Origin of the sequence: Flavobacterium sp. NG2 (genome assembly GCF_034119845.1) — a bacterium.
GTDB lineage: Bacteria > Bacteroidota > Bacteroidia > Flavobacteriales > Flavobacteriaceae > Flavobacterium.
Genome location: NZ_CP139420.1, coordinates 2,730,001 through 2,845,343, shown reverse-complemented (window position 1 = coordinate 2,845,343; position 115,343 = coordinate 2,730,001). Strand labels below are relative to the sequence as shown.

The following is a 115,343-nucleotide window of genomic DNA, read 5'->3' as shown; positions in this document are numbered from 1 at the left end:
ACCATGAATTATTCTGTTTCGTACATCAACAATTTTTCTAGAATCCGAAATTTCAATACTGCTATCTTGCTTAAGTATTCTACTCATCGCTTCACCAATGATTTCTATATTCCTTTCGACTGCTCTTTTTGTTTTTAAATCATTTTGAAATAATTCAAAAGATCTAGGAGCCGTAAGAAAATAACTTTCAATCTCATTTATCGAACTCAAAACATCATAGAGCCATGTTTTTACATTCCTATCCATAAATCAATTGTTTATTTTGATTCATTGATTTTCTAAAAAACGGATTTTTGATGGCTTTCTCTTCTAACAAATCAACACTTCTTTTTAAGATTTTCTCTAATGAAAATTTAAGATCATAATAATTATCCCCATAATCCAAAACATCCAATTGTTCAAAATCGACAATTAAATCAACATCACTTTCATTACTAAATTCATTCGTCAAAACAGAACCAAAAGCATACAATGACTTTACTTTATGCGTTTTGCATAAATTTAGAATAGCACTTCTATGTCGTTCGATTAGGTTCATGATTCGCTTTAATTATAATCAAAAATACACAAAATAATTCATTATTAACTTAAAGGTTATAAATTTGATTAACATACAAAAAGTACCATTACCTTACCTATACTTCTCAATAATTCCTTTAATCACTGACGAAGTCAATTCATAACCAGCTTGTTGTGGCCAACCTTCCCAACGTACAATACCATTAGGATCGATTAGGATACAATGCGGAATTCCTTTTACTTCCAGCACATCATTCATTGATTTATAAGTGTCAATAGCACTGTAATATTCCATTTTTGGAACTGTCATTTTTTCAACTAGTTCTTTAGGCTCATCACTGATTCCTATGACAACCAAATCGTTTACAAATTCTTTTTGAAAATGATTTAATTCTGGAATCGCCCTTTTGCAAGGACCACACCAAGTCGCCCAAAAATCAATTAATACAAATTTCCCTTTGGTATTTGGTTTCTTTGACAACCATTGTTCTACCGAAAGTTTAGGCGCTTTTTGATCAATAACTGATTTTGCCCACAATCTTTTTTCTTGGGAATGAGCAGTCAAAGCAATCATAAAAACTACTACCAATACAATTTTCTTCATTTGAAATGGTTTTAGCTTACTTCGGTATAGTTCTTAAAATTGTTTAAAATCGCTTGCCAACCATTCTTCTGTAATTCGATAGAATTTTCTGTTTCTGGGTCAAAAGTAACCGTGATTTCGGTTTTGTTGTTTTCTTCTTTTAAACTAACAACAACCGTTCTTCCTTCAAATCCATAGCTAAATTGTTCTCCAAGGTTGATTTCAGTATATATTGCTTTAAAGTCAAAACCAAAACTACCGTCTTTAGCTTCCATTCGGGCATTGTATACGCCACCTACTTTCATATCATTTTCAGCTCTAGAACAACACCAACTAGGGTCGGCAAAATTCCAGTTTACAATATGTTTCGGATTGGTGTAATAATCCCAAACCTTGTTTTTATCAGCGTTGATAGTCGCTTGAACGGTGATTTTTTCTGTGCTCATTTTTATTTTTTTTATAAAATCTAATCTAATTAAATATACAGGTCGCCCCTCTGGGGCTCATAAACAAAACAAATCTGTTTTATAAACATATCTACAAACAGAACACTCCTAACGGAGTTTTTAAATTATCTCATTTTATTACTAGAATCATAAAATTTTATTCAATTCAATCATTTTTAAAATAAATAACATTCGCTCTACAAAGACTTTCTTTTCAAATAGTTTTTATTGTCCCATCGGGACAAACTTGTTGTAGAAAAACAATAATTACCGATAGTAAGCTCCGTAGGAGCGACCTGTTATCAGCACAAAAAATCAATCTAAAAATTGGTTTAAATGTTCTTTAATTTCAATAAGACGATTTTTTGTCAAATCAGAAATACGACTGGCTCTTATATTACTTTGAATCGTTCCTCCTCCAGAATATTCTTCCTTAGCAATAATACCGATTAATTCAATTTCGCTGTCTCTAAACTTGAGCCAATTTCTTTGGGTAACTTTCAATTTTTCCTGATCTTTTATGCTCAATTTTTTTAGTAAAATGCCATAGTATTTATTCAACAATTTATCATAATCGCTATTCAGTTCATAAATAGCATTGCTCATCCCTGCTGTCGAATAATCAATTTTTATTTTCTTATCAGCTAGTTTTTCGATTCGGTACACATCTGTTTTATATTCAATATCTAGTGGCTGCGAAAAGCTTCCTCCCGCTTTGGCTAAAGAATCTTTATATTTAGCTGCTTCTTTTTCTACCTGTGCCTTAAGTTCAGTAAGTTTAGTTTTTGAAATTTCTGATTGTGCGTGGGCAAAAGTCCCCAACAACAGTAAAAGTAAAAGAAGTCTATTTTTCATTATCATATTTTTATAAATTACAAACGAATAATCAACACTATTATTTTGTAGAACTCCATTCGTTTACCATACAACTAATTTAAACTCCTAGTTGTAATCCATCAAAATCTTTAACTAAAGATATCTTAAATAAATTCAAAAATTCAATTTTATTTCAGTTGTCAGGCTGAGCTAAGCCTGCCTTGAATATATCGAAGGGTCGAAGCTCTTTTTAAATAAAATCGTTACCGATAACCTATCGAAAATCTCATTTAAAGCATTTCGACAAGCTCAATGTGACAGTAGGTACGAATAGACAATAATTGTAACCAACTGTTTAATAACCTGGCTTAAATTTCTCCAAGCATTGCCAATATTTATCTTTAAACAAATCGTACTCTATTTTTATTTGCTCTTTGTATTTAGCGATCAAGACACTTAGTACTTTGGAGGATTTACGGAAATCTTTGCACGCAAAATAAATTTCTCTTACACCATCAGCTGTTTGTCTTCCAACATTCAAATAACCATCTGCATCTTTTAAGTCCTTCATGATATCCTCTTCAATTTGATTGAGTAAAAGATAGGTCTCTTCATTTGGCATACCGTTATTACTCTCCCCGTTAAAAGGAATTATCACCCTCATAATCCATGGATGTGAGGCTTTATTCTCCCAATCTAACAAGCTTGTATTCACAATTGCAATCAAAGGTTTCCCGTTAGTGAGTTCGGCTTCTAAACTGGAGAAACTATCATTTTCAGTAGAGTAACGATAATCATTGTATTTTTCTACAAATTCTTTTTCTCTCCATATCAAGTAATCTTTCAACTTAGCAATGGGAATCAAGTCTTCCTTGGCTTCTTCTCTTGCAATAACGGCCAAACTATCTATGGTGGTAACCGAATTCAATTCGCCCAAAAAGTTATCCAGAAATATAAAAGCTCCGTTGATTATAATCGACTTATCTTGTTCGTTATAATCATCATATACAATAACAATATCTACTTCGTCAGGGTAATTTTTGTGCTCAATGGCGTAAAAAGAAAGGTTTTCACTTTTAAACTCATAACCACCCATAATGATTTGTATGTTTTCAATATCCAGTTCTGATTTTAATGCCGTGAATTTCCAATTAGGCAACTGAGGTGCTGCTTGCACTAACTCTTCAACAAAAACAATATTCTTAACAATACCTTCGGCCGTTATGACCAATTCAGCAGTTTTTTCATCACACATACCGGTTAAGAAAAAATAACCCTCATGCAAGGCATCCAACTTGGGAGTCAATGTATTAAAAAAATCTTTTTCGATTGTAGTTCCTTTTTTAACCACATTATAAAATGTCTTTTCATTAGCTTCAAACCATTTCCAAAAATCAGCATAACTGTTGATTTCATCTCCATTTTTTGAAAAAATATTTTTTAAGAAACTCATCCTCTATTTGTTTATCATTGATTTTACACTCTTAAACGAATATAAGAAATTAACTAAAAACAAACACCCAATCCATAAAAAAACAGAAGCCCCTTTTTTATATGTGACTTCTGTTTTAGTTTTTCGTTTTGTAAAGGCTATGATTGTGCTTTTTAATTTATGTAGGTAGTCGTTAAAGACATGCACCAGAAATATGTCTTTATTTTGTTCTTTTTAATTTTATTGGATTTTGACGAGTATCAAAAACATCAGAAATTCTTATAAACCCATTAATTATATCTATTGAATAAATTAGTTTATAATTTTTAAAAACTAAATAACGATATTCAATATCCCTATGATTCAACAATTCTTCTACTTGTCCAATGTAAGGCTTCTGTGCAAGTTTGTTTGGCTCATTAATAATTCCTTCGACTAGTTTTTTGGCAACATTAAAACTTGCTTCTTTCTCATAATATTCAAAAATCTCATCAAGTTGGCTTTCAGCAAAAGAAGACCAAATAATTTTGAATATCATTATTCGTATTTGGCTAAAAGTTCGGAACTACTTTTATATCTTTTATTAAGAAAATCAGCTTCAGATTGATCTATTCTCTTATCTAACTCCTCTTGAGTCATCGGTTCAAACTTTTTAACTTCTGAAAAATTACATTCTTTTTTTAATATTTTCTCTAGACGCGAAATAACCTCTTCACTTTGAAGTTTTAAAAATTCCTGTACAAATTCTATTTTTCTAGCTTCTAAATTCATTTTATTAGACTTTTATCAAAGATACAAAAAAATCAATTCATTTATTATTTCCAGATACTCAACCTTTTTATTAATTAGTTAAAATGATAATCATTAATCTTATTAAAGAACATAAAACTTAATCACTTTAAGACAAAATATATTATAATAGCTGGGAATAAAATTAGAAAATGATATAGAAACTTCGTTTTTAAATAATAATTAAATTTAATTTTTAAGATTTTAAATCTTGAAAGTTTAAAATAATCATTTTTAGAAATTTTGAAATATTCAAAATCAATAGATTCATGATTCTCATATTTTTTTAAAATATTACCATACTCTATAGACAAATCCATAGCAAGCTTATTAATTTCATCCTCATTAATGATATTGGTTTTCAAATACCTTAATTTATTATATAAATCACTGATTTCTAATGCACAATTATGAAATTTATCTGATTTTAAAGCATAGTCATTTGCTGCTTCTAGTTGACTGAAAACTAAAATTAATATTGACAGTCCTGTTGAAATAAAGCCCAATTGTTCATTATTTATAATTTGTGCGTTATTAAGATTAAAAACGCTTAATAAGCCTATTATAATCATATAACCTGATAAAAAACCTATTGAATATGACGAGAGTTTATTAGTTGACTTAAGTCTTGAGCTGGCAATAAAACGTGATCCTTTAGTTGTCCAAAATTTATAATTTAATTCAACACTAAAATCTTTGTTTAAATATAACTGACCAGAGGTTGTTTGCATTTCGGAATTATTTTCTTTAATCTTTATTATTTATTGAAAAAATTACACCTGAAAGGTTTTGAATTACTAAACTGCCAAATATATTAACTTTCTAATATAAACCAATCATTTACTACAGTTATTTCCTAAAAATACAAAATCTCCCCTCCTAGCCCTGACAGCAGCGGCATCCTTGTGGCGGCAGGCGTTAAGCCGCCACAAGATATAGCGAATGGCAGGAACACAACTTCCCTAAAATGCCAGATCCTTCTGCTCCTAAAAACAAAAACACCTTAGTTTATTTGGCGTTAACCATATAAACTAAGGTGTTGTAATATAAAAAGTGGCAATCTACTATCCGATACTAGGAATCGTTACCATTTCGTCTGTGTCTGCTTTGTAATCTACGCCGTCAACGTCAAAACCAAAAAGGTTGTAGAAGTCTTTACGATACCCTTCAAGGTCTCCTATTTGCTCTAGGTTTTCGGTTACAGCTTCTTTCCATAAAGCGGCAACTTTAGCTTGAACGTCTTCTCTTAACTCCCAGTCGTCAATGCGGATTCTACCTTTTTCATCTGTAGGAACTTCGGTTCCGTTGAATAATCTATCAGAATACAAACGTTGAATTTGCTCGATACAACCTTCGTGAATTCCTTCTTCTTTCATGATTTTGTACAACAATGAGATGTACAAAGGAATTACTGGAATCGCTGAACTTGCTTGTGTTACCAAAGCTTTGTTTACTGAAACATAGGCTTTTCCGTTGATATCCTCAAGGCTTTTGGTGATTTCAAAAGCAGTTGATTCTAAATGATCTTTGGCACGACCAATTGTTCCTTTACGGTATACCGCCTCAGTTACCTCAGGTCCGATATAAGAATAAGCTACTGTAGTTGCTCCTGGAGCTAGTAAATTAGCCGCTTTAAGCGCCTCCATCCACATTGCCCAGTCTTCACCTCCCATTACAGCAATAGTGTTCTCGATATCATCACCACTACATGGCTCGATTGAAACTTCTGTTACTTTTCCAGAGTGAAAATCAACTGTTTTATTGGTAAAAGTTTGTCCAATAGGTTTCAAAACCGAACGGTGCGTTACTCCTGTGATAGGATTGGTACGCACTGGCGATGCCAAGCTATAAATCACTAAATCAACCTGACCTAAGTCGGCTTTGATTAAGTCTAATGTTTGTTCTTTTATTTCGTTAGAGAAAGCATCTCCATTGATACTTTTTGCATACAAACCTGCTTTTGCAGCTTCTTTTTCGAAAGCCGCAGAGTTGTACCAACCTGGTGAAGCTGTTTTTCCTGGCGCTGGTCCTTTTTCAAAAAACACACCGATAGTCGCTGCATTTGATCCAAAAGCAGAAGTAATTCTAGAAGCCAAACCAAATCCAGTGGATGCTCCAATTACCAAAACTTTCTTAGCACCGTCAATAGCACCTTTTGATTTTACATACTCAATTTGATTTTTTACGTTTTGCTCACATCCCTTTGGTTGAGATGTCAAACAAATAAATCCTCTCATTCTAGGTTCTATAATCATAATTTATTGTTTATTCGTTTATTTGGTTAGTCGCTTAATGGATAATTAACCAACTAAATTATTTGTATCATTAGTATTTTTCAGTTGACAAATATAAAGTATTTCATCAGTTCAACAAGGCTTTGGCATGATTTAAGGCCGAATCAGAAACTACGGTTCCTGATAACATTTGGGCAATCTCGACAATTCGGTCGTCTTCGTTTAGTAAAACTAATTCAGACTGAGTGTCTTCGCCCACGGTTGACTTGAATACTTTGAAATGTGCATTTCCTTTGGCTGCAATTTGTGGTAGGTGCGTAATAGCAAAAATTTGCATTTGCTGACTCATTTCTTTCATGATTTCACCCATTCTAATTGCAATTTCTCCAGAAACTCCGGTGTCAATTTCGTCAAAAATCAAGGTTGGTAATTTAGAGTATTGCGCTAAAATCGCTTTGACGGCAAGCATGATACGAGACATCTCCCCTCCCGAAGCTACTTTTTTTAGTAAACCAAAATCGGTTCCTTTATTAGCAGCGAATAGGAATTGCAATTCGTCTTTTCCGTTTTCATAATAAGTAGCCGTTGGCGTTACTTTAATATCAAAACGTACATTAGGCATTCCTAAAGTCGCTAGAATCGAAATTAATTTCTCTGATAACACAGGAATAGCAGTTTGGCGATTGTCCAAAATGGTTTGCGCCAAGGCATCTAGTTCCTTTGCTTTTTCAGCAATCGTACCATTTAAGGCTTCGATATCGCTTTCTAAATTCCCTAATTCTAAAACGGAGTTTTCTAAATTGGATTGGATTTCCAAAAGTTCCTCGACAGTTCCTGCCTGGTGTTTCTTTTGTAAATTATAAATCAACTGTAGCTTTTGATTGATCAATTCCAATTGTGCTGGATCACTCAATAAAGACTCTGCACAGTCGTTTAGTTCTTTTTCGACATCGTCCATTTCAATCAAAACACTTACGACTCTTTCGTGTAAACTTTGATATTCTGGCGAAAAGGCAGCGATTTTATGTAAAGCTGTTTTGATTTCATTCAAATTAGCCAAAACACCAATGGACTCGGCACTAGTAATTGCTAATGATTTGTCAATCGCTTCTTTGATGACTTCCACATTGTTCAGCTTTTCAAAATCAGCTTCCAAGGTTTCTTGTTCTCCTGATTTTAATTTGGCTTCGACCAATTCCGTCAATAAAAATTGATTGTATTCTTGCTCTTTATAGGATTCGGCTTGTTTTTTAATCAAAGCATTCAACTTTGATTTTTCTGCCTTATACTTCTTTAAAACTGATTGATAGTTTAAAAGAAGGTCGGTATTTTGTGCAATAGCATCAATAATCTTGAATTGTACATTTTCATCTGACAATTCTTGAGTTTGTTGTTGTGAATGGATATCAATCAAGTACAAACTCAACTCTTGCAATTCTTGTAAATTTACAGGACTATCATTGATAAAAGCTCGCGATTTACCTGAAGGCAAAATTTCGCGTCGTATTATAGTATCATCTTCGTAGTCCAAATCATTGGCTTCGAAAAATGGTTTTAAATTGTATTTGGATATTTCAAAATGGGCTTCGATGATGCATTTTTCTTCTTTGTTTTTCAACGAAGATAAATCAGCCCTTTTGCCTAAAACTAAACCTAAAGCTCCTAAAATAATGGATTTTCCCGCTCCTGTTTCTCCCGTGATTATCGAAAATCCTTTGGAAAAATCAATAGACAATTTTTCAATTAGTGCGTAGTTTTTTATCGAAAGTGTGGTAATCATCTAATCTGTTTTGGTCACTAAATTAATACTAAAAAAGGGATTTTAGTATTTAATTCGTTGGGTCTAATTATATTTTATCGTTAATTCTATACCTAATGTCCCATTGAGCTTGTCGAAATGCTTTTATATGAGGTCTTCGACAGGCTCAGACTGACATTATTGGTTCAATTTTACTTTTGATTTAAATTAAAATCGCTTTTTTTAACAAGTTTTGCTTAATTGCACCCAACGGGTTAGTACTTAATATTCTCCCATTTGCTATTATTCAATGGAGAGGTTTTATTTAAACTTTCTAATAAATCGGTAATAGTAATCGTTGGCCCGCCAGAGAAAATAGAAACAATCTCATCTGATTTAGCATCAAAAAACACACGAGTCAAGAAAGCGTTTGGCTTTGCTGAATACAATGTATTCAAATCAATTAAAGAATTTTTGATTTTTTCTTTAGCCACTTTTAAATCTTTAGTCATCAAATCCAAACCAGTGTGATATTCTGAAATAGTATTGCGAATAACAGAATAAGTTGGAGACAACAAATCATTGATTAAAAAATAACGATTTTGGATTCCATCGGTTTGAGACCATCCTTTATAACCGCCTTGCTGGGCTACGTTAGCAATATTTTGTGCTACCTCAAAATACTCATCACCCGATTTTGGAACAAATGAATCTGCATCTAAACCTAAAATAACATAGGTGTAAAACGAAATGACTGAAACCAAATTAGATTCAAAACTATTAGCGTTATACACTAAACGTTCAAATTCTGTATATTTAAAATTAAAATCTTTGTCGTTAAAATTCAATACAGGAGACGAATAAGACGAATTAAAAATAGGTCTTGAGGATTGCACTTGAATGGTAGCCACAAACTGATCTGAATTATTTGAAGACACCGTTATATACATCGAACAGTTGATTCTTTCGTTTTGTTTTAACGCTTTTCCTGTCCAATCCGTTTTGTTTACAAACTCCGTCAAAGAGGTTTGCAAGGTTTTATAAACAGATTGATTCGTATTAGCTATTTTCTCCGAATTGACTGTAATAGTGCAATTCAACTGTTGTGCCTCTACGTTAGAAAAGAATAGTAATGCAAAAAAAAGAATCCATTTATTCATGAAAATAGGCTTTTATTTTATTTAAAATATCATCAGCAACAGCTTCCTTGGATTTTAACTCCATCGGTTCAATATTGAAATCTTTATCGATAAAGGTCACTTTATTGGTTGCTTTTTTAAATCCTGCTCCTTCATCTTGTAAAGAATTGAGAACTATCAAATCTAAGTTTTTTTTCTGGATTTTCCCCTTTGCATTTTCAATTTCATTCTCCGTCTCTAAAGCAAAACCAATTAAAAATTGATTTTTCTTCTTTGCACCTAGCGATAATAAGATGTCTTTTGTCTTTTCAAGCTCAATTGTAAAATCATCTGTAGCCTTTTTAATTTTCTGATTGGCAACATGTTTAGGTCTGTAATCTGCAACGGCTGCAGCAGCAATAGCAACATCCATTTGGTCAAAATGCGCATGACAAGCATCATACATTTCTTGTGCGGAAACCACATTAATTTGATTAATTAAAGCATGATTCGATTTAAAATGTGTTGGTCCCGAAACTAAAATAACAGAAGCACCCAAGTTTGCCGCACTGTTGGCAATATCAAATCCCATTTTACCAGAAGAATGATTTCCTATAAAACGGACAGGATCAATAGCTTCATAGGTAGGACCAGCAGTAATTAAAATTTTCTTACCTTTTAAAGGCAACTTACTTTCTAAATCTGCTTCAATAAAAGCCACTATGTTTTCAGGTTCAGCCATACGACCTTCACCCGAAAGTCCACTGGCTAATTCACCAGATTCAGCTGGAATAATGGTATTTCCAAATTGCTGTAAAGCATTGAAACTTGCAAGCGTTGAAGGATGCTTGTACATGTCTAAATCCATTGCTGGAGCGACATACACAGGACATTTGGCCGATAAATAAGTAGCTATAAGAAGGTTGTCGCAATTCCCATTAGTCATTTTTGACAGGGTATTGGCTGTGGCAGGAGCAACAAGCATTAAATCAGCCCAAAGACCTAATTCAACATGATTGTTCCACTCTGCATCTTGTTCCTCTTCGTTGTAAAAACTAGAGTAAACAGGATTTTTAGAAAGGGTCGATAACGTTAATGGCGTTACAAAATCCTTAGAAGCAGGTGTCATTATCACTTGGACATGTGCACCTGCTTTTATAAAGAGTCGTACTAATGATGCTGTTTTATAGGCTGCAATCCCACCAGAAACACCTAGTAAAATTTTCTTACCGTTTAAAACTGACATTGATACGTATTATTTGTTTGAATCTCTGTGATAGATTTTTCCGTCTAACCATTCTTGAACTGCTAAAGCGTGTGGTTTAGGCAATTTTTCATAGAATTTTGAAACTTCGATTTGCTCTTTGTTTTCAAAAACTTCTTCAAGACTGTCATTATATGTAGCAAACTCTTCTAGTTTTTCAGTCAATTCTTTTTTGATTTCAGAGTTGATTTGGTTTGCTCTTTTAGCCATAATGGTTATCGCTTCATACACATTCCCAGTAGGTTCTTCAATAACTGTTTTGTTATAAGTTATTGTATTTACTGGAGCATTCGTCTTTTTTAAATCCATGACTTTATTTTATTTAGTAAATTTTTGTAAATCTTGTTCCACTCGCGCTAACATCTCGTCAGCCTCTTTTTTATACTTCGTATCTGCTTTAAAATCAATTAAACTTGCGTAAGCTTTTTTAGCCACTAACAAACGCTCTTCCATTTTGTCCGAAACACTGTTAATTCCTAATTTATAAGCCGAATCAAATTTATAAAACAAAGCATCTTCTTTATATGGTGTACCTGGATAATCATTGATAAAAAGATCAAAAGCAACTAAGGCTGATTTGTAATCTGAGATCGTATTATATCCTTTGGCATTTTCATATACCTTTTTTTCAATTTTTTGAGACAATTTTCTAACTAACTCATTAGCCTCAGCCATATAAGTTGAATTAGGGTAGGTATCAATAAAATTTTGTAATTTTTCAATTCCTTTATATGTATCTGTTTGGTCTAAACTATAGACAGGGGACAGTTTCGAATAACTTTTAGCTCCTAAAAAAGCGGCTTCTTCTACTTTTTCACTTTTAGGATAGCTAGAAACAAAACTTTCAAATTGATAACCTGCTAAATAAAACTGATTGGTTTTATAATACGACTGCGAAAACATATAAAACAATTTCTGCGCTTGAGGTTTCCCTCTATAACTAGTTGCAATTTGTTCAAACAATCGAATAGCTTTTGAATACTTCCCTTCTTCATATAACTTAGTCCCCATATCATACTTCACTCCAATATCTTCATTTTTCAATGCTTTTTGATATTCATTACAAGAAGAAAAGAACAGGACAAGAAATAATAACGATACTAATTTTTTCATTTTTATATTTTTTCGATTCAATTGTTAGCATCAACCTACAAAAAATCGTACCGAAGATTCGACGCAAATTTAGGTATTAATTTAGCTACTACAAAATATTTCTTTACTTAAGAAATTTAGCGGTTTATTTATCAAATTCAGCTACAAAAGTATCAATTCTTCCAGCTAAATCTTGGTCTACAGAAACCAATGGCAAACGAACATAATTCTCTGCCAAGCCCAGTGATTTAAAGACTTCTTTGATACCTGCTGGGTTTCCTTGTTCAAAAATCATATCAATACAATCCGAAAAACGATAATGTAATTCGTAAGCTTCATCTACTTTACGATTCAGCCCTAAACGGATCATTTCTGAAAATGCAGTTGGAAAACTTTGACCTATTACCGAAATTACCCCCATTCCTCCAGCAAAAATCATTGGCAAAGCCAACATATCATCACCAGATATTACAAGGAAATCTTTGGGTTTGTTTTTTATAATTTCCATTGCCTGACATAAGTCACCAGAAGCTTCTTTAAGTGCTACAATGTTTTTACAGTCATTTGCCAAACGAATTACCGTAGCTGGCAACATATTGCTTGACGTTCTACCTGGTACATTATAAATAATTACTGGGATTGGAGAAGCTTCTGCTACCGCTTTATAATGCTGGTATATTCCTTCCTGAGTAGGCTTGTTGTAGTAAGGTGAAACAGATAAAATCGCCTCAAAAGCAGATAAATCTTTTGTTTTTAATTCTTTAACTAAAGTCATGGTGTCATTTCCACCAACACCTAAAACTAAAGGCAATCTTCCTTTATTTGCCTCAATAACAGTTTTAATTACTAATTCTTTTTCTTCTGCACTAAGTGTTGCTGTTTCCGCTGTAGTTCCTAAAACTACAAGGTATTCCACTCCACCATCAACTGATAAATTTACAATACGAATTAAAGCTTCTATATCAATTGATAAATCTTGGTTAAATGGAGTTATAAGCGCCGCTCCAGTTCCTATTAATGATTGCATGTGTTAGGTTATATTTTATTTAATATTTTTAAGTATCTAAACAATTCATGTACAAATACTTTATAATTCTCAGCATTTATATTGATCATCAAATTATTTAATCGTTTGTCAATAGAAGAAAAACCAACTTTTAAATCTGCTTTTGAATGATGTGTGACTAGCAATAAAATCGCTTTTTCCACATCATAATAACTAATTAATAAATCAAATTCTTTGTCTATAAAATCAGTTACTACTTGATTATTTATAACACCATTCCAGTTAACATCATTAGAAGTAAAAACAGGATACTCACACACCTTATTCTTACTAGACCTACTTCTATAAACCAGAACATCAATGTTTACTTTTAAAAAGCCCGAAGTAACTAACTGCTCCACCAACAACTTTTTATTTTTAAAATAACTTTCGTCAATTAGCAAACCAACTGTCTTAATGGCATTGGAATTAGGTTGTTTTTTCTCTGCAAACAAACTGTTTTTCAACTTCCTTTTTACTGAAAATTCCTTTAAATATTTCAACAGCATAATTACTTTTCTAATTTACAAAATTAAGTATTTATGTCACAATACGAAGAGCAAATCTAAAAAACTATAACGTGGTTTTAAAACTTTTTGTTATAACCTTAACAATTAGACCCTTCCAAAAAAGGTATTAATAACAAGAAGCACAACTTAAATACATCAATTCCACAGTCGTCCCGCTATCCGTTTCAAGTTTATGGCGGCAAAACAAAAGCCCCCATAAAGCTTTTCACTACTATCGGGGCACATATCTTTGTTATTATATCACGAAAATTATGATTTAAGATATTCAATCATCGATTTTAGATTAAAGATGTACGTTTTGAATTATAAAGGAATTTCCATAATCACCACAAAACCTGAAATCCAAAATCCAAAATCCTCCAACTTCACTCTTCCAACTTCTAACTTTCCTTAAGCATCTCCATAAAGTCCGTTTCCGAAATGATTGGAATATTCAATTTACTTGCCTTTTCCAATTTAGCAGGCCCCATATTATCACCCGCTACAACATAGTCCGTTTTTGATGAAATAGAACTTCCTACTTTCCCCCCATTATCTTCAATCGCTTTCTTTAAATCATCACGAGAAAACTCCGTAAACACTCCTGAAACCACAAACGTTTTCCCTAAAAGAATCTCCGTTGCATCTAGGTTCACCTTTTCTACAACTTCAAACTGAACTCCGTACTCCTTCAAACGTTCGATAATAATAGTATTTTCTTTGTTCTCAAAAAAATCAATCACACTTTGCGCAATTCGCTCTCCAATTTCATCAACTAAAATCAAGTCCATCAAACTAGCTTTGGAAAGTGCATCAATGTTTTTATAATGTTTAGCCAATTTTTTAGCTACAGTTTCACCTACAAAACGAATTCCTAAAGCATACAATACTCGTTCAAAAGGGATATTCTTAGAATCAGCCACACCATTAACTAAATTCTCTGCTGATTTTTGAGCCATTCGCTCCAAAGGCAAAATTTGCTCCACCGTCAACTGATACAAATCAGCGTAATTATGCACTAAACCATTATTAAACAACAGAGCTACAGTTTCCCCTCCCAATCCTTCAATATCCATCGCTTTACGAGAAATAAAATGCTGAATACGACCAATAATCTGAGGCGGACATCCGTAGAAATTTGGGCAATAATGATTCGCCTCTCCTTCATTTCGCACCAATTCGGTTTGACATTCTGGACAATGAGTGATATAATGAGTAACCACTGAATTTTCTGGACGCTGCTTTAAATCAACAGCTATAATCTTAGGAATGATTTCTCCTCCTTTTTCAACAAAAACAGTATCTCCAATTCGAATATCTAATTTCTCAATTTGGTCAGCATTATGTAGGGATGCCCGTTTTACAATTGTTCCAGCCAACTGCACTGGCTCTAAATTAGCCACAGGTGTAATCGCCCCCGTTCTTCCCACTTGATACGAAATCGAATTTAATTTAGTCGAAACCTGCTCCGACTTGAATTTATAAGCCATAGCCCATCGAGGTGATTTAGCCGTAAAACCTAACTCTTCTTGATACTGTATAGAATTCACCTTAACAACTACCCCGTCCGTCTCATAAGGCAACTCATGGCGATGCACATCCCAATAGTCAATGAATTCAAATACAGCTTCTAGATTACCCGCCAATCGCGCCTCTTGCGGTACTTTAAAACCCCAATCCCTAGCTTTGTGCAATGCTTCAAACTGAGATTCAAGTTCCAAGCCTCCCCCTACAATTGAGTACAGTAAACAATCCAAAGGTCTTTTAGCTACCAAGGCACTATCTTGTAATTTCAAACTACCAGAAGCTGTATTTCTTGGATTAGAATAAGGCGCTTCCCCTATTTCTATCAATTCCTGATTCATTTTTTCGAAACCAGCGAAAGGCAAAATAATCTCCCCTCGAATATCAAATTTAGCCGGATAATCGCCTTTCAATCGCAACGGAACGGCATTTATAGTTTTTACATTATTCGTTACATCGTCCCCTTGAAAACCATCTCCACGCGTTACCGCACGCACTAATTGTCCGTTTTCATAAGTAATAGATATGGAAGCACCGTCGTATTTAAGCTCACAAGTATACTCTAATGGAACATCTCCTAGCTGTTTCTGAATCCGTTTTTCCCAGTCTAATAAATCTTCTTTAGAATAGGAATTATCCAAAGAATACATTCTTTGCTCATGAGCAATAGTTTGGAAATTTTTAGTAATTGCTCCACCTACTCGTTGCGTAGGTGAATTTTCGTCAAAATATTCAGGGTGTTTTACTTCAAGCTCTTGGAGTTGTTTTAATTTCAAATCAAAGTCATAATCCGTAATAATCGGATTATCCAAAACATAATAATTATAATTATGCTGATCAAGTTCCTCTCTTAACAACAATATTTGCGATAGAATATCCATAAAAAAATTGGCTACTTTAGTATTTATTATTGCGTACTAAAATAGCCAATTTAAAAGAAATATCATCCAAATTAGGATTCAATAATCGAATTTATTTGTTTATATAATTGTCCGTCACTCAAAAATGCACCTTGTTGAATAAGAGCAAATAACGAACTATTACGCTCATCTGTAAATTGTTTTTTACCAACTTTCATCTCAATAGTATCTGTAAACATATTATCACTCAACCATTGCAACCCTTCTTTAGTTAAAAAATCAACCTCAGGAACTAACGATTTCAATACAATCGAATTAATATAAGTATCAAAAGCTTGAAAAATAAAAATATGATTTTTTGAAAAATGCTCTAAATACTCCGCTTTTGTAAGCACACTTTCCCAGATCAAATCAGAAAAAACATCCAATTCTTGTTCTGCCACTTCTGGCTTTTCTAATTTAATTTGGTCCCACTCTGCCTTATCTATAGACTGGGTTGCTAAGAAATTAGTAAATTCCTGTGTTAATTCTTCAAATTGTTCTTTGGTCAATCTTGCGTATTTCATTCTTTTTATTTTTTTGGGACCACTAAGGCACTAAGTCGCTATGTTTTTATTTTTGCAAAGATACCAAGCACAAAGTAAAAGACATAAATATATACCTAATATTTTCTACTGAAGCACTAATAAAATCTGTGTAAATCCGTGGTTTTTTCCAAAAAACAAAACAAAAAGCAAATGATTTAACCCGTTTCATCTGTGTTCCATTTAACCATCTTTAGAATAGAACAAAAAAAAATCCCGATTTACATCGGGATTTTCTATATCTAAAATTAAAGCTAATTACTCAGCAATAATTTCGTATGGTAAATCGATAACTACATCTCTGTGTAAACGAACACTAGCAGAATATTTACCAGTACGTTTAACGATTCCAGAAGTAACAAATTTTCTATCAATTACTTGACCAGCTTTTGCTAATGCATCAACAATATCAATATTAGTAATAGATCCGAATAATTTTTCACCTCCCGCTTTAGCAGAGATTTTAATTTCGATAGCTTTTAAAGATTCAGCTAATGCTTGAGCATCAGCAATTACTTTAGCTTCTTTGTGTGCTCTTTGTTTCAAGTTTTCAGCTAATACTTTCTTTGCAGAAGAAGTAGCTAAAGTAGCAAAACCTTGAGGGATTAAGAAGTTACGACCGTAACCTGCTTTCACAGTTACTACATCATCTTTAAATCCTAAGTTTTGTACGTCTTGTTTTAAAATAAGTTCCATGTTGTTGTCCTTTTATTTTAGAAGTTAGGTTTCATTTAACTGAAAACCAACAACTGTATTTTTAAATATTATTTTAATAAATCAGCCACATATGGCATTAAAGCTAAGTGACGTGCTCTTTTTACAGCAACAGAAACTTTTCTTTGGTATTTTAATGAAGTTCCTGTTAAACGACGAGGAAGAATTTTTCCTTGCTCATTTACGAATTTCAATAAGAAATCAGCATCTTTATAATCAATATATTTGATACCTGATTTTTTGAAACGACAATATTTTTTAGTCTTGTTAGTTTCTATATTTAAAGGAGTAAGATATCTGATATCTCCGTCTTTTTTTCCTGAAGCAGATTGTTGTAATGTAGCCATGATTTAAGCTTTTTGAGATTTAAGTTTAGTTCTTCTTCTTTCAGCCCATGAAATAGCATGTTTGTCAAGACTTACAGTCAAGAAACGCATTACTCTTTCGTCACGTCTAAATTCAGTTTCAAAAGCGATTAATACTTCTGGAGCTACTTTGAATTCGAATAAGTGATAAAAACCACTTTTTTTGTTTTGGATTTCGTAAGCCATTTTTTTAAGACCCCAATCCTCTTTAGCAACCATTTCAGCACCTCTACTAGTAAGAAAATCTTCAAATTTGCTTACTGTTTCCTTCACCTGAACATCAGATAAAACGGGATTTAAAATGAAAACAGTTTCATAATGATTCATAAATATGTATGTATTTGTTAATTTGGGTGCAAAAGTAACTATTTAAAACTTATTTGCAAGACTAAAAATAAAAAAATCCGATTAAAAACACAAAAATACGATTAAAGGCAAAAAAAATCGATGAAAATTAGTTTTATATGGAAAAGATTTATATTTTTACCAAACCAAATCTTTAAAATAAAACAATATGAAACTAAACTGTGTAGTTGTTGACGATAGTTCCATACAGCGGATGATTATGGCAAAGTTAGTGAATAACCATCCTAATTTACATTTAATTGGTGATTTTTCTAATGCAATTGAAGCCAAAAGCTGTATGTCTGTTCATGATGTAGACTTAATCTTTCTAGATATCGAAATGCCAGTAATAAGTGGTTTTGATTTCTTAGACGGTTTAAAGTCCAAACCACAAATTATCTTTGTAACATCCAAAGCGGAGTATGCTATGAAAGCTTTTGATTATGATGCTACTGATTATTTGCAAAAACCTATTGCAATTGATCGCTTTAATGCATCGGTAAAAAGAGCTGTTGACCAATATCTTTATAAACATGATAATAAAGATGAAGAAGGTGAACATATTTTTATCAAAAGTAATTTGAAAAAATTAAAAGTTTACACTGCCAAAATTAAATGGATTGAAGCATTTGGTGATTACGTTAGAGTAGTTACTGAAGACGACAGCAATCTCGTTCTTTCTACTATGAAAGCATTTGAAAATGATTTACCCAAAAATCGTTTTGTCAGAGTTCATAAGTCCTACATTATAAACATTGACAAAGTAGAACGCTTTAACAGTAAGTTTGCCGAAATTGGTATGACAAAAATTCCTTTGAGCCGTAACAAAAAAGAAGATTTAGTTAGAGCACTTTCCATCGAGTAAGCCGTTCTTAATAAAAATCGACATTTACTGTTACTTTAATAGCCTTATATTGAGGAACAGCATCAAAACTATTCAGTATTTTCTGGATAGTTTTTTTTGTACTATTAATTGAGGTTTCCTGTGGAATTTTTATCATTATAGTACGTATATATTCATTCCTAATTCTGTTTATAGCGGGTTCCTCAGGACCTAGAACAGGTATTTGCAGATGTTGTGTAAGAACTTGATACAACCAGGTTGAACCTTCTTTTAATTTATCATAATCCCTTTGCTTTAAAGTCAATTTTATGATTCTAAAATAAGGTGGATAATAATAGATCTTTCGATCATACAACTGCTCTTGATACATCCCCAGATAATCATTGTTTGTTACTTGCTGGATTGTATTGTGATTAGGATTATAGGTTTGAATCACCACCCTACCTTGTTTATTCGATCTACCCGAACGTCCAGCCACCTGTGTCATCATTTGAAAACTTCTTTCAAAAGCTCTAAAATCTGGATGAAACAACATATTGTCAGCATTCATAATCCCAACCAAACTTACGTTTTCAAAATCCAACCCTTTAGCTAACATTTGAGTACCCACCAAAATATCTATTTCTTGATTTTTAAAACTATCAATTATTTTTTCGAACCCAAATTTCCCTCTAGTCGTATCTTGATCCATTCGGCCTACTTTAGCATTAGGAAACAACTGTACCAATTCTTGTTGAATTTGCTCTGTTCCAAATCCTTTGGTCGTCAAATCAATACTGGAACAATTATGACAATGCGTAGGCTTAGCGATAGAATACCCACAATAGTGACACCGCAATTGGTTTTTATGTTTATGATAAGTCAAACTCACATCACATTGCTGGCATTGTGGAACATGTCCACATGTCATACATTCCAACAAAGGCGAATACCCTCTCCTATTTTGAAACAAAATCACTTGCTCTCCCAAAGAGACAGCATACGTAATTCTTTCAATCAAAACATCACTAAAATGTCCCGACATTCTTTTACGAAAGTATTTATCCTTTAAGTCTACTAATTCGATCTCCGGCATCATCACCTTTCCATAACGCTCCTTAATTGTTGCCAATCCGTATTTTCCTGATTGCGTATTATAATAGGTTTCTAAACTTGGAGTCGCTGAACCTAACAAAACTTTTGCCTTATACAAACTCGCCAAGACAATCGCCGCATCACGAGCGTGATAACGCGGTGCTGGATCCATTTGCTTAAAGGTTTGCTCGTGCTCCTCGTCAACAATCAACAATCCTAAATTTTGAAAAGGTAAAAAAAGTGAAGAACGAGACCCTATCACAATCTGTGCCTTGGCTACATTTTGCAAAACTTGATTCCAAGTTTCTACTCGTTCATTGTTATTATATTTCGAATTAAAAACAGCAATTTTATCACCAAAATAAGTTCGTAATCGGCTTACCAATTGCGCACTTAAAGCAATTTCAGGCAATAAATACAGGACTTGCTTGCCTGTAGAAAGACAATTTTCAATTAGTTTGATGTAAATCTCAGTCTTTCCACTCGAAGTAACACCATGTAACAGACAAACTTCTTTTTCAACAAAGGATGCATTAATCGCATCAAAAGCGTTTTGCTGCGCTTCACTCAATATAATTTTATCGTCACTTGATTTCCCGCCAAATTGCACTCGGTCTTCCTGAATGAAATACTCTTCGAATATTTCTTTATTAATCAACGCTTTTACAATTGAAGCGCTACCCGAGACTTCAGTCAGTTTTTTAACAGCAATCGGCTTTTTTTCAACTGCACTTAATTGAAAATAAGCCAAGACTACCTCTTTCTGTTTATTGGCGTTTTTTAATAATTCTAACAACATTCCTAGACCTTCATTCGAATCGTATTTAGTATGTAAACGAATGTATCGAACTAATTTGGGTTTATAGGTTTCTTGAATTTCCTCTTGAAGTACAATGATATTTTTGTCAATCATTTTTTGAATGACTGGAAAAATCGTTTTTTTATTAAGTATAGCGCTAATCTCTTGAATCTTTAACAGAGACTGAATTTGTAATGCTTGATAAATCAAATATTCTTCATCCGAAAGCTGGGCATCATCAACAAATCCAGCTTCTTTTAAAACAATTTGCGTTTCACTTTCCAACAAAAATGCTGAAGGCAAGGCAGCTCGATACACATCGCCAATCGCACACATATAATAGGAGGCAATCCATTGCCAATGCTTAATTTGTTTTTCGGTAACTATCGGTCTTTCGTCGAGAATTTGCTCAATTTCCTTAGCTTCATATAAAGTAGGCTGATTTTGATGAACTTCAATAACCAAGGCAGTATATATTTTGCTTTTTCCAAAAGGGACAGCTAATCGCATTCCTTTTTGAATATAATGATACTCGGCTTCCGAGACACTATATGTGAATGTTTTAGCAAGTGATAGCGGCAAAATTACTTCAACAAAAAAAGGCATTTATTTAATTTTAGTTTATTATGAATGAAGAACTCTTTTGCATTTGAATAACAAATCCTTACAAACAGAAGCTAAGACAACTTAATCTTCAATTCGGTTTTTAGCGTTATCTTTTCTGAGTTTATCGATGGTCGCATTCAACTCAAAACCTAATAATAAAATCATACAGTTGATCCAAATATAAAACATCACAATCAGCAACGTTCCAATAGACCCATACAATTCATTATACTTAGAAAAATGAACCACCCATACTCCAAAAAAATAGGAGATTACAATTGTCAAAACAGTTGTAAACACTGAGGCAACTGATATAAATGCACCATGGTATTTATGTTTTGTCCCAAATTTGAATAAAATGGAAGTTGTGATTAAAACCATCAAAACTAAAAAAACATACCTTCCTAAAATAATCATTGGAATACTATCACTGAGGATGTCTTGAACTGCTTTCAATTGAATAACAACTTCAAAAACAACAATGATTGCTACGGTAATTATTAATAAAAATGACAAAGCTAACGACATCCCTAATGCTACTAAATATTGTTGAAAAAATCCTCTTTTTACCAATACATGAGCTGATTTTTCAAATCCCCCAAGGATCGCATTTAATCCATTAGCCTGTAAAAATATAGACAAGAAAAAACCCGTTGATAATAAGCCTGAATGACTATTATTCAAAATATCGTCAATAATACTTTCGATAGCAGAAAAGGTATTTGGCGGTACACCATCAGCAACAAATTTTAAAAAATCTTGTTGAAATCCTTCAATTGGGATATATGGTATTAAATTTAAAATAAATAAAGCAAAAGGAAATAATGCCATGAAAAAACTAAACGCAATTGATCCAGCACGATTAGAAAAAGCACTCTCTGTCAGCCCTAACCCATATAATTCAAGTAAATCATAGAGCGTAAGTCCTTCTAACTTTGGAAGTTTTATTTTTTTTAATCCCTTAACTAAGTTTCGTAGTATAGGAACCCGATTGAATATTTCTTCAATTTCTGCTGACATTAATGATATAATTTATTGCTAGAGTAATTCAATTTATAGTTTTTAAAACACATAGGGGCATCTTTTTATTTAGAAAAAAGTAAGGCACTTTGCTTCTTTTTAGTAAATCATAGCTATGTGAACCCAATTTATTTGGACTATCTATTCCATTTTTATCTATGTTCCTGCTTGTCACCAGAAAGATCTATGTGTTTAAATATAATCATCAATCACAACCAATATTCGTTCTAAAATGCTTTTAAACTTAAATCCATATTATAAATAGAATGTGTTAATGCGCCTGAAGAAATGTAATTCACTCCACACTCAGCATATTGACGAATCGTATCTTCATTGATATTCCCTGACGATTCAGTCAAGCATTGATCACCAATAAGTTTCACCGCTTCTTTTGTCATTTCGTAATCAAAATTATCCAAAAGGATACGATAAACACCACCGCTAGCTACTATTTCTTTAACTTCATCTAAATCTCTAGCTTCAACAATTATTTTTAGGTCACGATTTTCTCTTTTCAGATACTCTTTAGTTTTAGCAATCGCCAAACTAATTCCGCCTGCAAAATCTATATGATTATCCTTTAACATCACCATATCATAGAGTGCAAAACGATGATTTTCGCCACCCCCTATTTTTACGGCCCATTTTTCGGCCACACGAAAACTTGGTGTTGTTTTACGTGTGTCTAATATTTTAGTATCGGTTCCTGCTAATAGTTGCACATAACTATTGGTTTTCGTCGCAATAGCCGACATACGTTGCATGGAATTCAACACCAATCGCTCGGCTTTCAAAATCGATTGTGAACTTCCTGATACATGAAAAACAACATCACCAAACTTTACTGGCGTACCATCTGCAATAAAAGTTTCTATTTTCAAACTGGCATCAACATATTCAAAAACCATTTTAGCCAAAGCCACACCAGCAATAATCCCTTCGTCTTTCACCAATAATTTCGCTTTACCTTGTGCATCTGAAGGAATACAAGCTAGCGAACTATGATCTCCGTCCCCTACATCCTCACGGATAGCATTTGCAATTAAAATTTGTAACTCGTCTTGAAATTGTGATTCACTAATCATTTTTAAAGAAATTTAATATAAGGCTAAATTAGAATATATTTTGTGGATATAAAAGAATATAGGTATAATGAAATGCAATACTAGAGCTATAAAGTACAACTACTTACGCATTCCATTTATATAAAAGTAGTTTTTATTTATAATAAAAAATTATAACACTCTAAAAAACAAAGAACTATAAGAAACACTTGTTAATTTTTTGTAAATTTATGTTTCGAAAAATCTATTATTTTTTTTAAAACAATCTGCAACATGAAAAAAATTTTAAAAATTATCGGACTTTTGATTATCTCCTTATTTACCATTGCTGCTGCTGGTTATGTCTACATAAATGCAACCGATGTTCCAAAATACGAGACTTTAAAGATAGATTATCAAGTAAAAAGTGACTCATTAACCATTAAAAGAGGTAAAAAACTAGCATTAATGCTTTGTGCAAACTGCCATATGAATCACGAAACAGGCAAACTTACAGGAACCAAAATGCTCGATGCTCCTACAGAATTTGGAGAAATTTATTCTCAAAATATTACTCAAGATAAAACATATGGAATTGGAAATTGGACGGATGCCGAAATCTTATACTTATTGCGAACAGGTGTAAAAAAAGATGGACAATATACGCCTCCTTATATGGCTAAATTACCCCATATGGCGGATGATGACATAAACGCAATCATTTCCTTTTTAAGATCAGATGACCCACTTATGAAAGCAGACCCAACACCTGACACCCCCACAAAACCAGCTTTTTTAACTAAATTATTATGCCGTGTTGCTTGGAAACCTTTTCCTTTACCTAGCGAAAAAATTCAACTTCCAGACACTACAAACACCGTTGCACTTGGAAAATATTTAGCAATCAATTTAGATTGTTATTCATGTCATTCTGCCGATTTTAAAACAAATAACTTTTTAGAACCAGAATTAAGTAAAGGATATTTTGCTGGTGGAAACAAGCCCTTAAACCGAGACGGAAAAGTAATGCTGACACCTAATTTAACACCAGATAAAGAAACAGGCATCGGAAATTGGTCAAAGGAAAAATTCATCAAAGCAGTACGCTTTGGAATAGTCGATGATAAAACCAGTTTAGCTTATCCTATGACACCCTATACACTGCTTACAGACAAAGAAGTTGCTGCTATTTATGATTATTTACAAACGATTCCTCCAATAAAAAACAAAGTGCAAAAGTCGCAAGCCAATTAATTTTATTTGTTAAATCTTTTTTTGTTATAAACTGAAGAAGTAATTTTAACCCTAAAACTAATAAATGCAACAACTCGAACATTGGGATATCCTTTTAAGTAATCAAGTAGCCAAAAAAGATTTCATCACAAGTCTCATAAATCAAAATGCTAATGGTGAATTGCAACCTTTTAATTCTAAAAAAGGGATTCTTTTTTCTGATTTAGCCATCGAAAAATTCATTGAAAAGGAATATCAATACGATTCAGTTGAAGCCGCACCTGAAACCCATCGCCAACTAAGAACTTTTTCATCGGGAGAACGTAAAAAAGCATTTCTAAAATACTGTATAAAACAACAACCTGACTTTATTATACTGGACAATCCGCTAGACCACTTGGATCATTTTTCCAGGAAAGAATTGGTATTACAATTAGAAAACTTAGCACAACATATTATATTTATTCAACTCATTAATCGTCTTGATGATGTATTGCCCTTTGTCATTAACAAACGACAAATAAAGGACAATTCGTTTGTGCTGGAACCCATAAAACAAAAAGAATCAACTTCAAACCCTTTTACATTAAAACCAATTCCTTCATCCATTGACTCGATTGTTTGTCCTGGAACGGTATTAATCCAAATGAATAATTTATCGGTAAGTTATAATGAAAGACCTATTTTAAACAATATCAATTGGACTATCAAAAAAGGAGAATTCTGGCAACTTATAGGACCAAATGGTTCAGGAAAAAGCACCATCCTTTCATTAATTTCTGGAGATAACTCCAAAGGCTACGGACAAGACTTACATCTCTTTGGTATGAAAAAAGGAAGTGGAGAAAGTATTTGGGATATCAAGAAAAACATCGGACAATACGCCACCGCCATGACCGATTTATTTCAAAAAAAACAAACTGTAGAACAAATGATTCTTTCTGGATTTTTTGATTCTGTTGGTTTATATACACAACCTTCCACCCTACAACAAAAAAAAGCTGACGAATGGTTCGATTTTCTTAACATGACTCATCTGAAGAAAAAATCATTTCTCGATCTTTCCATTGGTCAACAACGACTGATAATGATTGTTCGTGCTGTACTCAAACACCCGCCATTATTAATTCTAGACGAACCAACAGAAGGACTCGATGATGAAAACGTCGAATTAGTAACCCAACTTATCTCTCATTTAGCCCAAGAAACGGAGATTACAATTCTATTTGTTTCTCATCGTATAGAAAAACTTTTGGCACCCAATGCCGTTTATGAATTAACACCAACTGAAACTGGGTCAATAGGTCAAATCCGAACTTTTGAGTAACCAGAGTGATTAATTAACCGCAAAATGCGCTAAAAAGGAATACAGATTTAATGAATTAAAAAAATTTTAAAGGACTTTACGAATAACTTAGTACACTTTGCGGTTAAAGGAAACACAAATTTGAGAAATTAAAGAAATTTAAAATATCTTACTAGGCTTCTTTAAAAACTTAGCGCACTTTGCGGTTAAACCTTTTCAACTAGTTTTCTATCTTTGCTTTTTAGAACCTTTTCCCATGAACATCAAACTCATTGCCATAGGCAAAACCGACAATAAAGCATTACAAACCTTAATCGACGACTATACCAAAAGACTGTCTTTCTACATTAAGTTTGACTTAGAGATTATTCCCGATATCAAAAACGTCAAAAACTTATCTGAAAGTCAGCAAAAGGAAAAAGAAGGTGAACTCATTTTATCTAAAATAAGTCCAACCGACCAACTGGTTTTATTAGACGAAAACGGTAAAAACTTTTCGAGTGTTGGTTTTTCAGAAGAATTACAAAAGAAAATGAACTCTGGTATTAAGACTTTAGTTTTTGTTATTGGTGGCCCTTATGGTTTTTCGGATATGGTTTATGCCAAAGCCAAAGGAAAAATTTCACTCTCCTTAATGACCTTTTCTCACCAAATGGTACGACTTTTTTTCATCGAACAATTATACCGTGGTTTTACAATTTTGAGAAACGAACCTTATCACCATCAATAATCTTTACCGCCTTACTCAATTTCAGATTAAATTACTAATTTTCAATATATTAAGTTAGGTTTTAGGTTTTTAAATAATTTATTTTCATTACATTTATATGAATATTTATTCCAATTTAATGTTTAAATAACTATTTACCAACCTCTAAAATGAACTATTATGAAAACTATACTGAAGTTAGTTTTTCTTTTACTTGTTCTTGTTAGTTTTTCATCTTGTGATAAAGACGATGATGATAATAAAACCAACAATATGATTACTTTTAAAGCTGTCCTAAATGGCGCTAGCGAAGTTCCAGCAAACTCTTCAACTGCAACTGGTACGGCAGTTTTGACATTTGATAACGTTACTAAAATATTTACTGTTAATGTTATTTATACCGGTTTAACGGTAACTAATGCCCACATACACAAAGGAGCTGTTGGGGTAAGCGGTTCACCAGTATTTGGATTTAGCACTTTTATTTCTCCTATTAATTATACTAGCGTTGCTTTAACCACTGAGCAGGAAGCAGATTTAAAAGCCAATCTTTACTATGTAAACCTGCATAGTTCCGCTTATAGTGGGGGTGAAATTAGAGGCCAATTAATTATGCAGTAATTTTTAAAAACTGCTCCAGTTTTAACCTTGATTACCCATAGGACAAAGACCTGTATGCTTTAAAAAAAATCATAATGCAGTTTATAAAATAAATTTTGGAAACAAGACATCACTCCTAGCCCCAACAGCAACGGAAAGCCTTTGTGGAGGAGCAAACCATAATTTTCTTGTATAGGTAGAGCGACCAACGGAAGCTCCTAGCTATTCAAGAAAATGGTTTGAAACCCACAAAGCTTGAAGTGAATGGTGGGACTGTTGATTATTTTGGAAACGAATTCCTTCTGCTTCTAAAACTACGAATCAACCCAATTGAAATCAGAGCAATCTGCAAGTTCTATAACCGAAATTGGATTTTTTTGACGGTGTTTTTTACCTACTTCCACAGTTTCCCAAAATGCAGTAACATTTGCTGGGAAAGGAATTTTAAAATCGGTCACAGATTTCAAATTTTGATTAGGATATACCTGAACAACAACACCATATATGTAATTAATTAAGTCATAATTTGTAAAATAAAGTTTGAAGTCATCTCGCAACTCTTCACTATCTGCAAAACAAACAGCACCTGAATGAAAAGTTTCATTCATAAAAGGTAGCTGAATAATCGATTCTATTTTTTTATAAATAGTAGACTTCATTTTTTTTAGTAACTTGTATATTACTAATTTACCAATTTAAAACAGATCAAAATGAAAAAAATAACGATGATTTTTGGTGTACTTTCAGTACTGACAATTGTGTCCTGTAGAGATAAAAAAGAGCACAGTCCGCCACCGCCTCCACAGGTTGAGTCAACATCTGAAGAGCCAAATGAAGAAGCCAATGGCACTTCAATAAGTATTGGTTCAGATGGTGTAAATATCCAAACTAAAGACGAAAAAAAAGAAACTAATGTTAGTGTAGAAGATGGTGAAGCCAAATTAGAAATCAAAAAATAGCATTTCTTTGCTCGTTTCTAATCAATAGCAAATACAAACAGTACCTTGCTTTTACCAAACAAACTGAGACAATTTGTTAATGAAACATACTTTATCTATCCTTTGTTTATTTTTAGTAATTCTGTAGTTTTGGTAATACAACAATTAACTCACTAAAATATCCTAATATATTTAACTAAATTGTATTCCTCAATAATTAAGTATAAACAATAATATTTGAATGATAAATTTTATATTCCATGGCAAAAGTATCAATCTACCTTAATTTCCCTGGTACAGCAGAAGCAGCCTTTACTTTTTACAAAAAAGTATTCAAAACTGAATTTGTAGGACCTATTATGTACATCAAAGACGTTCCTTCACAAGACGGAAATCCTCAATTTTCAGAAGAAGACGGCAAAAAAGTAATGCATGCTTGCCTACCCATCTTGGGAGGAACGCAGATCATGGCAACTGACATTGTTGAATCTATGGGACACCAACTAATTGCGGGTAACAATATTCACATTAATCTAGAGCCAGATAGCAGAGAAGAGACGGAACGATTGTTTAATGCTTTATCAGAAGGTGGTTCTGAAATCGAACCTTTACAAGATATGTTTTGGGGTGATTATTGGGGAAGTTGTTTGGATAGATATGGAATTCGTTGGATGTTTAATCATCACCCTACTGAATAATGAAACTTTATCCCCTCTTAAACGTTGTTTAAAAAATGATGTTAGCACACATTTTTTTAATAAAACTAATCTAGAATAAAAAACTATGAATGCATTATATCCTTGCTTGTGGTTTGACGGTCAAGCGAAAGTGGCCGCAGACTATTATTGTGCTATTTTTCCAAATTCGAAAATAATAAGCGAAAACAATATTGTGGTGCGATTTGAATTAAATGGCTATCCTTTTATGGGATTGAATGGAGGTCCTCAATACCAGTTTTCGCCTGCAAATTCTTATGTGATAGAATGTGAAACTCAAAAAGAAATTGATCACTATTGGGAAAAATTAGGCACTAATGGCGTCTATAAACAATGTGGTTGGTTAGAAGATCAATTTGGTGTTTCCTGGCAAATAGTGCCCACTATTTTAGGCCGATTAATGGCTGATATTGAAAAAGCTCCTAGGGTAATGCAGGTCTTTATGCAAATGACTAAGTTTGATATTGAGACATTAATGAAAGCATAAATAGAAAAACGATTGCTTATCTAAGCCAAAAAACATCATACGCAAAACGGACTAAGGTCCCCACAACAACGATTAAAAAGAAGATACGAATGAATTGATTCCCTTTATTTATTGCTAATTTGGCACCTATCCATCCTCCTAATGCATTGCTTACAGCCATAGGAATTGCGATTAACCAAATGATTTTTCCTTTGAGCATAAACAAGCAGATTGACCCAAAATTTGTCGCTAAATTAACCATCTTGGCGTTGGCTGAAGCATGCAAAAAGTCAAATCCCATCAAGGCTATAAATGCTACGACAAAAAAACTTCCTGTGCCTGGCCCTATAAAACCATCATAGAAACCTACAATAAAACTAATCAAAGCGGCATTGATAATTTGCTGGCGAGGAGTCATGTTTTTTTCGATATGCTGTCCAAAATTCTTCTTTGCATAGGTATAAATAGCTAACAACGAAAGAATAAAAAGCAGCAACGGCTTCATAAAATCATTACTCATATATGTCAACAAAGTGGAGCCTGCAAAAGCAGAGGGCAAAGCAATCAGCATCATTAAAAATAATAATCGCCAATTCATCGTTACCTTTTTTAAATATTGAAAAGCAGCGAAAGAAGTGCCACTAAAGGCTGGGATTTTAAGTGTACCAATGACTGTAGAGACAGGCAAATTTGGCAATAATATCAATCCTGCAGGCGTTTGAATCAATCCACCTCCACCTACAATGGCGTCAATAAAACCAGCAGCAAAAGCCGCAACACAAAGTAAAATTAGGATATAAGATTCCATGTTAAACCATTAAAAAATAATCCTGCAAAAGTAAGATTCCAAAATGGATATAAACACAGCATTTGAAGTTAATTCTATCCAAAAAAGTATATTTTTGTGACTTAAAAATCACGAAATAATGAATACATCCCATTTTATAGAATTACTATCGTATACTATTCCTTCTTTAATTACTGGAGGAGTTGCTTACTATTTATTTGATGCTCATTTTAAAGACCAACAAAATACAAGACGTTGGTTGTTGCAAAAAGAAACCAAACCTGCTGTTTTACCACTACGCTTACAAGCGTATGAGCGTATGACTTTGTTTATGGAACGCATTAATCCTTCGCAATTATTGGTTCGAATCCAACCGATATCAAATGACAAAACAGAATACCAAAACTATATAATAGCCCAAATCGAACAAGAGTTTGAACATAATTTGGCTCAGCAAATTTACATATCGGCAAAATGTTGGTCGGTTATACTAACTGCCAAAAATGCCACAATACAAATGATTCGCATGGCTGCACAAAACGAAAAAGTAACTGATGCAGATAGTTTAAGAGAACGCGTTTTGAATGATTTATTCGAAAAAATAGCACCCAGTAGTACCGCTATCGCTTTTATCAAAGACGAAGTGAGTGAGTTGTGGTAGGTTATATTTCGATTCTACTAAGAGTCTAATATTTTATTTAAAAAAATTAAAAAAAACACCACAAATTACACGAATTAGCACAAATTTATTAACCTTGCTAATTACACTAATTTAAAAAAAGTTGTCAAACAACTTTAAACATCATTCCCTCATTAAGAATGAAGATGTACATAAATGTTTTTTAATTAATTAACTATTATTATAAAAGTTACATTTCCTTTAAAAAGCAATTTCAATTAGTGTAATTATTATTTTAAATAAAAACAATTTGTGCTAATTCGTGTAATTTGTGGTTAAAAACACACAATCATTGGCTTGATCTATAACTCTTTCAACAAACGATTTAACTGAAATTGTTCCGCTTCATTTAATTCTGACAAAACATGCTCAAAAGAAGCTTTCATTCCTTCTTCTTTGAGCATTTTTCGTATTGTATCACGACCAAATTTAGAAAACTGCCACATATGATGTGTTTTCGCTTTTACTAAGTTCTTAAGTACTTCATCATTCGTCAATCGAAAACCTACCAATTTTTCTAATGCATTTTGGCGCGTTATCGCTTCGTAATTTGGTGATGAATACTGTATCAGTTCGTTTATGAGAACAGTCTTATCGGCCAAATAATCGGAAGTAGACAATGCTAATGACAACCACAACGTTCTTAAATTATAGTCATTAAATCCAATCCAGTTTTTAGATTGATTCAAATAATCAATACGCTTTTCTGGGAAGTTTTTCCATAAATAATACAAAGCAATTTCTTGTGTTTGATACGATTTATCATGTAGAAGAGTTTCGTATTCTAAGCGGAAATCTTCCGAGATTTTTGGCAAACTCACTGCTACAATTTGTCTGACGGCTATATCTTGGGTAGCTAAAGCCAACTCTAACAACTCTTTTTTAGCTTTAAATTTTTCTGATTTTAATTGATTAACAATGGCTTTTTTGACAAATGAATCTACTTCCGATTGCAGGACTTTTTTAAAGAAATCCTGCTTCTCGATTAAAGGCGTAGCTTTCAAACTTTCAACTTCAAACAGCAATTGCATCATTTTATTTTTCAACAATAACTTATTCGCTTCTTGCGTATTAAATCGGTAATCCTCAAGCCAAACTTTACTAAAAGAAACTAAATCGAAATTCGATACCTTTCTAATTTCTTCAAAAAAATCATTTGTAGTAACCGATTGATATTGGTGTTTCTTTAAATAACTTTTTACCGCTTTCGCAAAAGCTTTATCACCGATAGCTTCATTCAAAACAAACAATGCCCAAGCTCCCTTTTGATAAAAAGTCAACGAACTCGCTTTGGCGTTCAAAACGGGAATCGTATCGGTTCGAGATGCATATTTTAATTGCTGTGCCGACTCATACATTTTGGAATAAAAATAATCATCTCCCTTAATATCTCTTTCTGCTAGCAACGCATAATAGGTTGCAAAGCCTTCTTGCAACCAATGATGTGTTCCACTCTCAGCCGTAACCAAATCTCCAAACCATTGATGGGCTAATTCATGTGCATCCACATTCGTATAACTTCGATCTTCAAAACCAATCGAATCCACCACATACCGACTCGAAAAAATAGTCGAACTGGTATTCTCCATTCCTGCATACAAAAAATCACGAACAGGAATCTGACGATATACCTTCCAAGGATACTTCACTCCTATCTTCTTTTCGAGAAAATCAAAAATAGCAACCGAATGACGATAGGTCGTTTCAAACTTAGCCGCTTCTTCTTTTTCTAAGTACATTTCTAGCGGAAGTCCTGATTTCGATTTAGCGGTATATTTATCGTATTTCCCAATCGCTAACATCAATAAATAAGAACTCATCGGTTTGCACATTTCATAGCTCCAAGTGGTTTGCTTTATCGAATCTATTTTTGCCTTCAAAACACCATTCGAAACCACCTGATAGTCTTTATCAAAAGTAATTTGAAGTTTAAAAATTACTTTCTCATTCACATCATCAAAACTTGGAAACCAGTTACTGGTATACCTTCCTTGTCCTTGTGTCCATATCTGAGAAGCAATAGCCGAACTCCCTCCTTCAAAATTTCCAACAAAATATAAGGCCTGCTTAGGGAAAGCTTTGTAGTCAAATTCTAATTTATTTTTTCCTTTTTTGAATTTAGATATCAGTTGTAATTGAGTCCCCGTATTTCTATAAACAACAGCTTCTCCATTTAATTTGACATTTTCAAATGCCATCTTTTGAGCATCTATCCTTATGGTGTCAATCGACTGCAACACTTCAAATTCATAATTCACCTGCCCTGATATGGATTTTTCTTGGGTATTTAATGTAATTATTCCTAAACAATTTTTAAAATCAACTGAATGGCTTTGTTGTGCGAAAATAAAACTGGAGAGAAAAAGAAATAGGTATTTAACCATGCTTATATAATTAATTGGCTTTTTTCAAAGAATCTTCATCCCATTTTTTAGGATTGTTCTTGATATAATAAAAAATTGTTCGAAAGGACTCAAAGTTACGCACTATATGGTCATGATAATTCGATTGCCAGATAATTTCTTTATGAGTAGCCTTAAGAATATTCATTTTTTTGGTTGTAACCGACTTAAATTGACCGACGAAAGAGGAGATAGATTTTGGTTTTCGGGAAAATTTTGGACTGTTTATTGGTTCGATTATTGGTAAATGCACACGTTTATCCGTAGTAATATGATTTGTTTCATCTATATGTAAAGAGGCACTGCAGTACCTCTCTACACCATCACAATCACCTATAACATCACGATTTCTTTCGTCCACCTGAAATAAAGAGGCACTGCAGTGCCTCTCTACTCTATCACAATTTTGTACGGTATCACAATCCTTTACCTCCGCAGGTTGAGAGATACATTCTTCCTTTCTATCACCATTCGATTCGCCCTCAGGTAGAGAGGCACTGCAGTGCCTCTTTACATTATCGAAATCCCCTCTAGCATCATGATCTCTTACATCGACAGGTAGAGAGGCACTGCAGTGCCTCTCCGCATTATCCTTTTCTTTATCAACATCTATCGTATTATTCAAAAAATAATTTTCAATTAAAACCTCCTCTTTTATTTCAATTAACAAATGAATATGATTGGGCATAATAACCCAATTATGAAAAATCCATTTATCCCGTATCCGAACCGAATTATGAATTTCAGTCTCAATAATTTTTCCTAAATCATTTAAAACGATTTCATTATTTACAATCTCTCCAAAAATGGATTCCCTATTTAGAGAAACAAGCGTTAAAAAATAAATGCCTTCATTAGAATAATCCCAATTTTTCAATCGGTTCGATTCTATTCTATATTTATAATTAAAAAGTGTCATCAGTAAAATTAGCTAACTCAAATTTATTGAAATTTCGTAAATAAATAACTGCAAATTATCGTAAGTTTACCCCCTGAATCTACAAGAAAACCCCATTGAAAACAAAAGCCTTATTCAACTGGAGTAGCGGAAAAGACTCTGCTCTAGCCTTATACAAAACATTACAAAATCCTGATATTGAAATTAGTTGTTTGTTGACGAGTGTTAACCAACAGTTTCAACGTATTTCTATGCATGGTGTACGTGTCGAATTGTTACACCAGCAAGCACAAAGCATCGGATTACCACTTGAAATCATGCAAATTCCAGAAATGCCAACGATGAAAGTTTATGAGGAAGTGATGTCAAAAACATTAACCAAACTTAAACAACAAGGAATTACCCATTCCATTTTTGGTGATATCTTTTTGGAAGATTTGCGTAAATACCGGGAAGACAAATTAGCAACAATGGGTTTCAAAGGACTATTCCCTTTATGGAAAATCCCAACAACCGATTTGATTCAGGAGTTTATTGCATTAGGATTTAAAACCATTGTAGTTTGTGTCAATGAAAAATACCTTGATAAAAGCTTTGTAGGTCGTGTTATTGATCAAGATTTCATCAATGACTTACCAGAAGGAGTTGATGTCTGTGGTGAAAATGGAGAATTTCACACCTTTACTTTTGATGGACCAATATTCTCAAAACCAGTAGCCTTTGAAATTGGAGAAGTCGTATATCGTAAATATGAAAAACCAAAAGACACAAAACCATCCAATACCGCTTGTGATACAAACGATACAACTGCTTATGATTTTGGTTTTTGGTATTGTGATTTGGTAGAAAAATAAACCACTATAGAATAAAAGAGCTATTTTAATTAGCTAGAGATTGAAAGGATTAAAAAGATTAATCTGTGTTAATCCTTTCAATCCGTGGCTAAAATTCCTAGAAACTAAACAGAAATCTATTTCACTTTTTTATAAAGCAATCCTGGACCATCACAAGCTGACCAAGAACCTGACAAGGACTTATCATCAGTAAAATAAAGAACTTCCTCGTGTTGCGAAATGCAACTGGCCACGATATCATTATCCTCTGGATAACGCAACATTAAGGTTACTTCATCAGCTAGTTTTCGAATGTAATAGGTACCCTGAGCTTCTTTTGTCCCACTATTAGTAGTTCTTCTTTTGGTAAAAGAACCATTTTTATTAAACTGATAACGCTCTTGCCATTCCATGTCCTGACCAGTGGTTTCAGAACCATGAAAAGAACCTGTCATTTGTACTAATTCCCAACTTCCTAAATAATAATCCTCAATCGCTTCATCGTCAGAATCACGTGAACAAGAGCAGGAAGTCATTAACAATACAAATCCAAATAATAATAGTAGTCGCTTCATGGGGTTTAGTTTCTAGATAGAGCTAGACATCATGAAAAGGTTGCGTTTGTTAGTCCATATTATTTTTATGGTTTGATTTACTCTAGGATATCATAAAATAAATCCTATTTTTGGAAAAGACTAACCAAAAAAAATAATTTATGGAAAACAAACTAGCTAATCCAGCTCCTTTAGGGTTAATGGGTTTCGGAATGACAACGATTTTACTAAATCTTCACAATTTTGGACTATTCCCTGTTAGCGCCGTCATTTTATCCATGGGGATATTCTATGGTGGAATTGCACAAATCATAGCTGGAATTTTATCGTTCCAAAGAGAAAAAACTTTCGCAGGAACCGCCTTTATCTCTTATGGTTTTTTCTGGCTTTCTCTAGTTGGCATTTGGCTTTTACCAGGTTTAGGTATCAAAGCAGCCGAAGAAACTCCCGCTACCTTCTTTGCTTGTTATCTAGGAATTTGGGGGATTTTCACTGGATTTATGTGGTGGGGAACTTGGGGCGGTAGCAAAGTGCAACAATTCGTTTTCCTATCCCTAACCCTATTGTTTTTTCTATTAACACTTAATAAAGTAACAGGAAACGAAACCATTGGAATCATTGCAGGTGGTCTAGGCGTTATTTGTGGCTCAAGCGCTATTTACTTGGCTATGGCCGAATTACTCGAAGAAGTTAAGAACGAAAAAGTACTTCCATATTAATATAATTTTCAGGAGCAGAACGATTTTGTTTTTAGGAAACTATGCTCCCGCTTTTCGTTGCAATCTTTTCCTTTTTTGAAAGAAAAAAGGAAAAGGATTTTCACTTCAATCGGGGCTGTTTACAACGATTATTACTTTTATTAAACCATAAAAAAAGCCTCGCTACTATTTTATTAACGAGGCTTTTATACTTTACAATGATATTTTTTCTAGCACCAATTTTATTTTAAAAATTAGTGTAATTTAATGCTTTTTTGAATTTGTGTAATTTGTGGTTAAAAAAACTACCGTTCTTCATACATTTTTAGCAACTGTGTAACCGTATTCCAGTTTCTAATCGTAGCCGACACATTTAGCTTCTTCTCAATATATTTCTGATCAAAGCGTGTTTTTCCTGCGCCTACAGCATATTTAATAAAAATTCGGTTACCATCAATCCTAGCTTCATCAGGTTTGAATTGACTAATTTTCAAATCATTTATATTTTCTGGCTTTAATTCGACCGAAACAAAAGCCACATACAATTTTTTAATATCCGCATCCTTTTCTTTTAAGAAAGGATTATTGGTAAAACAAGCTTCTAGATCCGCTTTATTGATAACAATCACAGGAACTTCATGACCAAAAACTTTGAAGATTTCCTGTTTGATTTGGAAACCAACCTTTGCTGCATTTTCTTCCTCCGTATCGACAAAAACATTTCCTGATTGAATATAGGTTTGTACATTCGTAAATCCAATTCCTTCCAAGGTTGTTTTCAAAACCTCCATTTTCATCATATTGTGACCTGAAACATTAATTCCACGTAGTAAAGCGAGATGCGTTGTCATTGTTGTCTGTTTATTTTTCAAAGATATTCGTTTAAAAATGAATTCCCAATTTTTATCTAATTACAAATAGTTCAAATCTATCAGTTTTTAAAAAGCCACGAATTCACGAATTTTTTAGTGTTTGATTTATAATGATTTCGAAACTTGATTAAATTAATATTCACAACATCTCCTTTTAATTCGTGAATTCGTGGCCAAATTAACACTTGCTTTTCCTTGAAGTAGATTGTTGTTGCATTTCCGAAATTAAAAACAAAAAACTATCTTCGCTTTACTATTAAAAATTCGTTTTTATCACTGCCTAATGAACAATCTCCTCCTTACTCCTATCGAATACCTTAAAGGCGTTGGCCCACATCGAGGGGAATTGTTTCGTAAGGAATTGGGAATTCATAAATACAGTGATTTAATCAATTTATACCCCAATCGATACATCGATAGAACCCGCTATTACAAAATCAACGAATTGCAAAATACCGTTGCAGAGGTTCAAATCATTGGGAAAATCATCCATCTTAAAACAGTAGAATTCGGTAAAAACCGAAAACGATTAGTTGCTACCTTTATTGATGATACGGGCAAAATGGAATTGGTTTGGTTTCAAGGTCACAAATGGATTCGGGAATCTTTAAAGTTGAATGAAGTGATTGTCATCTTTGGAAAATGCACTTCTTTTAGCGGCCAATTCAATATGGCGCATCCCGAAATTGAATTGCTCTCAGAACACCAACAAAGTTTGCGTTCGGCTATGCAACCTGTATATCCATCGACTGAAAAACTGACCAACAAAGGCATTACCAATCGGGTGGTAAATAAGTTGATGCAACAACTATTTCAAGAAACACAAGCCTTATTTTTAGAGACTTTACCCGATTACCTCACGCAAGAGTTGAAGTTAATTTCAAAGCGTGAAGCCTTGTTCAATATCCATTTCCCAACCAGTGCCGAAGCTTTGGCGAAAGCCCAATTTCGTTTAAAATTTGAAGAACTCTTTTATATTCAGATTCAGTTAATCCTGAAAAATCTGATTCAAAAACATAAAATCAAAGGACATCCTTTTACTTTAGTGGGTGACTTTTTCAATGATTTTTACCAAAACCATTTGCCTTTTGAACTCACAGGAGCACAAAAAAGAGTGATCAAAGAAATTAGAACCGACATGGGCAGCAACGCCCAAATGAACCGTTTACTACAAGGAGATGTAGGATCAGGAAAAACAATTGTGGCTTTTATGAGTATTTTATTAGCGATTGATAATGGCTTTCAAGCTTGTTTGATGGCACCAACTGAAATCTTAGCCAACCAGCATTTTATCGGACTTTCAGAACTCGCTAATAAACTGAATTTAAATATCAAAATACTAACAGGCTCAACCAAAACTTCAACTCGAAAAATCATACATGAAGAACTCGAAAACGGTAGATTACAAATCCTGATAGGAACACATGCCTTACTAGAAGACAAAGTAAAATTCCATAATCTCGGTCTTGCCGTAATTGACGAGCAACACCGTTTCGGAGTGGAACAACGTTCTAAACTATGGAAAAAGAATGCTATTCCACCCCACGTTTTAGTAATGACCGCTACGCCTATCCCTAGAACGTTGGCAATGAGTTTGTATGGCGATTTGGATATTTCTATCATTGATGAATTGCCTCCAGGACGTAAACCGATAAAAACCGTGCATCGATTTGACAGCAACCGCTTGAAAGTTTGGAAATTCATTCGGGACGAAATCGCTCTTGGGCGCCAAATTTACATTGTATATCCATTGATTCAAGAATCCGAAAAAATGGATTTCAAAGATTTGATGGACGGCTACGAAAGCATTTCAAGGGACTTCCCTCTCCCCGATTATGCTATTTCCATCCTCCACGGCAAAATGAAACCCGCTGATAAAGATGCCGAGATGAAACGCTTTGCCGAAGGAAAAACCAATATCATGGTCGCTACCACTGTAATTGAAGTAGGTGTAAACGTTCCAAATGCCTCTGTGATGATAATCGAAAGCGCTGAGCGTTTTGGACTCTCACAGCTCCACCAGTTGCGTGGCCGCGTAGGTCGTGGTGCCGAACAAAGTTATTGCATCCTAATGACTAGCCACAAACTAAGTTCAGACAGCCGCACCCGAATGGAAACGATGGTGCAAACCAACGACGGTTTTGAAATTGCCGAAGTCGACCTTAAACTCCGTGGTCCTGGCGATATGATGGGAACCCAACAAAGCGGGGTCCTCAATTTACAAATCGCTGATATCGTGAAAGACAAAGAAATCTTGTCACATGCCCGCTACCACGCACAAAAAATCCTTTCAACAGATGTAAGCCTAACCCAACCCGAAAACCAAATCATAAAGTCGATTTACTTGGAGTTGTCCAAGAAGAAAAATATATGGAATTATATTAGCTAGTTTTTTTAAACACAAAGGTCACTAAGGAAACACGGAGGACACAAAGTTATTTTAACAGCAAAGCGTGCTAAGGTTTCGCAAAGTTCAGTAAGATTTTTTAACACAAAGGTCACTAAGGAAGCACAGAGGACACAAAGTTATTTTAACAGCAAAGCGTGCTAAGGTTTCGCAAAGTGCAGTAAGCTTTTTTAAACACAAAGGTCACTGAGGAAGCACTAAAAGCACAAAGGTTTTTAAGCTAAATATTTGCTGTTTTTTTTTTAATTGATAGAAATGTAACTAAACTTATTTGAACTTAAACGCACTTAAAAGCTAAAGTTCACATTTACTTATATGACTTATATGTTTCAAAAATTTACCACACAGATTGCAAAATATCTAAATTGTTCTAAATTTTGCGTTTTTGGCTGTTTTTACTTCAATGACTTATATGTTTCAAAATTAAGCACATAGATTACCAACTCTTTTTTTGTGCCCTCCCTGCTTCCTCAGTGACCTTTGTGTTAACTCTCTTTCTTTTCAAAAACCGCTATATTTGTACTAAAAACTACATGATTTCATACAACCCCAAAGACTGGATCACCTTCATCTTCCGTTTTCACAAAGCCGATACCTTCCGACAATTATTTCCCTTGATGGTTTTGATTGGGGGCTACGCAGCGTCTGTGGGCTACCTCGAAATAGAATATTGGCATTTGCCTGATGACAGCCATGTCAAAAACATCTCTATGATGCACGGCATGTTGGGATTTGTGATTTCGTTATTGTTGGTTTTCAGGACCAATACCGCTTACGACCGTTGGTGGGAAGGCCGAAAATTATGGGGCGCTTTGGTCAACAACAGTCGTAATCTGGCTTTGAAGCTGAATGCGATTTTGGAAGACGACAAAGACAAAGCCTTTTTCCGCAAAATGATTCCGAGTTACGCCTCCATCCTCAACAAACATTTAAAAGACGAAGAAACTGGAAATCAACTGTCCGAAGAACTTGATTATCCGCTAGATCATCACACGCACCGCCCCAACCAAGTGGCCAAAATGATGTTTCAAAAAGTAAACGAACTTTACAAAAAACAAAAAATTACGGGTGACCAACTCATCATCATCAATAGCGAACTCCAATCTTTTACTGATATTTGTGGCGCTTGCGAACGCATCAAAAACACGCCCATCCCTTATTCTTACAGCGTATTCTTGAAGAAGTTTATCTTTTTCTACGTCATGACCCTGCCTTTTGGATACGTCTTTAATCTAGGCTACTATGTCGTTCCGGTGGTGGTTTTTATCTTTTACGTTTTGGCGAGTTTAGAATTAATTGCCGAAGAAATCGAAGAACCCTTCGGTCACGATGCCAACGATTTACCCACCCGAAAAATAGCCGAAAACATCAAAAAACATGTCGAGGAATTGATTTAGGAGCTATTCCCGTCATTCGTTACAAGGTATTTGGTTTCAAACCCTTTTTCTAGGCGTTGGCAGGAGCTTCCTGCGGTCGCTCTGCCACCACCAGAAAAAAGTGGTTTTCAACCTGCTTACGCTTTTCACTCCTACCGGGGCTAGGCGTTTTGTGAATTATTTTATGTCATTATGGTTAACCGTAAGGTTTTTGGTAAAGAAGGAATTATCTTTGAATAATGTTGATAACTGAAATGCTACTTGTAAGTATTTTTTAGGGATTATATTGTATGTTTGGGGAAAATAAAATCTGATGTTTATCAGACATGTCTACCCAAATATAGGTGTATATGTCTGACTATATCAGTAGTATATACAAGTTAGCGGGCATTGTAAAACGACACAACAACAAAAACACAAAGACAATGACAGAAATATTTATTACCGACATTGAAACCAAAATTCAAGCAAAACACGTTTTGGACTATTTCAAAACAAATAATCCTGATTTGAAAATTAACTACGACCTGAACGAAACGGAAAAATCATACCCTTGTGGACATACAGTCCTGAGAGTTGAAGGATATAAAATTGAAAGGCAGAGTATTTTGACTGCTTTACAAAAATTAGGACATAAATCTGAAATTTTGGAAGACAAGATTTGCGTATAAACAAAACAGACTATGACAGAATTTTGGGAACAAGCATTTCAGGACAAGCAAGAAATGTGGGGCTTAGAACCTGCGAAATCTACGGTTTTGACAAAGGACTTTTTTGTTGAACATAATGTAAAAAATGTTCTTATTCCAGGAATTGGCTACGGTCGAAATGCTCAAATTTTCATTGAAAACGAAATGACCGTTACTGGTATTGAGATTTCGCAGACAGCAATTGATTTGGCTAAAAATCATTTTGGAAACGAATTGAAAATTTATCACGGTTCGGTAACAGATATTCCTTTTGACGAAGAATTGTATGATGGAATATTTTGCTACGGTTTAATTTACTTGTTAGACAAAGATGAAAGAGCAAAACTTATCCAAGACTGCTTTAACCAATTGACCGAAGACGGTTTTATGATTTTTACGGCTATAACTAAGGATGCACAAACATATAGACAAGGGACACTAATTAGTAAAGACCGTTTTGAAATGTTTGGTGGAGTTAAAATCTTCTTTTATGACAAGCAAAGTATTGAAGAAGAATTTGACAAGTTTGGACTTTTTGAAGTAACCGAAGTGACGGAAAACTACCCATTTCACTTAATCAAATGCGGAAAAAGTAAAGCAAAATTACAACGTGAAAAAACAACGACCCGCTAATCGAGTAGACGGCTCCGCTAGAAACTAACGGAGTGCGCCTCTCACACCACCGAGCGTACGGGTCACGTACTCGGCGGTTCGCAAAACGGTGGATTAAGTTCGATGTAAACATCTGTCAAGGATTGATAGTCTTTTTGCCTTAGGCGTTTCAAAGTAATGGTTGAACCTAAAATAGGACTCTGCGCAATTGCCCAACCGCCTTTACGAGTGCGACTAAATGCATAAGCATGGTCTTGGTCAATTCCTAATCGTATGAGATTCTTTCTCTTTCTATCAGGTTTCTTCCAATCATTCCCATCTGGTGCTCGTTTTTAACGAGTACCTACTTAAATTGAAAAACAAATCGTAGCGTTTGCAACGCGGTAACTTTACCCCACGCTGGCACACACAAAGAAATAACATAAAGTATATTAAACAAAAGAGAACTTATTCCCCTGAATACAAATACTCTTATTATGATTTACATCACACAACTCATTTACGTAATTGAAGGACAGGAAGAAGTTTTTCATCAATTTGAAAATATTGCCATTCCAACAATACTAAAATACAACGGCAGACTTACCTTAAGAATTAGACCTACTGAGGATTCTATAATTGAACTAAACATTGAGCAACCTTATGAAATTCATCTTGTTGAATTTAATACTCAAGAAGACTTCGATAATTTCAAAAATGACGAAGAGCGAAAAAAATTCTTGTACCTAAAAGAAAAGTCTATCAAATCCACAATTATGATTCAAGGGGTAAAATTGAACTAAAAAACAGCCTGATTTTCCCCTATAACACAACTATCATCCCCCAAACACCAATAAAATTAGGATTTCAACGACCTTGGAAAGGTCAAATGTTTATAGAAAAAATAATCATCCACATATTCGACCCCAACGGGGTCGTACAAATACCAATAAAATAACCGTTTCTATAAACATTGAAATCCGTTGGATTTCCTTCTTCTTATTGAGCATATGCTCACACTACCAAAAAAGAATCGATTACCAAAGTCTGTTTCCTTTTTTGCTGATATCTAGAATAATTTACTAGTTGACACAAAAGTTAAGCTTTTCCTATATTCTTGGAAATTTTAAATAGGAGCTTTAAATTTGAATTAATCGCTGTTTAAACTTGTAGTCACCTACACAATTAGAGCGAAATCCTATCAATAAAAAGCTAAAAATGAGACTACCATTCATCACAACAATACTCCTAACAACACTATCCTTGACTTCTTGTAAAGAAACAGCTAAAACCGAAAACGAAGATTCAATAACAGAAACAGTTGAAAAAAACACTGACAATATAGTAACCAATACGGCTACTGATAAAGATGGTAAAAAACTTGAAATGTCATTCAACATTACAAAAGATATAGCTGTACTTCATTTTGAAGGGGAAACTATTGAACTAGTAGGACAAAAACCAGCTTCTGGAATTTGGTACAAAAACGACACCTATGAATTAAGAGGAAAAGGCCAAGAAATTACACTGACTAAAGACGGTCAAACTGTTTTTAAAAACTAAGTTTACTCAGACTCTCTGTCGAATGCGGCAAACTCTTGTGCAGTAATAGCAGGTATAGACCGCAGGACGACTCGTATTTAAAAACAACATTTTCGCTCCAAAAAACAGCCCTTAAAGACCTCAATACTTTTTACAAAATGGCATAAAAAAAAGGAGCAAATTGCTCCTTTTTTACTAATCTTGTTTATTGATTATTTCAAATCAAAGCTTGATTTAGAAACCAATACATCTTTATCAAAAACATTTACAAAATAAGTTCCTTTTGCAAAATCCTTACCTGGTAAGTTTTCAGAAACATGAACTGTTTTGTTTTCGTATTTAACAGTTGTTGCAAAACTGTATGACAATGATTTATCACCAAAGTTTTGAGTTTTCTTATCACCCAATACATTGTTTTTACTATCAATTACTTGAACATAATAAGTCTTATCACCTGATTTAGCGATTTGGTTTTCAGCAATTGTAAAGCTAATTTTCAACATATCAGCTCTAGACGCTTTATCTGTTTCAACTTGCTTCTCAGTACTTCTTAAAAGACCTGGATTTCTAACAATATAAGCTGATGACTTTAAGTTCAATACCGTCAATTTCGCTCCTTTTTCAACTGTTTTTGCTAATTCATCATTTTGGCTTACTAATACTTCGTTTGTTTTTTTAGCCTCAACTAAAACAACTCTAGTACTATCACGTTGAACCGTTAATTTTGTGTTTTGTTTTTTCAAACCTTCGTTTTCAGCCATCAAAGCTTTCATATTACTTTGCAAAGCTAAATACTGAGTTTTGTATTTTGAAACATCCCCTTTTGACCTACTTAAATCAGACATTAAGCTTACAACTTTATCTCTTTCTTTAATTAACTCATCAGACATTGATGTGTTTTCTGCTATTGCCGCATCATAAGTAGTTTTTAAATCTTGTAAATCTTTCATTACTGAATCTTTTTCAGTAGTTGTAGTTTTCAATTCTGTTTTTACAGTCTCTACATCTGACGAAATTTTAAAGATATATACCAAGCTACCTACTAATAAAATTGCTAATACTGCAATAACTGCTTTCAGACTTGAATTACTTTGTTGATTTTCCATTTTTTAGTTGTTTTCTAATTGTTAGTTTTTCTACTGGTTTAATAATTTTCCAAATTTAATGAATAAATATTCAACTAATAACGTTAGTTAGCACATTTATATTATTTTTGAGAAAAAAAATTCATGGAAAACCTTTTACCATTCACATCGAAAGACCTTGCAAAGGTTACAAATCATAGAAGTGGTGAAATAAAATTTGGCGAAAAAATGATTACTGTTCCTTCTGGAGCAGACTCAATTTCATTTTTAAAAGCATGTGAAGCCAAATATGTCCTTCTAGGGATTCCAGAAGATGTGGGGATTCAAGCTAATTTTGGAAGACCTGGAGCTGCATCTGCTTGGAAAACGGCCATTAAAAGCATTGCTAATATTCAGCACAATCGTTTTAGTAAAGGAAATCAAATCATCGTACTGGGTGAAGTTGATGTTCGAGAACAAATGAAAGAGGCCGAAGGATTGAATTTTAACAATATAGACGATCGCTTAAAACTTAGTCAATTAGTCGAAAAAATAGACAAAGAAGTTTCTCATATTATATTCAACATCATCAAATCAGGTAAAATTCCGATTATCATCGGTGGCGGACATAATAACGCTTACGGTAATATTAAAGGAGCGGCACTTGCCAAAGGAAAACCTGTAAATGCCATTAACTTTGATGCTCATTCTGATTTTCGAATTTTAGAAGGACGTCATAGTGGTAACGGTTTTTCTTATGCTTATCAAGAAGGTTTTTTAAAGAAATACTTCATTTTTGGGTTACACGAAAACTACACTTCAAAAAGTGTTTTGGATATCATCAAAAAAACAGACGAAAGGGTACGTTACAATACCTACGATAGCATCAAAATTAGAACCGAGAAAAATTTCTATCAAGAAATGGTGGCTTCTCACGAATTCATTAAAACCGATGCTTATGGTATTGAAATCGACCTAGATGCTATTCCAAATATTGCGAGTAGTGCCATGACCGTAAGTGGTTTTTCTGTTGAAGAACTGCGTCAGTTTGTTTCTTTTTTTGGAAAACATAAAAATGCAACTTATATGCATATTTGTGAAGGTGCACCCGATTTAGGCGAAGAAAAAAACAACCATTTAATAGGAAAGTTAATCGGCTATTTAGTAACTGATTTTATTAAAACTAACCAATAATCATTTGTTGACAACGATAATTTATTCGAGCATAAAACAGCCTATTTATAAGGAATAGATAAATAACACTATCTTTGCAAGACTATCCCTGTACTTATTACAGGATATTTAATACCAAAAATATGTTATTCGAAGAATTATCACTTTCAAAAAGTATCCAAAAAGCCATTTACGAAGAAGGCTATACAACCCCTACTCCTATCCAAGAACAATCCATTCCGCTGATTTTAGCTGGAAATGATTTAATTGGTTGTGCTCAAACGGGAACAGGAAAAACTGGAGCATTTGCAATCCCTATCATACATCAATTACACCGTATTGTTGGCTCATCCAAAAAAGCAAAACAAATACGTGCCTTAGTCGTTACTCCTACTCGCGAACTTGCGGTTCAAATTGGCCAAAGTTTTGACACCTATGCAAAATACACCAACTTAACCCAGTTGACCATCTTTGGTGGAGTTTCTCAAAACCCACAGGTAGATGCCCTCAAAAAAGGGATCGATATTTTGATTGCCACACCTGGTAGGCTATTAGATTTACACAAACAAGGATTCATTGATTTAGACCATTTACATGTCTTAGTATTAGATGAGGCAGACCAAATGCTTGACATGGGCTTTGTAAATGACGTGAAGAAAATTGTCAAATTGACTCCTAAAAACAGACAAACACTATTTTTCTCTGCTACGATGCCTATTGCTATACGTGAATTAGCCGAAATGTTTTTGACCAATCCTGAAACCGTTACTGTTTCTCCAGTATCTTCTACTGCTGAGAATGTAGAACAACGTATTTATTATGTTGAAAAAGGCGAAAAACGAAATTTATTGTACCATTTGATTAAAAATGAAAATCTAACAGATGTGTTGGTTTTCTCAAGAACCAAACACGGTGCAGATAATGTGGTTAAAGCTTTACGCAAAAAAGATATTCCTGCCGAGGCAATTCACGGAGACAAATCTCAAAACGCTAGACAACGCGTTCTAGATGCTTTTAAAAACAAAGAAGTAGGTGTACTAGTAGCTACTGATATAGCTGCACGTGGAATTGACATAGATCAATTACCAGTGGTTATTAATTTTGATTTGCCTAATATTCCTGAAACTTATGTACATCGAATTGGAAGAACTGGACGTGCCGGAAACGGTGGTGTTGCCATTTCTTTTTGTGGTAAAGACGAGCATGGATACTGGAAAGACATTCAAAAATTAATTAAAGTAGATGTAAAAACCATTAGTGACCATCCTTATCCATGGCATTCTGGAAATCCAGAAACAGCCCCAGGTGGTTCTACAAAACCCAAAAATTCAAACCGAAGTGGTGAACGTCATAAATCTAGAAAATCAGCTAATTCAAAACAGAATAAAAAACGTTGGTATTAATATTAATTGAAATTGATATCTATTAAATTTCAATATTTAAAACCAATATTTCTCAAAAAAATAAAACCGAGCCATTTAGCTCGGTTTTTTTATTCTTAAATAGTGTCAGTCCTAAATAGTTCACCCGACAGGTTTTTGAAACCTGTCGGGTGTAACACCAGTAAATAAAAAACCGAGCTATTTCTAGCTCAATTTAATCTTAATACTTATTTTACTTCTTCGAATTCAACATCTTCATTATTTTTCTTCTTGAGCTTCCTTTTTTTATTTATTTATAATTTGTAAACAATTAATTACTTTTATACTATTATTCATTTTATATGTACTAAAAAATATAAACCAAACCCGAAAGGTTTCAAAAATCTGACGGGTTAAATATCAAGAAAAATATGCAATTAATTGAAAAACTTGAATTCGGAATGTACTATCATATTTATAATAGAGGAATCAACAATGAAAATTTATTTAAAGAAAATAGAAATCAAGATTATTTTTTACAATTGTATGCAAAACATATTGATCCCATTGCTGAAACATACGCTTGGTGTTTATTAAAAAATCACTTTCATTTATTGGTGCGCATTAAATCATTGGAAGAAATGGTTCTACTTCAAGAATCATTTGAACTAAAAAAAATCATTCCACCCCACCAATCTTTTGGAAATTTATTTAATGCTTATACAAAATCAATCAACAAAAGTTTTAATAGACACGGGGCTTTATTTGAGCGACCGTTTAAACGGAAACAAGTTAATAATGAAAAGTATTTACAAAACATTATAAAATACATCCATTATAATCCTGTCAATCATGGATTTTGCGAACATCCCATTGAATATCCATGGAGCTCCTATTTATCTTGTATCTCAAATAAACCAACAAAATTACAACGCGGAAAAACAATTTCTTTTTTTGAAAATATTGATAACTTTAAAGCAATTCATAGTCAAAATGGAGAATTCAATGATATAGATTGGTTTTGATATAAAAAAACTAAACCCGACAGGTTTTTTTATTCTTAAATAGTATCAGTCCTAAATAGTACACCCGACAGGTTTTTGAATATAAGTAAAAAATCCGAGCCATTTAGCTCGGATTTTTATTCTTATTATTGTCAGCCCTAAATGTTACACCCGACAGGTTTTTAAAACCTGTCGGGTGTAACACATGTAAACAAAAAAACCGAGCCATTTCTAGCTCGGTTTTCTATTATTGTATGTAAAGACGTGATGCATCGCATCTCTACAAAATACTTATTTTACTTCTTCGAATTCAACGTCTTCAACGTTATCTCCTTGAGTTTGTTCTCCTTGTGGTTGAGCACCACCTTGAGCTTGTTCTCCTTGAGCATACATTGCTTCAGTAGCTTTTTTCCAAGCTGCATTGATGTTATCTAAAGCAGTTTGAATAGCTGGTAAGTCTTGAGATTGATGAGCCATTCTCAATTCAGTTAAAGCGTACTCAACAGCAACTTTATCATCATCAGAAAGTTTATCTCCTAACTCTTTCAATTGAGATTCAGTTTGGAAGATCATTCCATCAGCTTCGTTTAATTTCTCAGCTCTTTCTTTAGCTATTTTATCAGACTCAGCGTTAGCTTCAGCATCTTTTTTCATTTTTTCGATTTCTTCAGCAGTTAATCCAGAAGAAGCTTCGATACGAATGTCATGAGATTTACCTGTTCCTTTGTCAGTTGCAGAAACTTTGATGATACCATTAGCATCAATATCAAAAGTTACTTCAATTTGAGGAACTCCTCTTGGTGCTGGTGGAATACCATCTAAATGGAAACGACCGATAGTTTTGTTATCAGCAGCCATTGCTCTAGCTCCTTGCAATACGTGAATTTCAACAGATGGTTGAGAATCAGCAGCAGTAGAGAAAACTTGAGATTTTTTAGTTGGGATAGTTGTGTTAGACTCAATTAAAGTAGTCATTACACCACCCATAGTTTCGATACCTAAAGATAAAGGAGTTACGTCAAGTAACAATACATCTTTTACATCTCCAGAAAGTACACCACCTTGGATAGCAGCTCCAATAGCTACAACCTCATCAGGGTTAACTCCTTTAGACGCTTTTTTACCGAAGAATTTTTCAACTTCTTCAACAATTCTTGGGATACGAGTAGAACCACCTACTAAGATTACTTGGTCGATATCTGAAGTAGATAAACCAGCATCTTTCAAGGCTTGAGCTACAGGAGCCATAGAACGTTTTACTAATGAATCAGCTAATTTCTCAAATTGAGAACGAGATAATTTTTTCACTAAGTGTTTTGGTCCAGAAGCAGTAGCAGTTACGTATGGTAAGTTGATTTCTGTTTCAGCAGATGATGACAACTCAATTTTAGCTTTTTCAGCAGCTTCTTTGATACGTTGTAATGACATTGGGTCTAAACGTAAGTCAATACCTTCTTCAGCATTAAATTCGTCAGCTAACCAGTCAATGATAACTTGGTCAAAATCGTCACCTCCTAAGTGAGTATCTCCATTTGTAGATAATACTTCGAAAACTCCGTCTCCTAATTCAAGAACAGAAATATCAAAAGTACCTCCACCTAAATCGTAAACAGCAATTTTTTGATCAGTTCCTTTTTTATCTAATCCGTAAGCTAATGCCGCAGCAGTAGGCTCATTGATGATACGCATTACTTTAAGTCCTGCAATTTCACCAGCTTCTTTAGTAGCTTGACGTTGTGCATCGTTAAAGTAAGCAGGAACAGTAATAACCGCTTCAGTTACTGTTTGACCTAAATAGTCTTCAGCAGTTTTTTTCATTTTTTGAAGTGTCATAGCTGACAATTCTTGAGCAGTATATAAACGACCGTCAATATCCACACGTGGCGTATTGTTATCTCCTTTTACTACTGAATAAGGAACTCTTTTAGCTTCAGCTGAAATCTCACCGAAAGAATGTCCCATAAAACGTTTGATAGAAGCAATAGTCTTAGTTGGATTAGTTACTGCTTGTCTTTTTGCAGGATCCCCTACCTTAATTTCTCCACCTTCTACAAAAGCAATGATAGATGGCGTTGTTCTTTTTCCTTCTGCATTAGGAATTACAACTGCTTCATTACCTTCCATTACAGAAACACAAGAGTTTGTAGTACCTAAATCAATTCCGATTATTTTACCCATTTTTATTATATTTAATTTTATTATATATTCGTTTTATAACTTGGTCACTTTAAAGCAATCATTGTGCCAAGCAAAATCCGCTTAAAAAAATGGCAGTTTTTGTTAAAATGGCGGAAAATAATATGACAAACTGACACTGACCCCAAACTGTCATAACCTATTACCAACCTCATTTAGTTTCCTAAACTTAAAAAAATACCCCACAAACTCCATTTTTTAATTTACCAAAACAAAACAACATAATATAACATTCATTTAAGCTTTAATTTATAGTTTCGAAAATACTAAAGAATTAAAATAATTGTGTAAATTTGAAAATACACCTCCCATCTATTAAATTCTAAAATTAGCTAAACCGCACTTACTTTATAAATACACCCCTTACATTAATTATTAACTTAAAAAAGTACTATATGGAATCGACTATACAATTTGTACATGCTGAAACGAACAAAACTGCCGAACATGTTATAATAAAAAAACTGGACGCATTGACTAAACATTTTGATTGGGTTATACGTGCAGGTGTTATTTTTAAGGAAGAAAAAGACTCTCATGGAAAAGGCAAAATTTGTGAAGTCACGTTGAGCTGTCCAGGACCACGAATATTTGCATCCTCTAATGAAACTTCGTTTGAAATTGCCGCTGCAGAAACAATGGCGGATATCGAAACGCAATTAAACAAACGTAAAAGCGAAATGAAAACACATTAACAATCTTCTTTTTATTGTACCGACCACATCATTAATCGTTTCATTTTAAAACTTTTAGTAAAAAATAATAATCAACAGACAAAATGAACTTCATTAATCTTTACAGAACAATGAAGTTCATTTCTTATTAGAATTAGGTTAACATTAAATTATTTGATTAATTTTACATCCAAAATAAAACTCTTTTAGCCCAAATTTCATCTAGGGTTTAATCCTAAATAAATCAGAATGTCTGTAGCAAAAAAAGATTACAAAAGAATAACTACCAAGTCATTAATTGACATGAAAGTTCATGGAGAAAAAATCTCTATGCTTACAGCCTACGATTACACCATGGCGAAAATTGTTGACACCGCTGGTGTTGACGTTATCCTTGTAGGTGATTCTGCTTCAAATGTGATGGCAGGTCACGAAACAACATTACCAATCACCTTAGACCAAATGATATACCACGCTTCTTCTGTAGTGCGAGCTATCGAAAGAGCTTTAGTAGTCGTTGATTTACCTTTTGGTAGTTATCAATCTGACCCTAAAGAAGCCTTGCGTTCTGCTATCAGAATCATGAAAGAAAGCGGTGGACATGCAGTTAAATTAGAAGGTGGAAAGGAAATAAAAGAATCAATCAAAAAAATTCTTAATGCCGGAATACCGGTTATGGGACATTTAGGTCTTACACCGCAGTCCATATACAAATTTGGAACCTATACTGTTCGTGCCAAAGAAGAACAAGAAGCTGAAAAACTGATTAGCGACGCCAAATTATTAGAAAAAATAGGTTGTTTTGCTATTGTTTTAGAAAAAATACCTGCACACCTTGCAGAACAAGTAGCTAAAAGTATTTCGATTCCTGTCATAGGAATTGGAGCGGGTGGAAATGTTGACGGACAGGTACTCGTTATTCACGATATGCTAGGAATGAACAATGAATTTAGTCCTCGTTTTTTACGTCGCTACATGAACCTTTATGAAGGCATGACAACTGCCATCAGTCAGTATGTGACAGATGTAAAATCACTAGATTTTCCTAACGAAAAAGAACAATATTAAATTTAGATATCTAGAATAATTAGATTTTTTAGACTTATGGACTTTAACCAAAACTCATACGATGCATCAATTTAAAGAACTTTTAATTTGGAAAAAAAGCAGAATATTTTGTGTAGAGATTTATTGTATTACTGCAACTTTTCCCAGTGATAAAAAATTTGGAATAACATCCCAATTAAGAAGAGCATCCGTATCTATTCCATCAAATATTGCAGAAGGATCTTCTAGAAGTTCTAATAAAGATTTTTTAAGATTTTTAGAAATTGCTATTGGTTCCTGCTACGAAATTGAAACACAACTTTTAATTTCTTCTGATTTAGGCTTTATAAACTATAAAGATCTCGATTCCTTAACTGTTAAATTGGATGAAATCGTCAAAATGACTTCAAAATTTAGATCCAGTCTAAAAATCGAAGAAGTCTAAAATCTAAGAAGTCCCTATGAAAATAGTATCAACCAAAGACAACTTACAAGTCATCCACGAAGACAATCACATCATTGTCATCAACAAAAGAGTTGGTGATATTGTACAAGGTGATAAAACAGGTGATAAACCCTTATCTGAAGTTGTAAAAGAATATATTAAAGATAAATACAACAAGCCGGGTGAAGTTTTCCTCGGTGTTGTTCATCGCCTAGACAGACCTACCACCGGAATCGTAGTTTTTGCACGTACAAGCAAAGCCCTTACTCGTCTAAACGAATTATTTAAAAATAGAGAAACTCAAAAAACCTATTGGGCCGTTGTAAAAAACAAACCTCCAAAAAATCAAGACAAACTGGTTCATTACTTAAAGCGAAATGAAAAGAACAACAGCTCAAAGGCACATCTAAAAGAGGTTCCCGACAGTAAAGTTGCAAGTTTAGACTATACAATCATCAAAGAGTTGAACAACTATTTTGCTTTAGAAATCAATTTACATACTGGTAGACACCATCAAATACGAGCGCAGCTTGCAGCTATTGGCTCTCCTATTAAAGGAGATTTAAAATATGGCTTTGACAGAAGCAATCCTGATGGTGGAATTCACTTGCATGCCAGAAAATTAATCTTCATTCATCCTGTAAGTAAAGAAAATATAACTTTAATTGCACAAACTCCTAATGAAATCATTTGGAATGCTATTTAATTTTTACATATATTTACCTTACAAAAATTAATTACCCCAAACATTTATTATTAAATCACTTCTTATGAAAAAAAATCTTCTATTATTTTTAGGTTTATGCTCGCTGAATGCTGTAGCTCAAGACCATTTTTCAGGATTAAAAAACTCGAACAAAATTGGAATTCTAAGTGCTAGCACCAATCCTGCAGAACTTTCAAACCTAGGTTCAAAGTATGATATTAATGTTTTTTCATTTAGTATCAGTTCCTCAAATAACAAAGTAGGTTTCAAAGATTTAATCAATTCGGATAGTGATCTAGAAGAATTAATCTTCACTGGAAACGAACCTATAAACTTGCGTATCGATTCTGAAATTTATGGTCCTGGATTCGCAATGAAACTTAACAAATGGGCTTTTGGAGTTACTTCTAAAGCATATATCAAAGCCAACTTTATTGATCTTGACTCTCAACTAGGAAAAGCTATTATTGATGGGAATGATGGAAATATTTTAAGTTCTGTAGCTTTAAAAAGTGACTACAATCAGCGTATGAATGCTACCACTTGGGGTGAACTTGGTTTTACAGTGGCTAGAAACATCTTCGAAAATGAAAAACACAAATTTAATGGTGGAGTTGCCTTAAAATTATTATTCCCAGGTTCGTATGCCAACTTTGGTATCGACAAATTCCAAGGAAATATAGATTATGCGGTGACTACGGCTTATTTGAACGATATAAACACAAAATTAAATATCGCCTATTCAGGAAACTTAACGGGTAGCTTCTCCGATTCTGACAACTACACTAAATCTGTTTTTGGTAAACTAAATGGTGTTGCAGCTGATTTTGGTGTAAACTACCAATTTAAAGACCAAGACGGTTATAAAGTTAATGCAGGTATGGCTGTTAAAAACATTGGTTCAATGACTTTTAAAGACCCTGAAAATTCATCTACCAATTACGCCTTTGTGATTCCTAAAGGGACATTAGGTAACCCTGGACTTGACTTAAGTTCTTTTGAAAATGTAGAAAGTTTAAAAGAAGCTGAAACAGTTTTAAAAAACAAAGGTTACTTGACGACAACTAAAGCTGAATCTGATATTAAAGTAAAATTACCAACAATATTTTCTGCTTACGCTGATGTAAAAGTGGTATCAAAACTTTATGTTTCATTATACACCCAACAAAAAATAGGTAACGATAATGATAACGACCAAATTACTACTCAAAATGTAATATCAGTAACTCCTCGTTTCTCATTAAACAATTTTGAAGTTTATTCTCCTTGGGCTAAAAATGAAATTTCAGGAACTACTGGAGGATTCGGATTACGTCTTTATGGATTCTATATTGGATCGAGCTCAATTGTTACAGCCTTAACTAGCGACACTAAACAAGCCGATTTCTATATGGGATATCGTTTAGGATTACGTTAATACGTAACATTAGAAAAGTACTTTTAAAAGTATTATTTTTCTATACCTCCGAAGTTTTTTTTATTTGAATATCCAAATAAAAAACTTCGGAGGTTTTTTTTCTATCTCGTTTCGTCTTAAATTTTCATTATTATTATTTTAAAATTCAACTTACCTTTGGACATCAAACAAAATCATTCTTTCATGGACATGAGTAACGAAAAAAAAGTAAGCGAGGCCATAGAATACAGACGCTCCATAAGAGTATTTAAAAAAGAAAATATTGATACTGATAAAGTAAAAGAATGCATTCGACTTGCTTCACTCGCACCAACAAGCAGTAATATGCAACTTTGGGAATTTTACCACATTGTTTCTCCTGCTATTTTGTCCCAAATTAGCACTGTCAGTTTTAACCAAAACGCAGCAAAAACGGCCAATCAAATGATAGTAGTCGTAGCAAGAAAAGATTTATGGAAAAAAAGAATACAGTCTAATATTCAATTTTTAAAAAACCTTTATGGAAATAAACCTAAATCGGAATATACAAAAAGAGAAAAAGCTTCATTACATTATTACAAAAAAATAGTTCCCACACTCTATTTTGATTTTATTGGAATCCTAGGCGCATTAAAGTTTTTGCGTTACCAAATCATCGGTCTCTTCAAACCTACGTACAGACAATCCAGACGAAGTGATATGCGAGTGGTTGCTCAAAAAAGTGCAGCTCTAGCCGCTCAAAACTTCATGATAAGTATGGCTTCTATAGGTTATGACACCTGTCCAATGGAAGGTTTTGACTCTTTAAGAGTAAAAAAAATACTCGGGCTGGGCTCTGGCTCTGAAATAAATATGATCATTGCCTGTGGTATCCGTGAAGAAAATGGCGTGTATGGAGAACGCTTCCGAATTCCAATCGAAGAAATTTATTTCAAAATATAACAACCTTTAAGAATAAAAATTAAATCAACTTATGAATCAAGCCCAAAATCGAATAGAAAGCATAAAAGAAAACGGATATACACTAGAATTCGAAAATGTTTTCAACCTCGTTTTCGAAAATTATAAAAAAATAGCTATATATGCTGGTTTAATAATATTTGTATTTTCCGTTTTATTCTTTGCCACTGTTTTCATTTCTTTATCGGCATACTTCGGCATGGAAACTATAACCGATATGCTAAAACCTGAAAATTTAAAACCTGAAAATCTTTCTAAAGAGTTTATTTTAATATATTCGGGATGTGCAATTATATTTACCTGTCTTATCAGTCCGTTTACTGCAGGTTTTTTAAAAATGGCCTATTGTGCTGATAAAGACCAAGAATTTCCTATTAGCGCTTTATTCCAATATTACAAATTATCTTATTTTATTGAGTTATTCATCGCAACATTCTTTATTACCATTTTTAACACTGGAATAACAAACGCCCTTGATCTTGCTGGTCTTCCCATCGTAGGATCAATAATTACTATGCTTGTTTCCTTTTACACACTTTTAACTATTCCGCTTATTATTTTTGGTAAATTAAAAGCCTTAGAAGCTATAAGAACTAGTATTATGATAATATCAAAACAACCTTTGGTTATACTAAGTTTAGTAGCTGTCTCTATGGTAGCTGCCATTGTTGGTTTGATTGTATTTTGTATTGGGGTTCTCTTTACAATACCATTTCTATACTCTTTATATTACATACTTTATAAAGAAATCATTGGATTTGAAGAAATAGAATAAAAATGCATTTAAAATTCTTTTTTTTCTTAAATTTCAAACAAAACAACAGAAATAAAATACCACTATGTTTTTCTGCAATACTTTTTTAAATAATACGATTTTGAATTTAACCTATTTTTTTGGGAATCGTATTCCTATGGAAATAAACTATCTTTCACCATTTGATAATATAAGTATTGATAAAAGTTTTTTTAGAACTTTGATAGCTTTTTTCATTATTATAGTTTTAATATTTACCTACACTTATTTTAAACCCAAGTCAATATTAAACACTAATTTTTCCAATATTCAACTTACCAAAAAAATCAAAAATAAAGACTCACAGCTTTACTTTTTATATATTGGTATCTTTTTTATAGTATTCGAAACTACTTTAGAAATTTTCAAAATTAGGCCTAAAAGTTTATTTGTAAAAAATATTATTTTTGGTTCTACTCTACTGCTCATTTACTATTTAAGTAAAAAGTCAATTAGCTTATTCAATAATTTACATCTCTTATTTAAATTATTATTTTGCTTATTTCTACCTTATGTAACCCGAAATATTATCATATCTCCTAATGATAGTATTCCTTACGTAGGTTTAATTATCTTATTTTTATTTTCATTTAATGTTCTTAAACCAATACGTCTCTATTGGATATTTTCAATTGCCGTTTTTAGTGTATTATTTATTCTATACACATTCGAATTAGTCCCTTCCAAGGCTTTCGTTCTACTTTTTAACTACTGCTTAGTTGTTTTTTGTGTCAATATTATCAGATATATAACGTACTTAAATACAAAAAATGAATTTCGTTTTTCAAATGAAATTGTAAACAAAGGGGGAACACTTACCATTGCCATTAATAGAAAAAAGGAGGTTGTATTTTGTAGTGAAAGCGTATGGCCTATTTTAGGATATAAAATCATCGATGTCCTGGGTGTTGGGCTTTGGAATTACATTAAAAATACCGATTATATTGATGAAATTTTAAATTTAAACCTAGTTAAAGACAAATTATATATTGACCAAATTGAGTGTGCTGACGGAAGTATAAAATACATTCAATGGAATTATCAGAAACATTCTGACGAATTATTTATTGGCGTTGGGCAAAATGTTACAGAACAAATTCACATTCAAAAATCATATGAAAACCTTGTTGAATCAGCTAATGATATCATTTATGAGTTAGACCGTTTTGGTAATTATATATTTATTAATAAAAATACCGAAACAATTACAGGCTACAGTCTAAAAGAATTGTTTAATTCAAATTTTATTCATTTAATACATGAGGACTATAAAGAAAAGGTATTACACTTCTACTCCAATCCAAATGTAAAATTAACAAGTTTTCCCGTTTTAGAATTTCCAGTAATTACTAAAAATGGGGATGAAATTTGGCTATCTCAAAAAGTTTCTATAAACAGAGGAGAATCAGGGAAAATTCAAGGTTATTTTGCCATCGCCCGTGATATTACTTACTTGAAAAATAGTGAAAAAGAAAAAACGGAACGACAGCTAAAAAATCAAAAATACAGTGCTGCTCTAAAGTCTTTTACAGAGAAAAGTTATTCCAATAAAGAGAGTATAAATAAAAAATTAAAAACAATCTTAAAAACAACCGCTAAAACGATGAATATCGAAAGGGTTAGTTTTTGGAATTATTTGCCAAATAAAATCAAATGCCAGTATTTATATAGTTTAGAACAAGACACTTTTTTAGCAGAAACAACTTTGGCAAAAAAAGACTTTCCGAGTTATTTTTCCCTAATAGATCAAAAAACACAAGTAGTTGCCTCAAATGTTCATAAAAGTGATGTGCTTAATGAGTTTTGTACTGATTATTTTCCGCAAAACAACATTGTTTCTCTATTAGACACACCAATAATAATAAACGGTGAACTGAAAGGCATCATCTGTTTTGAAGCGACCGAAAACAAAGTGAAATGGGATAATGAAGACATCAATTTTGCTCGATCAATCTCTGACATCATTGCGATAGCTTTCGAGTCTAAAATGAGATTGGATATTGAAAAAAAGTTAAGGTATAAAAGTGAATTGCTAGATGCCATGACACTTTGTACTGAGAAATTTTTAAATAAAAAAGACATCAATGATATTTTCGCTGATGTTCTCATTATTATGGGAAATGCTACAAAATCACATCGCGCTTATTATTATAAAAACAATCCAGAGAATAACACTATTTGTCAAAAATACCGATGGATTAATGGTAATACAACTTTGACTGAGAACAATCCTAAACTTCAAAATTTACCATATGACTATTTTGAAGAATTATTGAATCCTTTATTAAAGAATAATTTTTATAAAGCAACCGTATCAAAAATTAAAAATGATTCTCTAAGAGAGAAACTTCAAAATTTAGACGTAGTATCTTTAATACTTTTCCCTGTATTTGTCAAAAATGAATTCCACGGCTTTTTAGGCTTTGATGACACTTCTAATAAAAGACCATGGACTAAGGATGAAGTTAATATTTTACAAACACTTTGCCGTAATATTACTGCTTCAATAGAACGTATCGATTCTGAAACTTCAATCTACGAAAGTGAAGAAAAATTTAGATTATTAGCGAACAACATTCCTGGAACTGTTTATCTGTCAGAAAATGACAAAAATTACACTAAAATCTACTTAAACGATGAAATTGAAAAACTTACTGGGTATAAAAAAGCAGATTTTCTAGAAAAAAGAATCTCATTTACTGATTTGATACATCCCGAAGATTTAGGTAAAACACTAACGGAATCATCAAAGAAACTGGCTAAACTAGAACCCTTTCATTTGATTTATCGTATTATCAAAAAGAACAATGAAATTGCCTGGGTCGAAGAATTTGGTGATGCGGTTATCAAAAACGATACAATCGTATATATCGAGGGAATTATGCTCGATATTACCAAACGAAAAGAGGCTGAAAAAGCAATTCAGCGCCAGAAATATGCCGAAGCTGCAAATCAAGCAAAGTCTGAATTTCTAGCCAATATGAGTCATGAAATCAGAACACCTTTGAATGGTATCATCGGGTTTACTGATTTATTGATGAAAACACATTTAAGTGTCAACCAACAAAAACATATGTTAACGGTGAATCAATCTGCTCATTCACTTTTAGGAATTGTAAATGACATCCTGGACTTTTCTAAAATTGAGGCAGGAAAACTGGAATTATATATTGAAAAAATTGAAATTAAGGAATTACTCCACCAAGTTATAGATTTAATATCTTACGAGTCAAATATTAAAAAACTAGATTTACAACTCATTATTGCTCCTGATGTACCAAAATATTTTTGGATTGACGTGGTTCGTGTTAAGCAAATTTTAATTAATCTGTTATCCAATGCAGTTAAATTTACAAATCAAGGTTTTGTCAAATTAGAACTTACAAAAATTGAACAAACTAGCCCTTTGAATAATACTGTTCGTTTTGCTGTGATTGACTCTGGAATCGGAATTTTAGAAAACAATAAAGACAAGATATTTAATGCCTTTTCACAAGAAGACAATTCTACAACAAAAAGATTTGGGGGTACAGGATTAGGTCTTAGTATATCAAACAAACTTCTGGGATTAATGAAAAGTTACTTGAAGCTTGAAAGTGTGGTAAATAAAGGAAGTACCTTCTATTTTGATTTAAATATAAAAACATCAAATAAGACTAGTCGTGTAGATGTTTCGCAAATCAATTATTTTGATGATGTTCATTTAGATAATCTAACAAAACTTAAAAATAAAAAAGACACCCTTACTATAATGCTGGTTGAAGACAATAAAATCAACATGTTATTGCTTAAAACAATCATCAAAAATATTTTGCCAGAAGCTATTATTGTTGAAATCAAAAACGGAATTGAAGCTGTAAAACAATTTGAAATCATAAAACCCGACCTGATATTTATGGATATTCAAATGCCTCTTATGAATGGTTACGAAGCTACTAAAGCCATCCGTAACTTAATATCAGGTGAAAAAACACCAATCATTGCCATTACTGCTGGAGCCGAAAAAGAAGAAAAAGACAAATGCATTGCCTTAGGTATGAATGATTACATTTCGAAACCAATTGTTAAAGGAATTATTGAAGAAACATTAATAAAATGGTTAATTTAGTCACTTCTAAAACCTAAATTAAATTTTATGAAATGGAAAGGACGTAGACAAAGCGATAATGTTGAAGACAGAAGAGGTATGTCTAGCAGTGGTAAAGCAATTGCTGGAGGTGGAATCATAGGGGTTGTTATCTTACTACTAAACCTTTTTGGAGGTGAAAATGCCCAAATGATTACTCCTATTTTGGAACAAATGAACCAAGGGCAATCAGCGCCTACAGAACAACGCGATTTGACCGCTGCCGAAATTGAAGAACAAGAATTCGTAAGGACTGTTTTAGCCGATAACGAGGACGTTTGGACAAAAATATTTCAAGAAAACAATCTTCAATACGAAAAACCGAAAATCATTTTATTTGCTGGCTCCGTTCAAACCGCTTGTGGTGGAGCAACGTCAGCTTCGGGACCTTTTTACTGTCCGGGAGACCAAAAAGTATATATGGATTTAACCTTCTTTGAGGAGTTAAAAACTAAATTTGGTGCTCAAGGTGGTGACTTTGCAACTGCCTATGTCATAGCTCACGAAATAGGCCATCATGTACAAACACTTTTAGGAACTTCTACCAAAATGCGACAATTACAGCAAGGTAAATCCAAGGCCGAAGCCAATAAATTATCTGTTGCATTAGAATTACAAGCTGATTTTTATGCTGGCTTATGGACGCATTACAACCAAAAAATGAATAATGTCCTTGAAATTGGTGATATTGACGAAGCTTTAAGTGCTGCCCATGCCGTAGGTGATGATGCTATCCAAGCCAAAATGCAAGGACATATCGTACCTGAATCTTTTACCCATGGAACTTCAGAGCAAAGAAAATATTGGTTTATGAAAGGGTATAAAACTGGAGATATCAATCAAGGAAATACTTTTGCTGAAATAAAGTAAATTATTTTTTATATAGATATCATTCTTGCATTTTCAACTAAACCACTATAGACTTAATTAACCACAGATTTAAAGAAAGTGGTCGGACTTTGACAAAGAGTTGCTAACTTGGAAAAAGACCACAAATTACACAAATTAGCACAAATTCAAAAATGTATTAAATTGAATTACACAAATTTCTAATTAATATCAAAATTATTATCTGCAAAAATCTGCCAAATCTGCGTGCTTATTTTTTGCACGCAGATTTACACAGATTTTTTTTAATAGAAATATTTGATAAACACACATTTAGACAAGAGTTAGATAGAATTAAAAAGATTTGCACAGATTAATCCTTTGAATCTGTATAATCTGTGGCAAAAATTTTTAGAAGCTAAAGCGAAATACACTAAAGTGCATAGTTTTAACTATTTTTGGGACCAATAAATATATTTGCCCCAATTACAAATCAGACATTTAATCCAACATGAAAAACAACTACTTATTCCTTTTACTCCTTTTCAGCTTTCAGTGTTTTGCACAAACAGATAGTCTAACTATTCAAAATTCAAATCATTTTCAAACAGCAGGAAGAGTTATTAAAAACAGTATCTTGAGTGTTCCAGGTGATTTTACCGAAATGGGACACACTATTTCTTCAGATTGGAAAAGAACCGCTATTTATGCAGGTGGAATTGTTGGTTTAATTGCTACAGACAAAATAACAACCGGTTTTTTACACGATCATATCGAACCATCAGTAGATTATTCGCTTCCCAGAATAGATGTTATTAAAACTAAAATCGATTGGGCTCAAGGAAACAACGCCTATATGCTCTACCCTATCTTAGGATTGTACGCTGGTTCATTAGTAGCCAACCACGAAAAAGGACAAACAGTTGCCGTCAATGCTGTTAAAGCCATAACCTATTCATACGTTATCTCACATTTGGCTTTAAAAACTATTTTTGCTCGAAACAGACCGCAACGAAGAATACATGACAATAACCCTGCTGTTGCTCCTTGGACTAAAGACAATTGGGATTTTGGAAACTATCATCCCGTATATTTTCAAAGTATAGCTGATGGAACAGGCTTTCCTTCTTTCCATGCAACCTTTTATTTTTCAGTTGCTAAGGTTTTCCAAATGGAATACAACAACTATTGGATTCCTTATACCATTGCTACAGGAGTATTCCTAGCCGATATTCAAGGACACAACCATTGGGTTTCAGATTTGCTAGTGGGTGGATTAGTAGGAACTATCATCGGTAAATCAGTAGTGAATAGCAGCCGCAAACAAATCGCCAAAAACAACGGAACAGCAGTTATCGAAAACCCAAAGAAATTCAGAATGAACAAACAGCTTGTTCCGCAAATTACGAGTTCGATGGTAGGATTTCATTTTACTGGAAGTTTTTAAATAAGTTAACGCGTTGGGTGTAATTATTTTTTGATAATGTTTCTTCGTCAGTTCGAGTAAATTTTCAGAAAATGCGAATAGCTTTTTCAGAAAATTTGTATCGAGAACAAGAAAAACATCATTAAAAACGGTTCTCGATACATTTTTTGTTCCGTTTCTCTCCACAAAAAACACTCGAACTGACGTTTTTAATAATTACACCCAACGGGTTAAGCAAACCATTTAGTAGCGTAAAAAGCCACGAATTCACGAATGTACTATCTTAATTCGTGAATTCGTGGCTTACTACATTAGCAAAGTCGCTCCCAAGATTTACTTTTATCACTTAAATTAAAAGTCATTCCACTAAACTTATTGACATTCCATCACTTTATCGAAAAAAATAGCTGCATCTTTGCACCAAATTAAAGTAACCTAACCATAGTGTTTACTTTACAAACACTATTTATGTCATTCAACTCATTAGGATTATCTGATGCTTTACTGAAAGCCATCAGCAAAAAAGGATATACAACCCCTTCCCCAATTCAACAAAAAGCAATTCCATCAATTTTAGAAGGCAAAGATGTTTTAGCATCAGCGCAAACAGGAACAGGAAAAACAGCTGGTTTTACATTACCCATACTCCAAATCCTATCACAAGGAAAACAACTAAGCCACAGACCCGTTCGTGCGTTGATATTAACACCAACAAGAGAACTAGCGGCACAAATATTTGAAAACCTCAAAGAATACAGCACCTACCTTGATATACGAAGTACAGTCATTTTTGGAGGTGTAAATCAAAAACCACAGGTGGCACAATTGCGCAACGGAATTGATATACTCGTAGCCACTCCAGGACGCTTAATCGACTTGCAAAATCAAGGCTTAATTTCGCTTTCCAAAGTCGAAATCTTAGTTTTGGATGAAGCCGATCGTATGCTCGACATGGGATTCTTGCGTGACATCGAGCGTATCTTGAAAGTATTGCCCGCCAAAAGACAAAATTTACTCTTTTCAGCTACTTTTTCGAAGGACATCAAGAAACTAGCCATGGGGATTTTGCACCATCCCGTTCATGTAGAAGCAACGCCTGAGAACACCACCGTTGACGCCATCATCCAAAAGATATATCCTTGTGCCAAACAGAAAAAAACCGAATTAATCATAAAACTGATTTCCGAAGGAAACTGGAAACAAGTTTTGGTCTTTACCCGTACCAAACAAGGTGCTAACAAACTAACCGAAGCCATGATTAGCGCAGGTATCAAAGCAGCTGCCATCCACGGAAACAAAGGACAAGGCGCTAGAACCAGAGCTTTGGCAGGTTTCAAGGACGGAACCTTGACCGCTCTAGTAGCCACTGATATTGCCGCTCGTGGTCTCGACATCCCGTTGTTACCGCATGTCATCAATTTCGAATTGCCTAATATCCCTGAGGATTACGTACACCGCATTGGTCGTACCGGAAGAGCCGGTGCCAGCGGAGAAGCGATTTCGCTAGTAAGTCCTGACGAAACCGTTTTTTTACGTGATATCGAGAAATTAGTAGGCCTGAAATTACCTAAAGAACAAATCCCAGGTTTCGAGCCAGACCCAAACGCCTCTACTGAGCCAATCAAACCAGGACAAGGAAGACCGCAACGCAACTCGACTCCCAAAAAACCAAAAACCGATAACAAGGCTCGAAGCAACAACAGCTTTGGCCCAAGACGCCCAAGTCAAAACAACGACAGACGTTCTAATCGATAAGCATTGGCTTTTGTTTTAGGAGCAGAACTATTTCGTTTCTTATGAAGTCTCCTCCCGCTTTCCGTTGCAATCTCCCGAAGAAAAATCGGGAGGATTTCCACTGCAATCGGGGCTGTTTTTTGTGTTTTTGTTTTATTGATATCGTTTTTAAAAAATTCAAAATTTAAAGGCACTAGTAATTTGTAAGATAAATTAAATATATTTGGTTTTGATTAAAGTCTGACGTTTGTCATACATATCTACCCTGTTTTGGGTGGCTTTGTATGATTTTGTCATACATATATACAATTTATGTGCAATTTATGAAAACCGCGTATTTAGACACCAACATCATTATCGAAATTGAACAAGGAAATATTTCGATAGAAAATGTAATAGACAATATTGATAAAGAAATCAATCAGTTTTTCTATTCTGCCTCTCATTTGCAAGAAGCTCACGAAATTAAAGGAACGCCGAAAGAAATCAAAGAACGTTTGGAAAAGCGATTTAATACAATAACAAAAATTACAAACAACAACTATTTATATCATGAATTAAAAACCAAAATTGTACATAAACTCATTGAAAAACCTTCAATAGTTTATCAAACAATTACTGATGTCGAATTTGGACAAAGTGCAATGAAAAGCATGGTAAACTCAACTAACGAAGAGCAAAAATCGGTATTCAGAAACCAATTAAATTTAGATATAACCAAACTGAATAATTATAGCCCTTCTGAAGTTGTCGAACAAATTAATGAAAAAAAAGATGCATTTGGTGGGTTTTCATTACTTGGTTTAATTGATCATGCAATTGCTCAATTTCCGAATAATGAAGATTTTGGATTGCACAACAAAGTCGCAGGAGTATTTGAATTATTAGACTTGGTTGGTTATTGGAAAGACAAGTATAATGAAAAATCGAACTATGCGAGATTATGGGATTCAAGTCACGCATATCATGCATCATTTTGTGATTATTTTATCTCAGATGATAAACGTACTCGAAATAAAGCAAATGTTGTATTTCACATATTTGATGCAAAGACCAAAGTTGTGTCATCAAAGGGAGAATCATAACTCCATCTGGTGCTCGATTGCATCGAGTACCTACTTAATTAAAAGCAAAATCGTAGTGTTTGCAACGCGGAAAACTAAAACAGGGATGACTTAAATGTTATTCCTATTTTTTTTTGGGCTATCTAAAAAAATCACGTTTTGAGTAAACTATCCATTATAAAAACGCTTAATTTAGTATTCAAAAACAATTAGGTACTCGATGCAATCGAGCACCAGAAATAGAAAAAACAAGTACAACCTATAAATAATAAACATTAAACCTATAAACTATGATAATCAATTATGAAGAACAATCGGATGTAACCTTATTTTTACTTACACATCAATATAACAATATACTACAAGAAATATCGCCAGCAGTAACAGAATTTCAAAAAGTGACTAAAATTCTTAATGAAAAAATACCTGCACTAAAGTACCATTTAGTTGTATTAGAAGATTTGTTATCGGGTGAAGCGAAAGAATCATTTGATTGTATAAATGAAGTAATGTATAACACCCAGACAATAACACTTCAATCAATCACAAATATTTCACAAGTAATAAATGAAGAGTTTGAAAAATTGAACAAAATAACAGAAATATTAAAAGCAAGAGATTATAATAAATAATTAAAAAACATTATATATTAAACTATTGTTTATCTAATATCTTTTTAACTTTCTGTACAGTTGCTAAACTCACACCGCTTATGCTAGCTATTTTTCTAAGAGATAGTTCAGAATGATTATTAAGTCTTTTAACAACTAGTTTATACTTTTCCAACTGGTGCTCGATTGCATCGAGTACCTACTTAAATTAAAACAAAATCGTAGCGTTTGCAACGCGGAAGACTAACACAGAAATGACTTAAGAGTTGTTCCTGTTTTTTTGGGTTATCTAAAAAAAACATATTGAGTAAATCACCCGCGTTAAAAATGCTTTATTAAGTAGGCACATTCATAATAACACAAAAAGTTGTTTTTCAGCAAAATAGGTATTATTTTAGAAGAAACAAACCCCGAAATTGCTCAAAACGAGTCAAAAACGGGGTTTTCTTTTAAAGTGTGATGGCAAAAATAGTACGTTTAAGCGAATTTCAATACAAATTTTCAATTTTTACTATCAATGAAAATTTTGATAGTTTTTACGCCCAATTTTTAAAAACGGATTTGGGTAAAATATACCTTTCAATGCCTTTTTCTGAGCTTAGTCAAGCCTTCAAATTGAAAGATTCTAACAAAGGGACTCATTGTTATTTTAGTCCCAAGGGTAAGATTGCCCTGATGATGTTAAAAAATTACTACGGTTGCTCGGATAAAAAACTTATTGAGCTTTTGAACGGTAATATTTTCATGCAGTTTTTTTGCGACATTCTAATTCCTATAGACAAGCCCCTGACTAATTTTAAAATCGTGAGCCAAATCAGAATGGAACTCTCCAAAGGTTTAAATATTCGAAAGAGTCAAGAAATATTAGCTAAAAACTGGATTCCATTTATGAGTGATTTGGATAAAATTTTTACCGATGCCACTTGTTACGAAAGCGAGGTACGCTTTCCAACTAATCAAAAACTACTATGGGAATGCGTACAATGGAATTACAAACAAATGGAAGCCTTATGTGGTATGTTAAAAATCAAGTTACCAAGAACCAAGTATTTGGATTGGTGTAGACGCTATAATGAATATTCTAAAAAAAGAAAAAAGCAATCAAAACACCGTACAAAAGTAACCAGAGGACTGTTGAAATTATTGTACAAACTTAACGCTGAACTCAATAAAATTGAGAATCAAAATTCTTTTGAAGCTACTAAAAAATACAAAAACCAACGTTCTCTAATCGCTAAGGTGTATCAACAACAGTCTCAAATTTTTAAAACAGGCAAAAGTGTTCCAGATAGAATAATAAGTATTAGTAAAAGCTATATTAGACCTATTGTAAGAGGTAAGGAAGTAAAACAAGTTGAATTTGGAGCCAAAGTCAACAAAATCCAAATTGATGGAATTAATTTTATAGAACATATTCAGTACAGAGCTTTCAATGAAGGTACACGTCTTCAAAGCACGGTTTTTTGCGCTCAAAACTTAACCAAAACTAAAGTAAAAATGCTTGGTGCTGATGCAATTTATGCCACCAATAAAAATCGAACATTCACCACTTCAAACAACATCCAAACCGATTTTGTGCGAAAAGGAAAAGCTGGCAAAAATGAAGAACAGCGTAAAATCTTAGCTAAAGAAATCAAAAAAGAACGCTCCACTCGATTAGAAGGAAGTTTTGGAAAAGAGAAAGAACATTACAATCTAAAAAAGATAAAAGCCAAAACCCAAAAAAGTGAAATGCTTTGGATCTTCTTCGGAATACATACAGGAAATGCCCTGGAAATAGGAAGAAGAATTCTCAAGCAGCAACAAATTTTAGCAGCCTAAAAAAACAAAAAACACCTCCGTGGAGAACGTGCGTCTAGTCAATACCTAAAAAAGACTTTTTTGATACATCAGAGTCCGTGAAAAATAAAAATGACCAATTTTGAAACTCTAAAATTTGGTCATTTTTTTATTTCTTGCAAAAAAGTAGGCTTACTTCTGAATGTGCCTAAGTACACAAAAGCAAGTAGGTACTCGATGCAATCGAGCACCAGAATTACAAGAAACACTTTGTCGAGCTACTTACGGAGATTGCTCCTACGTCGCAAAGACAAGATTGGGGTTACTGTGTGTCATAATGATAAACAATGTAGTTGATAAAACTTTATCTCCTTAAAATTCAGCATACAAAATCCGTTTAAATCAGTGTTTTCGCTTTAGCGAATCCGTTTCATCCGTGTCCTAGCTCGCTACAGTGAGTGAGCAAACAATCTACCCCAACCACCCATCACGATCCAAACTACGATACTGAATCGCCTCGGCAATATGTGAAGGGCCAACATTCGGCGAAGCTTCCAAGTCGGCTATCGTTCTTGAAACTTTCAAAATTCGGTCGTAAGCACGTGCCGAAAGATTGAGTCGTTCCATCGCGGTTTTTAATAATTGTTTGGACTCCTCATCAAGGGCACAAAACTCTCGGATGTGTTTGGTGTTCATTTGCGCATTATAATGAATGTGCTCCATCTCCTGAAAACGAAAGGATTGAAACTCTCGAGCTGCAGTAACCCTTTTACGAATATCCACACTAGCTTCGGCCTTACGATCATCGGATAATTTTTCAAAAGGGACTGGAGTCACTTCAATATGAATGTCGATTCGGTCCAATAAAGGTCCTGATATTTTACTCAAATAACGTTGCATTTCATGTGGCGAAGAAGTTTGTGGCGCATCAGGGTCATTAAAAAAACCACTCGGACTTGGGTTCATACTCGCCACCAACATAAACGAAGAAGGATAAGTCACGGTAAATTTGGCTCTCGAAATCGTCACTTCACGGTCTTCTAACGGTTGGCGCATCACTTCGAGTACATCCCGTTTAAATTCGGGCAACTCATCTAGAAACAATACCCCATTGTGTGCCATCGAAATCTCCCCCGGTTGCGGATAACTTCCACCGCCAACAAGCGCTACATTTGAAATAGTATGATGCGGACTCCTAAATGGTCGTTGGTTCATTAACCCAACTTCTTTCAACTTACCCGCCACACTATGTATTTTAGTTGTTTCTAAGGCTTCTCTCAAGGTCATGGGCGGTAAAATACTCGGCAAACGTTTGGCCAACATGGTTTTTCCTGCTCCGGGTGGACCAATCAAAATAATATTATGACCACCAGCCGCTGCAATTTCCATACAACGCTTGATGGACTCCTGCCCTTTCACATCAGAAAAATCAAATTCAGGAAAATCCAAATCTTTATAGAATTCGGCTCGAGTGTCAATGCGTGTAGGCTCTAAACTTCCTTTACCATTAAAAAAATCAATCACTTCCAATACATTCTCAACGCCATACACATCTAGTCCCGCCACAATTGCCGCTTCTTTTACGTTTTGTTTCGGCAGAAAAAAACCTTTAAAACCTTCTTCTTTAGCTTTGATAGCGATAGGCAGAGCACCTTTTATAGGTTGTAAACTACCATCCAGAGACAATTCGCCCATGATAATGTATTTGTCTATTTCATCCATTTTTATTTGGTTTGAAGCTGCCAAAATCCCAATCGTCAAGGTCAAATCATAGGCTGAACCTTCCTTACGTAAGTCGGCAGGAGCCATATTGACAATGATTTTCTTTCCAGGAAAATGGTATTCGTTATTTTTAAGTGCTGCGGCAATTCGATAACTACTTTCTTTAATGGCGTTATCAGGCAATCCAACTAAATGATAGCCTATTCCTTTATCAATATTCACTTCGACAGTGATGGTAGTCGCTTCGACACCAAAAACGGCACTTCCAAAAACTTTAACTAACATGACAGATATTTTTTAATAAAAATAAACATTTTACCATTTCGACATAGAAAAATCTTATAAAAAATAAAAAAACATTTTATAGTTGAAAGACGAGAATAAATAAATTGAAACCTAGCCTGTTACACAAATTATTTATGATTATAAAAATTCGAGTAATGCTTTTTTCAAACCCAAAGAATTTGTGATAATCTGTGTAATTTGTGGTTCATTTTATATTTTACAAAAAGGGGAAGCATGCAATCTTAATAGTCTTTTTGATATAAAATCGTATATTTGCAATGATTAATTCAATTTTCAGGGCTTAAAAGCGATTTATTTTATCATTTCGCTAAAGCCATTCTAGCATTTCTTATAATCGAAATCAAACTGAAAATTATCATTTTATGCAGTTTACTGCATTCGACGCCTTTGGAAAAATTCCATTTACAATACAGGCTTTAAATAATCTGAAATACAATACCATGCACGTAATAGATTTTATAATCTTTATCGTTTATATGCTTGCTATGCTTGGAGTGGGCTATTATTTTTACAAAAAAAACAAAACAGCCGAAGATTTTTACGTAAGTGGTCGCAGCATGAACAGTTGGCACATCGGTTTGTCAGTTGTGGCTACTGATGTAGGTGGTGGATTTTCCATCGGACTTGGAGGTTTGGGTTTCACAATAGGAATTTCAGGATCTTGGATGCTTTTCACAGGACTAATTGGTGCTTGGTTGAGTGCCGTTTTCTTAATTCCGAAAGTGAGCGAATTGGGACACAAACACAAATTCTTTACTTTTCCGCAAATCTTCAATCACTTTTACAACGCCAAAGTAGCCTTATTAGCAGGAATTATTTCAGCCATTGGATACATTGGTTTTACGAGTTCACAGGTTTTGGCTGGAGCCAAATTAGCCTCAGCAACCATCGAAGGATTAAATATCCAAACCGCATTGATTGTCATGGGGTTAATTGCGGTTATCTACACCGCTATTGGAGGTTTAAAAGCCGTAATCTACACGGATACAATTCAGTGGATTGTCTTAATAAGTGGATTAATTTTTATTGGAATTCCAATGGCTTATCATGCTGTTGGGGGTTATGATGCTATTGTCAGTTCATTACCTGCTGAACACCTAAGGTTGACCAATATCAATGGGTATCAAATTTTGAATTGGTCCATTACTATTATTCCAATTTGGTTTGTGGGAATGACGCTGTACCAACGAATTTATGCTTGCAAAGGAGAAAAAGAAGCCAAAAAAGCTTGGTTAATAGCAGGTGTTTTTGAATGGCCAATCATGGCTTTCATGGGCGTTATTTTAGGGATGCTTGCTAAAGTGGCTGCTAATCAAGGAATGTTTACTGGAATTACCGACGCAAACAGTATGGACAGCGAAATGGGACTACCTGTCTTATTAGCAACAATTTTGCCCGTAGGATTAATGGGACTGATGCTTTCCTCCTATTTTTCAGCCATTCTTTCTACCGCTGACAGTTGCCTGATGGCCGCCTCAGGAAATATTGTCACTGATATTATTGCCAAATTCTCCAAAAAAGAACTCAGTCATAAAAAAGAATTGCAATTGTCGCAAATCGTCACCTTAGCCGTTGGTTTCTTTGCTATTTTATTGGCTTCCCAAATGCAAAATGTACTTGAACTGATGCTCTACTCCTATGCCTTTATGGTATCAGGACTTTTCATTCCCGTACTAGGTGCTTTGTTTTGGAAAAAAAGCCACCCAATAGCAGCCTTTTGGAGCATGTTATTAGGAGGTGCAACGACTATCATTCTTATCTTAACTAAAAATAAGCTACCTTTAGGGATACAATTACCCGAAAAATTAGACGCTAATATTTACGGAATCAGTATTTCTCTTCTATTATTCATTAGCCTATCTATTTATCATTTTAATAAAAACGAAAAACAATATGGAATTCAAAATAATTAATACCACTTCAGGAGAAGATAAAATTTATACCAATCAAGCTATTGCACAATTTCTTTTCACTCATTTAGAACAATATGGAGACGCTGTCGAAGATATTTCAAAATGCATTGACTACGTGATGAATCCACACAGAGGAGGAAATATTGTAGTGGGAATTGATGAAAATAAAATTGTTGGTGTGGTCATTCTTAATAGTACTGGAATGAAAGGCTTTATCCCTGAAAACATCTTAGTCTATATTGCCGTTGATAACAGCCAACGCGGCAAAGGTTACGGAAAACAATTGATGGAAAAAGCGATTAGCATTGCCGATGGAAATATTGCTTTACACGTAGAGCCTGACAATCCGGCTAGAAAGCTGTATGAAAAATTGGGTTTTACTAACAAATACCTAGAAATGCGTCTTATTAAATAATAATTCTAAGTAAATGAATTTAAAGCAACTAAAAACTTATTGATCTTAATTAAATCTGCCAAATCTGCGAAAATCTGCGTGAAAAATTAGCACGCAGATTTTTGCAGATAATAATTTAAATTAAAGTTAGCTATACTTTGTCAAAGCAAAAAACAATCAAAAATGGAAAATCCAAACCTACCGATAGCCTCGTTAATTGAATTAAGAAAGACTTTACATAAACACCCAGAAGTATCTCTAAATGAAAAAGAAACAGCCAAAAGGATTATTTCATTTTTAGAAAACTATCCGCCCGATGAAATTGAAACTGAAGTAGGCGAAACTGGAATTTTAGCCATCTATAAAGGAGCAAAACCTGGTAAAACAGTCTTATTTCGTTGCGAGTTAGATGCGCTACCAATTGAAGAAATCAATAGTTTCGAACATAAATCAACCTTTGAAGGCATTTCACATAAGTGCGGACATGACGGACACATGGCAATTGTTTGCGGGCTCGCCACTCAACTACACCATCAAAGACCTGATTCAGGCAAAGTCGTATTATTATTTCAACCCGCCGAAGAGGATGGTCGCGGTGCGGTAAGAGTCAATGCTGACCCAAAATTCAAAACTTTAGAACCCGATTTTGTATTTGCTTTACACAATTTACCAAGCTATCCACAAAACCAAATTGTCGTTAAAAACAACACTTTTACCTGTGCTGTCAATAGTATTATCATCAAACTCAAAGGTAAAACTTCGCACGCTGGGGAACCCGAAAAAGGAATCAATCCCGCTTTGGCACTAGCCGAAATAACCAATGCATTTCAACAACACATTCAGGCAGACATTACCAAAGACAACTTTTGCTTAATAACCTCTATTTATATCAAAATGGGTAAAAAAGCATACGGCATATCAGCGGGTGCTGGTGAAACTCATTTTACGGTTCGAACAGACAAAAACGAACAAATGAAAAAAATCGAAACAACACTTGAAACCACAGCTAAAAATATTGCGCAAAATCACCAATTAGATTGCTTAATAAAATGGACGCAAAGTTTTCATGCCAACGAAAACAACGCTGCAGCTGTTGACTATGTACGAAAAGCAGCATTTGTAAAGGGTTTTGATGTATTCGAAAAAGAATCTCCATTTACTTGGGGCGAAGATTTTGGGATTTTTACCCAACAATATGCAGGAGCAATGTTTGGTTTGGGAGCTGGAATTGACACTCCTGCCCTACACAATCCTGATTATGATTTCCCAGATGGCATTATTCCCACTGGAGTCAACATCTTTCATCAAATAGTCAAACAAATTACCGATGCACACTAATTCAATCATAGAACTCAACAAATCAGCTTATCAAAAAAACATTGATTTTCTAAAAAAAACATTTGGAAAAAAGGTGATTCTCTCCTCTGTTGTCAAAGGAAATGCTTACGGACATGGTATTGCCGAATTTGTAAATATGGCTTACGAATGTGGGTTGAGGCATTTCTCGGTTTTTGACGTGGAAGAAGCCAAATCTATTAGAGCCCAATTACAGCATCGAGTTACCATCATGGTTATGGGATTAGTCAATGAGCAAGATATGGATTGGGCAATTGAAAATGAGGTTGAATTCTTTGTTTTTAACAAAATTCGTTTGACCAAAGCCTTAAAATCAGCTAAAAAACTCCACAAAAAAGCCAAAATTCACATCGAATTAGAAACAGGAATGCATCGAACGGGGTTTGAAAAAAGAGACCTCAATAGCATTATTGAAACACTAAAAAGGGAAAGTGAACATCTTGTTTTTAAAGGTTTATGCACTCATTATGCTGGTGCCGAAAGTATTGCTAATTACTACCGAGTAGATAAGCAAATCAAGCGATTTGAAGAAATGTACCAATACATTTGCAACCACGGAATTCAACCTGAAATCAAACATTCAGCTTGCTCAGCTGCTTCGATGATGTTTCCTGAGACCCGAATGGATTTGGTTCGAATAGGCATCATGCAATACGGTTTATGGCCTAGCCCAGAAGTTTTTGTCAATTACCTCAATTCAAAGAAAAGTAAAATCGACCCGTTACAACGTGTCATTTCTTGGAAAAGTAAAATAATGAATCTCAAAATAGTCAATAGTGGCGAATTTATAGGTTATGGCACCAGTTTCTTAGCCGAAAGAAAAATGAAAATCGCAGTGATTCCCATTGGGTATGCTCACGGATACAGCCGTTCTTTAAGCAACCAAGGTCGCGTTCTCATCAACGGACATCGCTGTATTGTGGTAGGCTCTGTCAACATGAACATGATGAGCGTTGATGTAACCGATATTGAAAAAGTTAAAAAAGAAGACGAAGTAGTCCTAATAGGAAATCAAAACGGACTAACGGTTTCGGTCGCCTCTTTTAGTGATTTTAGCAATCAATTGAATTACGAACTATTAACCCGAATTTCGAAAACAATACCTAGAAAAATAATAGAATAATGGCCTTTATAAAATTATACCGAAACAAATTAGAAGAAAACTACCATTTTTTAGACGATATTTTCAAATCCCGAAATATTGATTGGGGAGTCGTTTCTAAATTATTATGTGGAAATACCATTTATCTTAAAGAAGTAATTGCTTTGGGTGTAACTGAAATTCACGATTCCCGTGTGAGCAATTTAAGGAAAATCAAAGAAATCAATCCTGACATCCAGACCGTTTATATCAAACCACCTGCCCAAAGAAGCATTCCTGAAATTGTACAATATGCTGATGTTAGTTTCAATACCGAAATTTATACCATCAAATTACTATCAGAAGAAGCAAAAAAACAAAACAAAACGCATAAAATCATCATCATGATTGAAATGGGCGATTTGCGTGAAGGCGTCATGGGCGAAGAATTGATTTCGTTTTACGGTGAAATTATACAATTACCCAATATCGAAATTAGAGGTATTGGCACCAATTTGAATTGTCTAAGCGGCGTAATGCCTACTCAAGACAAACTGATTCAATTGAGTTTATACAAACAATTGATTGAAGCCAAATTTAACATCACGATTCCTTGGGTTTCTGGAGGTACTTCAGTAGCTGTTCCGTTGATTTTAAAAAATGCACGTCCGATGGCGGTCAATCATTTCCGAATTGGCGAGGCTCTATTTTTTGGCAAAGACCTTTTTACTGGCGAAACCATAGAAGGCATGCATAATGATGTCTTTAAATTATTTACCGAAATTATAGAAATCACCGAAAAACCCGATACTCCTACAGGAGAATTGGGTGAAAATGTAGCTGGTAACGCCTTCTCAATGGATGATTCTACTGATTATGGAGCAACTTCACTTCGTGCCATCCTGGACGTAGGATTATTAGACATGCAACCACAATACCTAGAAGCCGAAGACGAGGACATTAGCATTGTCGATGCTAGTTCTGACATGTTAGTGATTGATATCTCAAATTCAAATAAAAAATATAAAATAGGAGACTTGGTTTCGTTTAAAGTAAGATATATGGGAGCTCTCTACCTTCTAAACTCTGATTATATTGAAAAAACAATTGGATGATAATCATTTACTAACTTAAACACAATAACAACCATACAAACTGTAGTCACATTATTACTATTTTCATGCTGTTTTTAATGTAAAAACTAGATTTAAAGCTCTGAAAAGCTTATCAGAATTATCAAATCCTAACTTTATAGACTATTTTTAAAAAATAGACCAAAAACAAGGGGGTGTATTTAAAAAAAACATAAAAATAAAATCAAAACCCTACTTTCAATCAGGGGGTGATTATTAATTTTATACATTTGCCCAAAAAATAACCAATAATTAAAACAAAAAAATCAATATGAGAAAAGTTGTTCTTGGTATTATCTTAATTGCACTTTCGATACTTACCTTTTTTTCAAATTACTTTTTAAACGGAAACTCTGTTCCAGCTGAACCAGTTGTATTTGACTCGGGAGATACAGCATGGATGATTGTTGCAACTGCCCTAGTACTTCTTATGACTCCTGGATTAGGATTCTTTTACGGAGGTATGGTTGGTAAGAAAAATGTCATCAGTACGATGTTGCAAAGTTATATGGCTATGATTATTGTAACCATTCTTTGGGTTGTAGTTGCTTTCAGTATGTCATTTGGAACTTCAATTGGTGGTTACATCGGTGATCCAACAGAATTTTTCATGTTCCAAGGTGTAGGTGCCACAACCGCTTGGGGAACAATACCATTTCTATTATTTGCATTATTTCAAGCAAAATTTGCCATTATTACTCCTGCCTTAATTACAGGTGCTTTCGCTGAAAGAATTCGTTTTTGGGCCTATATGTTGTTTATGGTATTATTCATATTAGTAATCTACACTCCATTGTGTCATATGACTTGGCATGCAGACGGTTTATTCTTCAAAATGGGAGTATTAGACTTTGCAGGAGGAACAGTAGTACATATGAGCGCAGGATGGGCTGCACTTGCTGGAGCAATGTTCTTAGGAAAAAGAAAAGTTCAAAAAGTAAATCCAGCTCGTATTACCTATGTATTATTAGGAACTGGATTATTATGGTTTGGATGGTTTGGATTCAATGCAGGTTCTGCATTAGGAGCAAATAGTTTAGCAGTTCAAGCACTAGGAACTACAACTGTTGCTGCTGCTGCTGCAGGTATGGCTTGGGTATTTATAGACAAAATATTAGGCCACAAACTTTCTGCTATGGGCGCTTGTATTGGAACTGTTGTTGGTCTTGTTGCCATAACTCCTGCTGCAGGTTTCGTAAGTATTCCACATGCTATTTTTATTGGTATTTTCAGTAGTGTTGTTAGTAACTATATGGTGAGTCTTTTCCATAAAGGAGGAAAAATTGATGACTCTCTTGATGTATTTGCTTGTCATGGTGTAGGTGGTATGACTGGTATGTTATTAACAGGTGTTTTTGCATCAAAATCAATAAATCCAGCAGTTACTGACCAAGGGTTAATCTTTGGAGAAACAACACTTTTCGTTACTCAATTAACGGCTTTAATCATGGTGTCTGCATTTGCCTTTATAGGTTCATACGCATTATTCTTTATCGTAAACAAAATTACTCCTCTAAGAGTAACTGAAGACAAAGAAGAATTAGGATTAGACATCTCTCAACACGGAGAATATTTGTAAATCCAACATAATATATTTTATCAAACACTCTAAGAATTCGTTTTTAGAGTGTTTTTTTTTTAGAGGTATTGGTAAAAAAAAAACATAATGTCTACATACTTTGTGTTGAGTTTTAAAACATATGAGCCATATAAGAACAGATAAGCTTATGGATTGACAAAATTTAAAGAACAAATAAGTTTAAACGTAAAAAATAATCTTTCAATATCTGTGTAAATTTCTTTAATCTGTGGTAATTTGTGTTCTAAAAACATAATGCTATTTACATCCTTAGCGTTGAATTTTAAAACATATTAGCCATATAAGAACAGATAAATTTGGGAGTGAATAAAATTAAAGTACAAATAAGTGATAGCACAAAGGATTTGATAAAAATCTGTGTAAATTATTCTAATCTGTGGTAATCTGTGTTCTAAAACACATACTGTTATTTACATCCTTTGCGTTGAATTTTAAAACATATAAGTCATATAAGAACAATTAAGCTTGGCGGTAAAAAGATTTTAAAGAACAAATAGGTTATTGTCGCAAATTACTTTTCGTATTTGTAAAAATGGACGTAATTTGTAATAAAAAATAAACCCCTAATGACTCTACAACAAATACAAAACCTACAGAAAGACAAAAAAATCATTCTCTTTGATGGGGTATGTAATCTTTGTGATACTTCGGTCCAGTTTATTCTCAAAAACGACAAAAAGGATGTTTTTCGTTTTGTGGCGTTGCAGTCTGAACTAGGAAAAGAAATCATACAATATCTTGGCATCGACACTAATAAAACTGATAGTATCATTCTATACGAACCGGGAAATGCTTATTACTATAAGTCCCAAGCCGCTTTGAATATTGCAAGTTATTTAGGAGGCATGATAGGTTTATTAAGTATTTTCAATATTTTACCTTCTGCCTTAAGCGATATCGCTTATGATTATATTGCTAAAAACAGATACCGCTGGTACGGAAAAAAAGAAAGCTGCATGATCCCTACTCCCGAAACAAAAGCCAAATTCTTAGGATAAAAAATAAGCCACGAATTCACAAATTAAACTGTTTTAATTCGTGAATTCGGGGCTTTAAATTTTTAAAGACACTTATAGTTATGATTTTTTATCCTAAGCAAAGCGTCTTGAACACAAAGAAAAACCTATGACTCGAGCTTGCACTGAGCGTAGACAAAGTTTCTTTAAAAAACTAAAGGCTCTTCAAAACCTCAGCATCAATATCACTATGCGAAGCATGATAAACCGTTTTTCCATTTTGTATCACAATTAATTGTGGTGATTGATGCGTTACTCCAAAACGAGACGCTATCTCATTCGAAATTTCACGGTACTCAATTAAATCTAAGAAATAAGGGGTCACTTTCTCAGCCGAATCAAACTCGTTTTCGAATTGCTTCAAAGCCATACGGCTGATACTACAACGTGTACTGTGCTTGAAAATCGCAATTGGATTTTGTTCTGATAAAGCTTCTAACTCATCTAACTGACCCAAATGCAATAATTCTGTCCAGTTAATTTTGGTTTCATTTTGTTTTGGAGTATCACTACTCCCGAAGATGTTTTTTAAAAAACTCATGTTTTGACGGATTTTATGACTATTTGACACTTAAAACTGATAAAAATCATCTTTTTCACGTCGTTTTGTCTGTAAATTTGATATGGAATGTAATTTGTCCACTAGTTTACAAAGTTAGCTAATTCAAATTAAACATTTAAAAAATATAAAAAATGAACATTAATAAATTTACCATAAAATCGCAGGAAGCTATTCAGCTTTCGCAACAGCTCACCCAACGAGTGGGACAGCAACAAATAGAAAACGAACATCTCTTTAAAGCAATCTTTGAAGTAGATGAAAATGTCGCACCCTTTATTTTGAAAAAACTCAATGTAAATGTTCCAATGTTTTTACAAATTTTGGATAGTACCATTGCTAGTTTTCCTAAAGTTACAGGAGGTGATATTCAATTTTCGAGAGCAGCTGGAACTGCATTGAATGAAGCTGAAAATATAGCGCAAAAAATGAACGATGAATACGTTTCTATCGAACATTTAATTCTTGCTATTTTTGCCTCAAAAAGCAAAGTCGCTCAAATCCTAAAAGACCAAGGTGTAACCGAAAAAGGACTAAAAGCCGCTATTGATGAACTTAGAAAAGGCGAACGTGTTACTTCGGCATCCGCTGAAGAAACCTACAATGCATTAAACAAATATGCCAAAAATCTAAATCAGCTGGCCAAAGCAGGCAAACTCGATCCTGTAATTGGTCGTGATGAAGAAATACGCAGGCTATTACAAATTCTTACCCGTCGTACTAAAAACAACCCTATGCTTGTGGGGGAACCTGGTGTAGGTAAAACTGCCATTGCTGAAGGATTAGCACATCGTATCGTAGATGGAGATGTACCAGAGAACTTAAAAGATAAAATAGTTTTCTCTCTTGATATGGGAGCCTTGATTGCAGGTGCCAAGTACAAAGGTGAATTTGAAGAACGTTTAAAATCTGTTGTAAAAGAAGTAACAGCTGCCGAAGGTGATATCGTGCTTTTTATTGACGAAATACACACACTGGTAGGTGCTGGTGGTGGCGAAGGAGCTATGGATGCGGCTAATATTTTGAAACCAGCCTTAGCTCGTGGAGAATTGCGTGCCATCGGGGCAACGACATTGGACGAATACCAAAAATATTTCGAAAAAGACAAAGCACTCGAAAGACGTTTCCAAAAAGTGTTTATCGAAGAACCTGATACTGAAAGCGCTATTTCAATCCTTCGTGGTATCAAAGAAAAATATGAAACACATCATAAAGTTCAAATCAAGGATAATGCTATTATAGCAGCAGTTGAATTGTCACAACGCTATATCACCAACCGTTTTTTACCCGATAAGGCGATTGACTTAATGGACGAGGCGGCATCAAAAATCCGAATGGAAATCAATTCAAAACCCGAAGAATTGGATGTTTTAGACCGTAAAATCATGCAGCTCGAAATCGAAATCGAAGCCATCAAACGCGAAAAAGACGAAAGCAAAATCAAAATCCTAGGCATGGATTTGGCAAACCTCAAAGAAGAACGCAACCAGATTTTTTCAAAATGGAAAACAGAAAAAGAAGTAGTCGATAATATTCAGACTATAAAAACTCAAATCGAAGACTTTAAACATGAGGCAGAACGTGCCGAACGTGATGGAGATTATGGAAAAGTAGCCGAAATTCGTTATGGAAAAATCAAAGAAGCTCAAGAAAAACTAGAGCAACTACATAAAGAATTAGCCGAAAACCAAGCTGGTGGAAGTTCTTTGATTAAAGAAGAGGTTACCCGTGAAGACATAGCCGAAGTAGTGGCCAAATGGACTGGAATTCCTGTAATGAAAATGCTCCAAGGAGAACGCGAAAAACTATTGCATCTAGAAGAAGAATTACATCACCGTGTTGTAGGCCAAGAAGAAGCCATCGAGGCGATTAGTGATGCGGTTCGTCGTTCTCGTGCGGGCTTACAAGATATGAAAAAGCCTGTGGGTACCTTCTTATTCCTAGGAACCACCGGTGTGGGTAAAACAGAACTTGCTAAAGCTCTCGCTGAATACTTATTTGACGACGAAAATGCCATGACGCGTATCGATATGAGTGAGTACCAAGAACGCCATAGCGTGAGTCGATTAGTCGGTGCGCCTCCAGGATACGTAGGTTATGACGAAGGTGGACAGCTGACCGAGGCCGTGCGAAGAAAACCATATTCTGTAATATTACTAGACGAGATTGAAAAAGCGCATCCTGATACATTCAACATTTTGCTTCAAGTGCTCGATGAAGGAAGGTTAACGGATAACAAAGGTCGTTTGGCCGATTTCAAAAATACAATTATCATCATGACTTCAAACATGGGAAGCCATATCATTCAAGAAAAGTTCGACAACCTCAAAGGCAATATCGAGGCTGTAACCGAAGCGGCAAAAATTGAAGTCCTCGGTTTACTAAAACAGACTGTGCGACCTGAATTTTTGAACCGTATTGATGAAATTGTCATGTTTACGCCTTTATCAACCGAAAATATTTCAGAAATTGTTGGCTTACAATTAAAGAATGTATTCAAAATGTTGGCACAGCAAAACATTACGCTCGACGCCACACCCGAAGCCATTGCTTATCTTTCGGAAAAAGGATACGACCCACAATTTGGTGCTCGACCAGTAAAAAGAGTCATTCAAAAGGATGTATTAAACAAACTCTCCAAAGAGATTTTAAGTGGTAAAATTGCTACAGAGAGCATCATTCTGCTGGATTGCTTTGACGGTCAATTGGTATTTAGAAACCAAAGTGAGTCAAACAATTAAACAACAACGTCAGTTCGAGTGAATTTTTAAAAAATGTGAATAGCTTTTTTATAAAATTTGTATCGAGAACCCCTAAAACACTAGTCGAATGGCTAGTGTTTTTTTTTGGAGCAAAACCACCTATTTCCACAATAGACTTCTCTCCTGCTCTCGCCTTTATCTCGTTCCGCTCCGCTGCACGAGGATATCGGCTCGATCAGGGCTAAAATTAAACCGTTATTTTCATAAATTGTACTATCTTCATCAAACAGTAATTCGCAATCAAATGAACACCAAATCAAGAATAACATCCATTTTAAATACGGAAAGTTTAGACAGTAGCGTTACGGGCTTTCCAACATTTGATTTATCTCATTTACAGATTCCAAAAGAGTTGGATTTTCAACTTCCTACCAACATTCGGTTGGGACATTTAGCTGAAAGAATAGTTTCGCATTTGATTCAATCATCCCTAAATTACAAGATAGTATATGAAAATATTCAAATACTGGAGCACCAACAAACCATAGGCGAAATTGATTTTATCATTGAAGACATAAAGGAAAAACAATTGATTCATTTAGAGTTGGCTTATAAATTCTATTTATTTGATCCTAGCATTTCTACCGAAGCAACTCATAACTGGATTGGCCCTAACAGAAATGATTCTTTAATTGAAAAATTAGGCAAATTAAGGACTAAACAATTTCCTTTGTTATATAACCCTTGTACTGTTTCACAACTTCAAAACATTGGCATTTCACAGGTTTCCCAAGCCTTATGTTTACTGGTTTCTCTATTCGTTCCTTATGATTTTAAACAAAAACTAGATTCGGTCTACCAAAAAGCCATCAAAGGATATTATTTGAATTTAGAAACATTTATAAGGCTTGATAGTCCTGATAAACGATACTACTTACCTTCAAAAACTGCTTGGGGAATTGATCCTTCCGAAAATGAGATTTGGCATGATTTCAATACTATCAAAGAGCAGCTAAGAACTTCTATGCAGGAAAAACAAGCTCCATTATGCTGGCAACAACAGCAAGGAACCTACATAGAGTTTTTTATTGTTTGGTGGTAACTGATTTACTAGTCATTCTGCATAACCCGTTCTCTGAAGTATTTTTTTAAAAATAATTATTGTTCGAAATCGAGTGTGCTGTCTTTCTTTTAACTTTGTATCTACTAAAAATAAAAAAAAGGAACATGAATATTTTAGAACTAATACAAAAAAGATATACTGCCAAATCATACAATACTAATAAAGCTATTTCTGAAGATAAAATTGAGATTTTGAAAGAAGTTTTACGCCTCACTCCTTCTTCTATTAATATTCAACCTTGGAAGTTTACTTTTATACAAAATCCAGAAGTGAAAGCAAAACTAGCTTCTGTTTCCATGCATAATCAAGAGAGAGTGAATCAAGCTCCACTATTAGTTGTTTTTAGCGTAGCCGATGATCTAGATGCATTTCAAAAAGTAGTTGACAACGAATTACCCCAAGCTAGAAGAGATTGGTACAACCAAATCAAAGCCAATACGCCTGAATCAGATTTAAAAACATGGCTTTCAAACCAAGTGTATATCTCCTTAGGAGTAGCGTTGACTGCCAGTGCTACTTTAGGACTAGATTCTACACCTATGGAAGGTATAGAGTCTGAAAAATACAGAGCTATTCTAAACATGACGGCATACAAACCGTTATTTGCATTAGCTGTCGGTTATGCTGCAGAAAATGATTTCAACCGAATTGAACTCACACCAAAATCAAGGAGATTACATGAAAATGTCATTGAAACGATATAAAACAAAAAGTATTAGATTTGTAAATATAAAATCCAACTATTTAAGTCGTTGGGTGTAACTAGTTTTTGTAGATAATTTTTCGTTAGTTCGAGTGTATTTTCAGAAAATGCCAATAGCTTTTGCAAAAAATTTGTATCGAGAACAAGAAAAATAGCAGTAAAAACGGTTCTCAATACACGTCACTTCGAGGGCGAAACGTATCGAGAAGTTTTGTTCCGTTTCTCTCCACTAAAAACACTCAAACTGACGTATTTAATTAATTGCACCCAAGTAGTAAACATTTAAAATAAAAATTCAATTATGGCTTCAGGTTTATTTGCATTATTAGATGATATCGCAGCAATTATGGATGATGTTGCCGTAATGAGTAAAGTAGCAGCCAAAAAAACAGCAGGAATATTAGGCGATGATTTGGCTGTAAATGCCGAAAAAGCTTCTGGCTTTATTTCATCAAGAGAGATTCCCGTATTATGGGCAATTACAAAAGGTTCGATGTTTAATAAAATAATTATTTTACCTATCGCTTTTCTGCTAAGTGCTTTTCTACCCTTAGCTATCATTATTATTTTAGTACTCGGCGGACTTTATCTCGCCTATGAAGGAGCTGAAAAAATTTATGAATATCTGTTTCCTCATCAGCACGTTAACAAAATAGCAATTACACAAAACCTCACTGAAGCTGAAGTACTGAATATTGAAAAAGATAAAATCAAATCGGCAATTGTAACTGATTTTATTTTATCGGTAGAGATTATTATAATAGCACTTGGAACTGTATTAGAAAAACCTATCGCTACACAAATTGCTGTAGTTTCATTAATTGCAATATTGGCAACCGTAGGTGTTTATGGTATTGTAGCTTTAATTGTCCGAATGGATGAAATGGGTTTAAAACTGATCGCCATGAGTGACAAAAAGAATAGTTTGTCAAAAACCATCGGTAATATACTGATACAAGCCCTACCTAAAGTAATCAAAAGTTTGAGTGTTATAGGTACTATAGCTTTGCTATTAGTCGCTGGAGGAATCTTTGTACATAACCTTCCTTTTTTACATCATTTTGCTACACAATTTCCAGCTATTCTTGTTGAATTTTGTATTGGATTGGTCATTGGTCTGATTGCTTTAGGATTAGTGAATTTGGTAAAAAAACTATTTAAAAAACACTAAAACCACTTGTTAACACTCTGTATAGTATACAAAACATCAATTCTAATTTTTTTTGTATTTTCTATCTGTAACCTCGGGACGGTCTGAATCAAATGAGTAATCGAGAACCTTCATATGCATCCCACAAAGCCTTAAAATATTTTCCATAAAATATAAAACTGGCCACAGGTTTACACAAGCCTGCCTCTCTCCTTTTACTAATACTCCATTTGCAAACACCACAGAATTATCGTATTTTGTTTAGATCAAAATAATAGTTTTTGAAAACGCCTAATTACCTAAAATCACACTATTGATAAATACGACCGGTTAACTCCTTAGTAGGCATCAACAAAAGCATTAATAGTAGTCGAAAATATTTAAAAATATGAAATTACCAATCAACGATAAAAAATTCACCCTACTTCTTTCCGCGGTTACCATTGTAGTTGCTTTAGAAATTTTATCACTCATTGGTATCCATATCCCAATGCCATATGCCCCTTTTGTTTTTGCAGCTTTTATTCTTGGCATTGGCTATACCGTTTTATTGAAAGGATTACAGGCAATCTTCAAGCTCAAATTCAGCAGTATTAATTTACTAATGACCATTGCTGTTATTGGAGCATTCTATTTAGGTGAATACCCCGAAGCTGCGGTAGTCATCGTACTTTATGTACTAGGTGAACGCTTAGAAGATATTGGTATTGAAAACTCAAAATCTGCCTTAGATGAATTAGTAAGCAAAGCACCGAAAACCGCATTTGTAAAAACAGAAAATAAAACTATTCCCATCGATAAAATTGCAGTTGGCGCAATCATACAGGTCAAACCTGGTGAAATGATTCCGCTTGACGGCGAAATCATCTCAGGAGAAACGACTGTGGATGAATCAGCAATTACAGGCGAACCTATCCCAAAAGACAAACACAAAGGTGACAACTTATTTGCAGGAACACTAAATAAAGAAGGCTACATAGAAATTAAAACGACAAAACTTTCTGTTGATACCACTTTCTCAAAAATTATTCGCTTAACTTTTGAAGCCTCAGCCAACAAATCCGAAACCCAAAAATTCATTGAAAAATTTTCAAAATTTTACACGCCCACGATTATTGCGATGGCAGTTTTAGTTTTTGTAATTCCCGTCTTTGTATTGCATTTAGAGGCCGAAATTTGGTTATTGCAAGCCATTACACTTTTAGTAATCGCATGTCCCTGTGCCTTAGTCATATCGACGCCCGTCGCCATATATGCAGCTATCGGAAACGCCACGGCAAAGGGAGTATTAGTAAAAGGCGGGAAATACATTGAGGCAATGGCTTCAATAAAAGCAATTGCATTAGACAAGACACGAACCATCACTTACGGAACACCCATCGTATCTGACGTATTTACACTCCATGGAACTAACCGGGAAGAACTATTGGCTTGTACAGCAGGAGCCGAAATATTTTCTGAACATCCTTTAGCCCAAGCCATAGTCGATGCTAGTATAAAAGAAGGCTTTCAACCCCATAAAGCCGAAGCCTTTAAAAGTATACTAGGCAAAGGTGCAACAGCAAAATGCTTAGTCTGTGAAGATGAAACAATTTATGTAGGCAAATTAGATTTTATAAAAGAACATCAAACTGTTGATGAAGAAGCAGAGCAAATTGTAGCACAATTATCTGCTGAAGGAAAAACAAGCGTAGTAGTAAGTTTTGGAAATGGTGTAGCTGGAATTATAGGGTTAATGGACGAAATAAAACCCGACAGCCAAATCGCACTTGAAGAATTAGAAGCTTTAAATATTGAACCTGTAATGCTCACTGGCGACCATGAAAACGCAGCAAAATATGTCGCCAAAAAAGTAGGAATCAAAAAAATATTTGGTGGTTTATTACCAGAAAACAAAGCCGACAAAATCAAAGAACTTTTACATCAGTATAAATATGTAGCCATGGTAGGCGATGGTATAAACGATGCCCCTGCACTTGCACAAAGTACCGTAGGCATAGCCATGGGAGCTGCAGGAAGTGACACCGCCATTGAAACCGCAAACATAGCTTTGATGAACGACAATCTCTCACTAATTCCGTTTTTCATTCGCTTAAGTAAAAAAACATTACGTAGAATAAAATACAACACTATTGGAGCAATCGTAGTAAAATTGCTATTCATCACACTTGCTTTTATGGGCTATAGCAATCTAGTTTTTGCCATCGCCGCTGATGTTGGTGTAACACTAATTGTAATTTTGACCAGTTTGCACTTAATGAAGTTTGAAAATAATTATGTTACTTTAAATCCCAAAACCAATATTTAACAGCAATACTATGAATTCTAAACTTGTGGATCGTTTTTTGGCCAGAGCCAAAAAATGGAATGAAGAAATGAGCCTACTAAGGAAAATCTGTCTTGATTGCGGATTGACCGAAACATACAAATGGATGCATCCCTGCTATACTTTCCAAGAAAAAAATGTAGTCTTAATTCACAACTTCAAAGAATATTGTGCTTTACTGTTCCATAAAGGTGTTTTATTAAAAGATACTAATGACATTCTAGTACAACAAACAGAAAATGTGCAAGCAGCACGCCAAATTCGGTTTACAAACTCACAACAAATCATCGATTTAGAATCCGTTATCAAAACCTATATTTACCAAGCCATTGAAATTGAAAAAGCAGGTTTAGAAGTCAAATTAAAACCCACTTCAGCATTTGAGATGCCAGACGAGTTCAAAAAAGCGTTGGAGACTAATTCAGATTTAAAAAAAGCTTTTGAATCCTTAACACCAGGTCGACAAAGAGGCTATTTACTATTCTTTTCACAAGCCAAACAATCCAAAACTCGTGAATCAAGAATAGAAAAATGCATTCCCACTATTTTGAACGGAAAAGGTTTAAAAGATTGAATCACTCCGGCAAACTCCCTATCTTTGGGCTTAAAACAAAATATGAAATTTAAAGGCGTAATTTTTGATTTAGACGGCACACTAGTAAACTCATTAGAAGACATTTCAGACGCTATGAATACCGTTCTTCAAGAACTTCAATACCCAACTCATACCTATGATACGTATCAATATTTTATAGGAAGTGGTCTTCGCAATTTGGTTAGTAAAGCACTACCTATAACAAACAATAGCGAAACAGACATTCAAGACTGTTATGATAGAATGATTACAGTATACCGTCAAAACTGTACCCATAAAACAAATGCTTATGACGGAATTTTTGAATTGTTAGCTGAATTAAAATCACGCAACATCCCAATTAGCGTTTTCTCTAACAAAGCGGACGACCTAACCAAAGAAGTCTCAAATACCATTTTTCCCAACTATTTCGACCCTATTTTAGGCTTAACAACAGAAGCTCAAAAAAAACCAAACCCTTCAAAAGCCATTGAAATAAGTGAAAATTGGAACATCAAACCTGAAGAAACCTTATTTGTAGGTGATTCTGACATTGATATGCTCACAGCTACCAATGCCAATATGTATGCCGTTGGAGTGATTTGGGGCTATAGAACCAAAGAGGAATTACTTGCTGATGGTGCTCAACAAATTCTTAATTATCCTATGGAGTTAATTGCTTTATTTTGACAATAATTTTATCAAAAAAGTTATAAAAAAGTATTATATTTAACTTATCTAATATTCATATATTTCATACATTTTTTTTTATAAATCAATCTTTAATAATAGGTAAGTGAAAAAGACATTCGTTATATTATTATTATTATTAAACTCAATGTTTTGTATTTCACAAAAGTTGACGATACTAGTACCTGAAAATCATTTTAGAATAGACGAAACGAATTTATTAATTCTTTCACATCTTAAAGATGTTGAATCTTACAATGACTTATCTAATTATGAAGAAATCACCTTAAGCTTGAATCAAGTTGAATATCATTTCAATACAAAACCAAATTATTTAGGTTTTAAAGATTCATATCAAGTCAGTAACTCTTCAATTCAATTTGTTTTATACTTCACACAATTACCTATTATTTCGATAGATACCCAAAATAATATTATTGATGAGCCAAAGGTACATGCAAACTTTATTTATGCTGATAGTGAACAAGTATTAACATCGGATATTGGAATAGAAATAAGAGGAGCTTCATCACAAGGATATCCCAAAAAAACATACGATCTAGAATTTTGGGAAGACAATACTGGTCAAGAAACAAAAAATGTCAAATTTGGAAATCTAAGATCTGATGATGACTGGATATTAGACGCTCTATACAATGAACCATTACGATTAAGAAGCTATATAGCCAATAAAATATGGCTAGATATGCACACACCTCATTATATCAATAGCGAATCTAATGCAAAAGCAGGAGCTGATGTTAATTATGTTGAAATGTTTTTAAATGGAATCTACAATGGTATTTATAACATATCGGAACAAATAGATCAAAAACAATTAAAACTAAAAAGTTATAATGGAACTATTAGAGGTGAACTCTACAAAGGTATTTCTTGGGGAGCTTCAACATTCGAAAGTCTTCCTAGCTATAATAACAGTAGTAGAATTTGGGGTGGATATGAAATGAAATCACCCAATGATGATGAAACTACAGATTGGGAAAATTTATACCAATTTACAAACTTTGTATTAAATTCATCGAACTCCGATTTTAATGATAATATTTGGAATAAATTTAATTATGATAATTATACGGATTATTTTATTTTTTTAAATTTGCTCAGAGCAGCAGATAATACGGGTAAAAACATTTATCTAGCTAAATATACAACAAACGGTTCTTACTTTTATATCCCTTGGGATCTAGACGGATGTTTTGGAACCATATACAACGGAACCAATCAAAACATTACAAATGACATATTGACAAATGGATTGTTCGATAGAGTCATAAAACTAAACCCTAACAATTATTCAAATACGATTTCTAGTAAATGGTTTGAATATAGAAATACTATTTTAAAAGAAAATAACCTAATTAGTAAAATTGAAAACCAATACCAGTATCTTTTAGATAATAAAATTTACGAGAGAGAAAAATTAATATACTCAAACTATTCTTTCGGGCAACAAGATGTAACTTATATGATTGATTGGTTATATAATCGACTATCGTTTTTAGATACCTATTTTGGAGGTTTGTTATCTACTAAAGATATTGAAACACATAAAACAAATAACTTTGTATACCCAAATCCTACAAATGATAGAATATATTTAAGTACAACAAACCAAACAACAGAAAACGCATACAAAATATACAACACATCTGGTGAATTAATTGACAGTGGAATTGCAACATCCAATTACATTTCAATTGAAAAATTGATTATTGGAAATTATTTTTTAATAATAAACAACCAAACACATAAATTCATAGTTGAATAACTTTTTACTTTCCTTGGATAATTAAGCTTGTATTTTTTAATTTAAAAGAATACCCTTTTTAATAAAAAAATTACTGCCAACTAAACCATTATTTATTCCCAAAAAACACTCAAAAAGCGATTTAAAATGAAAATCGTATCTTTATAGGAAGCGCTAGACAAAAATCTAGCTTCAAAAAAGACTTTTATACTTTTAAAACAACTTAATTATCAGTGTTTTAAAATCAAAAAGTTTAACTGAGTACTAACTTAAAAGTAATTCCTATGAAAAAATTAAATTTAGAAGTAATCGAAAGCAATTATAATAAAATTGAAGATATTAGTAATTCTTGCGCTAGTTTGATGCAAAAAATAGGACAGCTACAAGTGGATTTATTCAACAATCCTGATGCTAAACTTGAGAAATTCCTAGGAACTATCAACTCAGCCTTGCACGATGTTCACGAGCAATTAGTTGAAGTAACTCACACTTACAATGAAGAGAAACTTATTCCTGCCAAAGGACAAGAAGCCTTTAATTCCGCTGAGGAAGAATTAAGCGAAGAAACAAATTAATAGATAACTTAACAACTACACCAGTCACTTGATTGGTGTTTTTTTTTTTGGAGCAGATGAATCCATTTTCACAATCAACCTCCCTCCTGCTCTCGCCTTTATCTCTACGTTACGAGGGCTCCATCAGGGCTCAACAACAACATTCTAAGGTAATAATTCCGCCTTGATCTCCTCTAGTGTTTTATTGGTATAAACTAATTCCTCAATAATCTGCTTTCTCAATACATCTAAATCTTCGTAATCAAAATATTTAGCCCAAGAGGACAATTGTTGTAAATTCCTGATTTGTTTTATTTTTTTGGTGGTTTCAAAACTGGTTCGTAGAATAGCTTTACCATCATAATCCGGATTGTTTTTATGTTCATAATTAACCGTATTCGATAGGTAATCTACTTTTAAGTAATAAATTTTATCTTCGGCATTATCTGGATAAAATTCCTCCCACAAGGCAAATCCTAATTTTTTCTTTGAGTCCGTAGCAGGTACCATCGGAATTAAACGCCATTTACTATTAGCCAATCTCCCCCAGTGATTGGAATAGCGATACATACCTTCTTTTGTATAATAATAGGAACTACCCGCTTTACTTTGAAATTGTGCTTGCCATCCTTTAATAAGATTCACATCCACTTCCTTAAAGGCACAAAAAGTATTCTTGAATGAATTAGGACTAGGTCTAAATATTTTTTCCATAAGCAAATATAACAAGAATACCCAAAATCAAAAATACCACCTTATAATTGATTAACTTTGCACTTTAATATATATAAGATGACAAAAGCTTCAGACAGCAGAATATTACAAAAAGGCCTTTATACCGGAATTATTGAAAAAGACGAAAACAACAACTTTTTTTGTGGTGCCTATCTTTTAGATTACAAAATGGTTGTAGCAAAACACGCTCTAGGTGACTTAGTAACCATAAAATCAGTAATCGAAAACCCAAGCGATATTAGCCATAACAAATATCCAAAAAAGTCAAAAAACTTTGACAAAGCCAACTTAAAGCCTGAGCAATAATCAAAATAGACAACAGTTCTAAAGGTATTATTACTCTTTTTTTAATATTTTTTATAAGTGAACCAAAAACTTAAAAAAAAGTGTACCTTTGCAAAAAAATTGTTGATTTTGAAATCAAACAGTAATGATTTCATCATAAAAGACAAGTAGTTACCTTATTTATGAAAAAAATAGTTGAATACCGCAAACTGCTAAATGTAGATAAAACAGCAACGCTAAAAGACCTTAAAACAATTTATCGCAACGCGATGAAAGAATCACATCCTGATAAATTTTCAGGTGATGAGGAAGGCTTAAAAGCTGCAGAAGAAAATAGTAAAAGCATTATTGAAGCCTACCACTTTTTGGTAAGCATCAATCCTGAGACAATTAAAGCTAATTTACCAGAATACAACGAGACTATTACAACAACTACAATCACAGATTATAAATTTGTTGAAGGTAGATTAATTGTAAATTTCTCTAATGGTAGTGTTTATGAGTACATCAGTGTACCAAAAGCAACCTATATTAAAATGGTGAATGCTGATTCTCCAGGTCGTTTTGCAAAAAGACACATTTTCAATGCGTTCCCATACAGAAAAACAATCAATCAAGATTAATTCGTTTTTTTGAACAAAATAAAGAGAGGTTGTCCAAATAAATTGGACAACCTCTTTTGATTTATATCAACATGAACTTGAAGTCAATTTCAAGCACAAAGGATTTTGAAACAAAAAATATAAATCCAGTCAATGTCTTCCTAAAGACTCGACAATATTTCTTTTCTCTTTATTTTTCCGTTAGGCGTTTCTATTAATTTTGGACAGAAATAAATTTCTTTAGGCTTTTCATATTTATCCAAGACGTCAAAAACAGAAGTATTGAAATCATATTTGTCGCCTTCTAGTACAAGAACTAATTTTTCACCTAAAGTTTCATCAGGAATTCCACCAATAAAAAATCGTGCATTGATAGAGTGCGCTATTTTTTCTTCTATTAATTCTGGAATCATTTTGATACCACCACTATTCACCACATTATCAATTCGACCAAGAAAAATAAATTGTTTGTCATTTAATATCTCAACCAAATCATTAGTTACAATTTTCTCTTCAGAAATTTTAGGTGCATCAATTACTAAACATTTTTTATCATTTTGCGAAATAGTGATATTGGGCAAAATCGTAAAGGCTTTTTCCCCAATTTTCTTAGCTGCAATATGAGTCATCGTTTCGGTCATTCCGTATGTTTCATAAACTTTTGTGTTTATTTTTAACAAACTCTTCTCTACCTCTTTACTTAAATGAGCTCCACCTACAATAAGTTTTTTAACATTCCTCAATCCTGCCAAAGAATTTTTAGCTTGTAAAGGAACCATAGCAACAAAATCATATTGAGTTTCATTTCTTTCTAATGGAGTTGCCGTAGGGGCAACTAAATCAATATCTAATCCCAAAATAAAACTTCGTACCAACATCATTTTTCCAGCAATAAAACGCGTTGGTAAACAATACAACGCTTTATCCCCTGGCTTCAACTCAAAGAAATCTCCGGTAGCCAATGCAGAATTGACCATCGTTTGTTTTTTTGTTCTTAATATCTTCGGAACACCAGTCGTACCCGAAGTTTGTAAATCGATATAAGGTTTATTATCAAACCAATCTAGTAAAAAATCCCCAATAGATTTTTCGAACTCATCCCCTTCTTTTATCAAAGAATAAGCCACAGTAATCAGATCTTTTTTGTTCAGATAAACTCCGTTCAATCGAAATCGATTGTGAACATTTTTGTAAGTAATACTCTTCATTGTAGTTAGTTGTGTATATGTTATTCTTATTCTAGTTATTTAATTGTTCCTGTTAATTTTTCAGTCCAATTATTCCATTTGTATTTAATACTAAAAACTAATAAAAGCAATGGATAAATAATAAAGACTGGAATTATGATATCAAACCCTACTATAGGTTCAGATACATCTTTTAAAATAGAATGAGTTTGAAAAGCAGACCAATCAGAAGTTACTAATAGCGCACTAACCAAATTATTGGCTGCATGAAAACCTAAAGCCAACTCCATACCCTCATCCATCAAGGTAATAATTCCTAAAAACAAACCAGTACCTATATAATAAACAAAAATGATATTCCCCATTTTACTAACTTCTGGATTTGCAAGATGCATTCCCCCAAAAATTATTGATGTCATAAGTAAAGGAAACCACTTATTTCGTGCTAAATTAGCAAAACCTTGCATCAAATACCCTCTAAACACATATTCTTCAACAGTAGTCTGGATAGGTATCAAAATTGAGCCTATAAAAACTAATACTAAAAAAGGAACTAAATTAAAATTAATCTCATAGTTCTCTGGATTTAAAAAATACGTCAAAAGCGTGATTCCAATTGTAAATAAAGACCATATTACAAACGAAAAAACAACTCTTTTCCAATCAATCGATTTTCTAGCAGTTGTAACTGAAAGTAGACTTTGCCTATGTACAAACTTGACAATAAAATATATCCCAACTAAGGTAAAAAGTGACGGAATTAAAATCAAAAACAAAGTTAGATTTGGCTCAAAAAAATGCATCAACTCATAATTATCTGAAGGATACTTTCTTCCATTTATAAATATCTCATAAAAAACACCTACCAGCAATGGAAGTTGACCAATAAAAGAAATTGCAATAATCAATAAAGAGCCAATAATGTATTTCCCAAAATTATTCTCTACTTTTATGCCTTGTTCCAGAAACATCTAATTCATATTTAATTTCGTACTAAGATAAGACTTCAATTCTTATTTATTGCTGAACAAAATCGTTTTTTTATTATTAAATTCCTTATTGAACTTTAATCCTTTTAGTTTTATTCAAATCCTTATTATGATTCAAATTTATCACAACCCAAGATGCGGAAAATCAAGAAACTGTTTGGCTTTTGTCGAAGATAAAAAGCTTGATTTTGAAATAATCAAATATTTAGACACACCTCCTTCAAAAGAAGAATTGACAGAACTGTTAAAAAAATTACAAATAAAACCCATCGAGTTAGTTCGTCAAAAAGAAAAAATATGGATTGAAAACTATAAAAATCAATCACTTACTGACGATGATATTATTAAAATTTTATCTACTCATCCTATTTTAATTGAAAGACCTATTGTTATCTCTGGAGACATGGCAATAATTGGCAGGGAAATTGATAAACTAAATTCTTTTATTTAAAAAAATTAACAAAAGATTACAATTAAAGAATTAAACCTAATCCCTATTCTGCATTCAAAAAAGAATAGTTTAAACAAAAAAAAATGCGTCTTCAATTCAATCACACTTTAGCTCTCTTTGCCCTCTTTTTCATTCTAAACGGAACGGCACAACAAAAGCCCATTTTAAAAGAAAAAATTAAAATTTCTGGAACTGTGATTGAAAAAACTACTAAACAAGCATTGGAATATGCTACAATTACCTTTTCAAATCCTAAAAACCCAAAAGCTTTTGCTGGTGGAATCACAAATGCTAAAGGAGATTTTGATATTGAAATATATCCAGGAATGTACAATATCAAAGTAGAATTTATTTCGTTTAAACCAATCGAACTTCAACAACGTTTACTTCAAAAAAGTACTTCCCTAGGGACTATTGCTTTAATTGAAGATGCTGCACAACTGAACGAGGTAGTAGTCATTGCACAAAAATCATCTGTCGAAATTAAATTAGACAAAAAAATATACAATGTAGGTCAGGACATGACCGTAAAAGGAGGAACTGCTAGCGATGTTCTCAACAACGTTCCTTCGGTTGCGGTTGATACTGACGGTACAGTAAGCCTTAGAGGAAATGAGAACGTACGCATCTTAATTGACGGAAGACCTACCAACGTAACCAACATCAATGATGCTTTAAGAACCATTTCATCAGATGCCCTAGACAAAGTAGAAGTAATTACCAATCCATCTGCCCGTTACGATGCTGAGGGTGGAGCTGGTATAATCAACATTGTACTAAAAAAAGGAAAAAATAATGGACTGAACGGTTCAGTTGTTGCAACGATAGGAAACCCTAAAAATTTGGATTTCAATTCAAATATTAACTACAAAACGAATCATTATAATCTTTTCACAACACTAGGGTACAATAATAGTGACTCTCCAGGAAATACTAAAACAAATACCAATTATTTAAATGAGGATGGCTCATTAGAGAAGATTATCAACGAAAAAAACACCCGTAATCGTTATAGAGATGGCTACAATGGCACAGTAGGTATAGACCTTTTTATGACACCCTCGATTACATGGACTAATGCAATCAGATATAGAAAACAAGATGGTGTCAACCCTGAAAATGTGAACTTTTACAATTATGAAAATAATGATTTCTATATTCGAAACAGATACAATGACCAAATCTCTATTGATGAAGATTTCCAATACAACACCAATTTTACAAAAAAATTCAAAAAAGACGGACATAAATTGACCTTTGATTTTTCAACTTCAAACAACAAAGACATTGACGATTCCATCATTACAGATCAAATAATTGATGCTCCGAGTAGTAAATTTCAAGAATTCACAACCAGTTTCAGAAGAGATGTAAGTCAATTAATCCAAACGGATTATGTGCTCCCAATTGGAGAAAATAGTCAATTTGAAATAGGATATAAAGGACAATTCAAAGTCTTAACAACCGACTACAAAGTAGGTGAAATTGGAACAGATGGAAGTTTTATATCTAATCCTAATTACAGTAATATATTTGAATATAAAGAAAAAATCAATGCGCTTTACACACAGTTTGGCTCTAAAATAGATAAGCTTTCTTATTTACTAGGAATTCGATTTGAGGATTCAGATATAGATATCAACCTACTTAGCCCCGTAAATTTCAATACTAAAAAATACAATAACTTTTTCCCAAGTGCTTTTTTAACTTACGAGTTATCAGATGAAACTAGTTTGTCTCTTAATTATAGCAAAAGAATATCGAGACCAAGCTCTAGATACATCAACCCTTTTTCTAACTATTCAAGTAATGTGAATATTTTTCAAGGAAACCCCGATTTGAACCCTTCTTTTACTGATGTTTATGAACTCGCTTATATGAGCAAAATTGGTAAAGCGACACTAACATCTTCTATTTACTACAACTACAGTACATCAGTTTTTCAATTCATTAGAAGACCAAACGGAGATATTGTCGAAACAGAAGTGGATGGTAATATTACAGAAACACCCGTAATTTTAATCACTCCAATCAACTTAGCAAAAGAAAATCGTTATGGCTTTGAATTTAATTTAAATTATTCTCCATTCAAATGGTGGAGATTGAATAACAATTTTAACTTATTCAAGAGTATCACAACTGGTGATTACACCTACACTGATATTAATGACGTTGAAGTTACTCAAAATTTTGATCGAACAGCCTTAAGTTGGTTTACAAGACTTTCGTCAAAAGTAACCTTACCTTACAAAATCGATTGGCAAACTAATGCCATGTATTATGCTCCTAAAAACAGTCCACAAGGTAAATATTTAGATATGTATATCATTAGCTTGGCTTTTAGTAAAGATGTATTAAAAGAAAAAGCTACTATTTCTTTAAATGTAAGTGATCTTTTTAATTCGGGAAAAAGAAGATTCAAAACTTACATACCAGGAGTTATCGATTCATATACTGAACTACAATTTAGACAACGACAAATCAACCTTTCATTCACTTATCGCTTCAACAAGAAAAAAGGAGAAAATGAAAAAGGAGGAAGACAAAATAATGAAAACCGAGATGGCGGTGATTTTGCAGAATAAAAAAAAGGACTCGAAAATCGAGTCCTTTTTTATTTTAAATCAAATTAAGTCTTAAAGTGATTCTTGCTTTTTAGCTTTCTTTTCTTTGTATCTTTCCCATAAAGCTCCACCAATCCAATATTGAACGAAACCAACTAAGAAAAACATTAACCAAAATCCTATAGTAAGAATGGTTAAGAAAAGTAAAAAGCCTAAGTACTGTGAAAATTCAAACATGTTTTCCGGAATTTTTGAATGTAGCCACAAATATAGGTTTAAAATCTTTTCGTAACAATAAAAAGCAAATCAATTTATATAAAAAATAATAATCCGTATTTTTGAATAGCTATTTTACTCATTTGTACGCATTCAATTCAAAAAAATATTAATCTTTTTAAATACTCCTATTATGAAATTTAGAATTGAAAAAGATACCCTAGGAGAAGTAAAGGTTCCCGCCGACAAATATTGGGGAGCACAAACAGAACGTTCACGTGCTAATTTTAAAATTGGTAATCCTGCTTCTATGCCCATAGAGATTATTATGGGATTTGCTTATTTAAAAAAAGCAGCTGCATACACCAATTGTGATTTAGGAGTTTTAGCCATCAAAAAAAGAGATGCTATTGCAACCGTCTGTGATGAAATATTAGCAGGGAAATTAAAAAGTCAATTCCCTCTGGTTATTTGGCAAACAGGCTCAGGTACTCAAAGCAATATGAATGTAAATGAAGTTATTGCTAATCGAGCACAGGTACTCCAAGAACTTAAAATTGGCGACGACATTACCTTTATTAAAGCCAATGACGATGTAAATCAATCACAGTCATCTAATGACACCTTCCCCACTGCCATGCACATTGCCGCTTATAAAAAAGTGGTTGAACATACCATCCCTGCTATTGAACAACTAAAAAAGACACTCCACAACAAAGCGTCCAAATTTAAAGATGTAGTAAAAATTGGCCGCACACACCTTATGGATGCTACACCGCTTACATTAGGACAAGAACTTTCAGGATATGTTTCACAACTCGACCATGGGTTAAAAGCCTTAAAAAATAGCCTGCCCCATTTATCTGAAATTGCATTAGGTGGTACTGCTGTAGGAACTGGATTAAACACACCAGAAGGTTATGACAAAAAAGTAGCTGAATATATTGCCCTTTTTACAGGTCATCCATTTAAAACTGCCAAAAATAAATTTGAAGCCCTAGCCGCTCATGATGCATTGGTAGAATCCCATGGTGCTTTGAAACAATTAGCCGTTTCTTTAAACAAAATTGCCAATGATATTCGAATGTTAGCTTCAGGACCTCGTTCTGGAATTGGCGAAATTTTGATACCCGAAAACGAACCCGGTTCCTCAATTATGCCCGGAAAAGTAAATCCAACACAATGCGAAGCCTTGACTATGGTTTGTGCACAGGTAATGGGTAATGATGTTGCGATTACAATTGGAGGCATGCAAGGACAATATGAATTAAATGTCTTTAAACCCATGATTGCAGCCAACTTTCTGCAATCAGCACAACTGCTAGGCGATGCTTGCCGTTCTTTTGATATTCATTGTGCACAAGGAATCGAACCCAATTACAAACGCATCAAAGAATTAGTTAACAACTCTTTAATGTTAGTCACAGCTTTAAACCCTAAAATAGGCTATTATAAAGCTGCCGAAATTGCTCAAACGGCTCACAAAAACGGCACAACTCTTAAAGAAGAAGCCATTCGATTGGGGTATCTAACGGCTGAAGAGTTTGATTTATGGGTCAAACCAGAGGATATGGTTTAAGAAATGCACTTATTTTCAACAAAATAGCTTTTTTAAAACCATTTAAGAAATTTAAGAACACATAAGCTTTGTCTATAAAAATTTAAAACATATAAGTCATATAAGCTTTCATTGGGTGTATTGTTTATTTTGAACACAGATTAAAGAAATTAAAAATTAATCAAAATTGTTTCATCGTAAAACATTGGACTAGTTCATACTTAAATGCTCTTTAATTTCTTAAATGGTTTTAAAAAGCATTTGGTTAAAAACTTATATGGCTTATATGTAAAAAAAAACTTAGTGAACCTTTGTGTCTCCTTAGTGCTCTTTGTGTTTAAACCTTAAATCCTAGCCATGAATAGTCTCCCCTTTACCGTAATTAGCTATAATAGATTCCTCATAAGCCAACCACTCTCTCCAACGTTTTTCAACATCGATTCCTTGACCATATTTTCGAGCATAGGTAATAAAAGTCGTATAATGTCCTGCTTCACTTTCCATCAATTCTCTATAAAACACCGCTAGTTCTTCGTCTTGAATATTCTCTGAAAGCACTTTAAAACGCTCACAACTTCTAGCTTCAATCATAGCCGAGAACAACAAACGCTCTACTAATCCTGAGACTCTACTTCCGTCACTACTACGCTTCATATACAAATACAACTCATTCACATAATCATCTTTACGCTCTCGACCTAGTTTCAGCCCTCTTTTAATAATGAGATTATGAACTTGTTCGAAATGGTCGATTTCTTCTTTGGCCAAAGCCAATAAATCTTTAACTAAATCTTGATGCTCAGAATTATTCGTAATAATTGTAATGGCATTAGTTGCAGCTTTTTGTTCACACCAAGCGTGATCCGTTAGGATTTCTTCAATGTTCTTCTCTACAATATTAACCCATCTTGGGTCTGTTGGTAATTGCAATCGTAATACACCCATGATTTTTTTGTTTAATTTTAAAAAAGTTTCAAGTTTCAGGTTTCAGGTTTTTCTAAAAAAAAAGCTTAAAGTTTTGCAATGACTTTCGGCAATCACAAAACTTTAAACTTTAAACATGAAACTTTTTAAACCTAAATGTTTAGAAAACGAAAATCGCTCTTTCGCTCATCATTTCGTTTACTTCTTCAGCTACTGCTTCGATAACTGCTTCGTTAGTATGATTTGTCAATACTTTGTCAATCATAGCTACGATAGTTTCCATATCATCTTCTACTAATCCACGAGTAGTTATAGCAGCAGTTCCTACACGAATACCAGATGTAACAAATGGAGATTTGTCATCAAATGGAACCATGTTTTTATTTACTGTGATTTCAGCTTTAACCAACGCATTTTCAGCATCTTTACCAGAAATCCCTTTGTTTCTCAAGTCAATCAACATCATGTGGTTGTCAGTACCTCCAGAGATAATATCATACCCTCTTTTTACAAAAGCATCAGCCATAGCATTAGCATTTTTTTGCAATTGACGAGCGTAAGTAAAGAACTCATCTTGTAAAGCTTCACCAAAAGCTACCGCTTTAGCAGCGATGATGTGCATCAAAGGACCTCCTTGATTTCCAGGGAAAACAGCTAAGTCTAATAATGAAGACATCATTCTGATATCTCCTTTTGGAGTTTTCAATCCCCATGGGTTTTCAAAATCTTTACCCATCAATATCAAACCACCTCTTGGTCCACGTAATGTTTTGTGAGTTGTTGTAGTAACTACATGACAATGAGGAATTGGATCATTCAATAAACCTTTAGCAATAAGACCTGCTGGATGAGAAATATCAGCCATCAAAATAGCACCTACACTATCAGCTATTTCTCTAAAACGAGCAAAATCCATATCACGTGAGTAAGCCGAAGCTCCTGCGATGATTAATTTTGGTTGCTCTTTAGTAGCAATTTCTTGTATTTTATCGTAGTTCAAACGACCTGTTTCTTTTTCAACACCATAAAAAACTGGGTTGTAAACACGTCCTGAAAAGTTAACTGGTGAACCGTGAGTTAAGTGACCTCCGTGAGATAAATCAAAACCTAAAATTTTGTCACCTGGCTGTAAACAAGCGTGAAAAACAGAAGCATTTGCTTGAGAACCTGAATGTGGTTGAACATTAGCATAAGCTGCTCCAAACAATTCTTTAGCTCTATCAATTGCAATTTGCTCTACGATATCAACAACTTCGCAACCACCATAATATCTTTTTCCTGGATACCCCTCGGCATATTTATTAGTCAAAACTGAACCAGCAGCTTCGATAACTTCGTCACTAACAAAGTTCTCAGAGGCAATAAGTTCTAATCCGTGTATTTGTCTATCTTGTTCTTCAAGAATAAGGTCAAAAATTTGTTTGTCGCGTTGCATTTCTATCAATTTAGTTAATTTGACGCAAAAATACAAAAAAACGTTTGTGAAATAGCTAGATTATGATATATTTGATATAATAATTTTCACAAAATAATCTCAATATGCCAATATTCGCTAACGATACTAAAAGAAAATCTTGGTTGTCAGTTTCTGAAAACAGTGATTTTCCAATTCAAAACATTCCTTTCGGCGTTTTCTTAACAAAAGAAAACATTGTTACCGTTGGAACTAGAATTGGTGATTACGCTATAGATTTAGGAGCTTTACAGCAAATGAATTACTTTTCAGGCATTGATTTGACTGATGACATGTTCATGCAGGATACTTTGAATGATTTTATTTCTGATGGAAAAAAAACTTGGCGATTAGTTCGCAATCGTATTGCTGATATTTTTGACGAAAAAAACCCAAAATTACGTGATAATGAAAAACACAAAGACATTGTCATCTTTAATATAGCGGATGTTGAAATGCAGCTTCCTGTTTTAATTGGAGACTATACTGATTTCTACTCAAGCAAAGAGCATGCAACCAATGTTGGAACTATGATACGCGATGCTGAGAATGCACTTTTACCTAATTGGCTTCATATTCCTGTAGGTTATCACGGCAGAAGTTCAACTATTATCCCTTCAGGTATTCCTGTTCACAGACCTATAGGACAAACTTTACCACATGGTGAAAACTCTCCTGTTTTCGGACCATCACGATGTGTGGATTTTGAATTAGAAACCGCTTTTATTACTACCGATGCAAATATTATGGGAGAAATGATTCCTATAAATGAGGCTGAAGATTACATTTTCGGAATGGTGATACTAAATGATTGGAGTACTAGAGATATTCAAAAATGGGAATACATGCCATTAGGCCCCTTTTTATCTAAGAATTTTGCTACTTCTATTTCTCCTTGGATTGTGACTATGGATGCGCTAGAACCTTTTAGAACCGCTAGTCCAAAACAAAATCCAAGTCCACTACCTTATTTGCAACAAAAAGGAAAACACTCCTTCGACATTCAACTTGAAGTAGCTATCCAACCTGAAGATAATGAAACACCTACAATAGTTACCAAATCCAATTTCAAACACCTGTATTGGACGATGAATCAACAACTAACACACCACACCTCAAATGGATGTAGAGTGAACTCAGGTGACATGATGGGCTCTGGAACCATTTCTGGTCCTACAAAAGAAAGCTATGGCTCAATGTTAGAGTTAACTTGGGGCGGAAAAGAACCAATAAAATTAAACGACGGTTCAGAACGCAAATTTATTAACGATAACGATACGGTAATTATGACAGGATTTTGTAAAAATAGTCAAGTAAGAATCGGATTTGGAGAAGTTTCATCTAAATTACTTCCACCTTTTGTTAGAAAATAATTAATCCACAAATTGATTCCATATTTGAATAGCCTCGAAGGCTTCTTTCACATCGTGAACTCTTAGTATTTTAGCTCCTTTTGTTAAAGCTATGGTATTCAACACCGTTGTTCCATTCAATGCTTCTGCTGGACTATTTTCTAATAGTTTGTAAATCATGGATTTTCTGGAAACACCTGTTAGGATAGGCAAATCAAGCATTTGAAACAGCTCTAATTTTCGAAGCACCTCATAATTTTGTGCCAATGTTTTAGCGAAACCAAATCCAGTATCAATAATTAAATCATTAATCCCAAAACTACGAGCCATACTAACACGTTCAGAGAAATAGAACAACATTTCTTTGACAATATCCTCGTATTCAGTCATAGTTTGCATCGTTTGTGGCGTACCCCGCATATGCATCATGATATAAGGAACATTGTACTTCGCAACGGTTTCAAACATCTTATCATCTAACTTTCCAGCCGATACATCATTAATAATGGCAGCACCATTTTCGATTGCAATCTTTGCTACTTCGCTTCTAAAAGTATCTATTGAAAGAAATGCATCTGGAAACCTATTCAATATCAAATCAATAACTGGAACGATACGATCAATTTCTTCCGATTCCGAAACAAACTCAGCATTAGGTTTACTAGAATAAGCCCCAACATCAATAAATGTAGCACCATCACTCAGCATTTTTTCGACTTGGGAAAGTATTTCTGATTCGTTCTTGTATTTCCCTCCATCAAAAAATGAATTGGGCGTAACATTCAAAATTCCCATTACTTTTGGAATCTCTAAATCAATTAAGTGTCCTTTACAGTTTATTGTCATTGTTTTGCTATTGAATTTTGTAATGCTTTTTTTCACGAATTTCAAAAAATTAAACGAATAATTAGGCCTTATTAAATTTCACTAGCCTCCTTAAAGAAAATAAACAGCTTAATTCAAGTTTAACCCCATATAATTTGTTAGAATTCGTGGAAATCGTGTCTAACCCTTTTTCATCTGTTTCTACACCTTTCAATCCAAAAAAAAAGTTATTTTTGTGACAAATATACATCAATAATGAAGAATACTTCTCAAGAATACGATTCGGTTATGGCAATTTGCCGTGACTTATTCAACAATAAAATGAAAGATTATGGAAGTGCATGGCGTATTTTACGTTTGCCTTCATTAACCGATCAAATATTCATCAAAGCACAGCGCATTCGAAGCTTACAAGAAAACGAAGTCCGTAAAGTTGACGAGGACGAAACTAGCGAATTCATCGGAATTATTAACTATTCCATCATGGCTTTAATTCAGTTAGAATTAGGTGTAGTCGATCAACCTGATTTAAACCTTGAACAAGCAACCCAATTGTATGATGCAAAAGCTACGCTAACAAAAGAACTAATGGAAGCAAAAAATCACGATTATGGTGAAGCTTGGCGTGATATGCGTGTAAGTTCCTTAACCGATTTGATTTTACAAAAACTTCTTAGAGTAAAACAAATTGAAGACAACAAAGGAAAAACATTAGTTTCTGAAGGTATTGATGCCAATTATCAAGATATGATAAACTACTCTGTTTTCGCATTAATTTTAATGGGTTTCAAAAAATAATACAAAGGCATACATTATAATGAAAAACGTACTTACTCAATTCTCTAGACTATTTGTTGGAATTTTATTTATTATTTCAGGATTAATAAAACTCAATGACCCGCTTGGTTTCTCCTATAAACTTGCAGAATATTTTAGTGAGCCTGTCTTCAATATGCCTATTTTTATTCCTTATGCATTAGCTATTGCGTTATTTGTGGTTATTCTTGAAGTTGTTTTAGGTGTATTGCTCTTAATTGGTTACAAATCCAAATGTACTATCGGGATTTTACTAATTATGATTATTAAATTTACTTTTTTGACTTTTTACTCCGCTTATTATGATGTAGTGAAGGACTGCGGCTGTTTTGGTGATGCGTTGCATTTAACGCCTTGGCAATCGTTTACTAAGGATATTGTTTTACTGTTTTTCATTCTGATTTTAGCTTTTAATTACAAACTTGTAAAACCACTATTTAATTCTAAAACACAAAACATACTAGCTATTACCAGTTTCATAGCTGCCGCTTTTATGGGATATTGGGTATTAAATCACTTACCTATAATCGATTTCAGACCTTATAAAGTAGGCACCAACATTCAAAAAGGAATGGAGATTCCTGAAGGCGCACCAAAATCAGTAGTAGAAATGATTTTTATCTACAATGTAAACGGAGTTGATAAAGAATTCACTGAAAATGACCTAATGAACATTCCTGAGGGAGCAACATTTGTAGATCGAAAAGACAAAGTAATTAGTGAAGGCTACATTCCTCCTATCCATGATTTTACGATGGATAAAGATGGTTCTGACTACAAAGAAGAATTACTTGAAGAACCAAAACTATTGGTATTTGTGGCTTATGATTTACCAAACGCTTCAAAAGAAGGGTTAGAAAAACTAAACGAACTACAAAAAACTGCTATTCAAAAGGGATACAAAGTAATTGGTATGACAGCCTCAACTCCTGAACAAATTGCAACTGCACAAAAACAATATGGATTTGGATTTGACTTTTACTTCTGTGATGCAACTACTTTAAAAACTATAGAAAGAGCGAATCCAAGTATTGTAATTTTAAACCAAGGGACGATTATACAAAAAGTACATTATAACGATAGTGACAGTTTAAAATTGTAGATTTTTAGTCGAAAACGCTTTCAGTTTGACAAATATTCAATAAAACAATCAACTATTACGTTTTCACAAACAAATCATTAGATAATATTTGATTTTATTGTAAAAAACATCTAAAATAGCCAAAAATATCATTAGTTTAAGATGGCAATCCTTATAGTTTACCTAACTTTGCTAAAATTCATTTTATGAAAAAAATTGCCTCCTTTTTATTCTTGATTGTTCTTTTTTCATGTTCCAATACCAATAAAGAAAAAACAAGTTTTACAAAAGAAGCTTTAACAGAAACACTACTGACTCTGGATGAAAACCAAGTCACTTTTGAATCTATTTTAAAAGAAAATGAAGGAAAAACGACTGTAATAGAGGTTTGGGCTTCTTGGTGTGGGGATTGTATTCGTGCCATGCCTAATTTAAAAGAGTTACAATCTGAACATTCTGATGTGAATTATGTTTTTATCTCCATGGATAAATCAGTCGATGCCTGGAAATACGGTATCGCAAAACACAGACTAAAAGGAAGTCACTATATGGCTAACGACCAAATGAAAGGAAAATTTGCCAATGCTATTGATTTAGATTGGATTCCTAGATATATCATTATCGATAAAACAGGCAAAATAGTTTTATATCGAGCCATTGAAAAAGATTTTGATCTAATCAACAAAACAATAAAAAAACTAAAATAAAAAAAAGAAAACTAATTATAACATTTATTAAAATGAGAAAAAAAATTGTTGCTGGAAACTGGAAAATGCATAAAAATGCAACTCAAACTGCTGAATTATTAAATGAATTAATTGCAAAAGTACCTGCTAACACAACTGCTCAAGTAATAGTTGCTCCTACATTTGTAAACTTAGCTGCTGCTGTAAACCAATTGAGTTCAACTAATATAACTGTTGCTGCACAAAACGTTCACCAAGCTGAAGGTGGAGCATTTACAGGTGAAATCACTGCTGATATGTTGAAAAGCGTTGGTGTAAACACTGTAATCTTAGGACACTCTGAGCGCAGAGCTATCTTTCACGAAAGTGATGCTTTGATTGCCGAAAAAGTAAATACAGCTTTGAAACATGATATGACAGTTATCTTCTGTTTTGGTGAAGAATTGAAAGACCGTCAAGATAAACAACACTTTAATGTTGTTGAAAACCAATTGCGTGATGGTTTATTCCAAATCGACAAAGCATCTTGGTCAAATGTAGTCTTAGCATACGAACCGGTTTGGGCTATTGGTACAGGTGAAACTGCATCTCCAGAACAAGCACAAGAAATGCACGAATTTATCAGAGAAATTGTTCGTAAATCATTTGGTGCTGATGTAGCTGATAATGTAACTATCCTTTACGGTGGAAGCGTGAAACCTGATAACGCAGTTGAAATTTTCTCTAAACCAGACGTTGATGGTGGACTAATTGGTGGTGCAGCCTTAAAATCTGATGACTTTTTGGCGATTATAAACGCTATCTAATTTTTTTAGATTCCATATATATTGAAAGCGGTAGTTTATTCTATCGCTTTTTTTTATATAAACAATTAAGTTATTTTTAAACCAATTAAGAAATTTAAGAACAGTTAAGATTTGAAGTGAAAAAATTTTAAACATATAAGTCATATAACTTTATTAAAGTATTTGTTAAGAAGAAACACAGATTAGAGAAATTAAAGAAATTTATACAGACTTTATATTGTAACATTTGCATTCAGCATAAAGAAAATCCTCTGCTTATATGCTCTTATATTTCTTAAATGGTTTAAAAAATCAGTAGATAAAAAGACTTATAAGACTTATATGTTTAAAAACGTTATCAGTGTTTGAAAGATATTCTGTTAAACATAACAACACACTATCAAAGTTTATCCTACCTTTGCAAAAAAATAAAGAATGTCAAATATTTATATAGGGTATCATTTTGCTATTACGCCAAAAGACACCAATAATACAGAAGAAGCAAAACAACTTGCTTCAGAAATCTTAATCGCCGAGCTAGGAGAAACAGCTTTTGAAAGCTTTACTGAAACCGAAACGGGTGTTTCGGCCTTTGTTCAAAAGGATTTATGGGATGAACAGATTTTGGAGAACATTCAAATCTTACACTCAGAAGAATTTTCAATTAATCATACTTTTGAAGAAATTGAACAAGTTAACTGGAATGAAGAATGGGAAAAGAACTTCGAACCTATTGATGTAGATGGAAAATGCCATGTTCGAGCTCCTTTTCACCCTAAAACAGATGCTGAATTTGATATAGTGATTGAACCAAAAATGAGTTTCGGAACGGGACATCATGAAACAACACATATGATGATAAAGCACTTGTTAGAAATTGAGGTTGATGGATTAAAAACACTAGACATGGGGTGTGGGACAGCAATACTTGCTATCCTTGCTGAAATGAAAGGAGCTCAGCCAATCGACGCTATTGATATTGATAATTGGTGCTATTTGAATTCTATCGAAAATGCCGAACGCAACAATTGCAAGCAGATTACCGTTTATGAAGGAGAAGCTTCACTTTTAAAAGACAAAAAATACGATTTAATTATTGCAAATATTAACCGTAATATTTTGTTGAACGATATGCAAGCTTATGTAGATTGCTTAAATCCAAAAGGAACTTTATTAGTTAGTGGTTTCTACAGTGAAGACATCCCTTATATTGATGCTTCATGTACAGAAAAAGGTTTAACATATGTTAAAAAATTCGAAAGAAACAACTGGGTATCATTAAAATACGTAAATTAGTTAATCTATTTTATTAATCATAAGTACAAAAACCAAATCAAATGAGTACTAAAGAAAAAATAAGAGAACGAGTTAGCCTAATGGAAGTCCCTTCCTTAAACAACGAAATTGTTGTTTATAATGACGATGTAAATACTTTTGATCACGTTATTGACACTTTAATTCGTGTATGTGATCACACCCCTGAACAAGCAGAACAATGTTCACTTATCGTTCATTATAATGGAAAATGCACTGTAAAAACTGGAGCATTGGACAAATTAAAACCTCAATGTATCCAACTCTTGGAAGCAGGAATAAGTGCTGAGATAATTTAAAAAATCCTTTTAAATTTAAACAAAAAAAGCATTCGCCTTAGGTGAATGCTTTTTTACTTTAACATCATTAATCATATTAATGTGGCAACTTGTCTTTAATAAGACCGTATAAATAAGTTCCTATTATCGCACCTATTAATACAATCCCAATAGTATAAAAACCAGCTCCTAACAAAATAAAAATTGGACCTGGACATGAACCAACAAGTCCCCAACCTAGTCCAAAAATTAAACCACCTATCCAGTAACGGTAATTCCCATCTTCTTTATTTGGGATTTCAATAGGCAATCCATCAACATCTTTAATGTTTTTTCTTTTAATCAACTGAATCCCTATAGCGCCAGTAAGAATTGCAACCATAATAATACCATACATATGAAATGATTGAAACTGAAACATTTCATAAATTCGATACCAAGAAACAGCTTCAGACTTGGTTAATACAATTCCGAATACAAAACCAACAATTAAATATTTTAATACTTTCATACCTTAAAAAATTAATGGGAATAATAAATGAACCATAATTAATCCTCCTATAAAAAATCCAATAACAGCTTTCAAAGAAGGAAACTGCATATTACTCAACCCTGAAATTGCATGACCTGAAGTACAGCCTCCAGCATATCGTGATCCAAAACCAATTAAAATTCCTCCAATTAATAAAATCAAAATCATCTGAGGATTCTCAAAAGTTTGATTCCCAAAAAGCGCTTGTGGAACTAATTCTCCATTTGGAGCATCAATCCCTAAACTGCCAAGTTGCTCAATTGTCTTAGGGTTAATAGCTACATTTGAGGCGTCACTCATATAGTTAACAGCTACATAACCACCAATCATTGAACCTAAAACAACGACCAAATTCCATCGTTGTGCCTTCCAATCAAATTCAAAAAAACTAGTATGTTTCCCTGCACCAATCATTGCACACATTGTTCGGAGGTTTGACGACATTCCAAAACTTTTTCCAAAATAGAGTAAACAAAGCATAATCATGCCTATCAAAAAACCCGATACATACCAAGGCCATGTTTGAAAAATTAAATCCATATCAATTATTTTATTTGTACAAAGATAAGTTAGTTTAAAACTTCTGAATGTGAGAAATGTTACATTTGAAGAATTGCTTTCACTCAAAATTATAAAATTCTTATAATGCTAAGAATTAAAGTTCTCATTATATTTGTACTTAATAAAACCGTTACAATATTTATAACATTTTAAATATTGCTATACTTTGTCCCAATGAAAAAAAACATTCTTTTCTTATTCCTTTCGATTTTTACTATTTCATGTGTAAGTACTAGATCAACATTAAAAAACATTGATGATAATGCTCCCACTCCAAGGCTTAATTCACAAAATACTTTTGTAATTACAGAATACAGTTCAGATAAAAAATATGGTTACGATAAAGATTACCCTATAAATGTATTTTTTTTAAACACCAATAACGACACAATTAATGCTAGCCGTTTTTTGAATGCCTTGGCCGGCCCTAAGGGAGAAAAAATAACCTATACTAAACTAGAAAGCTGTTGTCCTTTCCCAACTAAACACAGCTCAATGGGAGCTGGATTCTTAGATGTTTATGAACTTAAATGGGATGGGCAAAAAAAACCAATTATATTATATATGAATATTTATGAAAAAGGATATCTGAAGGTTCCTATGGGGCTAACAGTAAAAAAAAGCCTGTAAATCAAAATGCCTGAACTAAATAAAAAGTTAATTCCAAGAAGTAAATCGTAAATCCTAACTACATTTGCACTTTCAAAAAAACATTTAAAATATGAACATCGAACAAATTCCTCAAATCAAACATACAACTAGTGGTAACTTTTTTTTATTAGCTGGTCCTTGTGCCATTGAAGGCGAAGAAATGGCAATGAAAATTGCAGAAAAACTAGTAGGCATTACCGATAAACTTGAAATCCCTTATGTTTTTAAAGGTTCATTCAAAAAAGCCAATCGTTCTAGAATTGATAGTTTCTCAGGAATTGGAGATGAAAAAGCTTTAAAAATATTGCGTAAAGTATCCGAAACTTTTCATATCCCTACAGTTACAGATATCCATACAAACGAAGATGCTGATATGGCTGCTCAATATGTTGATGTATTGCAAATACCTGCTTTTTTAGTACGTCAAACCGATTTAGTCGTAGCTGCTGCCAATACAGGAAAAGTAGTAAACTTGAAAAAAGGACAATTCATGAGTCCAGAAAGTATGAAACATGCTGTTCAAAAAGTATTGGATTGCAACAACCAAAACGTAATGGTGACTGATAGAGGAACTATGTTTGGTTACCAAGACATGATTGTTGACTATAGAGGAATCCCTACTATGCAACAATATGCTACTACAGTGCTTGATGTAACACACTCTTTACAACAACCAAATCAAACCGCAGGAGTTACAGGTGGACGTCCAGATATGATTGAAACTGTAGCTAAAGCAGGTATTGCTGTTGGTGTAGATGGAATTTTTATCGAAACTCATTTTGATCCAGCTAATGCTAAAAGTGATGGTGCTAACATGTTGCATTTAGATTATTTCGAAGCCTTGATGACAAAACTTGTTGCCATCAGACAAACTGTGAATTCATTTTAATTCTTTCCATTTTGAAAAACATTGTTTTATTCACTGCTCTTATAGGGCTATTCGCTTTCAATTCAATTGTAGCTCAAGATCAAAATCAAAAATACACCTCAAACAACAAAGGTAAGTTCTTTGTATCGTGGGGTGGAAATAGAGAAAGTTATTCAAAATCTGATGTTACTTTTAGAGGTAAAGACTATAACTTCACAATAGCTGATATGCAAGCTATAGACAAACCTAAAGGCTGGCATATTGATTATATAAATCCTGGCAGAATGACTATCCCACAAACTAATTTTAGAATGGGATACTTCATCAATGATCATTATAGTCTTGCTATAGGTGTTGACCATATGAAATATGTAATGACACAAAATCAAACGGCCAATATTTCGGGAACCATTGCAACTGGAAGTATTTATGATGGAAATTACAACAATACACCCACAGTTTTAACAACAGATTTTTTGATGTATGAACACACAGATGGATTGAACTACGTTAATACTGAAATTTCAAGATTTGATGATGTCTCAAGATTATTTAAAATCTCAAATACAGATAAAATCCAAATTAATTTTACAAATGGAATTGGTTTTGGGTTATTATATCCAAAAACAAATACTACCCTATTAGGCAAAGAACGCCATGATGATTTTCATGTATCCGGATATGGAACATCTATTAAATCAGGACTAAACATCACTTTTTTCAAACATTTCTTTATTCAAGGAGAGTTAAAAGGTGGATATATAAACATGCAAGATATTCGTACTACTAAAAGTACTGATGATTCTGCTTCTCAAGATTTTTTCTTTTTTCAAAGAATTATTGCCTTAGGAGGAATATTTAGCATATAAATATTCAGAACTTATTGTAAAACATCCTTTTTAATATCAAAAAGGATGTTTTAAATAAGAAATTATACGTAAATTAGTATCCTCAATTTAAATCTAATTTTATTGACAAAATAAATCACTAAGGATGAGGATGAAAAGAATGATGCGTATTATTAAAAACACATCAAACACTAATTTTTACACCGAAGCTAAATTTGAAGATTTTTTTAATCATTCACCTGATTTGTTATGTGTTGCTGGGTATGACGGTTATTTCAAAAAAATTAACCCTGCAGTCTCAAAATTATTAGAATATACAAACGAAGAATTATTAGCCAAACCTATTAATCATTTTGTATACCAAGAAGACAAAACCACTACTATATCTGCAAGAAACTCAATAAAAGATAGAAACCCATTAATCGATTTTGAAAATAGGTATCTAACTAAGAGCGGTCGAATTGTATGGCTATTATGGACCTCTGTTCCAATAGAAAATGACCGTCTTATTTTTGCAATTGCAAAAAACATCACTTATAAAAAAAAGCTTGAAGAAGAACGAAATTTACATTTGGCCGAACTAACCAAATTAAATACTGAATTTAAACAATTGACCTATACTGCAACTCATGATTTAAGGTCACCTGTAAACAATTTAATATCCATTTTTGAATTATTAGAAACAGACAAAATTGAAGATGCAGAAACATTGGAATATCTTTCAATTATCAAGGAAACAACCAATAATTTAAAAAAAACCTTAAACGAATATATTACTGTATTAGACAAAAAAAACAAAGACAATTCATTAATTGAGCCTCTAAATTTTAAAATTATTTTAGAGGAGGTTCTTTTGTCAATTAGTTCTTTTATTCAAAATTCTAAAACTACTATTAATATTGATTTTTCTGAGCTTGAAATTATCAATTTCAATAAAACCTATTTAAAAAGTATTTTTTTAAATTTGATAACAAATTCTATCAAATACTCAAAACCAAATAATTTACCCATAATTTCTATTTATACCACCATTAGTGATGGCAAAAAAAAATTAATCATTTCAGATAACGGTATTGGGTTTGACATGAAAAAAGTGGGGTCTAGGATTTTTGGATTACACCAAAAATTTAACAAAAACGAAGATAGTAACGGTATTGGATTATATCTCGTTAATAACCATGTAACAAATCTAGGAGGACAAATTACCGTTGAAAGCGAATTAAATGAGGGAGCTACATTTACAATAACCTTTAAAGATTAATTGCATTTTACAACTACTAAAGCTTCATTTTTTTTTGAAATTCGTCAATGTTATTCGAATACCATAACAAATAACTTCTAAAATCATGACGCCTCTAGCTAAAAAATCGAACCAAAAAGACAAATCAATTTCATTCCTCGAAATTCTACAATATATAGTACTAACCTCTTTGATTCTTTATTTTGGTAAAATACTTTTTATTCCACTTAGTTTTTCATTATTAATTAGTTTCATCCTATATCCAATTTGCAAATGGATGGAAAAAAAAGGAATAAGTCATATTATTGCTATTTGTATTTCATTATTTAGCGTCTTCTTTTTTGTTATTTCTATTTTGTACATTCTCTTTTTACAGCTCAGTGCCTTTTCAAAAGAATGGATTTCATTCAAATCAAAACTTTGGGAAGCATTCAATCAGTTGAGTTTATTTATGACTGATTCTTTTCAGATTAGTTTAGAAGAACAATTACTATTTTTTAAAAACATCGTGAACAATTCTGGAAATCAAACCTTTTCAATAGTTCAAAACATTTTATATTCCTCTTCTGAATTTCTATTTTTCATCATAATTATCCCCATCTTTTCAGGGCTTATATTATATCACCGACAATTACTTACTAATGCTCTCTATCATTTATTCCCTTCAAATAAAAAAGAATTAATTTATGAAATCTTAACTGAAACTATAAATGCCTATTATAATTTCATTAAAGGTATGGCGTTAGTTTACCTCATAGTAGGAATATTAAATAGTATTGGACTAGCAATTGTTGGTGTACCGCACCCTATTGTATTTGGATTTATAGCCTCCCTACTTACGTTCATACCTTATGTGGGAATATTAATTTCATCTTTAGTCCCTATTGCTATAACTTGGATCACTTATAATTCTATCTGGTACCCTATCGGTGTAATATTAGTTTTTGTCATTGTGCAAATACTAGAAGCTTATATTATCTTCCCTTTCGCTGTTGGAAGACGTCTTAAGATTAACACACTCATAATCATAATTATGATTACTGTTGGAGGTATTATATGGGGAGCAGCTGGCATGATACTATTCATCCCATTTATAAGTATTATCAAACTTATAGCTGACCGAACTGTACAATTAAAAACATTAGCTATACTTTTGGGCGAGGGTAAGTATGAAAAAGAACTAAAATAACAACTCAATCCCTTTATTTACCTACTTTATTTTTATCTAAAACTTTTTTTACTAGCCTTTTTTTATAGTATTTATTGTTACTTTAGTAAAATAAAGTATTATATAAAAAGTAGTCAGTCTACTCGATTATAAAAACGAAAAAATAGCAATTCAAAACAATCAATCGCATCTTAAATTATTCCAAATGAAAATAGCACTTTTTACAAATGAATTTCCACCAAATATCTACGGAGGAGCAGGTGTACATATTGACTTTCTTAGCCAAGAACTTTTAAAATTAGGAGAAGTCGAAGTACGATGCTTTGGAGACCAAAATGAAAAAAAAGAAAACATTAATGTTTGTGGAATTAATTCGTGCCTTACTAATATGGTTGACGAAAATAATTCTCATATAAAAATGTTTCACAATCTGAGTCGAAATGTTGAAATGTCTCAAGCAACACCTCAAGCAGACATCATTCATTGTCACACTTGGTACACCCATCTTGCAGGAGTATTAACTAGAGAATTACTCCAAGTTCCATTGATTTTAACAACCCATAGCTTAGAAACACATCGTCCATGGAAAGTTGAACAACTTGGCAATGGTTATTTCCTTTCTAGATGGATTGAAAATAGCGCTTATAACACTGCTGAT

Annotated in this window: 112 protein-coding genes and 1 pseudogene (2 of these 113 only partly in view); 68 read left to right on the top strand and 45 right to left on the bottom strand. The window is 33.4% G+C overall.

All coding sequences use genetic code 11. The features are described 5' to 3' along the window. The 22 genes from SLW70_RS11825 to rpsF form a co-directional block, all read right to left on the bottom strand. Nucleotides 1-246: the 5' portion of a DUF86 domain-containing protein gene (locus tag SLW70_RS11825; RefSeq protein ID WP_320888614.1), read on the bottom strand. It extends 93 nt beyond the left edge of the window; 246 of the gene's 339 nt are visible here — the first part of the coding sequence; it begins with the start codon at nt 244-246; its stop codon lies beyond the left edge, outside the window. Further along, on the bottom strand, nt 239-538 hold the full coding sequence (locus tag SLW70_RS11820; RefSeq protein WP_320888613.1) for a nucleotidyltransferase family protein: 300 nt from the start codon (nt 536-538) through the stop codon (nt 239-241). The genes SLW70_RS11825 and SLW70_RS11820 overlap by 8 nt, the downstream gene beginning before the upstream one ends. A 93-nt stretch (nt 539-631) precedes the next feature. Next, nucleotides 632-1,123, bottom strand: a complete 492-nt coding sequence (locus SLW70_RS11815) for a TlpA disulfide reductase family protein (protein WP_320888612.1) — start codon at nt 1,121-1,123, stop codon at nt 632-634. Nucleotides 1,124-1,134: 11 nt separating this feature from the next. Next, nucleotides 1,135-1,548 carry an SRPBCC domain-containing protein gene (locus SLW70_RS11810; RefSeq protein WP_320888611.1) on the bottom strand — a complete coding sequence of 138 codons (414 nt, stop codon included), beginning with the start codon at nt 1,546-1,548 and terminating at the stop codon, nt 1,135-1,137. A 315-nt stretch (nt 1,549-1,863) separates the two neighbouring features. Beyond that, on the bottom strand, nt 1,864-2,403 hold the full coding sequence (locus SLW70_RS11805) for a lysozyme inhibitor LprI family protein (RefSeq protein WP_320888609.1): 540 nt from the start codon (nt 2,401-2,403) through the stop codon (nt 1,864-1,866). Nucleotides 2,404-2,719: 316 nt separating this feature from the next. Next, complete coding sequence (locus SLW70_RS11800) at nt 2,720-3,817, bottom strand: DUF695 domain-containing protein (RefSeq protein ID WP_320888608.1); 1,098 nt, start codon at nt 3,815-3,817, stop codon at nt 2,720-2,722. Between the two features lie 199 nt (nt 3,818-4,016). After that, complete coding sequence (locus SLW70_RS11795) at nt 4,017-4,334, bottom strand: type II toxin-antitoxin system RelE/ParE family toxin (RefSeq protein ID WP_320888607.1); 318 nt, start codon at nt 4,332-4,334, stop codon at nt 4,017-4,019. Continuing rightward, nucleotides 4,334-4,567: a hypothetical protein gene (locus SLW70_RS11790; protein WP_320888606.1), complete on the bottom strand. Its 234-nt coding sequence runs from the start codon at nt 4,565-4,567 to the stop codon at nt 4,334-4,336. The genes SLW70_RS11795 and SLW70_RS11790 overlap by 1 nt, the downstream gene beginning before the upstream one ends. Nucleotides 4,568-4,689: 122 nt before the next feature. Then, on the bottom strand, nt 4,690-5,316 hold the full coding sequence (locus SLW70_RS11785; RefSeq protein WP_320888605.1) for an SLATT domain-containing protein: 627 nt from the start codon (nt 5,314-5,316) through the stop codon (nt 4,690-4,692). A gap of 333 nt (nt 5,317-5,649) precedes the next feature. Continuing rightward, the gene (gene fabV / locus SLW70_RS11780) at nt 5,650-6,840 is read right to left on the bottom strand and encodes an enoyl-ACP reductase FabV (protein ID WP_320888604.1); all 1,191 of its coding nucleotides are present in this window, start codon (nt 6,838-6,840) and stop codon (nt 5,650-5,652) included. 106 nt (nt 6,841-6,946) lie between these two features. Beyond that, the gene (gene recN, locus SLW70_RS11775) at nt 6,947-8,599 is read right to left on the bottom strand and encodes a DNA repair protein RecN (protein ID WP_320888603.1); all 1,653 of its coding nucleotides are present in this window, start codon (nt 8,597-8,599) and stop codon (nt 6,947-6,949) included. A 233-nt stretch (nt 8,600-8,832) separates the two neighbouring features. After that, complete coding sequence (locus SLW70_RS11770; RefSeq protein WP_320888602.1) at nt 8,833-9,717, bottom strand: DUF4835 family protein; 885 nt, start codon at nt 9,715-9,717, stop codon at nt 8,833-8,835. Continuing rightward, the gene (gene coaBC / locus SLW70_RS11765) at nt 9,710-10,921 is read right to left on the bottom strand and encodes a bifunctional phosphopantothenoylcysteine decarboxylase/phosphopantothenate--cysteine ligase CoaBC (protein ID WP_320888600.1); all 1,212 of its coding nucleotides are present in this window, start codon (nt 10,919-10,921) and stop codon (nt 9,710-9,712) included. The genes SLW70_RS11770 and coaBC overlap by 8 nt, the downstream gene beginning before the upstream one ends. 9 nt (nt 10,922-10,930) lie before the next feature. After that, a complete protein-coding gene (locus tag SLW70_RS11760) occupies nt 10,931-11,248 on the bottom strand; it encodes a DNA-directed RNA polymerase subunit omega (RefSeq protein ID WP_026709525.1) in 318 nt (105 codons plus the stop codon). Between the two features lie 9 nt (nt 11,249-11,257). After that, nucleotides 11,258-12,052: an outer membrane protein assembly factor BamD gene (locus SLW70_RS11755; RefSeq protein ID WP_320888596.1), complete on the bottom strand. Its 795-nt coding sequence runs from the start codon at nt 12,050-12,052 to the stop codon at nt 11,258-11,260. Between the two features lie 124 nt (nt 12,053-12,176). Beyond that, complete coding sequence (dapA, locus tag SLW70_RS11750; protein ID WP_320888595.1) at nt 12,177-13,058, bottom strand: 4-hydroxy-tetrahydrodipicolinate synthase; 882 nt, start codon at nt 13,056-13,058, stop codon at nt 12,177-12,179. Between the two features lie 8 nt (nt 13,059-13,066). Next, nucleotides 13,067-13,585, bottom strand: coding sequence for a DUF6913 domain-containing protein (locus tag SLW70_RS11745; RefSeq protein ID WP_320888594.1), 519 nt, complete (start codon nt 13,583-13,585; stop codon nt 13,067-13,069). A 401-nt stretch (nt 13,586-13,986) separates the two neighbouring features. Next, nucleotides 13,987-15,990: an NAD-dependent DNA ligase LigA gene (ligA, locus tag SLW70_RS11740; protein WP_320888593.1), complete on the bottom strand. Its 2,004-nt coding sequence runs from the start codon at nt 15,988-15,990 to the stop codon at nt 13,987-13,989. Between the two features lie 71 nt (nt 15,991-16,061). After that, nucleotides 16,062-16,535 (bottom strand): DUF6495 family protein, encoded by a 474-nt coding sequence (locus tag SLW70_RS11735; RefSeq protein ID WP_320888592.1) that lies wholly within the window; start codon nt 16,533-16,535, stop codon nt 16,062-16,064. A 276-nt stretch (nt 16,536-16,811) separates the two neighbouring features. Then, nucleotides 16,812-17,249 (bottom strand): 50S ribosomal protein L9, encoded by a 438-nt coding sequence (gene rplI / locus SLW70_RS11730; protein WP_320888591.1) that lies wholly within the window; start codon nt 17,247-17,249, stop codon nt 16,812-16,814. A 68-nt stretch (nt 17,250-17,317) separates the two neighbouring features. Next, a complete protein-coding gene (rpsR, locus tag SLW70_RS11725) occupies nt 17,318-17,614 on the bottom strand; it encodes a 30S ribosomal protein S18 (protein WP_007138295.1) in 297 nt (98 codons plus the stop codon). Nucleotides 17,615-17,617: 3 nt separating this feature from the next. Further along, nucleotides 17,618-17,959, bottom strand: coding sequence for a 30S ribosomal protein S6 (gene rpsF / locus SLW70_RS11720; protein WP_320888584.1), 342 nt, complete (start codon nt 17,957-17,959; stop codon nt 17,618-17,620). 187 nt (nt 17,960-18,146) lie between these two features. Between rpsF and SLW70_RS11715 the strand changes: the two genes are divergently transcribed. Next, entirely contained in the window at nt 18,147-18,842 is a 696-nt protein-coding gene (locus tag SLW70_RS11715) for a LytTR family DNA-binding domain-containing protein (protein ID WP_320888583.1), read from the top strand. A 7-nt stretch (nt 18,843-18,849) separates the two neighbouring features. Here SLW70_RS11715 and priA read toward each other — a convergent pair whose 3' ends face one another. From priA to nadC, 3 genes are all read right to left on the bottom strand, one after another. Beyond that, a complete protein-coding gene (gene priA / locus SLW70_RS11710) occupies nt 18,850-21,300 on the bottom strand; it encodes a primosomal protein N' (RefSeq protein ID WP_320888582.1) in 2,451 nt (816 codons plus the stop codon). A gap of 81 nt (nt 21,301-21,381) precedes the next feature. Continuing rightward, nucleotides 21,382-22,320, bottom strand: coding sequence for a YihY/virulence factor BrkB family protein (locus SLW70_RS11705; protein WP_320888581.1), 939 nt, complete (start codon nt 22,318-22,320; stop codon nt 21,382-21,384). A 227-nt stretch (nt 22,321-22,547) separates the two neighbouring features. Next, nucleotides 22,548-23,405, bottom strand: a complete 858-nt coding sequence (gene nadC, locus SLW70_RS11700) for a carboxylating nicotinate-nucleotide diphosphorylase (protein WP_320888580.1) — start codon at nt 23,403-23,405, stop codon at nt 22,548-22,550. A 252-nt stretch (nt 23,406-23,657) separates the two neighbouring features. On the opposite strand from nadC, the gene SLW70_RS11695 reads away from it, so the two are divergent. From SLW70_RS11695 to SLW70_RS11680, 4 genes are all read left to right on the top strand, one after another. Next, the gene (locus tag SLW70_RS11695) at nt 23,658-24,617 is read left to right on the top strand and encodes a cytochrome c (RefSeq protein ID WP_320888579.1); all 960 of its coding nucleotides are present in this window, start codon (nt 23,658-23,660) and stop codon (nt 24,615-24,617) included. Nucleotides 24,618-24,681: 64 nt separating this feature from the next. Next, entirely contained in the window at nt 24,682-25,923 is a 1,242-nt protein-coding gene (locus SLW70_RS11690; protein WP_320888578.1) for an ATP-binding cassette domain-containing protein, read from the top strand. Nucleotides 25,924-26,158: 235 nt separating this feature from the next. Continuing rightward, nucleotides 26,159-26,632, top strand: coding sequence for a 23S rRNA (pseudouridine(1915)-N(3))-methyltransferase RlmH (rlmH, locus tag SLW70_RS11685; protein WP_320888577.1), 474 nt, complete (start codon nt 26,159-26,161; stop codon nt 26,630-26,632). 159 nt (nt 26,633-26,791) lie between these two features. Continuing rightward, a complete protein-coding gene (locus SLW70_RS11680; protein WP_320888576.1) occupies nt 26,792-27,232 on the top strand; it encodes a CHRD domain-containing protein in 441 nt (146 codons plus the stop codon). Between the two features lie 293 nt (nt 27,233-27,525). On the opposite strand, the gene SLW70_RS11675 is transcribed toward SLW70_RS11680, so the two are convergent. After that, nucleotides 27,526-27,870, bottom strand: coding sequence for a hypothetical protein (locus tag SLW70_RS11675; RefSeq protein ID WP_320888575.1), 345 nt, complete (start codon nt 27,868-27,870; stop codon nt 27,526-27,528). A 51-nt stretch (nt 27,871-27,921) separates the two neighbouring features. On the opposite strand from SLW70_RS11675, the gene SLW70_RS11670 reads away from it, so the two are divergent. From SLW70_RS11670 to SLW70_RS11660, 3 genes are all read left to right on the top strand, one after another. Beyond that, nucleotides 27,922-28,170, top strand: a complete 249-nt coding sequence (locus tag SLW70_RS11670) for a hypothetical protein (protein ID WP_320888574.1) — start codon at nt 27,922-27,924, stop codon at nt 28,168-28,170. A 239-nt stretch (nt 28,171-28,409) separates the two neighbouring features. Further along, nucleotides 28,410-28,847, top strand: a complete 438-nt coding sequence (locus SLW70_RS11665; RefSeq protein ID WP_320888573.1) for a VOC family protein — start codon at nt 28,410-28,412, stop codon at nt 28,845-28,847. A gap of 85 nt (nt 28,848-28,932) precedes the next feature. Further along, nucleotides 28,933-29,352: a VOC family protein gene (locus SLW70_RS11660; RefSeq protein WP_320888572.1), complete on the top strand. Its 420-nt coding sequence runs from the start codon at nt 28,933-28,935 to the stop codon at nt 29,350-29,352. A gap of 16 nt (nt 29,353-29,368) precedes the next feature. Here the strand turns inward: SLW70_RS11660 and SLW70_RS11655 are convergent, their stop codons facing one another. Continuing rightward, on the bottom strand, nt 29,369-30,139 hold the full coding sequence (locus SLW70_RS11655) for a sulfite exporter TauE/SafE family protein (RefSeq protein WP_320888571.1): 771 nt from the start codon (nt 30,137-30,139) through the stop codon (nt 29,369-29,371). Between the two features lie 118 nt (nt 30,140-30,257). Between SLW70_RS11655 and SLW70_RS11650 the strand changes: the two genes are divergently transcribed. Beyond that, a complete protein-coding gene (locus SLW70_RS11650) occupies nt 30,258-30,779 on the top strand; it encodes a hypothetical protein (protein ID WP_320888570.1) in 522 nt (173 codons plus the stop codon). Between the two features lie 320 nt (nt 30,780-31,099). Here SLW70_RS11650 and SLW70_RS11645 read toward each other — a convergent pair whose 3' ends face one another. Both SLW70_RS11645 and SLW70_RS11640 read right to left on the bottom strand, forming a co-directional pair. Continuing rightward, nucleotides 31,100-33,181 carry a M1 family metallopeptidase gene (locus tag SLW70_RS11645; protein WP_320888569.1) on the bottom strand — a complete coding sequence of 694 codons (2,082 nt, stop codon included), beginning with the start codon at nt 33,179-33,181 and terminating at the stop codon, nt 31,100-31,102. Between the two features lie 10 nt (nt 33,182-33,191). After that, entirely contained in the window at nt 33,192-34,118 is a 927-nt protein-coding gene (locus SLW70_RS11640; RefSeq protein ID WP_320888568.1) for a transposase, read from the bottom strand. Between the two features lie 95 nt (nt 34,119-34,213). Between SLW70_RS11640 and SLW70_RS11635 the strand changes: the two genes are divergently transcribed. Beyond that, nucleotides 34,214-34,951, top strand: a complete 738-nt coding sequence (locus tag SLW70_RS11635) for a diphthine--ammonia ligase (RefSeq protein WP_320888567.1) — start codon at nt 34,214-34,216, stop codon at nt 34,949-34,951. A gap of 116 nt (nt 34,952-35,067) precedes the next feature. On the opposite strand, the gene SLW70_RS11630 is transcribed toward SLW70_RS11635, so the two are convergent. Next, nucleotides 35,068-35,505: a hypothetical protein gene (locus SLW70_RS11630; protein ID WP_320888566.1), complete on the bottom strand. Its 438-nt coding sequence runs from the start codon at nt 35,503-35,505 to the stop codon at nt 35,068-35,070. Nucleotides 35,506-35,645: 140 nt separating this feature from the next. Between SLW70_RS11630 and SLW70_RS11625 the strand changes: the two genes are divergently transcribed. Then, on the top strand, nt 35,646-36,203 hold the full coding sequence (locus SLW70_RS11625; protein WP_320888565.1) for an acetate uptake transporter: 558 nt from the start codon (nt 35,646-35,648) through the stop codon (nt 36,201-36,203). A gap of 284 nt (nt 36,204-36,487) precedes the next feature. Here SLW70_RS11625 and SLW70_RS11620 read toward each other — a convergent pair whose 3' ends face one another. Further along, nucleotides 36,488-37,033 carry a DUF1697 domain-containing protein gene (locus tag SLW70_RS11620; RefSeq protein ID WP_320888564.1) on the bottom strand — a complete coding sequence of 182 codons (546 nt, stop codon included), beginning with the start codon at nt 37,031-37,033 and terminating at the stop codon, nt 36,488-36,490. A 304-nt stretch (nt 37,034-37,337) separates the two neighbouring features. On the opposite strand from SLW70_RS11620, the gene recG reads away from it, so the two are divergent. The 4 genes from recG (at nt 37,338) to SLW70_RS11600 (ending at nt 42,159) form a co-directional block, all read left to right on the top strand. Further along, nucleotides 37,338-39,443, top strand: a complete 2,106-nt coding sequence (gene recG / locus SLW70_RS11615) for an ATP-dependent DNA helicase RecG (protein ID WP_320888563.1) — start codon at nt 37,338-37,340, stop codon at nt 39,441-39,443. Between the two features lie 551 nt (nt 39,444-39,994). Next, nucleotides 39,995-40,858, top strand: a complete 864-nt coding sequence (locus tag SLW70_RS11610) for a bestrophin family protein (RefSeq protein WP_320888561.1) — start codon at nt 39,995-39,997, stop codon at nt 40,856-40,858. 404 nt (nt 40,859-41,262) lie between these two features. Continuing rightward, a complete protein-coding gene (locus SLW70_RS11605; RefSeq protein ID WP_320888560.1) occupies nt 41,263-41,508 on the top strand; it encodes a hypothetical protein in 246 nt (81 codons plus the stop codon). A 12-nt stretch (nt 41,509-41,520) separates the two neighbouring features. Next, nucleotides 41,521-42,159 (top strand): class I SAM-dependent methyltransferase, encoded by a 639-nt coding sequence (locus SLW70_RS11600; protein ID WP_320888559.1) that lies wholly within the window; start codon nt 41,521-41,523, stop codon nt 42,157-42,159. 62 nt (nt 42,160-42,221) lie between these two features. On the opposite strand, the pseudogene SLW70_RS11595 reads toward SLW70_RS11600, so the two are convergent. Then, nucleotides 42,222-42,446: pseudogene (locus SLW70_RS11595) on the bottom strand (group II intron reverse transcriptase/maturase); the annotation flags it as partial. 168 nt (nt 42,447-42,614) lie between these two features. Here SLW70_RS11595 and SLW70_RS11590 point away from each other — a divergent pair. Both SLW70_RS11590 and SLW70_RS11585 read left to right on the top strand, forming a co-directional pair. Then, a complete protein-coding gene (locus SLW70_RS11590) occupies nt 42,615-42,920 on the top strand; it encodes a hypothetical protein (RefSeq protein WP_320888558.1) in 306 nt (101 codons plus the stop codon). Nucleotides 42,921-43,335: 415 nt separating this feature from the next. After that, nucleotides 43,336-43,680: an MliC family protein gene (locus SLW70_RS11585; RefSeq protein ID WP_320888557.1), complete on the top strand. Its 345-nt coding sequence runs from the start codon at nt 43,336-43,338 to the stop codon at nt 43,678-43,680. A gap of 191 nt (nt 43,681-43,871) precedes the next feature. On the opposite strand, the gene SLW70_RS11580 is transcribed toward SLW70_RS11585, so the two are convergent. Continuing rightward, the gene (locus SLW70_RS11580; RefSeq protein WP_320888556.1) at nt 43,872-44,765 is read right to left on the bottom strand and encodes a hypothetical protein; all 894 of its coding nucleotides are present in this window, start codon (nt 44,763-44,765) and stop codon (nt 43,872-43,874) included. Nucleotides 44,766-44,888: 123 nt separating this feature from the next. Here SLW70_RS11580 and SLW70_RS11575 point away from each other — a divergent pair, with 123 nt between their 5' ends. The 3 genes from SLW70_RS11575 to SLW70_RS11565 all read left to right on the top strand — a co-directional run bounded on the left by SLW70_RS11575 (nt 44,889) and on the right by SLW70_RS11565 (nt 48,282). Beyond that, on the top strand, nt 44,889-45,917 hold the full coding sequence (locus SLW70_RS11575; protein WP_320888555.1) for a formimidoylglutamase: 1,029 nt from the start codon (nt 44,889-44,891) through the stop codon (nt 45,915-45,917). Nucleotides 45,918-46,039: 122 nt separating this feature from the next. Further along, nucleotides 46,040-47,299 (top strand): DEAD/DEAH box helicase, encoded by a 1,260-nt coding sequence (locus SLW70_RS11570; protein WP_320888554.1) that lies wholly within the window; start codon nt 46,040-46,042, stop codon nt 47,297-47,299. Nucleotides 47,300-47,718: 419 nt separating this feature from the next. Then, on the top strand, nt 47,719-48,282 hold the full coding sequence (locus SLW70_RS11565; RefSeq protein ID WP_320888553.1) for a hypothetical protein: 564 nt from the start codon (nt 47,719-47,721) through the stop codon (nt 48,280-48,282). 270 nt (nt 48,283-48,552) lie between these two features. Here SLW70_RS11565 and dnaK read toward each other — a convergent pair whose 3' ends face one another. Beyond that, nucleotides 48,553-50,439, bottom strand: coding sequence for a molecular chaperone DnaK (dnaK, locus tag SLW70_RS11560; RefSeq protein ID WP_320888552.1), 1,887 nt, complete (start codon nt 50,437-50,439; stop codon nt 48,553-48,555). Between the two features lie 413 nt (nt 50,440-50,852). Here dnaK and SLW70_RS11555 point away from each other — a divergent pair, with 413 nt between their 5' ends. From SLW70_RS11555 to SLW70_RS11490, 14 genes are all read left to right on the top strand, one after another. Further along, a complete protein-coding gene (locus SLW70_RS11555; protein WP_320888551.1) occupies nt 50,853-51,152 on the top strand; it encodes an HPF/RaiA family ribosome-associated protein in 300 nt (99 codons plus the stop codon). Between the two features lie 228 nt (nt 51,153-51,380). Then, nucleotides 51,381-52,199, top strand: coding sequence for a 3-methyl-2-oxobutanoate hydroxymethyltransferase (panB, locus tag SLW70_RS11550; RefSeq protein ID WP_320888550.1), 819 nt, complete (start codon nt 51,381-51,383; stop codon nt 52,197-52,199). Between the two features lie 61 nt (nt 52,200-52,260). Then, a complete protein-coding gene (locus tag SLW70_RS11545) occupies nt 52,261-52,623 on the top strand; it encodes a four helix bundle protein (RefSeq protein ID WP_320888548.1) in 363 nt (120 codons plus the stop codon). Between the two features lie 16 nt (nt 52,624-52,639). After that, nucleotides 52,640-53,329: an RNA pseudouridine synthase gene (locus SLW70_RS11540; RefSeq protein ID WP_320888547.1), complete on the top strand. Its 690-nt coding sequence runs from the start codon at nt 52,640-52,642 to the stop codon at nt 53,327-53,329. A gap of 64 nt (nt 53,330-53,393) precedes the next feature. Then, complete coding sequence (locus SLW70_RS11535; RefSeq protein WP_320888546.1) at nt 53,394-54,746, top strand: hypothetical protein; 1,353 nt, start codon at nt 53,394-53,396, stop codon at nt 54,744-54,746. Between the two features lie 156 nt (nt 54,747-54,902). Then, nucleotides 54,903-55,667 (top strand): nitroreductase family protein, encoded by a 765-nt coding sequence (locus SLW70_RS11530; RefSeq protein ID WP_320888545.1) that lies wholly within the window; start codon nt 54,903-54,905, stop codon nt 55,665-55,667. Nucleotides 55,668-55,698: 31 nt separating this feature from the next. After that, nucleotides 55,699-56,460 carry a hypothetical protein gene (locus SLW70_RS11525; RefSeq protein ID WP_320888544.1) on the top strand — a complete coding sequence of 254 codons (762 nt, stop codon included), beginning with the start codon at nt 55,699-55,701 and terminating at the stop codon, nt 56,458-56,460. Between the two features lie 100 nt (nt 56,461-56,560). Then, nucleotides 56,561-60,586, top strand: coding sequence for a PAS domain S-box protein (locus SLW70_RS11520; protein ID WP_320888543.1), 4,026 nt, complete (start codon nt 56,561-56,563; stop codon nt 60,584-60,586). A 27-nt stretch (nt 60,587-60,613) separates the two neighbouring features. Further along, nucleotides 60,614-61,474, top strand: a complete 861-nt coding sequence (locus SLW70_RS11515; protein ID WP_320888542.1) for a neutral zinc metallopeptidase — start codon at nt 60,614-60,616, stop codon at nt 61,472-61,474. A 469-nt stretch (nt 61,475-61,943) separates the two neighbouring features. After that, nucleotides 61,944-62,879, top strand: a complete 936-nt coding sequence (locus tag SLW70_RS11510; RefSeq protein ID WP_320888540.1) for a phosphatase PAP2 family protein — start codon at nt 61,944-61,946, stop codon at nt 62,877-62,879. Nucleotides 62,880-63,326: 447 nt separating this feature from the next. Next, nucleotides 63,327-64,613, top strand: a complete 1,287-nt coding sequence (locus SLW70_RS11505; RefSeq protein WP_320888539.1) for a DEAD/DEAH box helicase — start codon at nt 63,327-63,329, stop codon at nt 64,611-64,613. Between the two features lie 302 nt (nt 64,614-64,915). After that, nucleotides 64,916-65,677, top strand: coding sequence for a hypothetical protein (locus tag SLW70_RS11500; RefSeq protein WP_320888538.1), 762 nt, complete (start codon nt 64,916-64,918; stop codon nt 65,675-65,677). 269 nt (nt 65,678-65,946) lie between these two features. Next, nucleotides 65,947-66,288 (top strand): hypothetical protein, encoded by a 342-nt coding sequence (locus tag SLW70_RS11495; RefSeq protein ID WP_320888537.1) that lies wholly within the window; start codon nt 65,947-65,949, stop codon nt 66,286-66,288. A 438-nt stretch (nt 66,289-66,726) separates the two neighbouring features. Further along, nucleotides 66,727-68,088 carry a transposase gene (locus tag SLW70_RS11490; protein ID WP_320888441.1) on the top strand — a complete coding sequence of 454 codons (1,362 nt, stop codon included), beginning with the start codon at nt 66,727-66,729 and terminating at the stop codon, nt 68,086-68,088. A gap of 429 nt (nt 68,089-68,517) precedes the next feature. Here SLW70_RS11490 and SLW70_RS11485 read toward each other — a convergent pair whose 3' ends face one another. Further along, nucleotides 68,518-70,053: a YifB family Mg chelatase-like AAA ATPase gene (locus SLW70_RS11485; RefSeq protein WP_320888536.1), complete on the bottom strand. Its 1,536-nt coding sequence runs from the start codon at nt 70,051-70,053 to the stop codon at nt 68,518-68,520. A 383-nt stretch (nt 70,054-70,436) separates the two neighbouring features. Here SLW70_RS11485 and SLW70_RS11480 point away from each other — a divergent pair, with 383 nt between their 5' ends. From SLW70_RS11480 to SLW70_RS11450, 7 genes are all read left to right on the top strand, one after another. After that, on the top strand, nt 70,437-71,987 hold the full coding sequence (locus SLW70_RS11480; protein WP_320888534.1) for a sodium:solute symporter family protein: 1,551 nt from the start codon (nt 70,437-70,439) through the stop codon (nt 71,985-71,987). Next, nucleotides 71,968-72,402: a GNAT family N-acetyltransferase gene (locus tag SLW70_RS11475; RefSeq protein ID WP_320888533.1), complete on the top strand. Its 435-nt coding sequence runs from the start codon at nt 71,968-71,970 to the stop codon at nt 72,400-72,402. Before SLW70_RS11480 ends, SLW70_RS11475 begins: the two co-directional genes overlap by 20 nt. Nucleotides 72,403-72,564: 162 nt before the next feature. Next, on the top strand, nt 72,565-73,719 hold the full coding sequence (locus SLW70_RS11470) for an amidohydrolase (protein WP_320888532.1): 1,155 nt from the start codon (nt 72,565-72,567) through the stop codon (nt 73,717-73,719). Then, complete coding sequence (gene alr / locus SLW70_RS11465; protein ID WP_320888530.1) at nt 73,709-74,860, top strand: alanine racemase; 1,152 nt, start codon at nt 73,709-73,711, stop codon at nt 74,858-74,860. The genes SLW70_RS11470 and alr overlap by 11 nt, the downstream gene beginning before the upstream one ends. Next, complete coding sequence (locus SLW70_RS11460; RefSeq protein ID WP_320888528.1) at nt 74,860-75,933, top strand: alanine/ornithine racemase family PLP-dependent enzyme; 1,074 nt, start codon at nt 74,860-74,862, stop codon at nt 75,931-75,933. The genes alr and SLW70_RS11460 overlap by 1 nt, the downstream gene beginning before the upstream one ends. 289 nt (nt 75,934-76,222) lie before the next feature. Next, nucleotides 76,223-77,530: an ammonium transporter gene (locus SLW70_RS11455; protein WP_320888527.1), complete on the top strand. Its 1,308-nt coding sequence runs from the start codon at nt 76,223-76,225 to the stop codon at nt 77,528-77,530. Between the two features lie 587 nt (nt 77,531-78,117). After that, complete coding sequence (locus SLW70_RS11450; RefSeq protein ID WP_414458224.1) at nt 78,118-78,549, top strand: thiol-disulfide oxidoreductase DCC family protein; 432 nt, start codon at nt 78,118-78,120, stop codon at nt 78,547-78,549. A gap of 172 nt (nt 78,550-78,721) precedes the next feature. On the opposite strand, the gene ytxJ is transcribed toward SLW70_RS11450, so the two are convergent. After that, nucleotides 78,722-79,108 (bottom strand): bacillithiol system redox-active protein YtxJ, encoded by a 387-nt coding sequence (gene ytxJ / locus SLW70_RS11445; protein ID WP_320888526.1) that lies wholly within the window; start codon nt 79,106-79,108, stop codon nt 78,722-78,724. 152 nt (nt 79,109-79,260) lie between these two features. On the opposite strand from ytxJ, the gene clpB reads away from it, so the two are divergent. From clpB to SLW70_RS11400, 9 genes are all read left to right on the top strand, one after another. Beyond that, nucleotides 79,261-81,867 carry an ATP-dependent chaperone ClpB gene (gene clpB, locus SLW70_RS11440; protein WP_320888524.1) on the top strand — a complete coding sequence of 869 codons (2,607 nt, stop codon included), beginning with the start codon at nt 79,261-79,263 and terminating at the stop codon, nt 81,865-81,867. A 265-nt stretch (nt 81,868-82,132) separates the two neighbouring features. Next, nucleotides 82,133-82,930: a DUF1853 family protein gene (locus SLW70_RS11435; RefSeq protein WP_320888523.1), complete on the top strand. Its 798-nt coding sequence runs from the start codon at nt 82,133-82,135 to the stop codon at nt 82,928-82,930. Between the two features lie 125 nt (nt 82,931-83,055). Continuing rightward, a complete protein-coding gene (locus SLW70_RS11430; protein WP_320888522.1) occupies nt 83,056-83,655 on the top strand; it encodes a nitroreductase family protein in 600 nt (199 codons plus the stop codon). A gap of 300 nt (nt 83,656-83,955) precedes the next feature. Continuing rightward, the gene (locus tag SLW70_RS11425; RefSeq protein WP_320888521.1) at nt 83,956-84,825 is read left to right on the top strand and encodes a DUF808 domain-containing protein; all 870 of its coding nucleotides are present in this window, start codon (nt 83,956-83,958) and stop codon (nt 84,823-84,825) included. A 367-nt stretch (nt 84,826-85,192) separates the two neighbouring features. Continuing rightward, entirely contained in the window at nt 85,193-87,112 is a 1,920-nt protein-coding gene (locus SLW70_RS11420) for a cation-translocating P-type ATPase (RefSeq protein WP_320888520.1), read from the top strand. 10 nt (nt 87,113-87,122) lie between these two features. Then, nucleotides 87,123-87,704: a YdeI/OmpD-associated family protein gene (locus tag SLW70_RS11415; RefSeq protein WP_320888519.1), complete on the top strand. Its 582-nt coding sequence runs from the start codon at nt 87,123-87,125 to the stop codon at nt 87,702-87,704. Nucleotides 87,705-87,746: 42 nt separating this feature from the next. Then, nucleotides 87,747-88,394, top strand: coding sequence for an HAD family hydrolase (locus tag SLW70_RS11410; RefSeq protein WP_320888517.1), 648 nt, complete (start codon nt 87,747-87,749; stop codon nt 88,392-88,394). Between the two features lie 148 nt (nt 88,395-88,542). Further along, the gene (locus SLW70_RS11405; protein WP_320888516.1) at nt 88,543-90,183 is read left to right on the top strand and encodes a CotH kinase family protein; all 1,641 of its coding nucleotides are present in this window, start codon (nt 88,543-88,545) and stop codon (nt 90,181-90,183) included. A 263-nt stretch (nt 90,184-90,446) separates the two neighbouring features. Then, nucleotides 90,447-90,737 (top strand): hypothetical protein, encoded by a 291-nt coding sequence (locus SLW70_RS11400; protein WP_320888514.1) that lies wholly within the window; start codon nt 90,447-90,449, stop codon nt 90,735-90,737. A 144-nt stretch (nt 90,738-90,881) separates the two neighbouring features. Here SLW70_RS11400 and SLW70_RS11395 read toward each other — a convergent pair whose 3' ends face one another. After that, nucleotides 90,882-91,430: a hypothetical protein gene (locus tag SLW70_RS11395; RefSeq protein WP_320888513.1), complete on the bottom strand. Its 549-nt coding sequence runs from the start codon at nt 91,428-91,430 to the stop codon at nt 90,882-90,884. Nucleotides 91,431-91,508: 78 nt separating this feature from the next. Here SLW70_RS11395 and SLW70_RS11390 point away from each other — a divergent pair, with 78 nt between their 5' ends. Together SLW70_RS11390 and SLW70_RS11385 are read left to right on the top strand one after the other, a co-directional pair. Further along, the gene (locus SLW70_RS11390; protein ID WP_320888511.1) at nt 91,509-91,757 is read left to right on the top strand and encodes a hypothetical protein; all 249 of its coding nucleotides are present in this window, start codon (nt 91,509-91,511) and stop codon (nt 91,755-91,757) included. Nucleotides 91,758-91,918: 161 nt separating this feature from the next. Next, the gene (locus SLW70_RS11385) at nt 91,919-92,359 is read left to right on the top strand and encodes a KTSC domain-containing protein (protein ID WP_320888510.1); all 441 of its coding nucleotides are present in this window, start codon (nt 91,919-91,921) and stop codon (nt 92,357-92,359) included. Nucleotides 92,360-92,499: 140 nt separating this feature from the next. Here the strand turns inward: SLW70_RS11385 and SLW70_RS11380 are convergent, their stop codons facing one another. Both SLW70_RS11380 and SLW70_RS11375 read right to left on the bottom strand, forming a co-directional pair. Further along, the gene (locus tag SLW70_RS11380; protein ID WP_320888508.1) at nt 92,500-93,546 is read right to left on the bottom strand and encodes an AMP-binding protein; all 1,047 of its coding nucleotides are present in this window, start codon (nt 93,544-93,546) and stop codon (nt 92,500-92,502) included. A 35-nt stretch (nt 93,547-93,581) separates the two neighbouring features. Beyond that, nucleotides 93,582-94,496, bottom strand: a complete 915-nt coding sequence (locus SLW70_RS11375) for a CPBP family intramembrane glutamic endopeptidase (protein ID WP_320888506.1) — start codon at nt 94,494-94,496, stop codon at nt 93,582-93,584. A 127-nt stretch (nt 94,497-94,623) separates the two neighbouring features. On the opposite strand from SLW70_RS11375, the gene arsC reads away from it, so the two are divergent. Together arsC and SLW70_RS11365 are read left to right on the top strand one after the other, a co-directional pair. Beyond that, nucleotides 94,624-94,965, top strand: coding sequence for an arsenate reductase (glutaredoxin) (gene arsC / locus SLW70_RS11370; RefSeq protein ID WP_320888505.1), 342 nt, complete (start codon nt 94,624-94,626; stop codon nt 94,963-94,965). 83 nt (nt 94,966-95,048) lie between these two features. After that, a complete protein-coding gene (locus tag SLW70_RS11365) occupies nt 95,049-97,550 on the top strand; it encodes an outer membrane beta-barrel family protein (protein ID WP_320888503.1) in 2,502 nt (833 codons plus the stop codon). Between the two features lie 51 nt (nt 97,551-97,601). Here the strand turns inward: SLW70_RS11365 and SLW70_RS11360 are convergent, their stop codons facing one another. Next, nucleotides 97,602-97,766 carry a hypothetical protein gene (locus SLW70_RS11360; protein ID WP_320888502.1) on the bottom strand — a complete coding sequence of 55 codons (165 nt, stop codon included), beginning with the start codon at nt 97,764-97,766 and terminating at the stop codon, nt 97,602-97,604. Nucleotides 97,767-97,938: 172 nt separating this feature from the next. Between SLW70_RS11360 and fumC the strand changes: the two genes are divergently transcribed. After that, nucleotides 97,939-99,324: a class II fumarate hydratase gene (gene fumC, locus SLW70_RS11355; RefSeq protein ID WP_320888501.1), complete on the top strand. Its 1,386-nt coding sequence runs from the start codon at nt 97,939-97,941 to the stop codon at nt 99,322-99,324. 330 nt (nt 99,325-99,654) lie between these two features. On the opposite strand, the gene SLW70_RS11350 is transcribed toward fumC, so the two are convergent. Next, on the bottom strand, nt 99,655-100,248 hold the full coding sequence (locus SLW70_RS11350; protein WP_320888500.1) for a tRNA-(ms[2]io[6]A)-hydroxylase: 594 nt from the start codon (nt 100,246-100,248) through the stop codon (nt 99,655-99,657). Nucleotides 100,249-100,387: 139 nt separating this feature from the next. Continuing rightward, complete coding sequence (gene glyA / locus SLW70_RS11345) at nt 100,388-101,662, bottom strand: serine hydroxymethyltransferase (protein ID WP_320888499.1); 1,275 nt, start codon at nt 101,660-101,662, stop codon at nt 100,388-100,390. A 104-nt stretch (nt 101,663-101,766) separates the two neighbouring features. Between glyA and fahA the strand changes: the two genes are divergently transcribed. Next, nucleotides 101,767-103,053 (top strand): fumarylacetoacetase, encoded by a 1,287-nt coding sequence (gene fahA, locus SLW70_RS11340; RefSeq protein WP_320888498.1) that lies wholly within the window; start codon nt 101,767-101,769, stop codon nt 103,051-103,053. Here the strand turns inward: fahA and folP are convergent, their stop codons facing one another. Beyond that, the gene (gene folP, locus SLW70_RS11335) at nt 103,054-103,878 is read right to left on the bottom strand and encodes a dihydropteroate synthase (protein ID WP_320888496.1); all 825 of its coding nucleotides are present in this window, start codon (nt 103,876-103,878) and stop codon (nt 103,054-103,056) included. A 234-nt stretch (nt 103,879-104,112) separates the two neighbouring features. Here folP and SLW70_RS11330 point away from each other — a divergent pair, with 234 nt between their 5' ends. The 6 genes from SLW70_RS11330 (at nt 104,113) to SLW70_RS11305 (ending at nt 108,838) form a co-directional block, all read left to right on the top strand. Next, nucleotides 104,113-104,655 carry a DUF1599 domain-containing protein gene (locus SLW70_RS11330; RefSeq protein ID WP_320888495.1) on the top strand — a complete coding sequence of 181 codons (543 nt, stop codon included), beginning with the start codon at nt 104,113-104,115 and terminating at the stop codon, nt 104,653-104,655. Between the two features lie 19 nt (nt 104,656-104,674). Beyond that, entirely contained in the window at nt 104,675-105,775 is a 1,101-nt protein-coding gene (locus SLW70_RS11325; RefSeq protein ID WP_320888493.1) for a BT_3928 family protein, read from the top strand. 185 nt (nt 105,776-105,960) lie between these two features. Then, complete coding sequence (locus tag SLW70_RS11320) at nt 105,961-106,461, top strand: TlpA disulfide reductase family protein (RefSeq protein ID WP_320888492.1); 501 nt, start codon at nt 105,961-105,963, stop codon at nt 106,459-106,461. Between the two features lie 32 nt (nt 106,462-106,493). Beyond that, the gene (gene tpiA / locus SLW70_RS11315) at nt 106,494-107,246 is read left to right on the top strand and encodes a triose-phosphate isomerase (protein WP_320888491.1); all 753 of its coding nucleotides are present in this window, start codon (nt 106,494-106,496) and stop codon (nt 107,244-107,246) included. A 414-nt stretch (nt 107,247-107,660) separates the two neighbouring features. Then, nucleotides 107,661-108,521, top strand: coding sequence for a 50S ribosomal protein L11 methyltransferase (prmA, locus tag SLW70_RS11310; RefSeq protein WP_320888490.1), 861 nt, complete (start codon nt 107,661-107,663; stop codon nt 108,519-108,521). Nucleotides 108,522-108,562: 41 nt separating this feature from the next. Beyond that, nucleotides 108,563-108,838, top strand: a complete 276-nt coding sequence (locus SLW70_RS11305; RefSeq protein WP_320888489.1) for an ATP-dependent Clp protease adaptor ClpS — start codon at nt 108,563-108,565, stop codon at nt 108,836-108,838. A gap of 76 nt (nt 108,839-108,914) precedes the next feature. Here SLW70_RS11305 and SLW70_RS11300 read toward each other — a convergent pair whose 3' ends face one another. Both SLW70_RS11300 and SLW70_RS11295 read right to left on the bottom strand, forming a co-directional pair. Beyond that, entirely contained in the window at nt 108,915-109,328 is a 414-nt protein-coding gene (locus SLW70_RS11300) for a DUF6691 family protein (protein WP_320888488.1), read from the bottom strand. Between the two features lie 3 nt (nt 109,329-109,331). Beyond that, nucleotides 109,332-109,889, bottom strand: coding sequence for a YeeE/YedE family protein (locus SLW70_RS11295; protein WP_320888487.1), 558 nt, complete (start codon nt 109,887-109,889; stop codon nt 109,332-109,334). A gap of 195 nt (nt 109,890-110,084) precedes the next feature. Between SLW70_RS11295 and SLW70_RS11290 the strand changes: the two genes are divergently transcribed. From SLW70_RS11290 to glgA, 6 genes are all read left to right on the top strand, one after another. Continuing rightward, nucleotides 110,085-110,540 carry a 2-dehydro-3-deoxyphosphooctonate aldolase gene (locus tag SLW70_RS11290; RefSeq protein ID WP_320888486.1) on the top strand — a complete coding sequence of 152 codons (456 nt, stop codon included), beginning with the start codon at nt 110,085-110,087 and terminating at the stop codon, nt 110,538-110,540. 91 nt (nt 110,541-110,631) lie between these two features. Continuing rightward, nucleotides 110,632-111,450 carry a 3-deoxy-8-phosphooctulonate synthase gene (gene kdsA, locus SLW70_RS11285; protein WP_320888485.1) on the top strand — a complete coding sequence of 273 codons (819 nt, stop codon included), beginning with the start codon at nt 110,632-110,634 and terminating at the stop codon, nt 111,448-111,450. 11 nt (nt 111,451-111,461) lie between these two features. Next, entirely contained in the window at nt 111,462-112,298 is an 837-nt protein-coding gene (locus SLW70_RS11280; protein WP_414458223.1) for a hypothetical protein, read from the top strand. A 124-nt stretch (nt 112,299-112,422) separates the two neighbouring features. Further along, nucleotides 112,423-113,538: a PAS domain-containing sensor histidine kinase gene (locus SLW70_RS11275; RefSeq protein WP_320888483.1), complete on the top strand. Its 1,116-nt coding sequence runs from the start codon at nt 112,423-112,425 to the stop codon at nt 113,536-113,538. Nucleotides 113,539-113,623: 85 nt separating this feature from the next. Next, nucleotides 113,624-114,706 carry an AI-2E family transporter gene (locus tag SLW70_RS11270; RefSeq protein WP_320888482.1) on the top strand — a complete coding sequence of 361 codons (1,083 nt, stop codon included), beginning with the start codon at nt 113,624-113,626 and terminating at the stop codon, nt 114,704-114,706. Nucleotides 114,707-114,890: 184 nt separating this feature from the next. Then, nucleotides 114,891-115,343: the 5' portion of a glycogen synthase gene (gene glgA, locus SLW70_RS11265; RefSeq protein WP_320888480.1), read on the top strand. It continues 774 nt past the right edge of the window; the window shows 453 of its 1,227 coding nt (coding positions 1-453); the start codon lies at nt 114,891-114,893; its stop codon lies beyond the right edge, outside the window.

Coding starts and splice junctions, on each gene's coding strand:
- SLW70_RS11820 (WP_320888613.1), bottom strand. CDS start 538: ATGAACCTAATCGAACGACATAGAAGTGCTATTCTAAATTTATGCAAA.
- SLW70_RS11815 (WP_320888612.1), bottom strand. CDS start 1,123: ATGAAGAAAATTGTATTGGTAGTAGTTTTTATGATTGCTTTGACTGCT.
- SLW70_RS11810 (WP_320888611.1), bottom strand. CDS start 1,548: ATGAGCACAGAAAAAATCACCGTTCAAGCGACTATCAACGCTGATAAA.
- SLW70_RS11805 (WP_320888609.1), bottom strand. CDS start 2,403: ATGAAAAATAGACTTCTTTTACTTTTACTGTTGTTGGGGACTTTTGCC.
- SLW70_RS11800 (WP_320888608.1), bottom strand. CDS start 3,817: ATGAGTTTCTTAAAAAATATTTTTTCAAAAAATGGAGATGAAATCAAC.
- SLW70_RS11795 (WP_320888607.1), bottom strand. CDS start 4,334: ATGATATTCAAAATTATTTGGTCTTCTTTTGCTGAAAGCCAACTTGAT.
- SLW70_RS11790 (WP_320888606.1), bottom strand. CDS start 4,567: ATGAATTTAGAAGCTAGAAAAATAGAATTTGTACAGGAATTTTTAAAA.
- SLW70_RS11785 (WP_320888605.1), bottom strand. CDS start 5,316: ATGCAAACAACCTCTGGTCAGTTATATTTAAACAAAGATTTTAGTGTT.
- fabV (WP_320888604.1), bottom strand. CDS start 6,840: ATGATTATAGAACCTAGAATGAGAGGATTTATTTGTTTGACATCTCAA.
- recN (WP_320888603.1), bottom strand. CDS start 8,599: ATGATTACCACACTTTCGATAAAAAACTACGCACTAATTGAAAAATTG.
- SLW70_RS11770 (WP_320888602.1), bottom strand. CDS start 9,717: ATGAATAAATGGATTCTTTTTTTTGCATTACTATTCTTTTCTAACGTA.
- coaBC (WP_320888600.1), bottom strand. CDS start 10,921: ATGTCAGTTTTAAACGGTAAGAAAATTTTACTAGGTGTTTCTGGTGGG.
- SLW70_RS11760 (WP_026709525.1), bottom strand. CDS start 11,248: ATGGATTTAAAAAAGACGAATGCTCCAGTAAATACAATAACTTATAAC.
- SLW70_RS11755 (WP_320888596.1), bottom strand. CDS start 12,052: ATGAAAAAATTAGTATCGTTATTATTTCTTGTCCTGTTCTTTTCTTCT.
- dapA (WP_320888595.1), bottom strand. CDS start 13,058: ATGCAATCATTAATAGGAACTGGAGCGGCGCTTATAACTCCATTTAAC.
- SLW70_RS11745 (WP_320888594.1), bottom strand. CDS start 13,585: ATGCTGTTGAAATATTTAAAGGAATTTTCAGTAAAAAGGAAGTTGAAA.
- ligA (WP_320888593.1), bottom strand. CDS start 15,990: ATGGATATTCTATCGCAAATATTGTTGTTAAGAGAGGAACTTGATCAG.
- SLW70_RS11735 (WP_320888592.1), bottom strand. CDS start 16,535: ATGAAATACGCAAGATTGACCAAAGAACAATTTGAAGAATTAACACAG.
- rplI (WP_320888591.1), bottom strand. CDS start 17,249: ATGGAACTTATTTTAAAACAAGACGTACAAAACTTAGGATTTAAAGAT.
- rpsR (WP_007138295.1), bottom strand. CDS start 17,614: ATGGCTACATTACAACAATCTGCTTCAGGAAAAAAAGACGGAGATATC.
- rpsF (WP_320888584.1), bottom strand. CDS start 17,959: ATGAATCATTATGAAACTGTTTTCATTTTAAATCCCGTTTTATCTGAT.
- SLW70_RS11715 (WP_320888583.1), top strand. CDS start 18,147: ATGAAACTAAACTGTGTAGTTGTTGACGATAGTTCCATACAGCGGATG.
- priA (WP_320888582.1), bottom strand. CDS start 21,300: ATGCCTTTTTTTGTTGAAGTAATTTTGCCGCTATCACTTGCTAAAACA.
- SLW70_RS11705 (WP_320888581.1), bottom strand. CDS start 22,320: ATGTCAGCAGAAATTGAAGAAATATTCAATCGGGTTCCTATACTACGA.
- nadC (WP_320888580.1), bottom strand. CDS start 23,405: ATGATTAGTGAATCACAATTTCAAGACGAGTTACAAATTTTAATTGCA.
- SLW70_RS11695 (WP_320888579.1), top strand. CDS start 23,658: ATGAAAAAAATTTTAAAAATTATCGGACTTTTGATTATCTCCTTATTT.
- SLW70_RS11690 (WP_320888578.1), top strand. CDS start 24,682: ATGCAACAACTCGAACATTGGGATATCCTTTTAAGTAATCAAGTAGCC.
- rlmH (WP_320888577.1), top strand. CDS start 26,159: ATGAACATCAAACTCATTGCCATAGGCAAAACCGACAATAAAGCATTA.
- SLW70_RS11680 (WP_320888576.1), top strand. CDS start 26,792: ATGAAAACTATACTGAAGTTAGTTTTTCTTTTACTTGTTCTTGTTAGT.
- SLW70_RS11675 (WP_320888575.1), bottom strand. CDS start 27,870: ATGAAGTCTACTATTTATAAAAAAATAGAATCGATTATTCAGCTACCT.
- SLW70_RS11670 (WP_320888574.1), top strand. CDS start 27,922: ATGAAAAAAATAACGATGATTTTTGGTGTACTTTCAGTACTGACAATT.
- SLW70_RS11665 (WP_320888573.1), top strand. CDS start 28,410: ATGGCAAAAGTATCAATCTACCTTAATTTCCCTGGTACAGCAGAAGCA.
- SLW70_RS11660 (WP_320888572.1), top strand. CDS start 28,933: ATGAATGCATTATATCCTTGCTTGTGGTTTGACGGTCAAGCGAAAGTG.
- SLW70_RS11655 (WP_320888571.1), bottom strand. CDS start 30,139: ATGGAATCTTATATCCTAATTTTACTTTGTGTTGCGGCTTTTGCTGCT.
- SLW70_RS11650 (WP_320888570.1), top strand. CDS start 30,258: ATGAATACATCCCATTTTATAGAATTACTATCGTATACTATTCCTTCT.
- SLW70_RS11645 (WP_320888569.1), bottom strand. CDS start 33,181: ATGGTTAAATACCTATTTCTTTTTCTCTCCAGTTTTATTTTCGCACAA.
- SLW70_RS11640 (WP_320888568.1), bottom strand. CDS start 34,118: ATGACACTTTTTAATTATAAATATAGAATAGAATCGAACCGATTGAAA.
- SLW70_RS11630 (WP_320888566.1), bottom strand. CDS start 35,505: ATGAAGCGACTACTATTATTATTTGGATTTGTATTGTTAATGACTTCC.
- SLW70_RS11625 (WP_320888565.1), top strand. CDS start 35,646: ATGGAAAACAAACTAGCTAATCCAGCTCCTTTAGGGTTAATGGGTTTC.
- SLW70_RS11620 (WP_320888564.1), bottom strand. CDS start 37,033: ATGACAACGCATCTCGCTTTACTACGTGGAATTAATGTTTCAGGTCAC.
- recG (WP_320888563.1), top strand. CDS start 37,338: ATGAACAATCTCCTCCTTACTCCTATCGAATACCTTAAAGGCGTTGGC.
- SLW70_RS11610 (WP_320888561.1), top strand. CDS start 39,995: ATGATTTCATACAACCCCAAAGACTGGATCACCTTCATCTTCCGTTTT.
- SLW70_RS11605 (WP_320888560.1), top strand. CDS start 41,263: ATGACAGAAATATTTATTACCGACATTGAAACCAAAATTCAAGCAAAA.
- SLW70_RS11600 (WP_320888559.1), top strand. CDS start 41,521: ATGACAGAATTTTGGGAACAAGCATTTCAGGACAAGCAAGAAATGTGG.
- SLW70_RS11590 (WP_320888558.1), top strand. CDS start 42,615: ATGATTTACATCACACAACTCATTTACGTAATTGAAGGACAGGAAGAA.
- SLW70_RS11585 (WP_320888557.1), top strand. CDS start 43,336: ATGAGACTACCATTCATCACAACAATACTCCTAACAACACTATCCTTG.
- SLW70_RS11580 (WP_320888556.1), bottom strand. CDS start 44,765: ATGGAAAATCAACAAAGTAATTCAAGTCTGAAAGCAGTTATTGCAGTA.
- SLW70_RS11575 (WP_320888555.1), top strand. CDS start 44,889: ATGGAAAACCTTTTACCATTCACATCGAAAGACCTTGCAAAGGTTACA.
- SLW70_RS11570 (WP_320888554.1), top strand. CDS start 46,040: ATGTTATTCGAAGAATTATCACTTTCAAAAAGTATCCAAAAAGCCATT.
- SLW70_RS11565 (WP_320888553.1), top strand. CDS start 47,719: ATGTACTATCATATTTATAATAGAGGAATCAACAATGAAAATTTATTT.
- dnaK (WP_320888552.1), bottom strand. CDS start 50,439: ATGGGTAAAATAATCGGAATTGATTTAGGTACTACAAACTCTTGTGTT.
- SLW70_RS11555 (WP_320888551.1), top strand. CDS start 50,853: ATGGAATCGACTATACAATTTGTACATGCTGAAACGAACAAAACTGCC.
- panB (WP_320888550.1), top strand. CDS start 51,381: ATGTCTGTAGCAAAAAAAGATTACAAAAGAATAACTACCAAGTCATTA.
- SLW70_RS11545 (WP_320888548.1), top strand. CDS start 52,261: ATGCATCAATTTAAAGAACTTTTAATTTGGAAAAAAAGCAGAATATTT.
- SLW70_RS11540 (WP_320888547.1), top strand. CDS start 52,640: ATGAAAATAGTATCAACCAAAGACAACTTACAAGTCATCCACGAAGAC.
- SLW70_RS11535 (WP_320888546.1), top strand. CDS start 53,394: ATGAAAAAAAATCTTCTATTATTTTTAGGTTTATGCTCGCTGAATGCT.
- SLW70_RS11525 (WP_320888544.1), top strand. CDS start 55,699: ATGAATCAAGCCCAAAATCGAATAGAAAGCATAAAAGAAAACGGATAT.
- SLW70_RS11515 (WP_320888542.1), top strand. CDS start 60,614: ATGAAATGGAAAGGACGTAGACAAAGCGATAATGTTGAAGACAGAAGA.
- SLW70_RS11510 (WP_320888540.1), top strand. CDS start 61,944: ATGAAAAACAACTACTTATTCCTTTTACTCCTTTTCAGCTTTCAGTGT.
- SLW70_RS11505 (WP_320888539.1), top strand. CDS start 63,327: ATGTCATTCAACTCATTAGGATTATCTGATGCTTTACTGAAAGCCATC.
- SLW70_RS11500 (WP_320888538.1), top strand. CDS start 64,916: ATGAAAACCGCGTATTTAGACACCAACATCATTATCGAAATTGAACAA.
- SLW70_RS11495 (WP_320888537.1), top strand. CDS start 65,947: ATGATAATCAATTATGAAGAACAATCGGATGTAACCTTATTTTTACTT.
- SLW70_RS11490 (WP_320888441.1), top strand. CDS start 66,727: ATGGCAAAAATAGTACGTTTAAGCGAATTTCAATACAAATTTTCAATT.
- SLW70_RS11485 (WP_320888536.1), bottom strand. CDS start 70,053: ATGTTAGTTAAAGTTTTTGGAAGTGCCGTTTTTGGTGTCGAAGCGACT.
- SLW70_RS11480 (WP_320888534.1), top strand. CDS start 70,437: ATGCAGTTTACTGCATTCGACGCCTTTGGAAAAATTCCATTTACAATA.
- SLW70_RS11475 (WP_320888533.1), top strand. CDS start 71,968: ATGGAATTCAAAATAATTAATACCACTTCAGGAGAAGATAAAATTTAT.
- SLW70_RS11470 (WP_320888532.1), top strand. CDS start 72,565: ATGGAAAATCCAAACCTACCGATAGCCTCGTTAATTGAATTAAGAAAG.
- alr (WP_320888530.1), top strand. CDS start 73,709: ATGCACACTAATTCAATCATAGAACTCAACAAATCAGCTTATCAAAAA.
- SLW70_RS11460 (WP_320888528.1), top strand. CDS start 74,860: ATGGCCTTTATAAAATTATACCGAAACAAATTAGAAGAAAACTACCAT.
- SLW70_RS11455 (WP_320888527.1), top strand. CDS start 76,223: ATGAGAAAAGTTGTTCTTGGTATTATCTTAATTGCACTTTCGATACTT.
- SLW70_RS11450 (WP_414458224.1), top strand. CDS start 78,118: ATGACTCTACAACAAATACAAAACCTACAGAAAGACAAAAAAATCATT.
- ytxJ (WP_320888526.1), bottom strand. CDS start 79,108: ATGAGTTTTTTAAAAAACATCTTCGGGAGTAGTGATACTCCAAAACAA.
- clpB (WP_320888524.1), top strand. CDS start 79,261: ATGAACATTAATAAATTTACCATAAAATCGCAGGAAGCTATTCAGCTT.
- SLW70_RS11435 (WP_320888523.1), top strand. CDS start 82,133: ATGAACACCAAATCAAGAATAACATCCATTTTAAATACGGAAAGTTTA.
- SLW70_RS11430 (WP_320888522.1), top strand. CDS start 83,056: ATGAATATTTTAGAACTAATACAAAAAAGATATACTGCCAAATCATAC.
- SLW70_RS11425 (WP_320888521.1), top strand. CDS start 83,956: ATGGCTTCAGGTTTATTTGCATTATTAGATGATATCGCAGCAATTATG.
- SLW70_RS11420 (WP_320888520.1), top strand. CDS start 85,193: ATGAAATTACCAATCAACGATAAAAAATTCACCCTACTTCTTTCCGCG.
- SLW70_RS11415 (WP_320888519.1), top strand. CDS start 87,123: ATGAATTCTAAACTTGTGGATCGTTTTTTGGCCAGAGCCAAAAAATGG.
- SLW70_RS11410 (WP_320888517.1), top strand. CDS start 87,747: ATGAAATTTAAAGGCGTAATTTTTGATTTAGACGGCACACTAGTAAAC.
- SLW70_RS11405 (WP_320888516.1), top strand. CDS start 88,543: ATGTTTTGTATTTCACAAAAGTTGACGATACTAGTACCTGAAAATCAT.
- SLW70_RS11400 (WP_320888514.1), top strand. CDS start 90,447: ATGAAAAAATTAAATTTAGAAGTAATCGAAAGCAATTATAATAAAATT.
- SLW70_RS11395 (WP_320888513.1), bottom strand. CDS start 91,430: ATGGAAAAAATATTTAGACCTAGTCCTAATTCATTCAAGAATACTTTT.
- SLW70_RS11390 (WP_320888511.1), top strand. CDS start 91,509: ATGACAAAAGCTTCAGACAGCAGAATATTACAAAAAGGCCTTTATACC.
- SLW70_RS11385 (WP_320888510.1), top strand. CDS start 91,919: ATGAAAAAAATAGTTGAATACCGCAAACTGCTAAATGTAGATAAAACA.
- SLW70_RS11380 (WP_320888508.1), bottom strand. CDS start 93,546: ATGAAGAGTATTACTTACAAAAATGTTCACAATCGATTTCGATTGAAC.
- SLW70_RS11375 (WP_320888506.1), bottom strand. CDS start 94,496: ATGTTTCTGGAACAAGGCATAAAAGTAGAGAATAATTTTGGGAAATAC.
- arsC (WP_320888505.1), top strand. CDS start 94,624: ATGATTCAAATTTATCACAACCCAAGATGCGGAAAATCAAGAAACTGT.
- SLW70_RS11365 (WP_320888503.1), top strand. CDS start 95,049: ATGCGTCTTCAATTCAATCACACTTTAGCTCTCTTTGCCCTCTTTTTC.
- SLW70_RS11360 (WP_320888502.1), bottom strand. CDS start 97,766: ATGTTTGAATTTTCACAGTACTTAGGCTTTTTACTTTTCTTAACCATT.
- fumC (WP_320888501.1), top strand. CDS start 97,939: ATGAAATTTAGAATTGAAAAAGATACCCTAGGAGAAGTAAAGGTTCCC.
- SLW70_RS11350 (WP_320888500.1), bottom strand. CDS start 100,248: ATGGGTGTATTACGATTGCAATTACCAACAGACCCAAGATGGGTTAAT.
- glyA (WP_320888499.1), bottom strand. CDS start 101,662: ATGCAACGCGACAAACAAATTTTTGACCTTATTCTTGAAGAACAAGAT.
- fahA (WP_320888498.1), top strand. CDS start 101,767: ATGCCAATATTCGCTAACGATACTAAAAGAAAATCTTGGTTGTCAGTT.
- folP (WP_320888496.1), bottom strand. CDS start 103,878: ATGACAATAAACTGTAAAGGACACTTAATTGATTTAGAGATTCCAAAA.
- SLW70_RS11330 (WP_320888495.1), top strand. CDS start 104,113: ATGAAGAATACTTCTCAAGAATACGATTCGGTTATGGCAATTTGCCGT.
- SLW70_RS11325 (WP_320888493.1), top strand. CDS start 104,675: ATGAAAAACGTACTTACTCAATTCTCTAGACTATTTGTTGGAATTTTA.
- SLW70_RS11320 (WP_320888492.1), top strand. CDS start 105,961: ATGAAAAAAATTGCCTCCTTTTTATTCTTGATTGTTCTTTTTTCATGT.
- tpiA (WP_320888491.1), top strand. CDS start 106,494: ATGAGAAAAAAAATTGTTGCTGGAAACTGGAAAATGCATAAAAATGCA.
- prmA (WP_320888490.1), top strand. CDS start 107,661: ATGTCAAATATTTATATAGGGTATCATTTTGCTATTACGCCAAAAGAC.
- SLW70_RS11305 (WP_320888489.1), top strand. CDS start 108,563: ATGAGTACTAAAGAAAAAATAAGAGAACGAGTTAGCCTAATGGAAGTC.
- SLW70_RS11300 (WP_320888488.1), bottom strand. CDS start 109,328: ATGAAAGTATTAAAATATTTAATTGTTGGTTTTGTATTCGGAATTGTA.
- SLW70_RS11295 (WP_320888487.1), bottom strand. CDS start 109,889: ATGGATTTAATTTTTCAAACATGGCCTTGGTATGTATCGGGTTTTTTG.
- SLW70_RS11290 (WP_320888486.1), top strand. CDS start 110,085: ATGAAAAAAAACATTCTTTTCTTATTCCTTTCGATTTTTACTATTTCA.
- kdsA (WP_320888485.1), top strand. CDS start 110,632: ATGAACATCGAACAAATTCCTCAAATCAAACATACAACTAGTGGTAAC.
- SLW70_RS11275 (WP_320888483.1), top strand. CDS start 112,423: ATGAGGATGAAAAGAATGATGCGTATTATTAAAAACACATCAAACACT.
- SLW70_RS11270 (WP_320888482.1), top strand. CDS start 113,624: ATGACGCCTCTAGCTAAAAAATCGAACCAAAAAGACAAATCAATTTCA.